This is a genomic window from Pseudaeromonas sp. HNCC25DJ182 (assembly GCF_055413365.1).
This window is the reverse complement of the sequence record NZ_JBVAYG010000010.1, coordinates 54,938-138,177: the sequence shown is the minus strand read 5'-3', so window position 1 is coordinate 138,177 and position 83,240 is coordinate 54,938. Positions and strand designations below refer to the sequence as shown.

Annotated in this window: 75 protein-coding genes (1 of these 75 cut by a window edge); 51 read left to right on the top strand and 24 right to left on the bottom strand. The window is 58.0% G+C overall.

The annotated features are described in order from the left end of the window. Positions 1-89: 89 nt before the first annotated feature. Positions 90-1,250 carry a molybdopterin-binding protein gene (locus ACZYUB_RS10145; RefSeq protein ID WP_463947591.1) on the bottom strand — a complete coding sequence of 387 codons (1,161 nt, stop codon included), beginning with the start codon at positions 1,248-1,250 and terminating at the stop codon, positions 90-92. A 123-nt stretch (positions 1,251-1,373) separates the two neighbouring features. Beyond that, entirely contained in the window at positions 1,374-2,648 is a 1,275-nt protein-coding gene (locus ACZYUB_RS10140; protein WP_463947589.1) for an HD-GYP domain-containing protein, read from the bottom strand. A gap of 173 nt (positions 2,649-2,821) precedes the next feature. On the opposite strand from ACZYUB_RS10140, the gene metA reads away from it, so the two are divergent. Continuing rightward, positions 2,822-3,739, top strand: a complete 918-nt coding sequence (metA, locus tag ACZYUB_RS10135) for a homoserine O-succinyltransferase MetA (RefSeq protein ID WP_463947587.1) — start codon at positions 2,822-2,824, stop codon at positions 3,737-3,739. A gap of 4 nt (positions 3,740-3,743) precedes the next feature. On the opposite strand, the gene ACZYUB_RS10130 is transcribed toward metA, so the two are convergent. After that, on the bottom strand, positions 3,744-4,121 hold the full coding sequence (locus ACZYUB_RS10130) for an MGMT family protein (protein ID WP_463947586.1): 378 nt from the start codon (positions 4,119-4,121) through the stop codon (positions 3,744-3,746). Positions 4,122-4,244: 123 nt separating this feature from the next. Between ACZYUB_RS10130 and metH the strand changes: the two genes are divergently transcribed. From metH to ACZYUB_RS10105, 5 genes are all read left to right on the top strand, one after another. After that, positions 4,245-7,946, top strand: a complete 3,702-nt coding sequence (metH, locus tag ACZYUB_RS10125; protein ID WP_463947600.1) for a methionine synthase — start codon at positions 4,245-4,247, stop codon at positions 7,944-7,946. 165 nt (positions 7,947-8,111) lie between these two features. Next, entirely contained in the window at positions 8,112-8,837 is a 726-nt protein-coding gene (locus ACZYUB_RS10120) for a hypothetical protein (RefSeq protein ID WP_463947585.1), read from the top strand. A gap of 165 nt (positions 8,838-9,002) precedes the next feature. Continuing rightward, on the top strand, positions 9,003-10,007 hold the full coding sequence (locus tag ACZYUB_RS10115; protein WP_463947583.1) for a LacI family DNA-binding transcriptional regulator: 1,005 nt from the start codon (positions 9,003-9,005) through the stop codon (positions 10,005-10,007). A 3-nt stretch (positions 10,008-10,010) separates the two neighbouring features. Continuing rightward, a complete protein-coding gene (locus tag ACZYUB_RS10110; protein WP_463947582.1) occupies positions 10,011-10,553 on the top strand; it encodes an N-acetyltransferase family protein in 543 nt (180 codons plus the stop codon). Positions 10,554-10,618: 65 nt separating this feature from the next. Beyond that, positions 10,619-11,359 (top strand): hypothetical protein, encoded by a 741-nt coding sequence (locus tag ACZYUB_RS10105; RefSeq protein WP_463947580.1) that lies wholly within the window; start codon positions 10,619-10,621, stop codon positions 11,357-11,359. 75 nt (positions 11,360-11,434) lie between these two features. On the opposite strand, the gene ACZYUB_RS10100 is transcribed toward ACZYUB_RS10105, so the two are convergent. Then, a complete protein-coding gene (locus ACZYUB_RS10100) occupies positions 11,435-11,893 on the bottom strand; it encodes a GyrI-like domain-containing protein (protein WP_463947578.1) in 459 nt (152 codons plus the stop codon). 373 nt (positions 11,894-12,266) lie between these two features. Here ACZYUB_RS10100 and ACZYUB_RS10095 point away from each other — a divergent pair, with 373 nt between their 5' ends. Next, positions 12,267-14,531 carry a putative bifunctional diguanylate cyclase/phosphodiesterase gene (locus ACZYUB_RS10095; protein ID WP_463947577.1) on the top strand — a complete coding sequence of 755 codons (2,265 nt, stop codon included), beginning with the start codon at positions 12,267-12,269 and terminating at the stop codon, positions 14,529-14,531. Positions 14,532-14,564: 33 nt separating this feature from the next. On the opposite strand, the gene ACZYUB_RS10090 is transcribed toward ACZYUB_RS10095, so the two are convergent. Together ACZYUB_RS10090 and ACZYUB_RS10085 are read right to left on the bottom strand one after the other, a co-directional pair. After that, positions 14,565-14,966 (bottom strand): DUF2750 domain-containing protein, encoded by a 402-nt coding sequence (locus ACZYUB_RS10090; protein WP_460883377.1) that lies wholly within the window; start codon positions 14,964-14,966, stop codon positions 14,565-14,567. Between the two features lie 39 nt (positions 14,967-15,005). Then, positions 15,006-15,410 (bottom strand): DUF2750 domain-containing protein, encoded by a 405-nt coding sequence (locus tag ACZYUB_RS10085; protein WP_463947575.1) that lies wholly within the window; start codon positions 15,408-15,410, stop codon positions 15,006-15,008. Between the two features lie 758 nt (positions 15,411-16,168). On the opposite strand from ACZYUB_RS10085, the gene ACZYUB_RS10080 reads away from it, so the two are divergent. Then, positions 16,169-17,851, top strand: a complete 1,683-nt coding sequence (locus tag ACZYUB_RS10080) for a methyl-accepting chemotaxis protein (protein WP_463947574.1) — start codon at positions 16,169-16,171, stop codon at positions 17,849-17,851. Between the two features lie 91 nt (positions 17,852-17,942). Here the strand turns inward: ACZYUB_RS10080 and ACZYUB_RS10075 are convergent, their stop codons facing one another. Genes ACZYUB_RS10075 through uvrA form a run of 3 tightly spaced genes read right to left on the bottom strand, consistent with a single transcriptional unit; the run spans position 17,943 to position 22,730 of the window. Beyond that, the gene (locus ACZYUB_RS10075) at positions 17,943-18,968 is read right to left on the bottom strand and encodes a DUF4382 domain-containing protein (protein WP_463947573.1); all 1,026 of its coding nucleotides are present in this window, start codon (positions 18,966-18,968) and stop codon (positions 17,943-17,945) included. Between the two features lie 50 nt (positions 18,969-19,018). Beyond that, positions 19,019-19,870, bottom strand: a complete 852-nt coding sequence (locus tag ACZYUB_RS10070; RefSeq protein WP_463947572.1) for a sulfurtransferase — start codon at positions 19,868-19,870, stop codon at positions 19,019-19,021. A gap of 28 nt (positions 19,871-19,898) precedes the next feature. Continuing rightward, positions 19,899-22,730, bottom strand: coding sequence for an excinuclease ABC subunit UvrA (gene uvrA / locus ACZYUB_RS10065; RefSeq protein WP_463947571.1), 2,832 nt, complete (start codon positions 22,728-22,730; stop codon positions 19,899-19,901). Between the two features lie 254 nt (positions 22,731-22,984). Between uvrA and ssb the strand changes: the two genes are divergently transcribed. Next, on the top strand, positions 22,985-23,569 hold the full coding sequence (gene ssb, locus ACZYUB_RS10060) for a single-stranded DNA-binding protein (protein WP_463947570.1): 585 nt from the start codon (positions 22,985-22,987) through the stop codon (positions 23,567-23,569). Positions 23,570-23,649: 80 nt separating this feature from the next. Here ssb and ACZYUB_RS10055 read toward each other — a convergent pair whose 3' ends face one another. The 5 genes from ACZYUB_RS10055 to ACZYUB_RS10035 all read right to left on the bottom strand — a co-directional run bounded on the left by ACZYUB_RS10055 (position 23,650) and on the right by ACZYUB_RS10035 (position 29,058). After that, the gene (locus ACZYUB_RS10055; protein WP_463947569.1) at positions 23,650-25,284 is read right to left on the bottom strand and encodes a methyl-accepting chemotaxis protein; all 1,635 of its coding nucleotides are present in this window, start codon (positions 25,282-25,284) and stop codon (positions 23,650-23,652) included. Positions 25,285-25,368: 84 nt separating this feature from the next. Continuing rightward, the gene (locus tag ACZYUB_RS10050; protein ID WP_463947567.1) at positions 25,369-26,505 is read right to left on the bottom strand and encodes an ABC transporter permease; all 1,137 of its coding nucleotides are present in this window, start codon (positions 26,503-26,505) and stop codon (positions 25,369-25,371) included. Next, positions 26,502-27,440, bottom strand: coding sequence for an ABC transporter ATP-binding protein (locus tag ACZYUB_RS10045; RefSeq protein WP_463947565.1), 939 nt, complete (start codon positions 27,438-27,440; stop codon positions 26,502-26,504). Before ACZYUB_RS10045 ends, ACZYUB_RS10050 begins: the two co-directional genes overlap by 4 nt. After that, entirely contained in the window at positions 27,437-28,393 is a 957-nt protein-coding gene (locus tag ACZYUB_RS10040; protein WP_463947563.1) for an HlyD family secretion protein, read from the bottom strand. Before ACZYUB_RS10040 ends, ACZYUB_RS10045 begins: the two co-directional genes overlap by 4 nt. Beyond that, positions 28,375-29,058, bottom strand: a complete 684-nt coding sequence (locus ACZYUB_RS10035; RefSeq protein ID WP_463947561.1) for a CerR family C-terminal domain-containing protein — start codon at positions 29,056-29,058, stop codon at positions 28,375-28,377. The genes ACZYUB_RS10040 and ACZYUB_RS10035 overlap by 19 nt, the downstream gene beginning before the upstream one ends. Positions 29,059-29,314: 256 nt before the next feature. Between ACZYUB_RS10035 and ACZYUB_RS10030 the strand changes: the two genes are divergently transcribed. The 26 genes from ACZYUB_RS10030 to tldD all read left to right on the top strand — a co-directional run bounded on the left by ACZYUB_RS10030 (position 29,315) and on the right by tldD (position 59,382). After that, positions 29,315-31,216 carry an EAL domain-containing protein gene (locus ACZYUB_RS10030; RefSeq protein WP_463947559.1) on the top strand — a complete coding sequence of 634 codons (1,902 nt, stop codon included), beginning with the start codon at positions 29,315-29,317 and terminating at the stop codon, positions 31,214-31,216. Positions 31,217-31,355: 139 nt separating this feature from the next. Then, positions 31,356-32,228, top strand: coding sequence for an MSHA biogenesis protein MshI (locus ACZYUB_RS10025; protein WP_463947598.1), 873 nt, complete (start codon positions 31,356-31,358; stop codon positions 32,226-32,228). Further along, positions 32,225-32,857, top strand: coding sequence for a PilN domain-containing protein (locus ACZYUB_RS10020; protein WP_463947557.1), 633 nt, complete (start codon positions 32,225-32,227; stop codon positions 32,855-32,857). Before ACZYUB_RS10025 ends, ACZYUB_RS10020 begins: the two co-directional genes overlap by 4 nt. Continuing rightward, the gene (locus ACZYUB_RS10015) at positions 32,854-33,495 is read left to right on the top strand and encodes an MSHA biogenesis protein MshJ (protein WP_463947555.1); all 642 of its coding nucleotides are present in this window, start codon (positions 32,854-32,856) and stop codon (positions 33,493-33,495) included. The genes ACZYUB_RS10020 and ACZYUB_RS10015 overlap by 4 nt, the downstream gene beginning before the upstream one ends. Then, positions 33,488-33,808, top strand: coding sequence for an MSHA biogenesis protein MshK (locus ACZYUB_RS10010; RefSeq protein WP_463947553.1), 321 nt, complete (start codon positions 33,488-33,490; stop codon positions 33,806-33,808). Before ACZYUB_RS10015 ends, ACZYUB_RS10010 begins: the two co-directional genes overlap by 8 nt. A gap of 5 nt (positions 33,809-33,813) precedes the next feature. Further along, a complete protein-coding gene (gene mshL / locus ACZYUB_RS10005) occupies positions 33,814-35,478 on the top strand; it encodes a pilus (MSHA type) biogenesis protein MshL (RefSeq protein ID WP_463947551.1) in 1,665 nt (554 codons plus the stop codon). 4 nt (positions 35,479-35,482) lie between these two features. Continuing rightward, a complete protein-coding gene (locus tag ACZYUB_RS10000) occupies positions 35,483-36,367 on the top strand; it encodes an ExeA family protein (RefSeq protein WP_463947550.1) in 885 nt (294 codons plus the stop codon). After that, entirely contained in the window at positions 36,364-37,542 is a 1,179-nt protein-coding gene (locus ACZYUB_RS09995) for a tetratricopeptide repeat protein (protein ID WP_463947548.1), read from the top strand. The genes ACZYUB_RS10000 and ACZYUB_RS09995 overlap by 4 nt, the downstream gene beginning before the upstream one ends. 4 nt (positions 37,543-37,546) lie before the next feature. After that, positions 37,547-39,253, top strand: a complete 1,707-nt coding sequence (locus ACZYUB_RS09990; protein WP_463947547.1) for a GspE/PulE family protein — start codon at positions 37,547-37,549, stop codon at positions 39,251-39,253. Beyond that, complete coding sequence (locus ACZYUB_RS09985) at positions 39,253-40,473, top strand: type II secretion system F family protein (protein WP_463947545.1); 1,221 nt, start codon at positions 39,253-39,255, stop codon at positions 40,471-40,473. Before ACZYUB_RS09990 ends, ACZYUB_RS09985 begins: the two co-directional genes overlap by 1 nt. A 71-nt stretch (positions 40,474-40,544) precedes the next feature. Next, the gene (locus ACZYUB_RS09980; protein WP_463947544.1) at positions 40,545-40,991 is read left to right on the top strand and encodes a hypothetical protein; all 447 of its coding nucleotides are present in this window, start codon (positions 40,545-40,547) and stop codon (positions 40,989-40,991) included. Positions 40,992-41,059: 68 nt separating this feature from the next. Beyond that, on the top strand, positions 41,060-41,689 hold the full coding sequence (locus ACZYUB_RS09975) for a prepilin-type N-terminal cleavage/methylation domain-containing protein (protein WP_463947543.1): 630 nt from the start codon (positions 41,060-41,062) through the stop codon (positions 41,687-41,689). 70 nt (positions 41,690-41,759) lie between these two features. Then, on the top strand, positions 41,760-42,197 hold the full coding sequence (locus ACZYUB_RS09970; protein ID WP_463947541.1) for a prepilin-type N-terminal cleavage/methylation domain-containing protein: 438 nt from the start codon (positions 41,760-41,762) through the stop codon (positions 42,195-42,197). Positions 42,198-42,298: 101 nt separating this feature from the next. After that, positions 42,299-42,778: a prepilin-type N-terminal cleavage/methylation domain-containing protein gene (locus tag ACZYUB_RS09965; RefSeq protein WP_463947540.1), complete on the top strand. Its 480-nt coding sequence runs from the start codon at positions 42,299-42,301 to the stop codon at positions 42,776-42,778. Further along, entirely contained in the window at positions 42,765-43,361 is a 597-nt protein-coding gene (locus tag ACZYUB_RS09960) for a prepilin-type N-terminal cleavage/methylation domain-containing protein (RefSeq protein WP_463947538.1), read from the top strand. Before ACZYUB_RS09965 ends, ACZYUB_RS09960 begins: the two co-directional genes overlap by 14 nt. After that, entirely contained in the window at positions 43,361-44,218 is an 858-nt protein-coding gene (locus tag ACZYUB_RS09955; RefSeq protein ID WP_463947536.1) for a prepilin-type N-terminal cleavage/methylation domain-containing protein, read from the top strand. The genes ACZYUB_RS09960 and ACZYUB_RS09955 overlap by 1 nt, the downstream gene beginning before the upstream one ends. Next, positions 44,208-44,702, top strand: coding sequence for an MSHA biogenesis protein MshP (locus ACZYUB_RS09950; RefSeq protein WP_463947535.1), 495 nt, complete (start codon positions 44,208-44,210; stop codon positions 44,700-44,702). The genes ACZYUB_RS09955 and ACZYUB_RS09950 overlap by 11 nt, the downstream gene beginning before the upstream one ends. Before the next feature lie 227 nt (positions 44,703-44,929). Beyond that, the gene (locus ACZYUB_RS09945; RefSeq protein WP_463947533.1) at positions 44,930-48,385 is read left to right on the top strand and encodes a DUF6701 domain-containing protein; all 3,456 of its coding nucleotides are present in this window, start codon (positions 44,930-44,932) and stop codon (positions 48,383-48,385) included. A gap of 215 nt (positions 48,386-48,600) precedes the next feature. Beyond that, on the top strand, positions 48,601-49,644 hold the full coding sequence (locus ACZYUB_RS09940; RefSeq protein WP_460885102.1) for a rod shape-determining protein: 1,044 nt from the start codon (positions 48,601-48,603) through the stop codon (positions 49,642-49,644). 45 nt (positions 49,645-49,689) lie between these two features. Then, entirely contained in the window at positions 49,690-50,694 is a 1,005-nt protein-coding gene (gene mreC, locus ACZYUB_RS09935) for a rod shape-determining protein MreC (RefSeq protein WP_463947530.1), read from the top strand. After that, positions 50,691-51,176 (top strand): rod shape-determining protein MreD, encoded by a 486-nt coding sequence (gene mreD, locus ACZYUB_RS09930; RefSeq protein ID WP_463947528.1) that lies wholly within the window; start codon positions 50,691-50,693, stop codon positions 51,174-51,176. The genes mreC and mreD overlap by 4 nt, the downstream gene beginning before the upstream one ends. Beyond that, entirely contained in the window at positions 51,176-51,751 is a 576-nt protein-coding gene (locus ACZYUB_RS09925) for a Maf family protein (protein WP_463947527.1), read from the top strand. The genes mreD and ACZYUB_RS09925 overlap by 1 nt, the downstream gene beginning before the upstream one ends. A 19-nt stretch (positions 51,752-51,770) precedes the next feature. Beyond that, positions 51,771-53,240: a ribonuclease G gene (gene rng, locus ACZYUB_RS09920; RefSeq protein ID WP_463947525.1), complete on the top strand. Its 1,470-nt coding sequence runs from the start codon at positions 51,771-51,773 to the stop codon at positions 53,238-53,240. After that, on the top strand, positions 53,241-57,113 hold the full coding sequence (locus tag ACZYUB_RS09915; protein WP_463947524.1) for a YhdP family protein: 3,873 nt from the start codon (positions 53,241-53,243) through the stop codon (positions 57,111-57,113). Beyond that, positions 57,110-57,937, top strand: coding sequence for a carbon-nitrogen hydrolase family protein (locus tag ACZYUB_RS09910; RefSeq protein ID WP_463947522.1), 828 nt, complete (start codon positions 57,110-57,112; stop codon positions 57,935-57,937). Before ACZYUB_RS09915 ends, ACZYUB_RS09910 begins: the two co-directional genes overlap by 4 nt. After that, positions 57,934-59,382, top strand: coding sequence for a metalloprotease TldD (gene tldD, locus ACZYUB_RS09905; protein ID WP_463947520.1), 1,449 nt, complete (start codon positions 57,934-57,936; stop codon positions 59,380-59,382). Before ACZYUB_RS09910 ends, tldD begins: the two co-directional genes overlap by 4 nt. 92 nt (positions 59,383-59,474) lie before the next feature. Here tldD and yjgA read toward each other — a convergent pair whose 3' ends face one another. Further along, entirely contained in the window at positions 59,475-60,005 is a 531-nt protein-coding gene (gene yjgA / locus ACZYUB_RS09900; RefSeq protein WP_463947519.1) for a ribosome biogenesis factor YjgA, read from the bottom strand. A 105-nt stretch (positions 60,006-60,110) separates the two neighbouring features. Here yjgA and pmbA point away from each other — a divergent pair, with 105 nt between their 5' ends. Both pmbA and can read left to right on the top strand, forming a co-directional pair. Next, complete coding sequence (gene pmbA, locus ACZYUB_RS09895) at positions 60,111-61,454, top strand: metalloprotease PmbA (protein WP_463947596.1); 1,344 nt, start codon at positions 60,111-60,113, stop codon at positions 61,452-61,454. Between the two features lie 32 nt (positions 61,455-61,486). Next, the gene (gene can, locus ACZYUB_RS09890; protein ID WP_463947517.1) at positions 61,487-62,161 is read left to right on the top strand and encodes a carbonate dehydratase; all 675 of its coding nucleotides are present in this window, start codon (positions 61,487-61,489) and stop codon (positions 62,159-62,161) included. A gap of 77 nt (positions 62,162-62,238) precedes the next feature. On the opposite strand, the gene ACZYUB_RS09885 is transcribed toward can, so the two are convergent. Further along, positions 62,239-63,360 (bottom strand): porin, encoded by a 1,122-nt coding sequence (locus ACZYUB_RS09885; protein WP_463947515.1) that lies wholly within the window; start codon positions 63,358-63,360, stop codon positions 62,239-62,241. 72 nt (positions 63,361-63,432) lie between these two features. Here ACZYUB_RS09885 and ACZYUB_RS09880 point away from each other — a divergent pair, with 72 nt between their 5' ends. The 7 genes from ACZYUB_RS09880 to ACZYUB_RS09850 all read left to right on the top strand — a co-directional run bounded on the left by ACZYUB_RS09880 (position 63,433) and on the right by ACZYUB_RS09850 (position 70,414). After that, positions 63,433-63,618: a hypothetical protein gene (locus tag ACZYUB_RS09880; RefSeq protein WP_463947513.1), complete on the top strand. Its 186-nt coding sequence runs from the start codon at positions 63,433-63,435 to the stop codon at positions 63,616-63,618. Next, positions 63,608-64,615 (top strand): class II fructose-bisphosphatase, encoded by a 1,008-nt coding sequence (glpX, locus tag ACZYUB_RS09875; RefSeq protein WP_463947511.1) that lies wholly within the window; start codon positions 63,608-63,610, stop codon positions 64,613-64,615. Before ACZYUB_RS09880 ends, glpX begins: the two co-directional genes overlap by 11 nt. 221 nt (positions 64,616-64,836) lie before the next feature. Further along, entirely contained in the window at positions 64,837-66,669 is a 1,833-nt protein-coding gene (locus ACZYUB_RS09870) for an ABC transporter permease (RefSeq protein ID WP_463947509.1), read from the top strand. Then, the gene (locus ACZYUB_RS09865) at positions 66,669-67,820 is read left to right on the top strand and encodes an ABC transporter ATP-binding protein (protein ID WP_463947507.1); all 1,152 of its coding nucleotides are present in this window, start codon (positions 66,669-66,671) and stop codon (positions 67,818-67,820) included. Before ACZYUB_RS09870 ends, ACZYUB_RS09865 begins: the two co-directional genes overlap by 1 nt. Positions 67,821-67,827: 7 nt before the next feature. Then, positions 67,828-68,931 carry an ABC transporter substrate-binding protein gene (locus ACZYUB_RS09860; RefSeq protein WP_463947505.1) on the top strand — a complete coding sequence of 368 codons (1,104 nt, stop codon included), beginning with the start codon at positions 67,828-67,830 and terminating at the stop codon, positions 68,929-68,931. 44 nt (positions 68,932-68,975) lie between these two features. Then, the gene (locus ACZYUB_RS09855) at positions 68,976-69,809 is read left to right on the top strand and encodes an inositol monophosphatase family protein (protein WP_463947503.1); all 834 of its coding nucleotides are present in this window, start codon (positions 68,976-68,978) and stop codon (positions 69,807-69,809) included. Next, positions 69,806-70,414 (top strand): dual specificity protein phosphatase family protein, encoded by a 609-nt coding sequence (locus ACZYUB_RS09850; RefSeq protein ID WP_463947501.1) that lies wholly within the window; start codon positions 69,806-69,808, stop codon positions 70,412-70,414. Before ACZYUB_RS09855 ends, ACZYUB_RS09850 begins: the two co-directional genes overlap by 4 nt. 16 nt (positions 70,415-70,430) lie before the next feature. On the opposite strand, the gene ACZYUB_RS09845 is transcribed toward ACZYUB_RS09850, so the two are convergent. Then, positions 70,431-71,621, bottom strand: a complete 1,191-nt coding sequence (locus ACZYUB_RS09845) for a LacI family DNA-binding transcriptional regulator (RefSeq protein ID WP_463947499.1) — start codon at positions 71,619-71,621, stop codon at positions 70,431-70,433. 44 nt (positions 71,622-71,665) lie between these two features. After that, positions 71,666-72,058, bottom strand: coding sequence for an acetyl-CoA sensor PanZ family protein (locus tag ACZYUB_RS09840; protein WP_463947497.1), 393 nt, complete (start codon positions 72,056-72,058; stop codon positions 71,666-71,668). 200 nt (positions 72,059-72,258) lie between these two features. On the opposite strand from ACZYUB_RS09840, the gene ACZYUB_RS09835 reads away from it, so the two are divergent. Then, positions 72,259-72,510 carry a YkgJ family cysteine cluster protein gene (locus tag ACZYUB_RS09835; protein ID WP_463947495.1) on the top strand — a complete coding sequence of 84 codons (252 nt, stop codon included), beginning with the start codon at positions 72,259-72,261 and terminating at the stop codon, positions 72,508-72,510. Between the two features lies 1 nt (position 72,511). Here ACZYUB_RS09835 and envC read toward each other — a convergent pair whose 3' ends face one another. After that, a complete protein-coding gene (envC, locus tag ACZYUB_RS09830) occupies positions 72,512-73,750 on the bottom strand; it encodes a murein hydrolase activator EnvC (RefSeq protein ID WP_463947493.1) in 1,239 nt (412 codons plus the stop codon). Positions 73,751-73,767: 17 nt separating this feature from the next. Beyond that, positions 73,768-75,306, bottom strand: coding sequence for a 2,3-bisphosphoglycerate-independent phosphoglycerate mutase (gene gpmM / locus ACZYUB_RS09825; protein ID WP_463947491.1), 1,539 nt, complete (start codon positions 75,304-75,306; stop codon positions 73,768-73,770). Between the two features lie 222 nt (positions 75,307-75,528). On the opposite strand from gpmM, the gene ACZYUB_RS09820 reads away from it, so the two are divergent. From ACZYUB_RS09820 to gpsA, 3 genes are read left to right on the top strand one after another with little or no spacing between them, the layout of a single operon-like run. Beyond that, complete coding sequence (locus ACZYUB_RS09820; protein WP_460885125.1) at positions 75,529-75,960, top strand: rhodanese-like domain-containing protein; 432 nt, start codon at positions 75,529-75,531, stop codon at positions 75,958-75,960. A 50-nt stretch (positions 75,961-76,010) separates the two neighbouring features. Then, positions 76,011-76,484, top strand: coding sequence for a protein-export chaperone SecB (secB, locus tag ACZYUB_RS09815; RefSeq protein WP_460885126.1), 474 nt, complete (start codon positions 76,011-76,013; stop codon positions 76,482-76,484). A 4-nt stretch (positions 76,485-76,488) separates the two neighbouring features. Next, entirely contained in the window at positions 76,489-77,493 is a 1,005-nt protein-coding gene (gene gpsA / locus ACZYUB_RS09810) for an NAD(P)H-dependent glycerol-3-phosphate dehydrogenase (protein WP_463947489.1), read from the top strand. A 51-nt stretch (positions 77,494-77,544) separates the two neighbouring features. Here the strand turns inward: gpsA and nfuA are convergent, their stop codons facing one another. The 3 genes from nfuA to ACZYUB_RS09795 form a co-directional block, all read right to left on the bottom strand. After that, a complete protein-coding gene (nfuA, locus tag ACZYUB_RS09805) occupies positions 77,545-78,123 on the bottom strand; it encodes a Fe-S biogenesis protein NfuA (protein ID WP_463947487.1) in 579 nt (192 codons plus the stop codon). 68 nt (positions 78,124-78,191) lie between these two features. Beyond that, positions 78,192-78,914: a ComF family protein gene (locus ACZYUB_RS09800; RefSeq protein ID WP_463947486.1), complete on the bottom strand. Its 723-nt coding sequence runs from the start codon at positions 78,912-78,914 to the stop codon at positions 78,192-78,194. 87 nt (positions 78,915-79,001) lie between these two features. After that, entirely contained in the window at positions 79,002-80,462 is a 1,461-nt protein-coding gene (locus ACZYUB_RS09795) for an ammonium transporter (protein ID WP_460885130.1), read from the bottom strand. 305 nt (positions 80,463-80,767) lie between these two features. On the opposite strand from ACZYUB_RS09795, the gene bioH reads away from it, so the two are divergent. The 3 genes from bioH (at position 80,768) to ACZYUB_RS09780 (ending at position 82,781) form a co-directional block, all read left to right on the top strand. Continuing rightward, on the top strand, positions 80,768-81,580 hold the full coding sequence (gene bioH, locus ACZYUB_RS09790) for a pimeloyl-ACP methyl ester esterase BioH (RefSeq protein ID WP_463947484.1): 813 nt from the start codon (positions 80,768-80,770) through the stop codon (positions 81,578-81,580). A 28-nt stretch (positions 81,581-81,608) separates the two neighbouring features. After that, positions 81,609-81,839, top strand: coding sequence for a flagellar basal body rod C-terminal domain-containing protein (locus ACZYUB_RS09785; protein WP_463947482.1), 231 nt, complete (start codon positions 81,609-81,611; stop codon positions 81,837-81,839). A gap of 66 nt (positions 81,840-81,905) precedes the next feature. Further along, positions 81,906-82,781 carry a putative metalloprotease CJM1_0395 family protein gene (locus tag ACZYUB_RS09780; RefSeq protein WP_463947481.1) on the top strand — a complete coding sequence of 292 codons (876 nt, stop codon included), beginning with the start codon at positions 81,906-81,908 and terminating at the stop codon, positions 82,779-82,781. Between the two features lie 100 nt (positions 82,782-82,881). On the opposite strand, the gene ACZYUB_RS09775 is transcribed toward ACZYUB_RS09780, so the two are convergent. Next, positions 82,882-83,240, bottom strand: the end of a protein-coding gene (locus ACZYUB_RS09775) for a Tex family protein (protein WP_463947479.1). Its footprint extends 1,945 nt past the window's final position; 359 of the gene's 2,304 nt are visible here — the last part of the coding sequence; the start codon falls outside the window, past its right edge — the gene reads right to left on this strand; its stop codon occupies positions 82,882-82,884.

Here is an 83,240-nt window from a genome sequence, read left to right as displayed (position 1 = left end):
CGATAAAGAAAACCCCGCTTCGGCGGGGTTTTTACTTTGGTCTTTTTCAAAAATAAGTCGTTGTTGTGAGAGTCACTCCGGCGGTCGTATCAGCCGATATGGTGCTCTTCTGTACGCATAAGTGTTTCATAGCGGCCCAGCAGGGGTTCATGATTCAAATACCGCCGTAGCATATCTTGTGCGGCAAAGGCGATGATGCCCTTTCTCAGGCTCGGATTCTGGATCCCCACCTTCAATGTCTGTGCCACTCCGGTTTTACCATCCCACAAGGCAATCGAAATTCCATGCGCAGTTTCAGAGCCGATGGCCATGGTAAGTTCTTGATTGTTAATGATATAAGTTAATAGTGACTCGGCGCTAGCGGGTAACCAACCCAGATGGCCTATCAGTTGTGGAATGGCCGCTGCGAGGGAGTGTAGCACCAAGCCTGCAGATCCGGACTCGTAGATGTGTAGTGACCGCCCAGCCAGTTTATCGGCTAACTCGCCAGGGAGATCCAATTCATCCCGAGCCACCATAAACGGAGAAATCACGGCGAGTAACTGTGCCTCTGCGGTTGCAAAGTCAGTCTGCTGCGACTGCTGGCTGATCAATTTGAGTTCAATGATCGGCATGGAAGAGCGATAGCCCAGATCGATGTGCTCTGGCCAAGTTTGGGTATCCAGTCGATCACTGAGCGAGGACTCGGAGACGCCAAAAGTGAAATAGCGGCGAACTTCGGTCGTGCCAGCAGCAAAATGGGTGCCCAGATCCGGCAATATTTGTTCATCGACCATCTGTTTGAATTCTGATGGCACTCCCGGGGTGAAATAGCAACGCGCTTTGCCAATGCGCAGATGAAAACCACAGGCAGTTCCAATCGGATTATGAATCAGTGTGGCACCAGTAGGTAGCATGGCCTGTTTGCGATTGCTCTCCGGCATGTCGCGTCCGCGCGAACTGTAACGTTCAATGAGCAATTGCAGCCATTCATCGCGGAGCTCAAGCTCCACTTCTGCGGCTAACGCAGCGGCTTCCGTGGTTTTATCATCCGAGGTTGGACCAAGACCGCCATTCACAATCAGGATGTCGGCGACCCGTCCCCGCTCCCGCAGGATTTCGACTAGGTCATCCATCCGATCGCCGACGGTTTGTCTGCGTCGCACTTGCCAGCCGTGATCGAGTAGTCGCTGGCATAGCCAGGCGGAGTTGGTATCTACGGTAAAGCCGGTGAGGACTTCATCACCGGTTGAAATAATTTCAATGATCATAGGTTACAAGATCCTCATGCAATCCACAGTGGCCTACTGGCTAGGCCATATGGTGAAAGGATGAGGGTATGTAATCTTGTGTCGGCTGGGAAGTGATTAATCCGTTGGGAGCCTAGTCTTGGTTTAGGCTCGGGTGGGAACATTGCTATGGTCGAAGTAAAAGCTAATCCGGGTTCGCGGATTCAGGTACTCAAACACCGGTGCCGGTAGGCGAGCTGGAGATATCACCTTGCCAATGGTCAGACCGACATCTTCCAGGTCGATGATCGGAGCCTCCTGACGGGGGATGGCCGGGTCATAGATTAGTACGCTGGGAAACAGTAACCGCTTCGGATTGACCGACATGACCAGACCAACCTGACCATTGGAGAGCTGTACCACGCTGCCGGGTGGGTAGATACCCAGTTGCTTGACCAGCAGGCCGATGTAATCCTTATTGAGCTGTTTGGTGCGGTTCTTGAACAAGAAAGAGAGCACCACATGGGGAACCTTGGCCTTGCTCTGATCCTGGGGATGACAGAGCTCATCATATTCATCGACCACGCTGACCATCTGGGTCAATTTATCCAGCTGCTCGGCTTTGAGACCCTCGGGGAAACCGGAACCATCCAGACGTTCATGGTGTCGGAGTACCACTTTTTTGGCGGTGTCGGGGCAGTCTTTGGTTAAATCGAGTAGCTCATGGCCATACCGGGTGTGCTGTTTTAACAAATTCAGTTCCGGCCGCGTCAGAGGTTCTGTCTTCCGCAGGATCTGGGTTGGAATGCGCAGCATACCGATGTCGTGGACCAGGGCGGCGAAGCCGACTTGCTTCATCTCTTCCTCGGTAAAGCCTGCCTCTTTGGCCAGTAGCATGCTGAGGATCGAGACGTTGAGCGAGTGATAATAGATGCTCTCGCCTTCTGGAGACTCCGACATCAGGTGCAACACCATTTCATCAGTGCTGAGAAGCTGGGCAACAATCCCATCGACCAATTCTTGTGCTTCCTTGATGGCCGTCAGTGGTCGAGTCTGCAGCTTGTTCATTAGATTCCGCAACTGGCTGAGCGAGCGCTCGAAGGCTTTTTCGCTACGTTGTAGATTGCGGCGGTACAGCTTGAGTTGTTCGATGCGACGCTCTTTCTCGGCTGCCAAAGCGGCTTCGATATCATCGAGTGTACTTTCAGCTGTGGTTTCGCTGGTCGGGGCCTCTATTTCCTGGACCGGTTTGGGAGGCATGGAGGATTTGTCGGGAAACATGATGACTTGCTTCAAGCCGAGCCGGCGGATCAGATCGATCTCCTCCTGACTTTTTATGGCGAAGCTGGAAAACAGAAAGGGGTGATCCTTCCAGTTGAGCGGGAGTTTGACATAGTTACCGATCTGCAATCGGTCGACAGAAATTTTTATACCAGTCATCTACTTAGAGTACACATAAAACCAGCGCCTATGCCAGGCAAAGGCAAAGAGGAGTCAGGAGTGCATTCTATCGATCTTGTCCCAAAATAGCTAAGAGGTGACAGCGTGCTATCGATTGGTGTAGATTTCTGGATGTCCAGACGTTTTTACTGATGTAGTACAGGAAGTGCACCATGCCTATCAAGATCCCTGACCGTTTGCCAGCTGCTGACGTGCTCGGCGCTGAGAACATCTTCGTCATGACCGAAAGTCGTGCCCTTCACCAGGATATTCGTCCGTTGCGTGTCCTGCTGTTGAATCTGATGCCAAAGAAGATCGAGACGGAAATCCAGCTGATGCGCATGTTGTCCAATTCGCCATTGCAAGTGCATGTCGATCTGTTACGCATCGATGATCGCGAATCCAAGAATACGCCTAAGGCGCATCTGGATACCTTTTATCACGACTTTGCCCAGGTGAAACACAACCGCTATGACGGTCTCATTATCACCGGTGCCCCCTTGGGGCTGACCCAGTTTGCCGATGTAGTCTACTGGGATACCCTGGTCGAAATCATCGAATGGTCGCGTCAGCATGTCACCTCAACCCTGTTCCTCTGCTGGGCGGCTCAAGCGGCGCTGAAGGTGATTTACGGTTTGGAAAAACAGACCCGTGCCGTGAAGCTCTCCGGCGTCTATGAGCATTGTCGGCTGGTTGCGCATGACCCATTAGTGCGTGGATTTGACGATCACTTCCTGGCACCGCATTCGCGTTATGCCAATTTTGATGGCGACTTTATCCGTAGCCACACCGATTTACAGGTCTTTGCCGAGTCCGAAGAGGCGGGTGTCTATCTGGCGGTCAGCCCTGATTGTCGCCAGGTCTATGTAACGGGGCATCCGGAATATGATGCCGATACGCTACATCAGGAGTTTGTACGGGATACCGGGGCTGGAATTGATCCACAGTTACCGAAAAATTATTACCGCAACGACGACCCGAATCAGCCACCGCGAGCGACCTGGCGCAGCCACGGACATTTGCTGTTTGCCAACTGGCTGAACTATTACGTGTACCAGAATACGCCGTTTGATTTGAACAACTTACCGTGAGGACTCACTCCCCCTGCCAGCCATACCGGTTCAAGTCGATCGGGGATGCGGGGTTGCAGGAGATCCCTTCTTGTTGCAGGCGAGCCTGCTGTCGATGGTAGTCCTCGTCGCGTAAGGAAAGTGTACCGAAACGATTGACCACCCGATGCCAGGGCAAGCGTGTATCCTCGGGGAGTCGACACAGGATACCGCCCACCTGGCGAGCCGCGCGAGGGGAGCCAGCCAGGCGAGCGACTGTGCCATAGGTCGCGACCCGGCCATACGGAATCGCCGCTATCACCTGATAGACGCGCTGGGTAAAATTGGTTGTGATCTCTTCCTCTCCGGGAGGAGTGAGGACAGATGAGTCGAGCATGGCGTTGGCCCTACAGTTTTTTGCCATACTGCCAGCCACTCCAGAACTCGTCCAGTCAACAGCCGGATGATGATTTCGCCTTTGGGGGCTCTGACCCGCAAGGGCCCAAGTAGTAATGAGGACAAGCCAGTGGCAGTACATGCGCAAGGAATGCCGATCCAATCCCGACTCACTGAATGTCTGCAGGAGCGTATCCTGCTGATTGATGGTGGCATGGGGACCATGATCCAGAGCTACGGGCTGAAGGAAGCGGATTATCGCGGTGAGCGTTTTGCTGCCTGGCCTAGCGATCTGAAGGGAAACAATGACCTGTTGGTGCTCTCAAAGCCCGAGGTGATCCGCGAGATCCATGAAGCCTATCTGGCTGCCGGTGCCGATATTCTCGAAACCAACAGTTTCAACGCCACCCGCATTGCGATGGCGGATTACCAGATGGAAGATCTCAGTGCCGAGATCAACCGCGAAGCGGCGCGCCTGGCTCGTCAGGCGGCCGATGCATGGACCGCCAAAGACCCGAGTAAGCCGCGCTTTGTTGCCGGTATTCTTGGCCCCACCAACCGGACCTGTTCCATTTCGCCGGATGTGAATGATCCCGGTGCCCGGAACGTCACCTACGACGAACTGGTTGCTGCCTATACCGAATCGACGCTGGCCCTCCTCGAGGGTGGCGCTCATATCATCATGATCGAGACCATCTTCGATACCCTGAATGCCAAGGCGGCGGTGTTTGCGGTGGAAGGGGTTTTTGACTCGCTGGGGTACCGTCTGCCGGTGATGATTTCCGGCACCATCACGGATGCCTCAGGACGCACGCTCTCCGGTCAGACGACAGAAGCCTTCTACAACTCACTGCGCCATGCCCGCCCACTGTCATTTGGTCTCAACTGTGCGTTGGGCCCCAAGGAGCTGCGGCAGTATGTGGAGGAGTTGGCACGCATCAGCGAAACCTATGTTTCGGTACACCCGAATGCCGGCTTACCCAATGCTTTCGGTGGTTACGATCTGGAAGCTGACGAGATGGCGGATCATATCCACGAGTGGGCCAAGTCCGGTTTCCTGAATCTGGTCGGCGGTTGCTGTGGCACGACGCCCGCTCATATTGCGGCCATGGCCAAGGCGGTGGACGGTTGCAAACCGCGAGCCTTGCCCGAGATCCCGGTGGCCTGCCGCCTGGCGGGTCTGGAGCCGGTCACCATCAGTGCCGATTCCATGTTCGTCAACGTGGGTGAGCGGACCAATGTCACCGGCTCGGCCAAGTTCAAGCGTCTGATCCGCGAAGAGAACTACGATGAGGCGCTGGATATCGCCCGTCAGCAGGTGGAAAGCGGCGCCCAAATCATCGACATCAATATGGACGAGGGGATGCTGGATGCCGAAGCCTGCATGTCGCGTTTCCTCAAACTCATCGCCTCCGAGCCGGATATCAGTCGGGTGCCGATCATGGTCGACTCCTCGAAGTGGGAGGTGATTGAAGCGGGCTTGAAGTGTATTCAAGGCAAGCCGGTGGTCAACTCCATCTCCATGAAGGAGGGGGTCGACAAGTTCATCGCTCAAGCCAAACTGGTCCGCCGCTATGGCGCGGCTGTGATTGTCATGGCGTTTGATGAGCAGGGACAAGCCGATACCCGGGCGCGCAAGTTCGAGATCTGCCAGCGTGCCTATCGCATCCTGGTCGACGAGGTGGGCTTCCCGCCGGAAGATATCATCTTCGATCCGAATATCTTTGCGGTGGCCACCGGGATCGATGAGCACAACAACTACGCCATGGATTTCATCGAAGCGGTGAAAGACATCAAGGATAACCTGCCTCATGCTATGATCTCCGGCGGTGTCTCCAACGTCTCCTTCTCCTTCCGTGGCAACGAGCCGGTGCGCGAGGCGATCCACTCGGTGTTCCTCTACTACGCCATCAAGAACGGCATGGACATGGGCATCGTCAACGCAGGTCAATTGGCCATCTATGAAGATATTCCGGCTGAGCTGAAAGCCGCAGTCGAGGATGTGGTGCGTAACACCCATCCGGGGGCTACCGAAGCGCTGTTGGCCATTGCCGAGAAGTACCGTGGCGGCGCTCAGCAGGTGGCGGACCCGCGGGATCAGGAGTGGCGCAGCTGGCCTGTCACCAAGCGGCTGGAGCATGCGTTGGTCAAGGGGATCACCGACTTTATTGATGAGGACACCGAGCTGGCTCGTCAGGAGTGTGCGCGCCCCATCGAGGTCATCGAAGGGCCACTGATGGCCGGGATGAACGTGGTCGGCGATCTGTTCGGTGCGGGCAAGATGTTCCTGCCTCAGGTGGTGAAGTCAGCGCGGGTGATGAAGCGGGCCGTGGCCTACCTGCAGCCTTATATCGAGGCTGAAAAAACCGGCAGCAGCAGTAACGGCAAGATTGTCATGGCGACCGTGAAGGGCGATGTCCATGACATCGGCAAGAATATTGTGGGTGTGGTGCTGCAGTGCAACAACTTCGAGATCATCGATCTCGGGGTCATGGTGCCCTGCGAGAAGATCCTGCAAACCGCTCGCGAGGTGAACGCCGACATGATCGGCCTCTCCGGTCTTATCACTCCGTCGCTGGACGAGATGGTGCATGTCGCCAAGGAGATGCAGCGCCAAGGCTTCACCATACCGCTGCTGATTGGCGGGGCGACCACCTCCAAGGCGCATACTGCGGTCAAAATCGAGCAAAATTACCAAGAGCCGGTGGTGTACGTCTCCAACGCCAGCCGAGCGGTCGGCGTGGCCCAGAGCCTACTGTCCGCTGAACTCAAACCGGCATTTGCAGCCCGACTGGCCAAGGAGTATGACGCCGCTCGCGAGCAGCATAATCGCAAGCAGCCACGCACCAAGGCGGTCTCGCTGGCAGAGGCGCGTGCCAATGCCTGGTCTTGCGATTGGAGCAGCTATCAGCCGCCAAAACCGGCCAAGCCGGGCATTCATGTGTTACGTAATGTGCCGATTGAAACACTGCGCCGCTATATCGACTGGACCCCGTTCTTCCTGAGCTGGGAGCTGGCAGGCAAGTATCCGCGCATCCTGGAGGATGAGGTGGTCGGTGAGGAGGCCAAGCGCCTGTTTGCCGATGCCCAGGCCATGCTGGATCGGTTGAGTGGCAGTGGTGAGGTGGAAGTGACGGGCATGCTGGGGCTGTTCCCGGCGAACAGTATTGGCGACGACATTGAAGTCTATACCGACGAGAGCCGTAGCCAGATCAAGACAGTACTGCGCGGATTGCGGCAGCAGACGGACAAGGCCAGCCAGGCGCGGGACGGCAATATCTTCCCCAATTACTGCCTCTCCGACTATGTGGCCCCCAAGGCCAGTGGCGTCGCCGACTGGGTCGGAGCCTTTGCGGTGAGTGGTGGCTTTGGCGAGTCGGGGCTGGCTGAAGGGTTCAAGGCAGCGGGGGATGACTATAACGCCATTCTGGTGCAAGCCGTGTGTGATCGTCTGGCGGAGGCTTTTGCCGAATACCTGCACGAACAGGTGCGCACCGAGTATTGGGGCTATGCGCCGGATGAGGCGCTCTCCAACGAGGATCTGATCCGCGAGAACTACCAGGGCATACGTCCGGCACCTGGCTATCCGGCCTGCCCCGAGCACACCGAGAAAGGCACCCTCTGGCAATTGCTTGGTGTTGAGGAGACGATTGGCATGCAGCTGACCGAATCCTATGCCATGTGGCCGGCTGCGGCGGTTTCCGGTTGGTACTTCAGTCATCCGGATGCCAAGTACTTTGCGGTGGCGGGGATCCAGCCTGACCAGGTCAAAGACTATGCCGAGCGCAAGGGCATGACCCTGGAAGAGGCCGAGCGCTGGTTGGGACCGAATCTGGGGTATCAACCGGAGTAATAGCCGAAAATCCGCAACTGGTTTTCGCCAGGCAGGGCACCTTCGGGTGCCCTGCGCCGTTAGAGGTAGTGGCATCTAAACAACTGGCAGAGTCACAGCGGCCCGGCTCGTACCGTGGCACAATAGCGTGAGAAGACAACAGGCAAGCATGGAAGAGGGATGGGGATGAGAGCTGTAATTGGCGCTGTAGCTTTGGCCGCTACGATATGGGGGGGCGTGGCTCAGGCTTCGTCGGGGGAAGATGCTCAAGGGCGTGCCTATCAGCAGTTGCTGACCGAGTTTATGACGTTGTCGCAGAGCGAATCGCCATTGGCCTATATCCGGCTGGTGGCTGAACCCGTGGTTCAGGATCCCAGCGATAAAAATTTCACCGATCTGGTCGCCCTGCTCAAGCCCCATGTGCAGCAAGAGCCGCGTGCCGCCCTGCTCTACGCGGCATTGCTCAGCGCTCAGGCTCACAAACCGTTACTCCGCACCCAGAGCGACAACGGGCAGATATCGTCCCAGCAGATCAGCCTGTGGCGGGCGCTGGACAAGGATCCCATGATGCAGCAGGCCAATGCCTTGCTGACCGGTCAGTGCCAGCAGCAAAACCTGCAAGCCTGTATGGCCTGGTTTTTCCAACTGGTGGATCTGGGCACCCCCATCATGATGGCCGGCTCCGAAACAGAACAGCAGCAACTGCTGGCCTCGCTGGTCGCGCCGGAGAATGAGGTGCGGCGGGTGGCGATCATGAACTATGCCCAGCAGCCTTCACCCGCGTTGGCCAGTCTGATCGCCAGTTTGTATAGCAAGGGGCTGGCCCCCATACCGCCTGAACAAGCTGCTGGATTGGGCTTTGTGCGGGATGCCGAGAAGGCGGCGCAGTGGCAGCAGAAGGCGCAGCCCTGAGCGAACATGGTGTGAACCTCCGGCAGCCATCGCTTGCTGTGACGGGGAGCCAGCGCGGATAATAGGGCCTCGGCATCATGCCGGGGTTTTTTTTGCGGATCTCGGTCGCTATTTCGCGATGGCGAGCGTCGTCATCCATCTGCCGGGCGTAACAGAGGGATCTTGATGGTTACCATGCAGGATGTGGCCGAAAAGGCCGGCGTCTCCAAATCCACCGTCTCACGGGTGCTCAGTGGCAAGGTATTGCTGAGTCAGGCCACCCGGGATCGCGTCAATGCCGCGATTGCCGAATTGGGATTTCGTCCCAACACCTTGGCCCAGGCTTTGGCCAATCAAACCTCCAATACTCTGGGGTTGGTGGTCTCGAATTTCGAAGGTCCCTATTTTGGTCGCCTGCTCAAAACCATGGCCCAGCAAGCGGAGCTGGCGGGTAAACAATTGATGGTCACCGATGGTCATGATGATCCGCTCAGGGAGCGAGCCGCCGTCGAGCTGCTGGTGGACCGCTGTTGTGATGCCATCATCCTCTACAGTCGCTATATGCCGGAAGCGGATCTGGTGCAGTTGGTCGAGACGCTTCCGGTGCCGCTGATGGTGATGAACCGTCCGGTACCCGGGTATCCGGAGCGGGCCGTGGTATTCGATCAGACTGGCAGCGTGACTGCCGCCATGGAGTACCTCTTGGCGCAGGGGCATAGACGCATCGCTTGCATCAGTGGTCCGCAACGGACGCTGACGGCCCGCGCGCGACTCATGGCCTGGCAGCAGAGCTTGCAAACGGCAGGCATTCAGGCTCCCGAGAGCTGGCTGGTCGAAGGCGATAATCTGGTGGAGGGAGGCTATCGGGCCTGTCAGCAGCTGTTGGCGCGTGGTATCGACTTCACGGCGCTGTTTGCCAGCAACGATGATATGGCCATCGGCGCCTTGCGCGCCTTGCGCGAGGCGGGGATCCAGGTCCCGGCACAGGTGTCGTTGTTTGGCTTCGATGATGAACCGGCAGCGGCTTACCTCTCCCCAGCCTTGAGTACCGTGCATATCCCAATTGAGCAGATGAGCGAGCTCGCGGTCCATCAGGCTCTGCGTCTGGCGTCCGGTCTGCCGGTGACGGCCCTGCCGCCGTTCTGTGGCCAGTTACGGCTGCGGGAGTCCTGCCAGCAGCTCCAGGATTAGCCGATGAAAGCACTAGCGGCTGATGCCAGCGTGTGGCTGGAGCAACAGCTCGGACATTTGCAAACGACGTCCCCTCTGCTGGGGCGTGGTTATCAATTGCGCCTGGCGACACCTGCCGATCGGGACGCGATCCTGCTCCTGGAGCGTTACTGTTTTTCTCCCTGGTTGGCGTTTGGTCGTCGCCATTGGCGGGAGCAGTTGCGGCGGCAGAGTCGCCGCGTCTGGTTGATTCTGGATGGCGAACAGGTGCTGGCCTATATGGCGTTGCTCCCGCACCGGGGTTGGCATCAGGTGTCGCTCACGGCATTGGCGGTGCACTGGCAGCATCGCGGCCGGGGTCTGGGCACACTCTTGCTGTCACTGGCCGAGCTGGAGGCTCGGGCCCATGGTTTACCGCGCCTGCGCCTGGAGGTGGATTGCGACAATCAGGGCGCCCTCGATCTCTATCAACGCCACGGATATGTCGCACTTCGCACCATCCCTGACTATTATGGCGTGGGCCGACCGGGTATCCGCCTGGAGAAACGGTTGCCAGAGAGCGCGTGAATCATAAGCGGCTCATACATCTTCGAGAGGATGGCGCTGCGGCGCCCCAATACGAGAATTCAGCAATGTTGAAAAATCTGCGTGCTATGACGTTCTGGAGCTGCTCCATGTTACTGGCTCTGCCGTGCGGAGCGGCGATTGCGGCCAAGGCTCCGGATCTGGCCTCGCAACTGGCCACCATGGATAAGGCAGCGATGACGTCGCTGGATAGCTGGGTCTATACCGTCGACGGCCTGGATGTGACCGCCTGGCTGGATACCACCCCGGTGATCATCAAGGTACCGATCCTCAATGAAAAGCGTGAATGGCAAGGCGACAGCCGTTACTACTTCAAACAGGGCAAGCTGTTTGCGGTTCAGATGCCCTATGGTCGTTATCAGTTTGATGGCAAGGGCGCCATGATCCTGTGGCAGGACGAAACCGGTACCCAGAGCGAGTTACCGGGTACTGCCGCCTGGAGTACCCGTCAGGAGTGGTTGAAGAAGCGGGCCCTGCAATTACAAAATGCGTTTGCTCCCAGCGCCTATGAACAGCGACTGAAGAAGCCGGGCAGCGATATTCAGCTGCAGGGGGCGGCACGAGTGGAGTATCTGTGCGTGGGTCAGCTCTACGCGTTGACCCGAGCGGAAAAATTAATCCATGAGGCCGGTGCTCTGACGGCAGCTGGTAACAAGTTATCGGGCGCAGCACAGGCGCGTTTCGCCACCGGTTGGCGCCCATTGGCCTTTACCTGCACCGTGGATGGGGCCGATCGGGTGAGTCATCTGACCTATCAATACACTGGGCCAGTGAAAACCGCGAACTGATGCCGGTTACCGGCTGAGCCATATAAAAACGCCATCCTGCTGGATGGCGTTTTTTATGGGTACTTGCCAGCGATACTAGCGGGGTTTGATCGGCGTCTGGATCAGCAGATCCCAGTAACCGTCGCGGTGGCCATCATTCAGATACTGCTCAAAGCAGGGCCCTTCGGCGGCCTGATAGCCACTACTGGGTAGCCAATCGCGGAACAGCGCATTCCAGGGCGTGGCGAAGTCATCGTTCTCTACTCGACAGCGGTAGCAGGCATAGGTACCGGCAGGCACAGTTTGCAACTGGACCTCCCCTTCGACCGGCGTTCCGGCCGGAACGCTCAGGGCGACATCCGCCTTTAACTCGTCAGGCGGGGTGATCTCCGGGTTATCCCAGTAGAGGGCCAACCAGTCGCCCGCCAGCAGGTTTCTGGGCTCAGCCCATGCCATCAGACGGTTGAAGCCATCGGGCATGGTCTCGTTGTAGGGGCCAATGACGCGAATATAGGCGACCAATTGCGGCTCGCGGTTGATGATCTGTACATCCATTAGGTGACTCCTTGTGGTTATCCCATGACGGCGATGCCGGGGTCTGGTGATGTTCCTCGTACAGCGAGACCATTTGGCACCGAGCTGTATTAATATACAGTTATTTCGGCTGAGTGGTGATTTTTTTTCCGGGAGCCCTACGATTTTGCGAGTTCGAGAGGATAATCGATCCAGCTTTTGACCTAGGTATGCATTTTTCCAAGTCTTTCATCGCACTAGCATCTATTTTTAGGAGCGTGCAGCCTACGAGTTATGGTGTCATAAGCCTTGAGTCCTCCACCGTTCTCATGGTTGTGGCATGACCGCTTTTTATGGAGAGCCTGGGTGTTGTTGATCACGACACTCAATTCCCGGTCAGGAAAGGCAGACTGATATGAGTGATATGGTTTTAATCTCGACCTTGGCGGATGGCATGCTCAGTGCCGCGTTACTGGTGCTGTGGCTGGTGCAGCGTGAGGAACGTCATGCCCTGTATTGGGGACTGGGGCAGTTGTCGTTGGGGATCCTGACGGTGATCTGGTATTGGCAGCAACAGGGTGTGGTTGCTCCCTGGATCCCCTGGAGCCTGCGCGTCTCCCTGAGTCTGGGGCTGTTGTTTTATATTCAGGGAACTCTGTACGCTACCGGCCGCTGGATGTCATGGCGCACGGTACGCTGGAGCTTTGTCGCTCTGTTGGCATTCTTCGCCATCGGTGCCCAGCTCATTCCCGGTACCATCCAGCTGGTTGCGGTCTTGATGCTGGCCAGTTGTTTGCTCTGGGCCGGTTACCAATTGGCACGAGGCCCTGGCACCTACCGCGTGGTCGGTGCCATGCTGGCGATCCGCGGTCTCTTGAACCTGGCATTCGCGTTCCGGTTGCAAGACCCCGACATCTTGCCGGCACTCTACGGGGTGGCCTTTGCGGTAAAAACCGCCTCCATGCTGGGCCTGCTCTATGTCGTGCAACACGAGGCACGGCAACGTTTCCCCAATGCCATGCGCTTTTTGGCCGAAGGGATCTGGGTTCACGATCGTCAGGGGCGGATCCTGTTTGCCAATCCGGCTTGTGCCTCCTTCTTCGGTTACGACTCGGTAGCCTGTTTCAAAAACCGGAGGGTGCAAGACTTCATGCCGTTTATTACCCAGGACGTGATGTCTCGCTACTACCTGAGGTTGAGTTCGGTGACGGAGCAATTTCCATTGCGCTTCGAACATATCTGCCGCAACCGGCTCGGGCAGAGCTTTCCGTTCGAGGCGCTGGTTAGCCCTTACTGGCAAGGTGGGCAACTGTTTTTCCTGTCGCAGTTGCGCAATATCGAAGAGCGCAAACGTCAGGAGCAGCTGCTGCAGCTGGCCGCCAATGTGGACGATGTGACCGAGTTGGCCAGCCGGTATGCCCTCAACGAGCAGCTGCGAACCTTGTTGCGCCATGATGCCGAGCCCGTGGCGTGCGCGCTGATCTTCATGGATTTGGACCATTTCAAACGCATCAACGACAGTCTGGGCCATATGCTGGGGGATCAGCTATTGCATGCGGTGGCCGAACGCCTGCGACAACTGGTGACCCCGGCCATTTGTGTGGCCCGCTTTGGTGGCGATGAGTTTGTTGTCATGTTGACGGATACCAGTGCCGAGCGGGCTCGCGAGGAGGGGCTGGTGCTGGCTGGACAGATCCATGAGGCGTTCCGTCGCCCCTTCTCGTTAGGTGCCATGGAGGTGGTGGTCACCATCAGCACCGGGATGGCGGTTTACCCGACTCAGGCGCAGGATGCCGACATGCTGCTGCGCTACGCCGATAGTGCCATGTATGCCGCCAAGCGAGCCGGGCGCAATCAGCATTGTTTGTTCGATGCCTCTCTGGCTCGTGCCGTGCAGGACAGCCTGAGCATCGATATGGCGTTGCGTCAGGCTCTGGACAGTAATGAGTTCTCTCTGGTCTATCAGCCGATCATCGATGTCTGGAGCGGGCAGTGGTGCAAGGTGGAGGCCCTGGTGCGCTGGCACAGTCCCAGTTTGGGATTGGTCTCTCCGGATCGCTTTATTCCGGTGGCAGAAGAGAGTGGTCTGATCGTGCCGCTGGGGCTCTGGATCCTGCGGGAAGCCTGCCGCCAACTCGGGGTCTGGCAGCGAGGGGCGGATGCCACGCTGGCCCAGGTCAGAATGAGCGTCAACGTGGCGGCCTGGCAGTTGGCGGATGGCAATTTTATCCGCGATGTGGAGCAAGCCCTGCAGGATGCCGGAATATCCGCCTCCAGTCTGGAGCTGGAGTTGACCGAACGGACCCTGATCGAGGAGGATCCGGTCATCAGTACCTCGCTCGAGGCATTGCGGCAGATGGGTGTCAAACTGGCGCTGGATGATTTCGGTACCGGCTACTCCTCCCTCAACTACTTAAGCCGCTTCCGGCTCGACGCCCTGAAAATCGACCGCTCCTTTATCATCGAACTGGAAACGAATCAGCGTTGCCGCGATTTGACGCGACATATCATCGGTATGGGCAAGACATTGGGACTGGTGCTGGTGGCCGAAGGGGTGGAAACCCAGGCGCAGGCCGATCTGCTGAGCCAGTTTGGTTGTGAGCAACTGCAGGGCTATCTCTTCTCCCGACCGCTGGCGGCAGCCGAGCTGGGACGGCAATTGGAGCTGAGTCACGGGTAAAGGGTGCTGGCCCCTTTACCCGGATGACGGCAATTATTTGCGGCGATTCTGTTTGGCCATCCGGCGCAGCAGGGCATCGGCGACATCGGCCGGATCCTCAATCACGCCAATGGCTTCCGGCAGTGGGAACACGGCTACCGCCAGTCCATCCTCTTCCATGCCCTTGACCCAGCGATCGAGCCAGGTCTTGAGAGGCACCGCATAGGGTTCACACTTGGACCACTCCTCCGCCGCCCAGGCTTGGGCATAATCCGGGTGTGACCATACCGGGATGCAATCTTCCTCATCGGCGGTCAGCAGCATGCAGCCCTGTTCATCCTTGAGGATCCACAACTCCCCCTGGGCGACAACCTGCTGGATGAAATGGTCATAGCGCTGGTCGGCATCCAGTGCCACCGTGCTCTGATACTGTTCCTGGGTTAACGGGTCACTCATAGGGGCCTCGCAGCTGTATGGAATCAAAAAAAGAGAGGGTTATGCCGGATCCTGGTCGAGCTGCTCGAGCTTTTCCACCAAGGTTTCTGCCAGTTCGCTGGCGTCTTCGACGATGCCGGTTTCATCGGGCAGGGGGAAGACGGCGACGGCAATATTATCCTGTTCCAGTCCTTCGGCCCAGCGCTCCAGAAACACCTCCAGGGTGATGGATTGCAGCTCGTAACTGGCCAGCTCATCCTTGATCCAGGTTTGAGCATACTCCGGATGGGGCCACAGTGGCAGACACACGTCGCCTTCACTCTCCAGCAGCAAGAGCCCTTTGTCGCCCTTTAGCACCCAAAGCAATTGGTGCTGGGCGACCTTGGCAATGAAGTGGTCATAGCGATAATCCGCATTGAGTTGCAAGGCGGCGTTGCGTTCGGTGTCGCTCAGTTCGTAGCTCATAAGGGCCCCATGGGTCGGCTAAAAGAAAAGCGCCTCGGTAGGGTCTGGCGCGAATGGCGGACATGATCCCATCTTGCGCCGCGCTTGTCCAAGTTTGGCGCGCGAAGCTTCTCTCATATCGGATGACGCATACCGTACCGGTGGCTAACTAGCCGATTCCAATGATGTGCCATCGACAAGGAAGCACAGGCTGATACGCCGTGAACTCCTCCATCGGGGGCTCACCACGGCAGCCCTGGTGCGGTGGGTCAACTTAGTGCTACCCCGTCGCTGCAGTGAGTGTTCGACTATTCGGAACAGCGAATTAGTTGAGTGCTTTTCGGAGACAGTGGCCCATGAATCAAGGTGACGCAAGAAGCTTCAAATGGAGTTTATTTTGTGTGTGGCCATGATGTTCAACACATATCCCATCTTAATTAATATATGTATCACTATGAAAAATATGTGTTTTATTGGCGGTGTATTCATTATTTAGCATTTAATTTTACAGGTCGGACCTGATTGGATTCATTTTTGGCGATGGATAGTATTGGATATATACAGGCCATGAATGCGGATGATAAATATATCCCCAAGATGTTGTTATGTTCTCGTTAATTTATTGATATAAAAAGGAAATTCTAATATTCTCCGTCTCCATCTAGAGCATATGTTCAGTGCTTACATTAAGTAACATTAATATTGTTTGCCAATGCCCAAGCTCATGATTAAAATCCGGCCGCTCAATTTTTGAGCGTACAAAATTTGTGGATATTAGAATGGATAGTGCAATGCTGTTGCCTGCGGAAAAAAATGGTCATGTGAATCCATCTCGGGTGGCTATATTGTTATCTCGTCTGAAGTTCGGGGCGAAGATGAATGTTTTGATGGGGCTTATGTTGTTGTTAAGTCTCGGCGGTGCATTATTCAATGCACTGTCAGCCAAGGATTCGGTGAGTGAGGCCCTGGAGTCGGGCCTGCAAAGTCAGGTGGAAAGTTATGCCGGGATCTTGGGCGATCTGAACAGCCGTATGGATGATCAGCAGTTCCAGCGCGAGGCTCGTGCCTTGCTGGGTAAGGCTCGCTGGGGCGAGGGCCAGAGTGGTTATCTTTTCCTGGCCGATAAGCAGGGGCGCATGGTGGTGTTTCCACCCAAGCCGGAAAATGAAGGTAAGCCGGTTGCTCCGACCCGGGTCAATGAAACCGGGCGCGATATTTCAGATTCCTTTATGGAGGTCATTCGTACTCAGCAGCCGACGTTTATCCACTATGACTTTCAAAAACCCGGCAGCAGCCAGGTGCAAGGCAAGTCGACCTACCTGGTGCCGGTTGGCGAGTATGTGCTGGGGTCTGGTATCTATCTGGACAGTGCCGATGCCGCCTTTTCCGCCTACATGTGGAATAGTACCGAATGCGTACTGTTCACCATGCTGGCCCTGGTGCTGGTGGTCAAGCTGATTGCCAATACCATCCGCCTGCAAGTTCGTCTCTCGCTGCAAGGGCTGCAACGCATCTCGGAACGGGTGCTGGATCGCCAGGTTCCAATCTGGGGACAAGATGAATTTGCATCGATCAATCGCGAGCTGGAACAGACGCGCACCAATCTGGCGGAGCTGCTGTTCCTGCAACGTGGCAGTGCGGAAACATTGGCTGCAGCCTCGATTCAGATGAACACGGGAGTGCAGCAAGTCTCCCAGGCGGTCCATGAGCAACACGGCCATTTGAACGAATTGGCTTCCGCCATGGAAGAGATGAGCGCCTCGATCCGTGATGTGGCCAGTCAGTCCCAGCACTGTGCGCTGGAGACCCGGGAAGCGGATCTCTGTGCCCGAAGCGGAGAGCAGGAGATCAACAAGGCGATTGGCTCGTTGCAGGAGTTGTGTCAGGAGCTGATTCACAGCGCCGATGTCATTGATGAGGTGGAGCAAAAGGTCCAGGTGATCAATCAGGTGGTCGATACCATCAATGGCATCTCGGATCAGACCAACCTGCTGGCGCTCAATGCGGCCATTGAGGCAGCCCGGGCGGGTAGCCATGGCCGTGGATTTGCTGTGGTGGCTGATGAAGTGCGGCAATTGGCGGGACGAACCCAACTGGCAACCAAAGAGATTGCCAGCATGATCGAGGCGCTGCGGCAGAACACCCAGCATGCGGTGTCGCGGATGGGGCGTTCGGTTACCCAGGCCGAGGCCGCGATGGCCGAGGCCCACAGCGCCGAAGCCGCTTTCTCTCGAATTGCCAGCCAGACCAACCAGCTGAGCGAGCGAACGGATATGATTGCGACCGCAGCCGAGCAGCAAAGCCAGGTTGCCCAGCAGGTGACGGGCGCCTTGATCCATATCCGGGAGGCCGTAGAAGAAACCGGACAAGTGCTGGGTGAACTGACGGTGGCTAGCCACTCACTCTCCAGCGAGGCCCATGGTTTGGAGCAGGAAGTGAACCGTTACCGCTTGCCGGCTTGAGCCGGAAGCGAATCATAAATGCAAAAACGCGCCGAATGGCGCGTTTTTATTAGGATGCGTCTCCCGATCCCCATTGGGTTTCGCTTGTCGGTCAGATGGCCGGAGCCTCGGTCAAGTCGATGACTTGTGGGTTGGCGACCGCCGGATCGACGCTGATCCCCAGCTGGCTGCTGCCGATGGTCGGGATGAAATCGCTGCTACCGCTGTCGACCACTTCGTCTTCGCCGGCGTTGCAGACCAGTTGCAGGTCATAATGCCCAGCGTTGACGTAGTCGAGGCGATAACTGGCCGGGGTGGTGTCGGTGGCGGGTTGCAGCAGACTGGTGAGCACGGGGCCACCGCTGGCGACCTCGCTGTTGAGTCCCAGGTAGGCAAGATCACTGCCGTCCCGGGCGGGATAGAGATAGACCCCGGCATGGTCGAGGTTACCATCGCACAGGCTGGCGCTGACCTGGCCCTGCAGGGTGGTCAGAGTCGCGACTTCCAGCAAGCTGACACCATTGGGTTTGAGCTTGTAGTAGTTGCCATGGCCGGGTAATACCATGGCGTGGCGCAGATTGAACTCCAGCTGGAAGCTGGCCACCCCATCGGCTGGCGCATTGAAACCGTGTAGTTTCAGCTCACTACTGGGGACTTCCAGCGGTAGGGTGTTGCCTGCATCGTCCAGCACATAGGAGCTGGGATGGGAGGCAGGGCCATCCAGCGTCTCGCTGCGACCATCTTCCACCTGCAGCCGTAACTGCTGGTAATCCCCGGCGCTGATGCTCTGGTTACTCAACAGGGCGAAGCTGTCACCGCTTTGATAGTGCAGCAGATCCAGATAGAGAAAACGCGGGTTGCCATCGCTGTCGGTGGGGATGCTGTAACCGGTCGGCAAGCAGCCATCATCCTTGTCTGTGGGTAGCAGGTCGAGGGGTGACCAGCTGGCCAGCGCGCTGTCATTGCTACCGTTCAGTTGAAGTCCGGCGATGGCGATACAGACTTTCTGTGCGCTATCGACCGGAGCGTCTGAAATTTGTAACGAGAAACTGCTGCTGCCATCCTGGCTACTGTCGCTGCCACCGCAGGCGGCCAGCAGGGACAGTAGGGCAGCACAGGCTAGTTGTTGCTGAGCCATGATCGTTCTCCGTAATGAGTCGGCTGTTTAAGTCTAGCCGACTCTGGAGATTAATCGCCGCGACCGACCACCGGCCGCTTGGGATCGCCGCCCCATTCGCTCCAGGAGCCGTCATACACCGTCAGCTCCTGATAACCGGCGAGCTCTGCGCCCAGCGCCAGAATGCAGGCGGTGACACCGGAGCCGCAACTGAAGATCGGCGCTTGCTGCGCGCCCAATACGGGGGCAAATTCGGCCTGCAACTCGGCGACCGGCTTCATCTTGCCACCCTGCTGCAGTTGACCGAACGGCAGGTTCAAGGCTCCGGGCATATGTCCGGCGCGTAATCCGGGGCGCGGCTCGGGCTCTAAACCGGTGAAGCGGGCGGCACTTCGGGCATCCAGGACCGGCCGACGGCCACTACTCAATTCGGCGGCCACGGTATCGGCATCGCAGAACAGACCGGGTTGCAGCCGGGCAACAAAATTACCACGTGCACCGGCATAGGCCGTTTCCGGCTCCACGCTCAGGCCCGCCGCTTGCCAGGCGGGCAGGCCGCCATCCAGCACCGCGACCCGGGTATGGCCCATGGCGCGGAACATCCACCAGGCACGGGGTGCCGAGAAGATACCGAGCCGGTCATAGACCACGATGAGGCTGCTGGCCTGGATGCCCAAAGCCTGTACCTCGCGGCTGAACAGCTCGGGGCTGGGCAGCATGTGGGGCAGGTCGGTATCGGGGGCACAGATTTTTTTGTCGAAATCGAAGCGGCGGGCACCCGGGATCTGCACCACGGGCGCAGTACTGGCCGGTGCCGAAGGCGGTTGCATATGGGCGTCCAGCACCACCAGATCCGGGTGGCCGAGGTGTGCCGCCAGCCACTCCACAGCGACCAGCGGGGTTGGCAATATCACATCCGTCATCAGAGACTCCTTGTCATGGGGTTGCGGTTCAATGGCCACGTTCCAGCAGCGGCTTGAGGAAACGGGCGGTGTGGGAGGCTTCGCACTGGGCGATCTCCTCGGGGGTGCCGGTGACCAGGATCTGGCCGCCACCGGAGCCGCCCTCCGGCCCCAGGTCCACCACCCAGTCGGCGGTTTTCACCACATCCAGATTGTGCTCTATGATGACGATGGTGTTGCCGTTATCCCGCAGCTGGTGCAGTACCTTTAGCAGTTGCTGGATGTCGTGGAAGTGCAGGCCCGTGGTCGGTTCATCCAGAATATAGAGCGTCTGGCCGGTGTCGCGACGGGAGAGCTCGCGGGAGAGCTTGACCCGCTGCGCCTCGCCGCCGGAGAGGGTGGTCGCCGACTGGCCCAGCGTAATGTAGGAGAGGCCGACATCGATCAGCGTTTGCAGCTTGCGCGCCAGCGCCGGTACGGCATCGAAGAAGGCGCGGGCCTCTTCGACCGTCATCTCCAGCACCTCGTGGATGCTCTTGCCCTTGTATTTCACCTCCAGCGTCTCGCGGTTATAGCGCTTGCCCTTGCAGACATCGCAAGGCACATAGACATCGGGCAGGAAGTGCATCTCGACCTTGATCACGCCGTCGCCCTGACAGGCTTCGCAGCGGCCGCCCTTGACGTTGAAGGAGAAACGGCCCGGCTGGTAGCCCCGGGAGCGAGCCTCCTGGGTGCCGGAAAACAGCTCACGGATCGGCGTAAACAGCCCGGTGTAGGTGGCCGGGTTGGAGCGCGGCGTGCGGCCGATGGGGCTCTGGTCGATATCCACCACCTTGTCCAGATGCTCCAGCCCCTCGATATCCAGATAGGGAGCTGGATGCTCGACCGTGGCACCGTTGAGCTCGCGATGGGCGATGCGGAACAGGGTGTCATTGATCAGGGTCGACTTGCCGGAGCCGGAAACCCCGGTCACACAGCTCATGACGCCAATCGGCAGTGACAGATTAACCTTTTTCAGGTTATTGCCGCTGGCGCCGGTGAGTTTGAGCCACTTGCCGGTCAGCGGGGTGCGCTGGGCCGGAATGGCGATCTGCTTGCGGCCGGAGAGGTAGTCGCCGGTCAGCGAGTTCTCGTTGGCCATGATCTCGCTGGGGGTGCCTTGCGCGACTATGTGACCGCCGTGCACCCCGGCTCCCGGACCTATATCCAGCACATGGTCGGCCATGCGGATGGCGTCTTCGTCGTGCTCCACAACGATGACGGTGTTGCCCAGATCCCGCAGGTGGAACAGGGTCTTGAGCAGTCGCTCGTTGTCACGCTGGTGCAGACCGATACTCGGTTCATCCAGCACATACATGACGCCGACCAGACCGGCGCCGATTTGGCTAGCCAGCCGGATGCGCTGGGCCTCGCCGCCGGAGAGGGTTTCTGCCGAACGGGAGAGGGAGAGATAGTTCAGACCCACGTTGACCAAAAAGCCCAGGCGTTCGTTGATCTCCTTGAGAATTTTCTCGGCGATCTGCGCCTTCTGGCCGGTGAGGGCCAACTGCTGGAAGAAGCTCAGGGCATCGGCGATCGACTTCTCGGCAATCGCCGGCAGATTGGTGCCCTCGATAAAGACGTTGCGCGCCTCCTGTTTCAGGCGGCTGCCCTTGCAGCTGGGGCAGGACTGGTTGGCGATGTATTTGGCCAGCTCTTCGCGCACGCTGTTGGATTCGGTCTCCTTGTAGCGGCGCTCCATATTCGGGATCACCCCCTCGAAGGGATGACGGCGTACCACCACATCGCCGCGATCGTTCATGTAGCGGAATTCGATATCGGTCTGACCGGTGCCATACAGGATGGCGCGTTGCTGATCCTTGGTCAGCTCGGCGAAGGGCGCTTCCAGATCGAAGCCATAATGGTCGCCCACCGCCTTGAGCATCTGGAAGTAATAGAAGCTGCGTTTGTCCCAGCCGCGGATCGCGCCGCCGGCCAGGGACAGCTCGCTATTGCCGACCACCTTCTGCGGATCGAAATATTGCTGCACCCCCAAACCATCGCAGGTCGGGCAGGCCCCGGCCGGATTGTTGAACGAGAAAATGCGCGGCTCCAGCTCGCTGATGGAGTAGCCGCACTCGGGGCAGGCGAAGTTGGCGGAGAACACCATGGGGCTGGCGGCGTCGTTGTCCATCTCCAGCACCGAGACCAGACCGCCGGAGAGGGTCAGCGCGGTCTCGAAGGATTCGGCCAGGCGCAGTTGCAGGTCATCCCGCACCTTGAAGCGATCCACTACCACTTCGATGGTGTGCTTCTTGTGCAGCTCCAGGGACGGCGGATCCGACAGGTCACACACCTCGCCATCGATACGGGCGCGGATATACCCCTGGGCGGCCAGGTTTTCCAGCAGCTGCTTGTGTTCGCCCTTACGGTTGCGCACCACGGGCGCCAGCATCATCATCTTCTGCCCTTCGGGCAGGGCCAGCACCTGATCCACCATCTGGCTGACGGTCTGGGCCGCCAACGGTATATCGTGGTCAGGACAGCGCGGTTCACCGACCCGGGCAAATAGCAGCCGCAGGTAATCGTAGATTTCGGTGATGGTGCCCACGGTCGAACGCGGGTTATGGGATGTCGATTTCTGCTCGATGGAGATGGCGGGAGACAAGCCCTCGATGTGGTCGACATCGGGCTTTTCCATCAAGGAGAGGAACTGGCGCGCGTAGGCGGAGAGGGACTCCACGTAGCGACGCTGGCCTTCGGCATACAGGGTATCGAACGCCAGAGAAGATTTGCCGGAGCCGGAGAGGCCGGTGACGACAATCAACCGATCGCGGGGTAGCGTCAGGCTGATGTTCTTCAGGTTATGGGTGCGAGCACCGCGAACTTCGATCTTGTCCATGGCTGACCTGATAGTAAAACAAGCAATAAACGCCAGTATGGCACAGCAGGCACTGGATGAATAGACAGTTATCGGGCTATTATCCACGAAGCCGATGACTGGAAATCGTGACGGTTGACCATGAACGGAAGTGTGTCACCGGTCGTCAATCCACGATTGGCCGGATGCGAAATCGGGGGCGGGCTGGTAAGATGCGTGCCTATTAACTGGAACGCCAGGTTCAGCCTGGCCATCAATGAATGCGGAGTGAAACTATGGCCAGTCGCGGCGTCAATAAAGTCATCCTGATCGGTAATCTGGGCCAGGACCCGGAAGTGCGTTATATGCCGAACGGCAAGGCGGTGGCCAATATCACGGTTGCTACCTCCGAATCCTGGAAGGATCAGCAAGGCCAGCTGCAAGAGCGTACCGAATGGCACCGTTGCGCCATGTATGCCCGTCTGGCGGAGATTGCCGGTGAATACCTGAAGAAGGGCTCCAAGGTCTATCTGGAAGGTCGCCTGCAGACTCGCGAATGGCAGGATCAGCAAGGCCAGAAGCGCTACACCACCGAAATCATCGTCAATGAAATGCAGATGCTCGATGGTCGCAACGCCGGCGGTGCTGCCAGCATGGGCGCACCAAGCCAGCCACAGGGCCAGCAAGGCAACTGGGGTCGTCCGCAGCAACAGCCTGCCGCCCCAGCTCCGCAAGGTGGTTACGCGCCGCAAGCCGCACCGGCCATGCCAGCGGCGGCCCCTCAAGGCGGTTACCAGCCCCAGAACAACTTCAACCAGGCTCCGACCCAGCCGATGTACAACGAGCCGCCGATGGACTTCGACGACGATATTCCCTTCTGAAGATGACCTAAATATCGCTCTGATCGTGAAAACACCCTGCCTGGCAGGGTGTTTTTGTATGAGTGTTTGCAAACCCAAGCCTAGACGCGGAAACGGTGGGCCAAGTCGCTGAGACGGTGTGCTAGCGCGTTTAGCTCCTTGCAGGCACTGGCGGTCTGGTGGGTTCCTTCCGCCAGTTCGGCGCAGGCGGTATTGATATTGATGATGTTGCGGTTGAGATCTTCGGCCACCGAGTTCTGCTCTTCGGTGGCGGTGGCGATATGGGTATTCATATCGGAAATATCGGCGACCGAGGTGGCGATGAGTTCGATGCTGTGGCCTGCTTGCTCGGCGCGCTGCACGCACAACCCGACCATTTGTTGTCCGGCCTGCGTCGCTTGTACGGCCTCTTTACCCCGTTGTTGCAGGGTGCCGATGATGCTGTTGATCTCCTGAGTCGATTGTTGGGTCCGTTTGGCCAGCGTTCGCACCTCATCGGCGACAACGGCAAAACCACGCCCCTGTTCACCGGCTCGAGCCGCCTCGATGGCGGCGTTGAGGGCCAGCAGGTTGGTCTGATCGGCGATACCGCGGATCACTTCCAAGACCACGCCAATCCGGCTGCTGTCCTGATCCAGCTCCTGCACTACCCGCGTGACCAGCTCTACTTCATTGGCGACCCGCTGGATGGCTTGCAAGGTTTCATTCACCACTCCGCCGCCGGCCACCGCTTCGTGGTTGGCTTGTTGTGCCGCGGTCGCTGCCTGGGTGGTGCTGCGCGCGACTTCATTCACCGTGCTGCTCATCTCGTTCATGGCGGTGGCCAGGTAGGTGATTTCACTCTGCTGGCGTTGCTGACCTTGTGACGATTGTTCGGCGATGGTGCTGACTTCCTCGGCGGCACTGCTGAGCTGTGCGACCGCCGAGGTTAATTCCTGAACCAGGGTGCGCAGATTCTGCTGCATACGGCCAAATGCCCGGGCCAGGGTGCCAATCTCGTCCTCCGAGAAACGGTTGTAGTCCAGATGGCTGGTGAGATCGCCATTGGCGACCAGCTCGGCTTGCTGTAACAACCGTTGCAGCGGGGAGCGGATCAAATTGCCGAGCCCCCAGGCGCAGAAGGCGACCAGCAGCAGCGACGCGCCAATCAGACTCCAGATTAAATAGAGTGCGTTCGCGTAGAGACGGTCCCCTTCGGCGCTGGCGGCATTGGAGTCTTGCTGATAGCCTTCGGCGAGTTGTGCGATGGTTTCTTTCAGGGTCCTGAACTGCTGATCACCAGGGCCGTTCAGTAACTCGGCGGCGGTGGTCAGATCGGCTTGCTGCACCAGGGTGCTCATCTGTTGCTGCTGGGCGACATAGGCTTGCCATTGGTTGGTGAGGGTACTGATCAGCGGGCGCTGTTCCGAGTCCTGATCCTGGTTCTGCAGGGCGTCGACGCTCTTTTCGAGCGCGGCCTGATCCTGTTGCAGTCGCTCGGCATATTTCTGGGTCTCTGCCGCGCTGTGCTGCTCCAGCATGCGCAACTGACGACGGCGAAAATCCGAGAGTTTGACATCGATGCTGTTGACCAGCATCAGACGGGGCAGATGTTTCTCGACGATGACGGTGCTGCTGAAGTTGACCAGATCCAGCTGCTTGATGCTGAACAGCCCCAGCACCAGCACGACCAGAGCCATCAGACTAAAGGTGGCGAGCAATTTTTTGCCAATCGGCAGATTCAGAAAAAATGACATGGTGTTTCCCTACACGGAGTGATGGACCCACTGAGCATAGATCTACCCTGGCCATCAGACGGGGATCCCGCGTAGATTTTGTGGTCAGTCCAAGGTTTTTCGGAAGCGACTGAGGCCGATCAACATCATCACCCCGGTGAATAGCAGCAACGGCCATAGGTCCGGCCAGATATCGCTGAAGCCGTTGCCGCGCAGCATGATGCCGCGGGTGATGCGGATGAAGTGGGTGATGGGCAGCAATTCGCCAATCCATTGCGCCCACTGCGGCATGCCGCGAAATGGAAACATAAAGCCGGAGAGAATGATGGAGGGCAGGAAGAAGAAGAAGGTCATCTGCATGGCCTGGGTCTGGTTGCGGGCCTGGCTGGAGATGGTGATGCCGACCACCAGATTGGCGGCGATGAACAGCATGATGATGAGCAACAGCAGGGGCAGGCTGCCGACGAAGGGCACGGTGAAGAGCCAGTAGGTGGCGCAGAGGATAATGGTCACCTGCAGCAGGCCAATCAGCAGGTAGGGCGCTATCTTGCCTATCATCACCTCCAGCGGGCGGATCGGGGTTGCCAGCAGGTTCTCCATGGTGCCGCGCTCCACCTCGCGGGTGATGCCGAGGGCCGTCATCATGATCATGGTCATGGTGAGAATGACCCCCATCAGCCCCGGAACCGTGTTGTACTGGGTGATGCCTTCCGGATTGTAGCGGCGATGGATGCGCAGCTCGAAGGGGGCGGGTGTCGCGGCCAGACTGGCCAGCGGCCCTTGCAGATCATGCTGCAGTGCGGTTTGACTCAGCAACTGCATGGCATTGATGGCATTGGCGGTGGCGCTGGGATCGGTGGCATCCGCCTCCAGCAGCAGAGTGGGTTCCTGCCCCCGTTGCAGGGCGCGAGAAAAATCGGGCGGTATGGTGATGACGAACTGGGTCTGCCCGCGCGCCAGGCGCTGGCTGGCTTGAGCCGACCCCAGCTCGGTGCTGTCGATGGCAAAGTAATCGGAGAGCCGCAGCGCTGACACCAAGGAGCGGCTGAAGGGACTCTCGTCCTGCACCACCACCAGGGTCGGCAGATGTTTGGGGTCACCATTGATGGCAAAGCCGAACAGCGTCAGTTGCAGCAAGGGAATACCAATCATCATGGCGAAGGTCAGGCGATCCCGCCGCAGCTGGATAAACTCCTTATGGATCATCGCCAACAGGCGCTGAGCGCTGAAGCGAATGTTCATGGCGTGCCTGCCTGGGCAAAATTATCGCTGGCACTCTGCATCAACTGGATAAACAGGTCTTCCAGTTGGGGCGGTATGGGCTGCCACTGGGTATCGGGCTGTTGTTGCCAGGGGGCTATGGCCCGGGCGAGCAGGGCCGGATCTCGGCCACTCAGGTGCAGGGTGTTGCCGAAACGGGTGATGAGCTCGATCCCCGGCTGACCATTCAAGGCCGCAAACAGCGGTTGGGTGGCGCCACTGACCTGCCAGGTGTGCAGACCACTGTTGGCCACTAATTCGTGGGGCGTCCCGCTGGCCAGCAGACGCCCATAGGCGATGTAGCCCAAGCGATGGCAGCGTTCGGCTTCATCCATATAGTGGGTCGAGACCAGCACCGTCATGCCCTCGGCGGCCAGATTATGGATCTCCTCCCAGAAGTCGCGGCGGGCCTTGGGGTCGACACCCGCCGTCGGCTCATCCAGCAACAGCAAGCGGGGTTGGTGCAACATGCAGGCCGCCAGCGCCAGACGCTGTTTCCAGCCGCCGGAGAGACTGCCCGCCAGTTGCTTCTGCCGCGCTGCCAGCCCGAGCCGCTCCAGGGTCTGGCTGACTCGCTGCGGGATGCGGTCCATGCCGTAGATGCGGGCTACAAACTCCAGATTCTCGCGCAGGCTCAGATCCTCGTAGAGGCCGAAGCGTTGGGTCATATAGCCAACCTGCGCCTTGATGGCGGCGCTGTCCCGCACTATGTCATGGCCCAGGGTGCGGCCCGAACCGGCATCTGGAGTCAGCAGACCGCACATCATGCGGATCGAGGTGGTCTTGCCGCTGCCATTGGGACCGAGAAAACCGTAGATCTCGCCCCGCTGCACCTGCATGGAGAGATCATTGACCACGGTTCGCTCGCCATAGCGCTTGGTCAGCCCCTGAACGTCGATGACCGCGGCTTCGCTCATGGTTGTGCTCCGATCGCCACTTCCAGCGGTTGGCCGGGATGCAAGAGCCCGGGGTGGTCCGGTTCGGGGCGAGCCTCCACCAGGAATACCAGCCGGGCCCGGTTTTCCTGGCTGTAGATCACCGGCGGGGTAAATTCGACCTGATTGGCGATATAGCTGACCCGGGCCGGGATCGGCTGTTTGCAGCCATCGCAATACAGGGTGACCGTTTGGCCAACCTGCAGTTGCGGGCGGCTGGCTTCCGGTAGATAGAAGCGCGCTTTGACGCCGTGCTCCGGCAGCAGGCTGAGTACCGGAGCTCCGGCCGGGACCCATTCGCCTGGGCGATAGAGGATCTGCTCCACCCGGGCACTTTGCTGGCTGCGTTGTTGTTTCTGCTGCAGTTGCCAGCGTTGCTGATCCAGCTCGGCTTGCGCGGCGGCGACCGCTTGTTGCGCCGCCTGGCGCTGATCGTCCCGGGCGGCCAGCCGCGCGACGCGCAATTGCGCATCCAGCGCCTGCCGATTGCCCTGTTCGAGCTGCCAGCGGGCGCGATAACTATCCAGAGTCGCCACGCTGACCACGCCCTGCCGGGCCAGCTGTTGTTGCCGCAGCAGGTCTCGGTGGGCCAAGGCTTCGCTGGCGCGGGTGGCGGCCAGTTGGGCTTCGAGCACCGCCAGCTCATCCCGGCGCTGGCCCTTATCCAGGTCGGCTAGTTGCGCCTGACTCTGTTGCAGCCGCGCGCTGGCAGCCTCAACCGCGGCTTGCTCCGGCTCGGACTCCAGGGTGAAGAGTAAGGCTCCGGCGGTGAGCCGATCCCCTTCTCGTACCGGCAAGGCTTGCAGTCGCCCGCCCGAGGGTGCCGCGACGCGCACATACTCTCCCTCGACATAACCGGGCAGGCGGCCGTTTTCGGCGTCGCAGCCACCGAGCAGCACCGTCAGAATGGGCAGGATCAGGATTGCGGGGCGCATGCGCTGGACTCCTCATGATGCTGACGCAGGGCCTGCAAACCGGCCCAGCTGAATTCGGTGATATGGTCGGCAATCTGCTGCAGTCCGGCCTCGTCCAGGCTGCGCTCCGGCGTCAGGCGGGCAATCATGGGTCGTCCGGTCATGTAGAAAATGCACTGGCCAAACAGGCTGTACAGACTCATGGCCACCACAGGCGCCGGCACCTGAGGGCCTAATAGTCGCGTCAGTACCTCCAGGCCGAGTTGAAACTGGGTGGAGGCAAAGCGGGTAAACATCAGCTCGAAAGCGGCGGTGGGAGCCATCATTTCGCGCAGTAACAAGGGGCCGATCCGGCTGGGATTTTCCGGATCCACCATCCGGTGCAACAGGGCATTGACGAGCCACCGCAGTTGCGCCTGAGGAGGGAGGTCCGACGGCCCCTGCAGCGGTTGGCGGGCAATGGCCAGTTCGGCATGTTGGCTGAGCACCGCCTGATAGAGCCCCTCCTTGCTGCCAAAGTGGTAGTTGATGGCAGAAAGACCCAGTCCGGCGTTGCGGGTGATGGTCTGGACTCGGGCGGCTTGAAATCCCATGGCCAGAAACTCCTCGGTGGCGGCTTGCAGCAGGGCCTGGCGACTCTCTTCACCATTGCTGTTCTTGTTGGGGACCAGAGGGCGATCAAACATGGGATGTTGCCGAGGCAATGGGTTATGGAAATAGTTTATGAAAAACATTTTCCATAAACAACCCGATGAGCGAAAATTGAGCCGTTAGGTGTGATGCTGTTGGGGCTAAAGCATACACCGAGACGGATCTGCTGGCGCGGCGGTCGTCGATGCAGCGTTTCTGCCACGGTATCGGCTCTGCCGATGCGATGTCACTGAACTCTGGCGCTACCGCTGATAGAATGACCGATGAATGGATCCAGGTTAGGGATGACCGATGCGATTGACCAATCAGATAGTGGCGCTTCTGTGCCTGTGCGTTATTGGCACCGTGCTATTGGTGCTGACAGCGGCGGGTATGGGCTTCCATGGCTTGACCGAGCGTTTTCAGCGCGATGAACTGCGCGCCGTGGTCGATATCTTCGAGGAGGAAGTGCTGTCACAGCCGGACGCGCCGCGTCTGCAAGGCTGGTTGCCGCCACTGCTGCGCGCCAACGATGTGAAGGGGCTGACGGTCACCCTGGATGATGGCTTGTTATTCGAGTATCAGGAGCCCACTCTGGATCAGCAGCGTCATCGCCTGGAAGAGGTCCATCTGGCGGGCAAGCGCTTCCCGACCTTGCATATGGATTTTTGGGTGGCCTCCAGCTTCAGCCAGCTGGATCGGCTGTATGCGCCCTTGGCCAGTCTGGCCACCGGATTGGTCGTTATCAGTCTGGGCCTCTGGTTGGCACTGCTTTGGTTACGGCGGCAACTCAAGGGGGTGGAGCTGTTGGCGCGGCGCGGCCAGCATATTCTCAGTGGTAATCCGGGCAAGTTACGGCATGAGGTGGCCCTCGAGTGGCCGGTCAGCGTCAGTCAGGCGCTCACCTTCCTGCAAACTGAGCTGGCCGATGCCAAGAAGGAGCGCAGCCGGTTCGACACCTTCATCCGTCGCAACGTGTTCATCGACAAACAGCTGGGCGTTGGCAACCGCATCTTCTTTGATAATCGCCTGGAAGCGGCAATGAGCGATGCCGATTACAGCGTCGGCTCTGTCTTGCTGCTGGAAATCGATGCGCTGGATGCCGTGATGCGGCACGACGGAGAGGAGCGGGCGATCGAAGGGTTGCAAGAGTGCAGCGCCTTGGTCGGCCATTTTCTGCAGCGTTATAACGGAGCCATTCAGGGGCGCTATGCGGGTAATGTGCTGGCGATCCTGCTGCCGGGGCTATCGAAGCAGGAGACGCTCACCGCCGCCGATCAACTGCTCAAACGCCTGGAGCATCTGAGCTGGCCGGATTATGTCGATGCGGATCGCGCCCTGTATATCGGTGCCGTCTGCTATCAACCCGGTGAGCTGATTGTACAGGTCGAAGAAGAGGCGGAACTGGCGTTGCGTGGCGCCCGTCTGCAGCAAGAGAGTGGTTACTTCCTGTATGACAAACCGCTGCGGGTCGATGCCTCGGACAAGGGGACTGTCCGCTGGCGAACCTTGCTGGAGCGGCAGTTTAGTCGCCAGCAACTCACCTACCGCTTGCAGAGTGCCTACAGCGGCAAACCCCTGGTACCGCAACTCCATGAGATGCTGGCGCGTTTGCCCGATGGCAAGGGCAAGCTGTTACCGGCCGCCGGGTTTGTCGCCATGGTGGAAAAAGTGGGCATGCAGCTGCCATTTGATCGTCAGATGAGCCAATTAGCCCTATTACTGCTGCCTCGTGAAGAGGGTGTTCCACTGGCGTTGAACTTGCATCCGTTAAGCTTGCTGGATCCCGAGTATCGGCACTGGCTGTGGATGGCGCTGTTGCGGCTCGGGCGACGCCGCTCCGCCATGCTGGTGGTGGAGTTGAACGAGGCTCATGTTGGTCGTTATCAGGAGGCGTTGCGAACACCGCTGCGGGAGCTGCGACTGCTGGGATGTCGATTATCGGTGGACCACGCCGGCCAGGATGTGGTGAGTATTCACTACATCAAGGAGTTCGAATTGAGCTTTTTGAAGATCCACCCCAGTCTGGTCCGCGACATCCAGCACAGACCGCTGAACCAGATGGCGGTACGCTCTCTGGTTGGTGGTTGTGCCAACAGCCAGACTCAGGTGATCGCGGTCGGCGTCGAAAGCGAGGCCGAGTGGCGCGTTCTCCAATCGCTGGGGGTGGTCGCAGGCCAAGGACACTGGTTTGATGGACAAAATAAGGCTTAAATGGAGCTTAATTGCGGCCAGCTGAGACTTGGCAATCTGATCTGCGGTGAAAAACCGCACCAGGGTTCAGATTTAATCAGCGATGGCCTATGATGGTCATCTAATTGATAAGTGAGGGCTTTCTGTTTTGATCCGCACAATCAGCAAGTGGTTTCAGCGCGAGGGGAGTCGGCCTGCAGTAGCGCTTGGTTTTGGCCAAGAACGCATCCTGCTGGTGCGCGGACAACCAGAGCCACTGTTTGAACAGGAAGCTTGCAATGGTCAGGCGGATTGGCCGCGGGCCGTGCAGAGCCTGCTGACCCGAACGCAACTCAGTGGCAGCCCGGTGAAGGCGCTGCTGCCCGCCACTCTGTTTCAGCAGGTACAGATCGAACGACCCGATGTCCCGGAGGAAGAATTGGCGGGAGCCTTGCCATGGGCGGTCAAAGACTTCGTCAATGAGTCGGTGCTGCAGTTGAGCTTTGACTATTACGATCTACCCACCAACCCGGCGGCGCGCCCCCGGCTGGCGGTGGTTTGCGTGCCGAAAAACCGGATGCAGCTGATCGCGCAAGGCGTCAATGCGGTGGCCTCCTTGCAATCCGTGACCACCGAGGAGCTGGGGTTGGCCGATCTACTGGGACACAAGGAGCAGATGCAACTGCTGTTGTACCAGGTACCGGGTCAGGATGTGGCGATACTGGCGGTGTATCGAGGTCAGCTCTGTTTCAGCCGCCAATTGCGCGGTTTTGCCCAGTTGGCAGAGCATGCCGTGGGGAATCTCAATCCGGATCTGCTGGATAACCTGTCGCTGGAAATTCAACGCTCGCTGGATTACCTGGTCGCCCAACTGAAGTTACCGGAAGCCGCTCACCTCCATGTGGCGATCGCGGCCCCGGATCTGGGTGGCTTGGTGCGCCATTTAGCGGGGAACTTTTCCATGCCGGTCAGAGCACTGGCTAATCCGGCGATTGTCGCCGGCATCGAATACTTGCCGCTCTACGGATTACTGCAGGCGGAGGCCACGGCATGAAGCTTCGCATCAATCTGTATGGCGATGAATATCGTCCCCGCAAGCAGTGGGCAACACTGCCGCAGATGGCTGGCTGCTGGTTGTTGGTGCTGCTGCTGATTGCAGGCTCTGTTCTGGGATTGAAGCAACTGCAGGCTGGACAACAGGCGGCCAATCAGCAACAGGAACTGGCACTCAATGCCCTGCGACAGGAAGGGGAGCGGCTGGTGGCCGAGCTAGCCCGCCATAAGCCGGATACGGAGTTGCATCGCCAGAATGCACAGTTGCAACATCAAGTGCAGATCAAGCAACTGCTGCTCCATAGCCTGGCCGCACGCGCCATGCTCAAGAGCAGCGGTTTTGCGGTGTTGCTCAATGATCTGGCTCGTATCCGCAGCCCGGGTATTGCCTTGCAGCATATCCAGTTGGATGAGGGGCGTGTCCAGCTCGCCGGCCTGGCGGCTAGTAGCCAGGATGTGCCAGCCTGGGTCAATCGCTTTACCGAGGCTGAGTCCCTGACCGGCAAGGAGTTTTCCGAGTTGCAGATCTCCCGCGATGCCCAGGGGCAACTCTCGTTTCGCCTGAGCAGCCCGCAGCCCGCCAGCCCGGCCACGGCGGCCAATACCGGCAAGGGAGGCAATAAGTCATGAAGCAGCAGTGGCAACAACTTTCGACGCGCGTGCTGACCATGAGTCTTCGTGAGCGCTGGTTGATCTTGCTCGCCGGTGCCGCCCTGCTCCTGATGCCGGCCTATAGCCTGCTGCTGGAGCCGACGTGGCTGGCTTACCAGAGCCAAATTACGCGGAGTCAGGAGCTGGCGACGACCATAGCTCAATTGCAATTGGAGAATCAGAGTCGTCAGCAGGCTCTTCTGCTAGATCCCAACCAGCCGGTGCGGGAACAACAACTTAAATTGACACAGCAACTGGCCCAACTGGATGCACAACTCAAGGATCAGACACTGGATCTGATCCCGGCGGAGCGTATGCCGGGCTTGCTGGAGCAGATGCTGGCCAGTTCGGGCCGTCTGCGGCTGCTCTCTCTGACTTCGCTGCCACCCAAGCCGTTGCTGGATGATCCCGAACAGAACCTGCTATTTCAGCATGGGATCCAGTTACGCCTGCAAGGCAGCTACTTCGATATCTTTCAATATCTGCGTGCCCTCGAAGGATTACCGGAACATTTTTACTGGCGCCGCCTGAATTATCAGGTTGAGCAGTATCCACAGGCCAGTATCGAGCTGGAGCTCTACACCCTGAGTAGCAGCAAGGAGTTTATTCGTGGCTAAATGGTGGTTGATGCTAATGCTGCCCTGTTCGTTGGCGCAGGCGGCAGTCGAGACGCTCCAGGATCCGACCCAGCCGCTGACCGACTCGGTACAGGGCCAAGCGGCGCAACATGCTGAGGCATTGCCCAGCCTGCAAGGATTGCTGCTGGGACGGGGTCCGCGGCAGGCCATTCTCGATGGCGAGAGTTATCGCCTGGGGCAGATAGTCGCGGGCTACCGCGTGGTCACGATTGGTCAGGATGGCGTGGTTCTGGAGCGCAATGGTCAGCGTCATACGCTTCCTCTTTATTCAAGCAAGGTCAAAATTCAATGAACAAGATGCCGTTTTCGTTCTCTCTGGTTGCTCTGGCCTTGCTGTTGGGCGGTTGCGTGACCTATCAGCATCCTGATCCCGTCGAGTCCAAAGAGGCTTTGAAGCAAGCCAAGCAGCAGGCCGGTGCCTTGACCGTGCCGGATTCGGTTCAGGCGGAACTGTTGCCGAAGAGCCCCATCCAGCCGGTAGCCAGCGCGTATGTCAATGAGCGGCGCTTCCGGGTAGCGGCCAAAGATGTGGCGGCCAGCGAGTTTTTTGCCTCCCTGATGAAGGATGGTCGTTACAGTGTTGCCGTGCATCCCGGAGTCGAGGGACGGATTAATCTGGATCTGCGTGAGGTCACGCTGCCAGAGGTGCTGGATACGGTGGCGGATATGTACGGTTATGACATTCGCCGAACTGGCACCGTCTACCACATCTATCCGGCCGGACTCAGATCCGAGAGCTTTCCGGTGAATTATCTGATGCTGACGCGGCAGGGACTCTCCCGTACCAGCATTACCTCCGGGGGGGTGACCGATCAGTCCAACAACAATAACTCGACTTCGACCGGCAGCAGTTCCAGTTCCGATAACAACAATAACAACAACTCCAACAACTCGAACGGCAGCAGCACCAACGGCACCGTGATCGAAACCGGTAGCCAGAGTAATTTCTGGAAAGATCTGGAAACCGCACTGCAACATCTGATCGGCAGTGGCCAGGGCCGGGCCGTGATTCTGAATCCGCAGGCCGGTCTGGTGACGGTGCGAGGCATGGCCGAGGATATCAAGGCGGTGCGCGAGTTTTTGGGGCAGTCCGAGCGCCAGCTCAAACGACAGGTGATCCTGGAAACCAAGATCATGGAAGTGCGGCTGAGTGAAGGCTATCAGCAGGGGATTCAATGGAATAATCTCAGCGCCCAATGGGATCAGGGCCAGGGAATCACCAATGCCGGTTCGCTGGTCGGTCTGCCGGCGGTCACCAACTCGGTGGCAACCCTGCTTGGCGGTGGTGCCGGATTGCAATTCTCCGATGGCAACTTCGAGGCCGTAGTCAATCTGCTGAAGACCCAGGGCGATGTGAATACCCTGTCCAGCCCACGGGTGACGGCAACCAATAATCAGAAGGCGGTCATCAAGGTCGGCAGTGACGAGTACTTTGTCACTGGCATCTCCAGCAACACGGTGGCCACATCCTCGGACCCCATAGTTTCGCCCAATATCGAGCTTACGCCGTTCTTCTCCGGGGTCGCGCTGGATGTGATGCCGCAGATCGATGAGCAGGGCAATGTGCTGATGCATATTCATCCCTCGGTGATCGATGTGACCGAACAGAAGAAAACCATCGACTTGGGTTCACTCTCCGGCTCTGGGACCTCGACCACCTACAACCTGCCCATGGCGTACAGCAATATCCGCGAGTCGGATACAGTGGTGCAGGCTAAATCCGGCGATGTGATCGTTATCGGTGGTCTGATGCGCATCAACAAGGAAGAAAAAGTGAGCAAGGTGCCTTGGATTGGCGATATTCCCTGGGTCGGTGAGGCTTTTACCAATCGCGCGGATAGCACCTACAAGACTGAACTGGTCATCATGCTGAAGCCGCAAGTGATCGAAGGTGATACTTGGCAGCGCGAGCTGCAGCGTTCCAGCGAATTGCTGGACAAATGGTATCCGGAGGGGCGCTAAAGCCGTGTATCAAGCCCATTTCGGCCTGCAGGAGCCGCCGTTCAGCCTGACTCCGAATACCGGTCTTTACTACGGGTTACCGCCCCATGAAGAGGCGCTGCAGGTGTTGCGGATCGCACTGGCCAGCGGCGAAGGGTTCATCAAGGTGACCGGTGAAGTGGGAACCGGCAAGACTCTGCTGCTGCGCAAGCTGATGGGGGAACTGTCGCCGACCCAGCAGGTGGCCTATCTGCCCAATCCCTATCTGGCTCCCGACGAATTGCGCCAGGCGCTGGCGTTGGAGCTGGGAGTGACCGCCGAGGGCGGGGCGCTGGCGGTGACCGATGCCATTCATCGTCGCCTGGTGGAGCTCAAGCGCGAGGGGCGAGGTGTGGTGGTGCTGCTCGATGAGGCCCAGGCCTTGCCGGACGCCAGTCTGGAAGCCATCCGTCTGTTCGGCAATCTGGAAACCGAATCCAGCAAACTACTGCAGGTGGTGCTGTTCGGTCAGCCGGAGCTGGATGTGCGTCTGCAGGCCGATCAGTTGCGGCAGTTGCGGCAACGCATCACCTTTTCCTATCGCTTGCGTCCCTTGCTGCGCGATGAAACCCGGGCCTATCTGGAGTATCGACTGATGGCTTCTGGGTATCGGAGCGCCCCTCTATTTGCCCCCGCAGCAGTACGGTTGCTGTGGCGCGCCAGTCGCGGCATCCCGCGGCTGATCAATATTTTGGCACACAAGAGTCTGATGGTGGCCTATGGCCAGGGGCTATCCCAGATCCGGCCGCGCCATGTCAAGGCGGCGATCCGTGATACCGAGGATGCGACCCTGCCTGTCAATCTGTGGTGGTGGAGCAGTTGGATATTGGTCGGTCTCATCTCGGCCTGGTTGTTGCGAGGAGCGTTATGAGCGTTATCAATACCATGCTGAAAGATCTGGAGCAGCGCGAAGGACAAACCCTGTCCGGCCGTTATCAGCCTCCTTCACCCTCTCGGTGGCGTTTGGCGGTGATCGCCTGGCTGTTGGCGCTGCTGTGTGTTCCGGCATTGGCTTACGCGGTCTGGCATCTGTGGCTGGATCAACCGGCGCATGTTCCGGCTCCGCCCGCCGAGGTTGCCGCTGCTCGTCCTGCTGCGGCAACTCCGGTGGCAAATGCCGCAGAGTCGGCGCCATCGCACGCTGTGGTGACGACTCAGCCTGTGGCCCCGGTCGTTCAACCCGCGACAGCCGCGGTTGCCTCTGCTGCCGTCGCAGAGAATCCGCAACACCAAGTTGCATCTGTGACTAGCATTGCGTCAGAGACCGAAACTTCGTTGCCAGCGCAGGGTACTCGAGCTCCGACTCCTGGGGAGCCAGCGAGTCAGGAGAATGGGCTGGAAGAAACCCTACTGGGTCCGGATGAAGGACCGCAGCCGACCGAAGCGGCGTTGCAGGCCGATGAGAGCACCACAACCATGACCGATGAGTACTCGGCGGAACCGCAAGGTTCGCTGGAGATCGCCGAGGAGCATCTGAGCCCGCAACAAGAGGCGGCTCTGGATCGACGCAAGGGGTTGCAAGCCCTGACGAAAGGACAACTGGATGTGGCGCGGGACTCCTTCTCTCGAGTGCTGGCCAATGATCCGCTGGATCACCAGATCCGCGAACGATTGGCTGGACTCTTGTATGGCGATGGCCGCATCCCTGAAGCGCAACAGTTGTTGGATGAAGGCATTCGCCTGGCGCCGAGCCGTGCCGATTTTCGTCTGATGCAGGCCCGGTTGGCGTTGGCAACCGGCAATAAGGCAGCCGCCTTGCAGAGCTTGAGCGGCTGGGAGCCTCCGGTCAGTGCAAATCTGGATTACTACGCCACCCGTGCCGCGCTGGCTCAGGAGCTGTCGCAACCGGGCGTGGCCGCCAGCAGCTATCAGCAGTTGACGGTGGCGCAACCGGCCGAGCCGCGCTGGTGGTTGGGGCTTGGCATAGCACTGGATAAACAGGGGCGGCCATTGGCGGCGCTGGATGCGTACCGCAAAGCATTGAGCCTGCCGTTGAGCGCCGGCTCCCGGCAATTTGTGCAACAGCGGATCGAGCAACTGGAGTAAGAGCATGGCGCAACCACGACTGAAGATGCGACTGGGCGACCTCCTGGTGGCCGAAAGCATCATCTCCGATGACCAGTTACAGATGGCGCTGCAGCAGCAGCGTCAAACCGGGCGCAAACTGGGGACCACGCTGGTGGATCTGGGCTTCATCGGTGAAGAACAACTGCTCAAATTTCTCGCCCAACAGCTGAATGTTCCGTTTTTCGATCTCTCCAAGCTCAGTATCCAGACCCAGGCGGTGCAACTGATCCCTGAAGTGCATGCCCGTCGTTATCGGGCGCTGGCGGTGAATCAGAGTGGGGATGAGGTCACAGTGGTGATGTCAGACCCGGCCGATCTGGCGGCACTGGATGCGCTGGCGGCTATGCTGAGCCCGCGGGAGTTGAAGCTGGCGGTCGCCCGGGAAGCCCAGTTACTGCAGTATTTCGATCAGCTCTACCGTCGGACCAAAGAGATCGAGAGCTTCGCCGAGCAGTTGCAGGAAGAGTATCAGGCGACTGGTTTTGATCTGGGCATGGCCGATACCGCCGGGAACGAGAGCGAAGCGACCGTGGTCAAGCTGCTGCGGTCGGTGTTCGAAGATGCGGTCCAGGTCCATGCCTCGGATATCCATATCGAGCCGGATGAGAAGGTGTTACGCATTCGTCAGCGCATCGATGGTGTGCTCCATGAAAGTGTGTTGAATGAAGTGCGGATCGCGCCAGCCTTGGTTTTGCGCCTCAAGCTGGTGGCCGGGCTGGATATCTCCGAGAAGCGTCTGCCGCAAGATGGCCGCTTCAATATGCGGGTCCGGGGGCACGAGATCGATGTGCGGATTTCCACCATGCCGGTGCAACACGGTGAGTCTGTGGTCATGCGTCTGCTGGATCAATCGGCGGGTCTGCTCTCCCTGCACGATACCGGGATGCCGGAGCAGATCCTGCAGCGTTTCCGGCGTCAGCTGCGGCGCCCCCATGGCATGATCGTTGTCACCGGGCCAACCGGGAGCGGCAAGACCACCACCCTGTACGGCGCCTTGTCCGAACTCAATCAACCGGGAAACAAGATCATCACGGTCGAAGATCCGGTGGAATACCGCTTACCGCGCATCAACCAGGTCCAGGTCAATCCGAAGATCGGCCTCGATTTTTCCAATGTGCTGCGGGCCACCCTGCGTCAGGATCCGGATATCCTGCTGGTCGGGGAGATGCGGGATCAGGAAACCGTGGAGATCGGTTTGCGCGGTGCCATGACTGGTCACCTGGTACTGACCACGCTGCATACCAATGACGCCATCTCCAGCGCCCTGCGCTTGATGGATATGGGGGCTCAGGGCTATCTGGTGGCCAGTGCCCTGCGTGCCATCGTGGCCCAACGACTGGTGCGACGCATTTGCCGTTATTGCCATGAAGTGCATGAGGTCGATGCGGGAGATCGGATCTGGCTGGTTAACCTGTTTGGTGAGGGAGTACACCAGCAGCAGTTCCAGCGTGGGCGGGGTTGTCAGAGCTGTAACTTCACCGGCTACGCGGGCCGCATCGGGGTATTTGAATTGCTGGAGCTGGATCTGCCGATGATGGACGCTTTGCGTCGGGGTGATCCAGAGGCCTTTGCCCGCGCGGCGCGCGAGCATGTGGAATACCGGCCGTTGGTTGACATGGCTTTTGAATACGCCACCCAGGGGATCACCACAGTCGATGAGGTGTTACGTCTGGCCGAGGTGGTGAGCTGATGCCATTTTTTGCCTATCAGGGACGGGATGCCAAGGGCCAGGCGGTGAGTGGCCAGCTCGAAGCGGCCACTGAACTGGCGGCGGCAGAGCAACTGATGCGTCGAGGTATCATGCCGACCGGATTGCGCGCTGGCCGATCGCCGCGCAAGGGCATCGCCTGGCGCGATCTGCTGGAGAGTCAGGTCGGGCTGGAGGAGCTGGTGATTTTCACCCGCCAGATGTATGCCCTGACCAAGGCGGGCATTCCGATCATGCGGGCCATCCATGGTCTGAGCGATTCCGCCCATGGCAAACCCTTGCGGCGTGCCCTGCAGGCACTGGAGACTGAATTGGGCAACGGTCGCCCCTTGTCAGCCGCCATGCAGGGACATCCCAAGGTGTTCAATACCCTGTTTATTGCCATTGTGAGTGTCGGTGAAAATACCGGTCAGCTCGAAGAGTCGTTCCTGCAGCTGTCCAACTATTTCGCCCTCGAACTCGAGACGCGAAAGCGCATCAAGACCGCCCTGCGCTATCCCATGCTGGTGCTGTGGTTTATCGTCGCGGCCATGTTTATTCTGAATATTTTTGTCATCCCGACCTTTGCCAACATGTTTGCCAAATTCGGCGTCGAACTGCCGTTGGCCACCCGCATCCTGCTGGCGACCTCGCACTTCTTCGTGCAATGGTGGTGGTTGCTGCTGCTGGCGGGTGCTACGGCCACCGTGGGCTGGCTGGAATGGGTCAAGACGCCGATGGGAAAACTGAAGTGGAGCCAATGGCAGCTGCATATTCCGCTGGTGGGCAGCATCATCAATCGCTCCTTGCTGGCCCGCTTTGCCCGTAGCTTTGCCATGATGCTGCGTGCTGGTGTGCCGTTGAACCATGCCCTGAGCATGGTGGCCGAGGCGGTCGACAACACCTTCGTCGGGGATCGTATCCGCGAGATGCGGGCCGGGGTCGAGCGCGGCGAGAGTCTGATGCGCACGGCTGCGGCCAGTAAGCTCTTTACTCCTCTGGTCATGCAGATGTTTGCGGTCGGTGAAGAGACGGGGCAGGTGGATGAGTTGATGCAGGAGGCGGCTGAATTTTACGAGCGGGAAGTGGATTATGACCTGCGGACTCTGACGGCGCGGATCGAACCCATACTGTTAGTCGTCGTGGCCTGTATGGTGCTGATTCTGGCGCTGGGGATCTTCACCCCGATGTGGGACATGATGCGTGCGGTTCGGGGCCACTGACGGTGTCTCAGCAGAGCGAGGCCGATGTACAAATTTTAGGCGTGTTCAGGTTCGGTTTGAGCATTAGCCTGGTGTTGCTGTTAGTGTGGGGCCTTGCCAGTCAGTATCAAAGCCAGCGTTATCAAGCCCAGATCACATCGATGCGGGCTCTGGCTGCTCTCTTTGCTGAACGGGCAGCCTTGGTACATGGTCTGTGGTTAAGCCAGAATCGTCCCGGCGTGATCTATGAAGTCGGCCGAGCCTTTCAGCTGCCGTCTGCTGCTCCATCGGAGGCCGCGGTGAATGCCCGTTATGTGATGAGCGCTAACGGCTGGCCGCAGGGATCGGCGCACCATCAGGAGCCCGAGGTGGCGTGTCGGCAGCTCTGGCTGCAGTTGCTGTCGACACCGCTGATGCTGGATGGCGAGCCGGTGGTGGTATCGCCGCTCATCACCAGCCCGGGCTGTGAATTTCGAATCGGCGAAGCTGGGTTTTCGTATCGCTTCGCCGATGGTTCTGTGACGACGCGCGGTAGCTGAGTGCTCACTGGGTATTTAGTTGTTCAGCATTTAACCCTATAATTTATCGGGAAAAAGGGAATACAAGCATGAAACAGCAAACCGGCTTTTCATTGATCGAACTGGTGATTGTCATCGTGGTGCTGGGCATTCTTGCCGTCACGGCACTGCCGCGCTTTCTGGATGTCACCGAAGAGGCGAAAAACGCCAGCGTCGAAGGTGTCTCCGGTGGTTTTGCCACCGGGGTGTTGCTGGTCCGCGCCCAATGGGAAGCCAAGGGGCGTAGCAAAGAGGGGGGCATCAATACCATTCTGTATGATGGCAACCGCTTCTACCTGACGACACCGACCGATGCGGAAGTGGAAGCTGGGCTCATTTCACCGGGTTACCCGATCGATACCAGCTCCAGTGGTTCAGTGGATGTTTCTCCGGGCAGTCTGACGTCAGAGCGTTGTCTGTATATCTGGAATGGTCTGCTGCAGAATCCGCCCAAGGCGACCAACGATTTTAATTCGGTGGAGACTAGCAAAAATGATTTGAAGTACTATGTCTCCGTGGATGGTTCGGGTAATGATGCGGTATGTCGTTACTATCTGGTCAATGCCTTGAACAAGACCAGTAGCGGTGGTTACGAGGATCCGAACAACCAGACCAACAAGTTCAAGAGTTTCAGTTATCGCCCGGCCTCAGGCCAGGTCGTGACTTATATCAATGATTAAAGACACATCGAAATCCGTAACGTGACGTAAACAGATATCAACTTAAACCGAGACCTTAAAGGAAATTGTTATGAAGCGTAGTGCTGGTTTTACACTGATCGAGCTGGTGATTGTTATTATTATTCTGGGCATTCTGGCAGTGACTGCCGCACCTAAGTTTTTGAATTTACAAAAAGATGCTCGAGAGTCCACGTTGAAAGGCATGAAGGCGGCTATGGAAAGCTCTGCTTCCATCGTCTATTCCAAGGCTGTTATTAAAGGATTGGAGACCTCGGCTGCCAGTTCTGTGGATGATATCTCTATTGTGTATGGCTACCCGAATGCAACTTCAGCAGGCATTGGTGCAGCTCTGGATCTGAGTTCAGGTGACTGGGAGGTTCCTAGCGGGGCTGCTAGCTCAGGTTATGTATTGAAGCCTACTGGTGCAGCCGACACTTGTACCGTTACCTATACACTCGGCACCTCACCGGCTAGACCAACAGTCAGCACCGATACAAGCGGTTGCTAATTTAATACGCAGTTATTGGTTCGCAAGTGAAGCGGGGTGCTGGCGGTAAGCCGCACCCCGTTTTATTTAGGCTATTCCATGGTTGGGATAAATAGGATGGTATGAGAAAACCGGATGGCTTTACCCTGATTGAGCTGGTGGTGGTGATCCTGCTGCTGGGCATCCTGGCGACCTTTGCCTTGCCAAAATGGCTGGGCAAAGGTGGCTTTGAGGTGCAAACCGCGCGCGATGAGCTGGTGGCGCGCCTGCGGCTGATACAGATGCACAATATGAATGAGCCCGCCGATCGGTGCAGCTGGTGGGTGGGCGAGAGCAGCCGCTTCGGCCATATCAGCATGATGCCCTGTGTGGCCCCGCCCGCTATCGGCAGTTGGAGCAGTGCCCAGCTGAGTCGGGGCCGTGTGGTCACCTTGAGTAGCGGCTTGGCGCTGACAGCAACTGCGGGTTTAAGCTTGCGCTTTGATCGTATGGGCCGTCCGCTTGGCGCTTGCGCCAGTGGCTGTCAGTTGAGTGTCAGTGATGGTGGAGAGACGGCGCGAATCCAGATCAATGCTCAGGGGTATGTCTATGGGATCGACTAGTAGACGGCGCAGCGCCGGCTTTACCCTGATCGAACTGGTGATGGGGATCGTGCTGATCGCCATCGCTCTGGGCGGCATGTTGGGCCTGCTCATCAACCAGTCGGCGGAGAGTACCGAGCCGGTGCAGCAGGTGCGGGCGGCACAACTGGCCCAGCGACTGCTGAATGATATCAGCGCCCGCTCCTTCGATCAGAACTCGGATCATAACGGCAGCCATTGGCGTTGTGGGGAAACGGTCAACGGCATCACCTATGCGACCTGTACCTTGCCGACCGGCTATGGGCCTGAGTCGGGCGAGACCAAGCCGTATCTGTTCAACGATGTGGATGACTACCATACCCCGGCGATCTGCAGCCAAAATCTGACTCCCTGCAGCAACAGCTCCTGGGTTGCGGCCAGCTATTTCACCGACAACAGTGTGGCGACGCAGAATGATTACCCCAACTACCGGATGCAAGTTCTCATCTCTCCGGGTTCCGGTTGTAGTGCCACCCTCTGCACCACTTTCAAGCTCATTACGGTGACGGTGCAGCTGCCGGATGGTAGCCAGTTGCCGTTTGCCCTGTTACGGGGGAACTACTGATGCAGCAACCCCGCGGCTTTACCCTGATTGAATTAGCGATGGGGCGATCCTGTGGCTTCACTCTGATTGAACCAACAATAGAGCGATCCCGTGGTTTTACACTGATTGAACTGGTGGTGGTGATTCTGCTGCTCGGCGTGATGGTGACTTTCAGCAGCCAGTTTATCGGCAGCAGCACCCAGCTGTATGCCGATGCCAGTGCCCGGGAACAGCTGATGAGCGATGTGCGTTTCGGCGTCGAGCGTCTGAATCGGGAGTTGCGCGATGCGGTGCCAGGCACCCTGGTGGTGAGCACCGATCAGCAGTGCATCAGTTTCTGGCCCCTGGCGGCCGTGAGTCGCTATATCTCATTGCCGACGACCTCGAGCGGTACTCTGACCTTTCTGGCGCCCTTAAGTGGCAGCATCAAGACGGGGGATTATGCCATTGTCTATCCGGTGGGCTTGAGTACCGCGTCCCCCTATGGGTGTAGTGCTGGCGTCTGCGTGGCGCAAGTTGCCAGCGCACCCGTGGCGGTCAATGGTGATGCGGATCTGCTGACCGCCAGCCTGAGCCAGATCCCGTCTGGAACTTTCACGGGGTTTGCTGCGCCTTCTCCAGGACAGCGTATTTTTTTCGCTCGCGAGCAGGTCTCGTTTTGCCGGAATAGTCAGAATCAACTGGTGCGCCAGGCGACCGTGCTAGCGAGCGGTAGCCGCAGTAGTGCTCTGATGGCGGAACATCTGGACAGTGCCCGCTTCTTCCAGGATCCCCAAGCCTTCAATCGCAGTGGTGAGGTAAGCCTGAATTTGAGCTTCACCCAGCGCGGTGAAACCGTGCTGTTTAGCCATCAGGTGGAGGTCAACAATGTGCCCTGAGCGAATGTCCGCCGGTTACTCACAGCGAGGCAGCACCATCATGGTAGCGCTGTTTGTCATCGTTATTGTTGGTTTGCTGGCCGCGGCGCTGGGGCGTTTGCTGCTGGATAGTGGTGAAAAAGTGACGGTAGAAGTCCTGGGCGTGCGAGCATTGATGGCGGCGCAGAGTGGCGTGGAGCAGGGGCTCTATCAGTTATATCCGAACGGGGTCTGGCAGGCCGCGACGGCGGATGCCAATGGCAAAACCGGCTGCGATAAGGTGACCAGCAGCCTGAGTTTCAGCACCGATGGCTTGCGGGGTTGTTCCGCCGCAATTGTTTGCACCACCTTGTCGGTGACCAGCGGGGCTGTGACCAGCTACCGGCTCGCCAGTACCGGACGCTGCGATGGCGGCGGCTCCCTGGCCGCCAGTGGCGATAATAATCCGGATTTTACCGTCAGCCGGACGATTCAGGCCGAAGCGTTTGATGGGGGGATACAATAATGGTGCGTTATTGGGTGCTTGGCTTGCTCGCTGGCCTGTGCTGGTTCAGCCAGCCGCTCTTCGCTCTGACGATAGACTACAGTACTGTGTTTCCAACTGTGATACAGGGGCAGACTGCAAATATGAATTCGGACTGTAACTCCAATAATGCATCCACTTTGGAGATTACCAATAGTTCCCGAATCAAGGGAGGGACTAGTCCCTCACTGAATCTATGTAAGATTAACGTGCAGAGCAACAATGGTAACTGCATCAACAGCGCGGGTAATGTGGTGTTCTGCTCTGCGAACGGTACCCAGATTCCGGTGCTGGTACTGGATCCATTTATGAGCTCCAGTATTACCAGCAATACGACCTACAACAATAATCAAGTGGTGACACTGGGGGCGGGTGGGGATACTGAATACGGGAATCTCATGGTTGATAATGCGGTTCTTAAATTCAGCAATGTTAACACTACCTATAAAATCAAGAGCCTGACAGTGAGAAATGGGCAGGCTGCGCTCTATTTGGCTCCCGGTGATTATTGGATTGATACATTGGATCTGGATGGGAGGCCGCTAATTCTCAGTGATCCAGGTACTACGCGGATTTTCGTAAAAAATGATCTGTCGGTAAAAAACCAGGCGACGTTGAACTCCGACCGCATGGGGAGTTTGGTGGTCATTGGGTACAACAATATCGAACTGCTAGGTGGTACTCATAACGGCTATTTCTATGCCAATGATAATTTCATTGTGCGTAATCAGGGCACCGTAAATGGACGAATTACGGCGCGACATATCTATATTTATGATTCCTATGTTAATGATGATTCGGCTACACCACTTCCTCCTTTAGGTTGCGTTAGCGACGATTTTAGCCAACCCCCATTAAGTGTTAATTGGGTGGCGGCCAAGAGTGGTGGTTCCTTTACGCCGAGCATTTATGATGGCCGTTTGCGACTAACTCAATCGAGCACCTATCAAGCCACCTCGGTGACTTATCAGCGGTTATTCCCGGCTGTCGGTAATCTGGTTACCATTGAATTCGATCAGGCGGCCTATGGTGGTAGTGCTGCCGATGGCATTGCTATGGTGTTATCGGATGCAACTGTGACCCCGCAACCAGGTAGTTCCGGCGGGCCTCTGGGTTATGGGTATAAGACCAATGCCCCCGGTTTTGCGGGCGGCTGGCTCGGCGTCGGTATTGACGAGTATGGTAATTTTAGAGCCGAAGGCGGGGCGAATAATCAGAACAGCAAAGCCAATACAGTGTCAATCCGTGGCTCTGGCTCAGCCTATTCAGGGTACCGCTACCTTTTTGGTACTGACACTCTGAGTCCAACGATTCATAGCGGAAACTCATATCCTTCGCCCCCACATCGTTACCGCCTGACAGTCGATTCGCGCAAATCTGGGCAGGCACTCGTAACCATACAGCGGAATACCGGTTCTGGTTACGTCACCTTGATCCCGACTTTTAACGCCACTGTACAAACAGATCAGGCGGCACTCCCGGCCAATTTTTATCTCTCGTTTACCGGGTCGACTGGTGCTGCGACTAACATCCATGAGCTGGATAATGTGCGTATTTGCGCCATCACCTCCAATCCGGTTGGTAAGCAGATTGATCACTTCGAGTTTGACCACAGTGGCCAAGCGCTGACCTGTAATCCAGAGAATATGACCATTCGTGCTTGTGCCGATGCCAGCTGTTCTTCCTTAATCACGGATAGTGTTACTGCAGTACTCAGCCCGGACTCGCTCAGTGATGGCGGCTGGGTGGGCGGCAATAGCATCACCTTTTCGGGTGGCTCGACAACCGTGTCGTTTCGCAAGGGCACGGCAGGCACCACCACGATTGGCGTCACCAGTTCAATACCATCAACCAAACCCCTGAGCAAGACACTCTGCCGGGCAGGAAGCGGTGCCCTGAGTGAAGCCAGCTGCACCCTGACTTTTGCCGACAGCGGCTTTATTTTCGATGTGCCGGATATTATCGCCAACAAGGCCGCCAGCAATGTGCTCCTTAAGGCGGTGAAGAAAGACGACAGCACCAAACAGTGTGTCCCCGGTTTTGCCAGTGTCAGCCGGACGCTGAATTTCTGGAGTGATTACATAGATCCTGTGGCAGCTGGGCGCCCTGTGAGTCGGCAAGTGTCAGTGAATGGTACGGCCATAGGCCTGACCTCGACAGCGGCAACCCCGCTGACGCTGGCGTTTGATGCCCAGGGGCAGGCGACGCTTGCCAGTGTTAACTACACCGACGCGGGTAAGATGCAGCTGAATGCCAGTTATACCGGCTCGACGACGAACGGAGATGCCGGGCTGGTAATGACCGGTAGCGATCAGTTTATCAGCCGCCCGGTTGGCCTCTGTATTCAGCCACAAACCGTCTGTGCGGTAGGTAACAGCAGTTGTCCTTACTTCCGGCGGGCCGGAGAGACCTTCCCCTTGACCATAACGGCCAAAGCGTGGGAGTCGGATAGCGATACGGATCTGTGCACCAATAATCTCTCTACACCGAACTTTGTGTTGAACAGCATCCCGTTGGGTAGTGAGCGGGTGGCCCCGAGTGCGGGCGTCAATGGTAGTGTGGGTCTGAACCAGTACAGTCACATCGCCAGTAGCGGAGGGCAAATGAGCCTGTCCCAGTCGGTGAGTGAGGTAGGGGTGTTCCGATTCACCGCCACGCCGCCTCTGTATATGGGTTATGCACTGCCGGTTGCCAAGAGTGCCCCGGTAGGGCGCTTTACCCCTTACGACTTTGCTCTCAGCAATGGCAGCATTACCCCTGGCTGTGGCAGTTTCAGCTATATGGATCAGCCCATGCCGACCAGCTTTACCGTGAACGCTCGTAACCTGAGCGGTGGCACTACCAGCAATTACCGGGATGAGTTTGCCACTGCGACCTTGGGACTGGTGGCTGAGAATGGTGATAATGGCGTGCCGTTGAGCTCGCGTTTGAGTGGTCTGGGAAGTTTGGGGTGGCAAGCCGGGCTGTTTACGGCGAACCTGCACCCCGAGACCTTCACCCGGAATGCGCCGCCCGATGGCCCGTTCAGCCAGTTGGCAATTGGGCTGCAATTGTTCGATAACGAGTCAGCCATCGATCTGCCGCTCAAAGACACCAATATGAATGCCACGACCAGTGGCGCCTGTGGCTCCAATTGCACAGCGGTGCGGCTTTCCACCCAGGATCTGCGTCATGGTCGTCTGAGCGTGAGTTCCGGACGCGCCGCCGTGGATAGCGCCCTGGCCTTGCCTTTGACCCTGGAGAGCTATACCGGCAGTGGCTGGCAACGCAATGCCGATGATGGCTGTACCCAGCTCGACTTACAGGCCAGTGGCGGCTTTGTATTTGATCGCGGCTATGATGCCAGCAAGTCACAACTGACGCTGATTGATAACAGTGCGACCTCGCGGTTAGCGCTGACGACCAGCCGCGATACGCCGGCAGGACAACCGACTAGCGCCACGGCCCAGGCGGGTTATATCTGGCTGCATTTTACCGCCCCGGGGATCAGCGATCGGGTCAATTACCAGCTGGATCTGAGCAAACAACCCAAGCAACCGACTTGGCTGAGTTTTGACTGGAACGGGGATGGTGTCACGACCGTCTCGGATATGGGCGGGTGGGCATTCTTCAATCAATGGCGCAGCAGCGATCGAGTGATCTACCGGCGTGAGGTCCTGAATTGATCCAGATCTTCCGATTGAATCTCTAATTGCCAGTTTTAGGATTCTATCGAATACCATTCGGGCCAGCTTTCAACGCTGGCCCGACATTTTTGATAGCTTCATCATTTATGCGCCGCAACAGGCTTCCGGCCGGATGTTTACTTGCCCAATCAGCCCCGGGTTGGTAAAGTTAGCCGGTTTTTACCCAGTCTCAACTTCCAGGATCCCCCGCTACCATGTTCAAGAATCTCAGAGGCTTGTTTTCCAACGATCTGTCGATCGATTTGGGTACTGCCAACACGCTGATCTACGTTAAAGGCAAAGGCATAGTGCTGAATGAGCCGTCTGTGGTTGCCATTCGTCAGGAACGTGGCGGCAACGCCAAGTCTGTGGCGGCGGTTGGCCATGCGGCCAAACTGATGCTGGGTCGTACTCCGGGCAATATCGCCGCCATTCGTCCGATGAAGGATGGGGTGATAGCCGATTTCTACGTCACCGAGAAGATGCTGCAGCACTTCATCAAGCAGGTGCATGACAACAACTTCCTGCGTCCGAGTCCGCGTGTGCTGGTTTGCGTACCCTGTGGCTCCACCCAGGTTGAACGCCGAGCCATCAAGGAATCGGCCCAAGGCGCCGGGGCGCGTGAAGTCTATCTGATCGACGAGCCGATGGCCGCGGCCATCGGCGCCGGTCTGCCGGTCTCTGAAGCGACCGGCTCCATGGTGGTGGATATCGGTGGTGGTACCACCGAGGTGGCCATCATCTCCCTGAATGGTGTGGTCTACTCCTCCTCCGTCCGTATCGGTGGTGACAAGTTCGATGAAGCCATCATCAGCTATGTGCGCCGGAATTACGGTAGCCTGATTGGTGAAGCCACGGCCGAGCGTATCAAGCACGAGATCGGCTCTGCCTATCCAGGCGATGAAGTGCGCGAAATCGAAGTTCGCGGCCGGAATCTGGCCGAAGGGGTACCGCGCAGCTTTACCCTGAACTCCAACGAGATCCTCGAAGCGCTGCAAGAGCCGCTGACCGGGATCGTCAGTGCCGTTATGGTGGCGCTGGAGCAATCGCCGCCCGAACTGGCTTCCGATATCTCCGAGAGGGGCATGGTATTGACCGGTGGTGGCGCCCTGTTGCGGGATCTGGATCGTCTGTTGATGGAAGAGACTGGCATCCCTGTGGTGGTGGCGGAAGATCCGCTGACCTGCGTGGCCCGCGGTGGTGGCCGAGCGCTCGAGCTCATCGGCATGCACGGCGGCGACCTGTTCCACTACGAATAATCTTGAAGCCGGCCCCTTGCGGGCCGGTTTCGTATGACGGACAGCATGAATCCAATTTTTGGCCGGGGCCTCTCCCTGCAACTCCGACTCTTTCTGGCTGTGCTGCTCTCGGTAGCGGGCATAGTGGCGGATGCCCGTTTCCATTTGTTCAATGGCGTGCGCATCTATATGGATTCGGTGGTCAGCCCGCTGATCTATCTGGCGGATACGCCGCGGCAATTGGCCGATGGGGTCAACGAGCAGTTGCAGTCGCGCAGCCAGCTGCAGGAGTCCAACCAGAAGCTGGAGGAGCAACTGTTTTTGTTGCGCAGTGATTTGTTGCGTCTGAATCAGCTGACCCAGGAAAACGAGCGGTTGCGAGGCTTGTTGGGATCGCCGATTCAGGCCGATTCCCGCAAGATGGTGGCCGAGATCCTGGCGGTCGATTCGGATCCCTTCGTGCATAAGGTGATCATCGATCGGGGTGAACGCAACGGCGTGTTTGAAGGTCAACCCGTGGTCAATGACCAGGGGGTGGTGGGGCAGGTGGTCAGTGTGGCCAAGACCACCAGCCGGGTTTTGCTGATCACCGATCTGAGTCATGCCTTGCCGGTGCGGGTGATGCGCAATGATATCCGCGCCATTGCCAGTGGTTCTGGCAGTCTGGATGAGCTGAACTTGAAGAATATTCCGCGCAGTGCTGATCTGCAGCAGGGGGATCTGCTGGTGACCTCCGGTCTGGGCGGGCGTTTTCCGATGGGCTATCCGGTGGCCAAGATCACCCGCTTCTCCTATGAAGAGGGCAAGCCCTTTGCCGAGGTAAAGGCGGAGCCTCTTGCTGCGCTGGATCGCTTGCGTTACCTGTTGCTGTTGTGGCCGGCGCCGATCAGCGATGCCGCATCGGCAGCCGCTGTGTTGCCGCCCGCGGCTAGCGGGGCCGCCACCACCACAGGGCAAGCCGTGACCAAGCCGAATGCCGTCCCATCGACTCGTAAGGCCGGACCTGGCGCTGCCAGAACGACTCCGCGTCCGTCGCCCCAGCCTGCCCGTGGAGGCGCAGTAACCCGATGAATCTGACTGGACATGGCATTGGTTCTATCTATCTGACGATTTTGCTGGCGCTGTTGCTATCAATTCTGCCGATGCCGGCGGTGCTGGACACCTATCGTCCGGATTGGGTGGCGCTGGTGGTGCTCTACTGGGTGATCGCCCTACCCCATCGCGTCAATATCGGCACCGCCTGGGTGGCGGGCTTGCTGCTGGATATCCTGCTGGGCTCCACGCTGGGGGTGCGGGCGTTGTCGATGGCTATCATGGCCTACGTGGCGGCGATGCAATTCCAGAAAATCCGCAACTTCTCGGTCTGGCAGCAGGCGATGGTGATTGGCTGCATCAGTCTGCTGGGGCAGTTGTCGGTGTTTTGGGCTGAACATCTGTTTGGCGTGGCGTCACTCAACTACCGGTTGTTCTGGGCCTCATTGAGTACTACCTTGCTCTGGCCCTGGACCTTTCTCTCCTTGCGCAAACTGCGCCGTAAATTCCGTATCCGCTGATGACTCCTGCCTCTGCTCCCCGTCTCTATCTAGCCTCGGCCTCTCCCCGGCGGCGTGAGCTGCTGGCGCAGCTGGGATATCCATTCGATGTGCTGACCCTGGATGTCCCCGAGGAAAAATCACCGGGCGAAAGCGCGGCCGACTATGCCCGACGACTGGCCCAAGCCAAGGCTCTGGCCGGTTGGCACAGCTGCGGTGGGCGTTTGCCGGTGCTGGGTGCCGATACCATAGTGGTGCTGGATGAGCAGGTGCTGGAAAAACCCCGTGATCAACAAGATGCCGAACGCATGCTGATGGCGCTTTCCGGGCGTCAGCATCAGGTCATGACGGCGGTGGCGGTTGCAGGCGCGACTGGGGTTTCCGTCACCTTGGTGACCACGGATGTCACGTTCCGGGTATTATCTGCCAACGAGATCACCGAATACTGGCACACTGGGGAGCCGGCCGATAAGGCGGGTTCATATGGCATTCAGGGCCTGGCGGGGAAATTTGTCAGTCGCATCGAAGGCAGTTACACAGCCGTGGTGGGCTTGCCGTTGTTGGAAACTGATCTGCTGCTACAACAATACCTATAAGCAGGCAAGGAGACCCAAAGTGTCAACCGAACTTCTGGTAAACGTGACGCCGTCGGAGACTCGGGTTGCCCTGGTCGAGCACGGTATTCTGCAAGAGGTGCATATTGAACGTCAGGCCAAGCGCGGGCTGGTGGGCAATATCTATAAAGGCAAGATCAGTCGGGTTCTGCCCGGCATGCAGGCGGCATTCGTTGATATCGGCATGGAGAAGGCTGCTTTTTTGCACGCCTCGGACATAGTGCCTCATACCGAATGTGTCGATGTGCGGGAGAAAGAGCACTTTCAGGTCGGTAACATTGCCGAGCTGGTACGCCAGGGCCAGGACATCATGGTCCAGGTGGTCAAAGATCCGATCAGTACCAAGGGCGCGCGTCTGACCACGGATATCACGCTTCCCTCCCGTTATCTGGTCTTCATGCCCGGTAGTTCCCATGTCGGGGTTTCGCAACGCATCGAGAGCGAAACGGAGCGGGAACGATTGAAAAATATCGTCTCCCGGCAGGTGGATCATCTGGGTGGCTTTATCGTCCGTACTGCCGCCGAAGGGGTGGGCGAGCGAGAGCTGGAGCAGGATACCCAGTTTCTCAAACGGCTGTGGAGCAAGGTGCTGGAGCGCCGCTTGCGCAACAAACCCTGCAGCATGTTGTATGAGGATCTGAGCCTGGCTTTCCGCATCCTGCGCGATTTTGTCGGTACCGAGCTGGACAAGATCCGCGTCGACTCCCGCCAGACGTTCGAGCAGTTGAAGCTTTTTACCGAAGAGTTTGTTCCCGAGATGGTCAACAAGCTGGAGTACTACTCCGGTGATTCGCCGATCTTCGATCTCTACGATGTGGAAAATGAGATCCAGCGGGCGCTGGAGCGCAAGGTCGAACTCAAGTCCGGTGGCTACCTCATCATCGATCAGACCGAGGCGATGACCACCATCGACATCAATACCGGCGCCTTTGTCGGCCATCGCAATCTGGAAGAGACCATCTTCAATACCAATGTTGAGGCCACGGCGGCGATCGCCCGACAGCTGCGGCTGCGCAATCTCGGTGGCATCATCATCATCGATTTCATCGACATGCAGTCCGAGGATCATCGTCGTCGCGTGCTGCAGAGCCTGGAGCAGGCGCTGTCGCGGGATAGAGCCAAGACCGGCGTGAACGGTTTCTCCCATCTGGGACTGGTGGAGATGACCCGCAAACGCACCCGCGAGAGCCTGGAACATGTGCTCTGCTCCGAATGTCCCGAGTGCAAGGGCCGGGGGCGGGTCAAGACGGTGGAGTCGGTATGTTACGAAATCCTGCGCGAGATCCTGCGTGTGAACCGCGCCTACGATGCCGATCAGTTTGTGGTCTATGCCGCCTTACAGGTAGCGGAAGCCCTGCATGTCGAAGAGTCCCATAGCCTGGCCGAGTTGGAAGTGTTCATCGGCAAACAGGTCAAGGTGCATGCGGAGCCGCTCTACAGTCAGGAACAATTTGATGTGGTGATGATGTAAGTGCTGCGGCGCACCCTGTTCCATACCTGGCGCCTGGCCGCCCTGCTGCTGTTACTGCTCGCCTTGCTGGTCAGCGGCGCGCGCTTCGGGGTGCCCTGGTTGCAGGCGCAACGTCAGGCGTTGCTCGATTGGCTGGTGGCCGATCCGGCTCTGAGCAGCCAGGTTGCCAGTTTAGGTGCGCGGTGGACCGACTTTGGTCCGGCGATCACCCTGCAGGGGCTTGAGTTGCGACAGAAACGCGATGAGCCATGGCAGCTAACCGTCGCTGAAGCCACCCTGCAACTGGATCTGTGGCAGAGCCTCAGCCAGCAGCAGTGGGTGATTGGCGAGCTGCAATTCCAGGGCGTGGAGATGATCCTGCCCCGGCGCCTGTTGAGCGCCCAGGGCGAGAGCGCGAGCTCGGCCCATGACTGGCAGCCCCTGAGTCGCCTGTTGCTGGGCGGGCTCAAGCAATTTGAGTTGCGCGATAGTCATCTGGTGGTGCGTTCCTCGCTCGGCGATTTGGGGTCATTGAATATCAGTCGCCTGCGTTGGCAGAACCAGGGGACGCGGCATCGTGGCGATGGCGAGCTGGTATTTCAACACAATGGCCTGACACACCAGATCCGCCTGATCGCCGATTTTCGTGGTCCCGCCGATACCCCTGCAGCCCTCAATGGCCAGCTCTATCTGGCCAGTAACAGTCAGCGCCAGGTTTCTGCCGGTAGCGATCGTCGGAATGCCGCCTGGAGTGGTCAGCTGGGTTTCGAGTTCTGGCTGGAGCGGCAAGCCAATGACTGGCAGTTGGGACTGCTAAAGCTGGCGGATAATCAACTGCAGTGGCAACAGGGCAACCGCCGCCATCAGATTGGCTTGCGCGGTGGCGTGGTGCAATGGCAACGTTTGGGCCAGGGGTGGCAGTTGGCCAGCCATGAAGTGCAGGTGCAGGGGGATGGCGCCGACTGGGGGCCCTGGCGCATGCAGCTGGATTCCCAAGCCGGCATCCTGAGTGGCCGGATTGATCCTGTCAGCTTGCCCGGGATCACCCCGGTACTGGCATTACTGGCGGGTGAGCGCAGTGTCGCCGGGGAAGCCCTGAGCAGCATGAAACCGACGGGCACCCTGCAACAGCTGGCGTTCGAGCGCCGGGAGCAGGATGGTGAATGGCAATTATCCGGACACCTGCAGGCGCTGGGGTGGCAACGCTGGGAGATGGTTCCCGGGCTGCAGGATGTGAACGGCGACTTTACGCTGGATGCGCAAGGCGGCAGGGTGAATGTGCAGCTGGGCGAGCAAACGGTTCAGGCGGGTCCCTACTTTCCGGCAGATATTCCATTAACCAGCCTGAACGGTCAGCTGCAGTGGCAGCAAACCGCCGATGGTTGGCAAGTGGCAGGGCAACAGCTGCATCTGGTGACTCCGGCGCTGCAAGCCGATACGGATTTTCGTCTCGAGCTCCCCCATGCCGCCACTCCCTATCTGGCGCTGTTGACCCGAGTCGACCTGGACGATGCATCCCAGGCCTGGCGCTATTACCCCCGACTGGCGATGGGTGAGGGCCTGACTAACTATCTGCGGGCTGCTCTGCAAGGTGGTAAGGCTCTGGGGGCGACCGTGTTGTGGGATGGCCCGCTGGCCGAGTTCCCCTATCATCAGGGGAGTGGCATCTTTCAGGCCTGGGTGCCGCTGCGCCACACCACCTTCCAGTTTGATCCCGCCTGGCAGCCGCTCAAGGAGATGTCGCTGGATCTCCTGTTCCAGAACGACACCCTGGAGATGCGCAGTAACGCGGCGCGCCTGGGTGCCGCTCGCTCGAATCATATTCATGCCTGGTTTCCGACGTTGGAGCCTCATAGCCGGCTCTATATCAATGCCGATATTCAGGGCGAGGCCAAGGCGGTCAGTGCCTATCTGCAGCAGTCCGGGGTCAAGGATTCGGTGGGCGCGGCATTACAACAGTTACAACTCAGCAAACCGCTGACTGGCGATCTGCAACTGGTGATCCCGGTGGATGGCGATCCGGTCCAGGTGCTGGGACATGTGCAATTTGCGGGCAATGCAGTGAAGGTGGTGCCACTGGATTTTGCGCTGACTCAGCTAGATGGCGAACTGTTCTTTACCGAGGCGGAGACCCGCTTTGACGGTTTGAAGGCCGAGCTGTGGGGACAACCCATGCGCATCGATTACCAGGGTGCACTGCAGGATACCAGCTACCAGGTGCAACTCGGGTTGCAGGGAAGCTGGAGTCAAGCCCGGGCGCAAGGTTTGTCGGCGGGCTGGCAACGGACCTTCAAGGGGCAGACCCAGTGGCAAGGTTCGGTTGCTTTGCAGCTGCATCCGGATAGTCGCTATGACTATCAGACTCAATGGCAGAGTGACCTTAAAGGACTGGGATTGGCCTGGCCTGCCCCCTACACCAAGAGTGCCAACCAATCGCTACCGCTCCGGGTTACGGCGCGCGGCAATCAGAGCGCCTCGACATTGCGCGCCGACTGGCAAAATGGTTTGCAGTTTGTGGGGCAACTGGATCACCGCAAACATCAATTCAGTCGTTTCTGGATCAGCAATCAATCGACGCTCGATACCCTGACCCCTCCAGCACCTGTGAGTCTGGATTTGAAATTCGAGCAGCTGGATGCCGACGCCTGGCAAACGTGGTGGCAACAGTTGGGACAGCCGGTGGATGGTGCCACCTTGAATCATGCCGGGAGCTGGTTGCCGCCGACGCAGAGCGTCCAGGTTCAGAGTCAGCAGCTGATGCTGGCATCCCAACCCTGGGATAAGTTCAGCCTGCAGATGACCCGGGATGAGAAGGGGGTTCAGGGCAACGTGTTGGCCAATCAGCTCGCAGGTGAGGTGCGCTGGCAACCGGAGCAGCCGCTGAACGTCGAGCTGGCGTATCTGCACTGGCGCAACCCGGACTATAACCCGGATGACCCTGCTGGGGATGCAGAGGCGGAAACCGAGCAGAAGGAGGAGCCGCCCGAAGTGATTCCACCGATCCCCTCGCTGGCCGAGCAGCGCGGCCAGATGGCCCTTTGGCCGGATCTGGATTTCCACTGCCAGCGTTGCCAGCTGGATCATGCCCTGTTGGGAGATGTGCGTGTTGAGGGGCGCCGGGCACCGGATGCGTATCTATTGTCGGCCTTCTCCTTGAAGAATGGTGGCCATAGCGTGCAGGGGCGAGGGAGTTGGCGGCTCAAGCCACCGCTGGGGCAAAGCGATCTGCATCTGACCTTAAAGGCCAGCAGCCTGGAGCAGATGGCCAAGGATTGGAATTACGGTGCGGGTTTTGGTGGAACACCCGCAACGGCGGAGTTGGACGTGAGCTGGCAAGGTCCCGTATCTCAGCCCCATAAGCCGAGTATGAGCGGCAGTTTTAAGCTGGAAACCGGGGAAGGTTTATTGCGCAAGCTGGATTCTACCAGTACCCGTCTGCTCTCCATGTTGTCACTGAATAGTTTGATGCGCCGCCTGAGTCTTGATTTTGGCGATGCTTTTGAAAAAGGCTTCTTCTTCAAGTCGATCACGGCCAGCGGCAGCATCCGCCAGGGGATGTTGCACAACGAAGATTTCGCCTTACTGGGCGATGCCGGAGATATCGCCGGGCGTGGCAAGCTGGATCTGGTCGGCAAAAAGTTGGATTATCAATTCACCTTTACCCCGCACTTTACCAACGGGGTGTCGCTGGCCACCGCTTTTGCCGTGACACCAGTGACGGGTATCTATGTTCTGGCGGCTTCCACCTTGCTTTCCCCGGTGATCGATGGCATCACCCGCATCAGCTTTCATCTGGAAGGTCCGCTGGCCTCTCCCCAGGTGACCGAGATCGGGCGGGAGCACGGGCAGTTGCAGAATATCCCGGCAGATTACAAAAAGGCGTTGTCCCGATGAAGCTAGTGGCAATCCAACTCAATGCTCAGGCCGACTGGTTGCTCAATCGCCAGCAGATCGCCGACCTGCTGGCGCGGTTGCCGAACGAGCGTCCCTGTTTGGTGTTGTTACCGGAGAATTTTGCCTGCCTGGGAACGACAGCGGAGTACCAGCAGATAGCAGAACCGCTCGGTGCAGGACCCATTCAGCAGCAGTTGGCGGATTGGGCCCGGCAGTGGGGGATCTGGCTGGTGGCCGGTTCCCTGCCGACCCGTGTCGCCGATGAGGCCCGGCTGCACACCAGTTCGCTGGTCTATGCGCCGGACGGAACCCTCCAGGGCCACTATCACAAGTTGCATCTGTTCGATGTGGATGTGGCGGATGGCTATGGTCAGTACCGGGAGTCCGCCAGTTTTGCCCCTGGCCAGAGATGGCAAGTGGTGGCGTCACCTTTTGGTGGCCTCGGGCTCTCCATCTGCTACGATGTGCGCTTTCCCGAACTGTATCGCCAGTTGCGTGTGGCGGGTGCCGAGGTGTTGCTGGTACCTGCGGCCTTTACCCATGTGACCGGTCAGGCCCATTGGCTGGCCTTGCTTCGTGCCCGGGCCATTGAAAACCAGTGTTATGTCCTGGCCGCCAATCAGTGCGGGGTCCATGGTGGTGGCCGCCAGACGTGGGGACATTCGGTGATTATCGATCCCTGGGGACAGGTACTGGCGGAAGCCGGACACGAGAGCGGCCTGATCCATGCCGAGTTGGATCCTCAATTTCTGAACAAGATCCGTGGTGATATGCCGGTGCTCAATCACGCCCGGTTGCGCGATGGATGGAGAGAACCCGAGTGATGTTGTTGAAGCAAGTTTCCGAACGTCTGTTGTTACCCCATGAACTGGATGAAGCCATGCTGGCGCGTATGTTGCGCCAGCTGATGAGCCATAAGGTCGATTTCGGCGATCTCTATTTCCAGAGCAGTTATCACGAATCCTGGGTGCTGGAAGATGGCATCGTCAAGGACGGTAGCTACAACATCGATCAGGGGGTGGGTGTCCGCGCCATCAGTGGTGAAAAGACCGGTTTTGCCTACTCCGATGAAATCAGCATTCATGCCCTGAGCCAGGCGGTGATCGCCGCCCGAGGTATTGCCCACAGCGGTGGCGATGGTGAGATCAAGATCTGGCAGCCGGGGAATGCGCCGGCCCTGTATGCGCCGATTGATCCGCTGGGGACTCTGGATAAACAGCAAAAGATCAGTCTGCTGGAGCAGATGGATCGTTTCGCCCGTACTCTGGATCCGGCTGTTACTCAGGTGATCGCCTCCCTCTCCGGTGTCTATGAAGAGGTGCTGGTAGCGGCGACCGATGGCACCCTGAGTGCCGATATCCGCCCCCTGGTGCGCCTGAACTGTAGCGTGCTGGTGGAGCGCAATGGCCGTCGGGAACGGGGTAGCTCAGGTGGCGGTGGTCGCTTCGGTTATGACTACTTCTTCGATCCGGTCGCTGGCGAGATGCGAGCCTTGGGTTATGTCCGCGAGGCGGTGCGGCAGGCGCTGGTCAATATCGAAGCGGTCGATGCTCCGGCAGGGACCATGCCGGTGGTATTGGGTCCGGGCTGGCCGGGCGTCCTGCTCCATGAAGCGGTCGGCCACGGTCTGGAAGGGGATTTCAACCGCAAGGGCTCCTCGGCGTTTGCCGGCAAGATTGGCCAGCGAGTGGCTTCCGAGCACTGTACCATTGTCGATGACGGCACCCTGCCGGGGCGTCGCGGCTCGGTCAGCATCGATGATGAAGGCACTCCCGGCCAATACAATGTGCTGATTGAAAACGGCATCCTCAAGGGCTACATCCAGGATAAGATGAATGCCCGCCTGATGGGGGTGGCGCCGACTGGTAATGGTCGTCGCGAATCCTATGCCCATCTGCCGATGCCGCGGATGACCAATACCTACATGCTGGCCGGCCAGTACGATCCGGCCGAAATCATTGCCTCGGTGAAGAAAGGCATCTATGCCCCCAATTTCGGTGGCGGTCAGGTGGATATCACTTCGGGCAAATTTGTGTTCTCGGCCTCCGAAGCCTATCTGATTGAGGATGGCAAGATCACCGCGCCGCTCAAGGGCACGACGCTGATCGGCAATGGGCCGGAAGCCATGCAGCAAGTCTCCATGGTGGGTCGGGATCTGGCACTGGATGCCGGCGTCGGCGTCTGTGGTAAGGATGGACAAAGTGTGCCGGTAGGTGTCGGGCAACCGACCTTGAAGCTGGACCTGATGACGGTCGGCGGCACCCGGTAACGTTTCACTGCCGGTCTGTGGATAACAAACATGAAGAGGGCGGATAAAATCCGCCCTCTTTTTTGCATGGCATCCCTTGATGCTGAAGCCCGTTAGATAATGGCTTCCAGTTCGTTGCGCAGATACTGGAACAGCTCGCGGTACGCGGCTGGCGGCTTGTTATCCTGACGCTCTTTCTTGGCCTGGCGAACCAGCTGACGCAGCTTCTGCCGATCCAGTTCATGAAACTTGCCCAGCAGTTCGTTGATGGCGTCATCGCCTTGTTCGATCAGGCGTTCGCGCAGCTGTTCCAGCTTGTGCATGCGCGCATTGCCGATGACATGGCGGCTACGGATCACATCCAGCGCCTGTTCGATTTCGGTGGTATCACGGCTGCGCATCAGGCGACCGATAAACTGCATGTGACGACGCCAGGCTTCCCGTTTCCCCTTGAGGCGGTGGGCCAAGGCGATGGCTTCTTGCAAGGATTCATCGAGCGGAACCTTGGCCAGCTCGGTCGGTTTCAGATTGACCAGCTCCTCGCCCAAGGCTTGCAGAGCCTCCGAATCTCGCTTCATCTGGGTCTTGCTTGGGCCTTCATATTCCCACTCGTCATCGTGGGTTCCATCAAATTGATTCTGCATGGCGATTCTATTTCCAGTTCACATATTGAATATGTTACCAGCTTCTCCCGTTGATTGCTGGGCTGTGATAGGCTGGGCCGCTAACGAAGATGAGACAATATGACTATGGATCTGCAGCAGCAAGTACGCCAGGAACAGACACGGCTGGAGGCGGTGGTCGCTGACGCGCTGGCCATTGCCCGGCAGCTGGGCGCCGACAGTGCCGAAGTATCAATCAGCAAACAGACCGGCCTCTCGGTGAATACCCGGGGTGGCGAGGTCGAGAGCATCGAATTCAATAAAGATGGCGCGCTGGGCATCGCTGTCTACCGGGATGGTCGCAAGGGGTCCTCGTCGACCACGGATCTGGGACCGGAGGCGGTGCGTAGCGCCGTGGAAGCGGCACTGGAAATCTCCCGGCATACTGCGGCCGATCCCTATGCGGGACTGGCAGATGCCGAATGGCTGGCCTGGGATGTTCCCGATCTGGACTTGTTACACCCCATTGAGCCGGATCCGGACTATGGCCTGGAGTTGGCGCGGCGCTGTGAATTACATGCTCTGGGGCTGGATCCGCGAATCAAGCAGTCCGATGGTGCCGGATTCAGCAGTCATCATGGCATCAAGGTGTATGGCAATAGTCATGGCTTCGTCAAAGGCTATGCTGGCTCCCGTCATTCGCTGAGCTGTGTGCTGATCGGTGAACAGGATGGCGAGATGCAACGGGATTATGGTTACTCCTCCTGTCGCGCCATCCATGACTTGTGGAGCCCGGAACGTATCGCCGAAGAGGCTGTCGAGCGGACCGTTTCCCGTCTCGGGGCGCGCAAGATAGGCACTGCAACCCTGCCGGTGCTGTTCAATGCCGATACCGCTTCCGGGCTCTTTGGCCACCTGGTCTCGGCCATCGGTGGCGGCAACCTGTACCGCAAATCCTCCTTCTTGCTGGACTCCTTGGGACAGCAAATTTTCCCGGATTGGCTGCGGATTGACGAACAGGCGTTGCTGCCCTGCGGTCTGGCCAGTGCCCCCTTTGATGCCGAAGGGGTTCGGACCCGGGATCAAGCGATCATCGATGCCGGTCGTCTGCAGACCTATCTGCTGACCACCTACTCGGGTCGTAAACTGGGAATGGCTTCAACCGGTCACGCGGGCGGGATCCACAACTGGCTGGTGACAGGGCAAGGTCAGAGCCAGCAGGAATTGCTGCGGCAGATGGGGACCGGCCTGCTTGTCACCGAGTTGATGGGGCAGGGGGTCAATGTGGTCACCGGTGATTACTCTCGGGGTGCGGCTGGTTTTTGGGTCGAGAATGGCGAAATTGCCTATCCGGTGGAAGAGATCACCATCGCCGGTAATCTTAAAGATATGTTCCGGAATATGCTGGCGGTCGGTCGTGATTGGGACAGCCGCTCCAGCCTGCGCACCGGCTCCATCCTGCTCGAGCAGATGAAGATTGCCGGCAACTAGTTGCCACGGATCCCGAAGAGAGGAAGCGATCGATGAAACTGTTGAATCATTTGTTTGCCCAAAACCGGACCTGGGCAGAAAAGATCAAGGCGGAAGACCCTCGTTTCTTTGAGAAACTCAGCGCCCAGCAGGCGCCTGAGTATCTCTGGATCGGGTGCTCCGACAGCCGGGTGCCGGCCAACGAACTGCTGGGCTTGCTGCCGGGCGATGTATTTGTGCATCGCAATGTGGCCAATCTGGTGATCCATACCGACTTCAATTGTTTGTCCGTGATCCAGTACGCCATTGACGTGCTGAAGGTCAAACACATCATCGTCTGTGGTCACTATCGCTGTGGCGGTGTGATTGCAGCCATGGGCAATGCCGAACAGGGGTTGATCGATAACTGGCTGCGCAATATCAAGGATATCCGCTTCAAATATCAGGAGCAGCTGGAAGCCATGGGGTCGCTGGAAGAGCAGCAAGACTTCATGTGTGAACTGAACGTGCTGGAACAGGTGGCCAACGTCTGTTACACGACGATTGTGCAGAATGCCTGGAAGCGTGGTCAGGAGCTGGCGGTACACGGCTGGATCTATGGCTTGCGGGATGGCTTGTTGCGGGATCTCGGCGTCACGGTGAGCGCCATCGATCAGGTGCCGGATGTTTATCGCTCCTCCCGGGAGATCGCCACCCAGTATCACAATCAGGAGCAGGGCAAGGATTAATCGTTCAATTGGTCTGTTATCTGAAATGAGAAGAGGCGCCGCGAGGCGCCTCTTTTGATTGGCTCTGTGGTTGCGACTTAGAAGTCGTAACGGGCGGCCAGTTGGTAGTCGTTTTCGACCGCTTCGGCTTTGGTATCGCTCTTGGCGTCCAGACCCTGAATGCGGTATTCACCGATGACACGCAGTGACTTGTTGAACTTGTACTGGGCACCCAAGGTGTAGTAATCGACAGTGTCGGTCTTGGTGCCAGTGGTCTTGGATTCTTGCTTGTCGTAGACAGCCATCAGACCGAAGCCGTTCACAAAGTTATAGCCCAGAGCGGCTTCGATACCGGTGTGGTCGGTGCCCGTAGCCAGGAAGTCAGTACCGTCGGCATAGTTCAACGCCGCATAGAGGGACTTGTTGTCGAACATCACACCGACAATCGCCAGCTTGGCATCCTCTTCACCCGCCTTGTCGCGAGTACCGACGTTGTAGCCGGCACCCAGACCCAGACCATTGCTTAAGTAGTAAGCAGCTGACAGGCCGTAGGCACCATCAGCGGAGGCGCTGGTCTTTTCTTCCGTGGTGTTGCCATCAAACTTGTAGCTGAGATCCAGTTGAGCGCCCTGGCTTGATTTGCCGCTTTTCAGGTCACCAAACTTGGCCGAATACTTCAGCAAGTCGGAGGAGCGACCGGTACCGAACTTGTCTGCACCATGACCGAGAGCGTCGGCACCGTAACCGTCAGCCAACGCGACGTCGGTCCAGTCAGCAACTTGAGAAACCGCGCCTTTTTGACGACCGAAAGTGACTTGACCCCAATTGTCAGACTTCACACCGGCAAACGCCAGACGGGTACGGATCTTGTCATCGGTACAGGTGGTGGTGTGGGTGCCGTCGGTAGCCTCGGTGGTGGCACAAGAGACGTTATTGATCTTCTCGCTGTCACCGATGTTGAACTGGGCTTCATATTGGCCCACTGCTTTCATGGTGCCAGTGATGGCGCTGTCCGCCTTGACGCCAAAACGGATAAATTGGTTGGCTCCCACCTTGGCGCTGTAGTCTTCGGTGCCGCTCTTCTTTTCGCCGAAGAACTGGCCCGCGTAGATGCGGCCATACATATCCAGAGACATCTGTTCGTTCTTGTATACATCGGCAGCCTGAGCGGCAGAAGTGGCGGCCAGCAGGGCTACAGCAACAGCAGTCAACTTTTTCATCAATCATTCCTTGTATCGGGCAATTTTTTGTTTTGCGAGGGTGGTCAACGAGGGCCATGCTAGGAGTCGGACGTGACGGTTTGGTTACTCTTGGATGAAGTTTTTATGTTGGCGGAACTTTGTGGTGATCCTGAAAGACCTGACGATCTGCGCCATATGGTGATTCCTGCAGGCAAAGGTTTTTCTGTGGTGGTAAAATGCCGCCGTTTTGACGAATTCCCCGGACAATCCACAGGTAAATGCAGCTATGAGACGTGAACTGGCGATCGAATTTTCCCGAGTAACAGAGGCGGCCGCGCTGGCAGGCTACAAATGGCTTGGCCGTGGTGACAAGAATGTGGCCGATGGCGCTGCCGTCGAGGCGATGCGGCTGGTCCTGAACCAGGTAGAAATCGATGGCGAGATTGTGATTGGTGAAGGCGAGATCGACGAAGCACCGATGCTCTATATCGGTGAGAAAGTCGGTTGTGGCGGCGATGCCGTGGATATTGCCGTTGATCCGATCGATGGTACCCGCATGACGGCCATGGGTCAGGCCAATGCCGTGGCGGTATTGGCGGCGGCGGACAAAGGGGGCTTCATGTGTTCCCCTGACATGTACATGGAAAAACTGATCGTCGGCTACAAGGCCAAGGGCGCCATCGATCTGAACAAGCCGCTGGTCGACAACATTCATGCCGTGGCGGCGGCGCTGGACAAGCCGATAAGCCGGCTCACGGTGATCACCCTGGCCAAGCCTCGCCATGACGAAGCGATTCGTCAGATGCAGGAGATGGGGGTGCGGGTGTTTGCCATTCCCGATGGCGATGTTGCCGCGTCCGTGTTGACCTGCCTGCCCGATAATGAAGTCGATATGCTGTATTGCATCGGCGGAGCTCCGGAAGGTGTGGTCTCTGCCGCCGTGGTGCGGGCGCTGGATGGTGACATGCAGGGGCGGTTGTTGCCCCGTCACAAGGTGAAAGGGAATACCGAAGAAAACCGCATCCTGGGTGCCGATGAACTGGCGCGCTGCGCCAAGATGGGCATTGAGGCTGAAGTAGTGCTCAAGCTGGAAGATATGGTGCGTACCGATAACGTCATCATTTCGGTCACCGGCATCACCAAGGGTGACTTGCTGGAGGGGATTACCAGTGATGGTACTCTGGCGACCACCGAGACCCTGTTGATCCGTGGCAAGTCGCGGACCATCCGCCGTATCAGTTCCACCCATTATCTCGATCGCAAGGATCAGCGCCTGCGCGATATTATTCTGTAAGCTAGCTGTACAAGCCGGATGCCGCTCCACTGGGAGCGGCATTTTTTTGGGCGCGCTCCATTCGTATCCCCGGCAATCACTCCGGAGCGGATGGCGCGCTGCGCGTCATAAGTTCCCTGGCGCAGAATCATCTTCTTACTGTCATAGTCGCGTCATCTAGGTCTCCTAGCATGTTCACTGTTGCACACATGTGCAACGTGGTTGCTGGAGAGATATCTGTTGTGAATAGCCTGACTCTGGACCCTCATGCGTCACGGTGGCGTCGCCCATTACTGGCTATGCGCTACCGTTGGCTCGGCTTGATGCAGTCTCCGACCTCGATGCTCGGGGTATTGTTGGCTCTGTTGTTTATTTATCTGATAGCGATCCCCGTCGGTTCCCTGCTGCTGGATGGAGTCCAGGTCCAGTTTGGCGATGAACGCCGTATCGGGACATTGACCGGTGACTGGACCTATTACTATCTGCTCCGCACCTTGAGTTCGCCCATCGCCGATACCATGTTCTGGCAACCGCTCTGGCACACCTTGCGGGTGGCCTCAGGGGTTATTTTGTTGTCGTTGACGCTGGGAGGCTTCCTAGCCTGGCTGGTGACGCGCAGTAATCTCCGGGGACGAGCCTGGTTTGCTACGGCGCTGATTGTCCCTTACATGTTGCCCGCCTGGACCTTCGCCATGGCGTGGACCACGCTGTTTCGCAACCGCAGCATTGGTGGGCAGCAAGGCTGGCTGGAAGCTATGGGGATGTCGCCACCGGACTGGCTGGCCTATGGCGAGCTACCCATCATCCTGATCCTGACACTGAACTATATCCCGTTCGTGATCCTGTTATTTGGCAATGCGTTACGCCGATTCGATGCGCAGCTGGAAGATTCGGCCCGTATTCTGGGTGCCAGCTCCCTGACGGTGGTATGCCGTATCCTGTTGCCCCTGATGCTGCCGTCCCTTCTGTCCGCCTGTGTACTGATATTCGCCAAGGTCCTGGGGGAATTTGGTGTTTCTTATCTGCTCGGGCTACCGGTCAACTACACGGTTCTATCGACCTCGCTGTTCCGTAGCATAGAGCTACGACAGACAGGAGTGGCGGCCGTAGTGGCCTGCGCCATCATGCTGTTGGGGGTGTTGTCCTTGCTACTGGATGCCACCTTGCTCAAGGAGGCTCGCAAGTTTGTGACGGTGAGTGGCAAGGGCGGCCTGCTGCGTCAGCAGGATCTTGGTCGCTGGCAGTGGCCCGCATTTGGGCTGGTCAGCTGGGTGTTCATTGTTTCGGTGCTGTTGCCACTGTGCGTCTTGCTGCTGTCGACTCTGATGCGGGTGCCGGGGGATTTCTCGGTGGCGAATTTCACTCTCGACTTCTGGATTGGCGATCACCTCGGTACGGTTGCTGAAAACCGGGGCATTCTGCTGAGTCCAAACCTCTGGCGAGCAGCCTGGAATACGCTCTGGATCGTCGGCATTGCGGCGATCAGTGCTGGCGTGCTCGGGCTGCTGGTCGGTTATGTGGTGGTGCGTACGCCTGTGAGTTGGCTAGCCCTGTTGCTGCGACAAGTGACCTTTTTCCCCTATCTGGTACCCGGTATCGCCTTTGCGGCGGCTTATCTGTCGCTGTTTGCCGAGCCGAGAGGACCGCTGCCAGCACTGTACGGCACTGTCACCTTGCTGATACTGGCATTGATTGCGGACGAGATGCCCTACGCCTCCCGCGCCGGTATCTCGTCCATGATGCAATTGGGCAAGGAGCCGGAAGAGGCGGCGCAGATGGCGGGCGCTGGCTGGTGGCGTCGGCTGTTATGCATTGTCATGCCGATCCAGAAAGGTGCTCTGGTGACGGGCATCCTGCTGCCTTTTATCTCGGGTATCAATGGGTTGAGTCTGTTTGTGATGCTGGCGGTTCCGTCCACCGATGTGCTGACCACCTATGCCCTGCGGCTCATTGATTACAACTATCTGCAAGCGGCGAATGCCGTGGTGTTGCTGGTTTGTCTGCTGGCGTTCATCGGCACCCTGCTGGCCCAACAATTGACCCGGACCAATCTGGCACAAGGAGTCGGAAACTGATGCCGAATATTCAACTTTCCCATGTCTGCAAGCGTTACGACCCAGGTACCCAGTTTGCGGTCAAGGCGCTGGATCTGACCATAGCAGCCGGTGAGTTCATGTGTCTGTTGGGGCCATCCGGGTGTGGCAAGAGCACCACTTTACGGATGATTGCCGGGCTTGAGCATGCCAGTGGCGGCGAAATCCGCCTCGGTGAGCGCATTGTCGATTCGGCGCAAGCGGGGATATTTATCGCCGCGGAACAGCGCAATCTGGGATTGGTGTTCCAAAGCTATGCCCTCTGGCCGCATCTGACGGTGGCGCAGAACATCGAGTTTGGCCTCAAGCTACGCAAGATCCCCCGGGCGGAGCGCGAGCAGATCCTGCTGTCGGTCATGACCACCCTCGGTATTGCTGCCTATCACGATCGCTATCCTTCCCAATTATCGGGCGGTCAGCAGCAACGGGTTGCTCTGGCCCGGACTCTGGCCGTCAATCCGCAGATCCTGCTGCTGGATGAGCCGCTCTCCAACCTGGATGCCCGCCTGCGCCTGGAGATGAGAACCGAACTTAAGCGGATCCATCAGCAGTATGGGACAACCATGCTGTTTGTTACCCATGACCAATGGGAGGCGATGGCGCTAGCGACACGGATTGCCGTGATGAAGGACGGAGAGTTGCAGCAGGTCGGTACCCCTCACGAAATCTATGCTCGTCCAGCTAACCGTTTCGTGGCCGAATTTGTCGGCACACCGCCAATCAACATCATCGAGCTGGCTCAGCATTCTCTGGTAACCGAACTCTTGTTCCCTTACCTGCGTAGTCTGGGGGGCGATATGGCGCAAATTGCGGCCGTCGGCATTCGTCCGGAACGCATTCAGGTTGGCACAGCCCACTCGGCGAACGAACCCCGGCCCTTGCAGCTCAAGGCCCGACTCGAGAGCGTGTTACCCACCGGGGGGAGCTGGATCCTCGAGGTCAGCGTTGCGGGTCAACGCCTGCTGCTGAACACCCAGAATGCACCCGAATACCGCGATGGTGATCTCCTGAGCTTGATGGTTGCCGCGGATGATCTGCATCTGTTTGATTCCCGAGGGGAGCGCCGGGAGTTGCCGGCTTCTGGAGATACCACCCATACCCTTGCCCACAACCCGTTCCGTTATCAGGAGTGAATCCGCAATGAAACCCCGTGTTCCCATGTTGCTGGCAACCCTGCTGGTTGCCCACCAGAGCGTTGCTGCCGAGTCGTTTGACCTGCAGGCATTAATCACCGCAGCGCGCCAGGAAGCAGCTATCACCATTTATGCACCTTCGGGCAAGATTGTTGATACGGCTGCCGCCTTTAGCCAGAAGTACGGTGTGAAAGCGGAGGGCATCAAGATCAACGGCGCTGCCCAGTTGGAGAAGATGACTCGGGAATTTCGCGCCGGCAATGTGCGCGGCGATGTGGTGCTGACCGGCGATCCGGCTGCTGCCTTGGCACAACTACTGCCGCTGGGGATCGTCGAAAGCTGGACTCCGCCGGATTTGGTCGCGGATATCCCGTCGGCGAACCGAGATCCACTGTTGGTATATGGCGATCCCGTGGTCTGGAGCTACAACAGCGAGGCCTATGCTAAGTGCCCGGTGGACAACATCTGGGCGCTGACCGATGCCCAATGGCGACGCAAAATCACGCTGCAGGATCCACTGACCAAGGCCAGTTATCTGGACTGGTTCAATCAATTGGAACAGCACGAGGATGCGCGGATGGCTGCAGCCTATCAGGCCTACTACGGCAAGCCTTTCGACCTGAGCCAGGGGTCGGCCACCGAGGCCTGGGTTAAAGCATTTGCCAAGAATGGCCCCTTACCTACCGATTCGGATGGTCCGGCCAGCGAAGCGGTTGGCGCTCCGGGACAGAAAGAGCCATTCATGGGACTGATTTCTACCGCCAAGTATCGGGATGTGGCGAAGGGTAAGTTGCACATGGCGATTTGCACCGGCATGCAGCCATTTGTCGGTTTATCAACCCCGGCCTTCGGCCTGATCTCGACCAAGACCAAGAGCCCGAATGCGGCCCGTCTGTTGATCCACTACCTGATGACCGAAGAGGGGATATCCAATCAGACGGTCGATGGCAAGGTCTCCGGGAATGGCTCGATTCCACCCCACGCCAAAGAGGCATCCGGGGTGCATGGGGTTTGGGAGCAGGTATTGCAGTATCAATCCACCTCGGCATTGCCGGATTACGATGCTCGCCAACGCTGGTCTGATATCTGGCGTCTGAATTTTACCCGCTAACGCAAAGGAGGGCGCCCGCTGAGGCTGTGGCGCTGTAGTACCTGATGACATCACGCTGTATTCGTTATGAGGACGCGCTCACGGCCCGTCTGGAGGCCGGGATCGCCATGGTGCGCGAAGCGGGTCAGTTAGCCCGCCAGGCATTTGCGACCATGACGCCCGAACAAATTGGTTACAAGGGGCCGCAGGATTTCCTGACAGCCACAGATCTGGCGATCGAACGCTTGCTACGCGAATCGATTACTCGCCAGTTCCCGGATGATGCGCTGCTGGGGGAGGAGCAGGGTGGCAGCATCGGGGATGACACCTGGGTGATGGACCCAATCGATGGCACTGCCAATTTTGCGCGTGGAATTCCTCATTTTTGTGTGGTGCTGGCTTTTGTCAGCCAGCAGCAGACCCGGTTTGGCATCATTTATGATCCTATCCATGATGAGCTATTCGTGGCTCGCCAGGGGTTGGGGGCGACGTTGAATGGCGTACCACTCCGGGTGGCGACGACGGCCGATTTCAGCGTTGCCAATCTGGAACTGGGCTGGAATGCGCGGCGCCCGACTTCACTCTACCTGCAGACGCTCAGTGAGCTGCTGGACTTGGGCGGTAATGTGCGTCGTTCCGCCTGTGGCGCTCTGGCGCTGGCCTATGTCGCCTGTGGTCGTACCGATGGCTATATCGAATTGCACATGAATCCCTGGGATTGCCTCGCAGGCTTGCTGTTGGTACGCGAAGCGGGTGGTGTGACGACGGATCTCACCGCGAAGGCCGATTGGCCTCTGGGCGGGACCGTGCTGGCAGCTGTCCCTGTCTTTGCTGAAATGATGTCCGCAGCTGCCGGGCTGACGCTGGAACAACCTGAATTAACAAGGAAAGCGGTATGAGTTCGGTTCCTGAATATCCTCGCGCAGCCTTGCATCGCATCGCTGACGCTATCGGCCCTGAAGGGCAACACCTCTACCTGGGTGGTGATGAAGCCGCTCGCGATCTGGGGTTGCTACGCAATTTGGGCATCACTGCCGTTGTCAATTGTGCTGTCAATCTGGATATCAATTATGTCCGTGAGCCTTATCTGCCGCTGGAGGGGGAGAAGTTGGCCGGAGGTCACGGTGCGATTCGTTGCTACAAGATGGGGTTGGTGGATGGCCCGGGGAATCCACACCATATGGCGCTAGCGGGTTACTATCTGCTGGATGGCGCCTTTCGTCAGCAGTTGCCGGAAAAGCCGAGTTATCCCAGCCGTGAACGCGGCCATGTGCTGATCCATTGCCGGGCGGGTCGTAGCCGCTCGGTGGCCATCGCCGCCCTCTATTTGCATCGTCAACAGCCGAAGCTCTATCCCAGCCTGCAGGCGGCCATCGATGTGATCCGCGAGCGACGCGAACTGCAACCGGAGGAGTGGTTCGAAACGCCAAAACCGAGCCTGCTCGAGGCGATCGCCAAGGCCAATCGCATGCTGGATCTGTTGGCGCGGGAAGGGCTGGCTTAAAACCTTGCCCGACGGTTCAGCGCGTGGTGCTGCGCCAGACGGTCTCGAGCGGACAGGTATAGTCGTTGTCAAAGGCCCCGAAAGGGGTCTGTAACCGGGCAATAATGTGCTGCACCATCTGCTGCTGGGGTTGGCGGAAGGTCGTCAGCTGGTACGCATGCCAGTGGGCCTGCTCGATGTCATCGAAGCCGATCAGCACCATATCTTCTGGCACGCGCACGCCGCGTCGTCGTACTTCATCGAGAAATCCGCAGGCCAGTAGGTCGGTCACGCAGAACACCCCATCCGGCATCCGTCGGAGTGATGCGGCCATGGTGACGCCGGAGGCATAAGAGGTGTCGCCATAGCGCAGCACTTCCACCTCCAGCCCAGCCGCTTGTGCTGCCACAACAAAGCCGCGTTCGCGTGCTTCCAATCCGACTGAGCCAACATCGGAGGTGACCACAGCAACGCGCTGGCACCCCTGGCGCAGCAGGATTGCCAGCGCCTCGTGCGCTGTGCCCTCGTTGTCGATGCGGATATTCTCGGCGTGAGGATGGTCATAGTCGCGGTTGACCAGAATGACGCGCTGGCCATTGGTCAGACACTTGTCGATCAGCTCCTTTTGCGGCTGGCCGGAGAGGATGATCGACGCTTCGGCACGGAAGCTCAGGGTTTGTGATAAGGCGGCAGCCACGCTCTGGGCATCGCCCTTGGTGTTGATCACCATGGCCACCTTGTCGATCTGCTGCAGGGCGCGGGTGAGTTGATCGAGGAAGTTGGCCTGAAATGGGGTACTGATATCGGTGGTGATCAGGCTGACGATGCGGCTGGTATCGTGCAGACAGCGCGCCAGATGATTGACCTGATATCCCAGTTGCTGTGCCGCCGCCAGGACTTTGGCCCGGGTGTGGGGCGACACGCTGGCTCCTGCCGTGAAGGTCCGGGACACCGCCGAGCGTGATACGCCGGCCAGCTCAGCAACCTGTACGGCACTGATAAATCGTTTCTCGAGTGGCGAAGGGGAGAGACCCATGGCAGGCAGCGTTCCTTGTGCAGTCGACAGATAATGGCCGACGCCAGTATAGAGCAACCACTGGACAGAAATATGACAAGCAGGCGACTCAACCGCTGTCTGTTGCCGAGGTTTGGCACACTGCTCTGGCTCGTCGATGGGGATGTTTCGGCCCTGCGGTCGAAAGAAAAATGCCATGCCTTGGTCGGGCATGGCATAAACACCGGAGTTCGGGTTCTTGATACCGGCGAAGAGCTCTAGTGATTGAGGGTCAGCAGGTAGCGTTCGCCATTGCGAGTAAAGCCGTTGTGCAGCAAGAAGGCAGATAATGCATGGTGCTCTTCAGGGCGGGCGGCATGGGTGGAGAGCATGGCTTGGCTACACCCTTGGGACTGCATCCAGCTGAGTGTCTCGCTGAGCAGATACTGGCCGACACCACGGCGTCGCGTGGCGTCACGAACGGCAAAGTAGATGATCTCTTCATCCTTGGTCACTGCCAGGCCGACGACCCGATCATTGAAGGTGGCAACGTGCCAGTGACCGGCATGCAGTAATTTGTCGCGATTCAGCGCATCAGCGCTCAGTAGTTTGTTCAGGCTATCCAGCCAGTAAGGCAGCAGCTCGGCGCTGTGGTGTACCGTCAATCGCATGATGACTCCTTGACCGCTTGGTTGGCCCTGTCTGTCGGGGCGCGCGGAAAATAGGGGCTGAGTGAGCCCTGTCCATGGGTAATCCAAGTTTAACACGGCCGACGTGTTCCGGCTGGCCCGGAGAGGGGATTGGGGAATAGTTTGTGACTCACCCGCTGATAGGCTCTAGAATAGGCGGACTTTTCATCAGAGGTCTGGACATGCAGTGTCGTCTCGGTTGCGGGGCCTGCTGTATTGCTCCCAGTATCAGTTCACCGATTCCCGGAATGCCAGATGGCAAACCGGCAGGAATTCGTTGTATCCAGCTCGACGAGCAGAACCTGTGTCTGTTATTCGGTTTGAGTAGCCGTCCGGCGGTTTGTCTGGGCTTTCGGGCCATGGTCGACGTATGCGGAAACAGTCAGGATGAGGCGCTGTGGTTGATCGGTGAACTCGAGATGCAAACTCGTTAGGTCAGCGACCCAGCCAACTGGTGGGATTAACCGGTTTCCCTTGCCAGCGGATTTCAAAATAGAGCCCAGTCTGGGGCTGACCGCCACTGTTGCCAACCCGGGCCACGGATTCGCCTCGTCGGACCGTATCTCCGCTGGCTTTGAGCAGCGTTGAGTTATTGCCATACAGGCTCAGATAGCCGCTGCCATGATCGATCACCAGAACGTTGCCAAATCCTTCCAGCCAATCGGCAAACACCACGTCGCCATCGGCAATGGCACTGACTGGCACGCCTTCACTACCACCGATCAGAATGCCTTTCCAGGTGACTTCCCCGCTACGATGCTCACCAAAACGGCGGATTTGCGGACCTTGTAGTGGCCAAGGTAAATGGCCTCGCTCCTTGCCCAACCCTTTGTGATCTCCTTGGGCTATGGCAGCGGAGGCCTGTTCCTCGGCGACGGCTTCGGAGCGCCCCTGCTCCCGAGCTTTGGCGCGGGCGCGGGCAACAGCCTCGGCCTTTTTGCGTTTGCGTTCAGCGATCAGGCGCTTGCGTGCTTCTTCAATTTTACGCTGCATGCGCTGTTCGGCGGCGCGCAGTTTGGCTAATTGCTGTTGGTCATCGACCAGCGATTTCTTGATTTCGTTGACGGTGTTTTCACGCTGCAGTTGCTTTTGCTGCAGGCTGGCCTGGTCTTCCTGTTGGGTCTTAACCAGCGAGGTCAGTTGATGGCTGGTTTGCGTTGTCTGGCGACGATTCTCGGCTAACTTCTGTTGGGTCTTCTTGAGGGCGGCGATGGCGTCAAGGCGGGCCTGATTAAAATAGCCGTAATAATCAAGGGCACGGCCGACGGCTACTGGATCCTGTTGATTCAGTAGTAGTTTGAGATAATCGCTATTGCCCATGCGGTAGGCATGGTCGAGTTGTTCGGCGAGCAGTCGCTCCTGGCGCTTGAGTTGTGCGGTCAGCTCCCGGCCTTGAGCGGCCAGTGCCTCGAGTTGTGTGCGGGTTGCCTTGAGTTTGCGTTGTGAACCCTGCAGACGCTTGGCCAATGCGGTAACCGCGGCTTCATCTTGTTGCAGCTGCTGATGCAGTTGATCGAGGTCTTTTTTTTGCGATTTGATTTCTTGCTGTTTTTGCTGGATCTGTTCACGAACCTTGTTCAGGTCCGGATTATCGGCCGCCTGGAGTGACGGCGACAAAAACAACGCGCCGGCCAGAAGGCCGACGCGAGTCAGTAACTTGATAACATCATCCATCACCCGCATGGCGCGGATTATTTCAGAATCATCAATGGCTTGCCAGTCATTTCCGGCGGTACTTCCATGCCCATCAGGGTCAGCATGGTCGGTGCCAGGTCAGACAGTTTGCCGCCCTCAAGGGCCTTGGCTTCACGACCAACATAGATCAGCGGAACCGGCAGGCTGGTGTGGGCGGTGTGGGCTTGACCAGTCTCTTCGTTCATCATCTGTTCGGCGTTACCGTGGTCAGCGGTGATCAGACATTCGCCACCTACTTCTTTCAGGGCGGCGACGATACGGCCAATCGCAGTATCGACGGCTTCACAAGCCTTGACGGCGGCATCGAAAATACCGGTGTGGCCGACCATGTCGCCATTCGGGTAGTTACAGATGATGACATCGTAGGTACCGCTCTTGATAGCGGCGACCAGCTTGTCGGTCATTTCACCAGAGCTCATTTCCGGTTGCAGATCATAGGTAGCAACCTTGGGGCTCTGGATCAGTTCGCGGTCTTCGCCCGGGAAGCTGGTTTCTTCGCCGCCGTTGAAGAAGAAGGTCACATGAGCGTACTTCTCGGTTTCAGAAATGCGCAGTTGGGTCTTGTCGTGCTTGGCCAGCCATTCACCCAGGGTGTTGGTCAGGGCCGTTGGCGGATAGGCACAGGAGGTTTTGATATCGGCGGCATATTCGGTCAGCATGACGAAGTCAGCCAGTTTCGGCTGCTTGTTACGCACGAAGCCGGAGAAGTCGGCATCAACGAAGGTCCGGGTGATTTCACGGGCACGGTCAGCACGGAAGTTCATGAAAATCAGGGCATCGCCATCATTCAGGGTAGCCGCTTCGCTGCCGATAACGCTGGCCTTGACGAATTCATCGTTCTCGCCACGTTCGTAAGCTGCGGCTAGAGCGGCGCTAGCGCTGGCAAAGTTGGCAAACTCGCTCTTGCCTTCGGTCATCAGATCATAGGCTTCCTGCACGCGATCCCAGCGATTGTCACGATCCATGGCATAGTAGCGACCGACCAAAGAGGCGATACGTCCCTTGCCCAGCTTGGCAAACAGCGCATCGAAACGCTCGATGGCGACCTGGGCGCAACGGGGTGCTACGTCACGGCCATCCAGGAAGGCGTGCAGATAAATCTGTTCAGCACCACGCTTGGCGGCCAGTTCAACCATGGCGGCAATATGGTCCTCATGGCTATGAACGCCGCCTTCTGACAGCAAGCCCATGATATGTACGGCTTTGCCCTGGTTGGTCGCGGCATCAACGGCGCGGCACAGAGCTTCATTGTTAAAGAAATCGCCATCACGGATCTCTTTGGTGACGCGAGTCAGTTCCTGGTACACCACGCGACCGGCACCAATGTTGACGTGACCCACTTCGGAGTTGCCCATCTGGCCATCTGGCAAACCGACATCCATGCCAGAGGCAGAGATCAGGGTGTTGGCATAGGTGGCACACAAGGCGTCGAGATTCGGGGTCTTGGCGGCGGCGACGGCATTGAACTCTTTCTTGGTGCTGTAGCCCCAACCATCCATGATGATCAGTGCCAGTGGCTTCTTGGCGATAGACATTGAGGGAGTCCTCTCTTGAAGTGACAGAAATGGGTAAAGCTTCTGGGCAGCCATATTACAACATCTGCCGAAATAGTCATCTGATCACACATTGCCTGATGATGACTTGACTTGAATAGGCTGCGACCTGACTCCCAGCTTTACCCTCGGTGAGGCTGCTATTCTATCGCCCCCCATGTATACTGCCGGGGTTTTATTTTTAGCGAGTGGACTAGACCCGAAATGCAAGAATATATCGATTTTGTGGGTAGAAACCCCATGCTGGTTGCGGCTTGGTGTGGTTTGTTTGTCGCGCTGATTTACACCTCAGTGCGCGCATTGCTCTCTCCTATCAAGCAGATCGGTAATCGCGAAGCGACACTGCTGATCAACCGGGAAAATGGCATCGTTGTCGATGTCCGGACCCAGGACGAGTTTGCCAAGGGACACATTGTTGACGCAGTTAACATTCTGACTACCCAGATCGAGGCAAATAACCTTTCCCAGATTGAAAAGCATAAAGATGCCCCCACTATTGTGGTGTGCGAGAGCGGCATGCGTGCCCCCGCTGCAGCGACTGCCTTGAGTAAAGCTGGTTTTACCCGAGTGTTTGTCTTGCGTGGTGGTCTGGCTAGTTGGCGCGGCGAAAACCTGCCAGTAACCAAAAAACGTTAATGATTTCATAGCTCTGTATCCAGAACTCATTTTTCACAAGGATTAAGTCAATGGCTGAAGCAGCAAGCAACGAAGTAAAGCAACCTGAATTCCATATCCAACGCGTTTATATCAAGGATGTTTCCTTTGAAGCGCCTAATACCCCGGCTATTTTCCAAAAAGAGTGGCAGCCGGACGTCAAGCTGGACATGGATACCAAGACTGCCGTTCTGGCCGAAGACATCTATGAAGTGTGTCTGACCCTGACGGTCACCTGCAGCCTGGGCGATGATGTGGCTTTCCTATGTGAAGTGAAGCAGGCGGGTATTTTCACTGCGGCCAATCTGGATGCTCCGCAACTGGCCCACTGCCTGGGTTCCTACTGCCCGAACATTCTGTTCCCGTATGCCCGTGAAGCCGTCGCTGCCCTGGTGACCAAGGGTTCATTCCCGCAGCTGAATCTGGCTCCGGTCAACTTTGACGCTTTGTTTGCCGCTCATATGTCCAAGCTGGAAGCGGAACAAGAAGCTGCTGCGAGCCATTAAGCATATGGCACAGGATGTTGTGGTATCTGTCCTGGGGGCGGGGTCTTATGGCACCGCCCTTGCCATTTCTTTGGCGCGTAAAGGGCTGAGGATCCTGCTCTGGGGTCATGAGCCTGAGCATATTGCTATGCTCGATGCCGCCCGTTGCAATGAGCTTTTTTTGCCCGACGTGCCTTTTCCGCCGACGCTGGAGCTGACCTCGGATCTTGCCTATGCCGTTCAGGCGAGCAAGACGTTGCTGGTGGTGGTTCCCAGTCATGTCTTCGGCGACGTATTACGTCAAGCCAAGCCTCATCTCGCATCAGATGCCCGCATCGCCTGGGCGACCAAAGGACTGGAGCCGGATAGTGGCCGCCTGTTGGGTGATGTTGCCCGGGAGGCGTTAGGTGATGCCGTGCCTCTGGCGGTGATTTCTGGCCCGACGTTTGCCCGTGAACTGGCCGCTGGCTTGCCAACCGCGATTTCGGTTGCGGCGACCGATGATGCCTTTGCCGACGAGTTGTCGGATCTGATGCATTGCGGTAAATCGTTTCGGGTCTACACCAATCCGGATTTCATCGGTTTGCAACTGGGCGGCGCGGTGAAGAACGTGATTGCTATCGGTGCCGGACTCTCGGATGGCTTGGGATTTGGTGCTAATGCCCGCACCGCCCTGATTACCCGGGGCTTGGTAGAGTTGCAGCGTTTGGGGGTTGCTCTGGGTGCCGATGCCAAAACTTTTATGGGCATGGCCGGGCTAGGGGACTTGGTTCTTACCTGCACCGACAATCAATCGCGTAATCGCCGTTTTGGTCTGGCCTTGGGGGCGGGGAAGAGCATCGAACAAGCCATGGAAGAGATCGGCCAGGTGGTAGAAGGATATCGCAATACACGCGAGGTCCATCTCCTGGCGGCGCGGCAGGGCATCGAGATGCCTATCTGCGAACAGATTTTTGCTATTTTATACCAGAACAAACCGCCGAAAGAGGCTGCGCTAGCACTGCTCAGTCGCGACAAGAAAGACGAATAGACAAAAGCCCCGTTCGCGGGGCTTTGTTTTATCCGGCTACAAGGTGGCGTCTCAGTAAAAGGAGTGCTCGCCCCGGTTGTGTTCGGTAGCATCGCGAACACCTTTGATTTCGCCAGGGAATAGATCCAGAAACTGCTTCTCGATGCCGTCCTTGAGGGTGACATCGATCATGGAGCAACCATTGCACCCACCGCCAAATTGCAGGATCGCATAGCCATCGTCGGTAATTTCCAGCAGCGTCACCTTACCGCCGTGACCGGCGAGTGATGGATTGACCTGAGTGTGAATCACGTACTCGATCCGCTCGATCAGGGGTGCGTCGGCATCAACCTTGCGCATCTTGGCATTGGGTGCCTTGAGCGTCAGTTGCGAGCCCATCTGATCGGAAACAAAATCGATAGCTGCCTCTTCCAGAAACGGGGCGCTCTGGGCATCGACCAGGGCATCGAAACCGGCAAACGGCAGTACCAGATCTTCGGGCTCTACGGCATCGGGGGGGCAGTATGAAACACCGCACTCGGCATTCGGTGTGCCGGCATTCATTACAAAAACACGAATATTGGTGCCATCAGGCTGCTTTTCCAGCAGTTTGCGGAAATGGGCCTGAGCGGCGTCGGAAATGCTGATCATGGCAGTCCTCTAATCCTGACTAAATAGCTCGGAATTATCATACTCTGCTTGATGGATCTCGCCTAGCCTCAAGATCGATGTTGGAGGGTACGGCAAATCGCCCAAACCTCGACGCGCTCCACTCCGGCAGCCTTGAGCCGGAGTGTGAGCTGTTCGGCGGTGGCGCCTGTGGTGACCACATCATCGACTATGGCGACATGGCGATACGATATTGGATGCAGAGTAAACGCCTCGCGTAGATTTTTTTGCCGCTGTTGCTTGTTCAGCATCGCCTGAGCCGGTGTGGCGCGTATGCGCTGCAAGCAGTGGTTATCTACGGGAATGTGTTGGAGTCGACTGATGGCATGAGCCAGTTCCTCCGCCTGGTTATAGCCTCGCCGCCACTGTCGCCACCAGTGCAACGGCACCGGTAGCAACACTTCCGGTCGCTCATCCAGTTCGAGACCGGCACTGAATAAGCGAGCCAATAGCACTGCGCATTCAGGGTGGCGTTGGTATTTCAGACGATGGATCAATTGGCGGTAAGGCGTTTCATAGTCGGCGAGAATGCGCAGTCGTTCCCAAGTGGGAGGCTGCTGCAGACAGGCTCCGCAACGGATACCCGGTTCGGAGAGCGGAAATGCGCAGCAAGGACAGGGAAATTGGATGCGCGGTAAATCGGCCTGGCATTCATCGCAGAGTAATGGATGTGTCTGTGTGAATTGTCGGCACAACAAACAGTTCCCCAGCAACAGGCGATGGGCGCCAATGGTGCGTAATACCTGAAGCATCCTGTTGATAGGCAGCAACATAGTGATGGCTGGTTGGGGGATGATGTGGGCAGTGTAGATGAAGAAAAAGGGCGCCTGAGGGCGCCCTTGTCAATTTGCCAGCTGTGCTTAGTAGTTGTAAGCACGCTCGCCATGAGAAGTCAGATCCAGACCTTCGCGTTCGGCTTCGACCGGTACTCGCAGACCTACCAGCTTGTCGACGATGAAGAAGGCAACCACGGAGACCACACCAGACCAGATGATGGTAGTGACGACACCAATCGCCTGGATCTTCACTTGTGCTGCAATCGAGTAGTCCGGAGTCACAGCATTAGCCACGTAATCCCACACCCCGGTACCACCCAAGTCAGGCGAAGCGAAGACACCTGTCAGCAGCGCACCAATGATACCGCCGACACCGTGCACACCGAAAACATCCAAAGAGTCATCGACATTCAACAAGCGCTTCAGGCCATGCACGCCCCACAGGCAGATGACACCAGCGACACCACCAATCACCATGGCGCCAGGGACACCGACGAAGCCACATGCCGGGGTAATCGCAACCAGACCTGCAACCGCACCAGAAATAGCGCCCAGTAAGGAAGGCTTACCTTTCAGGCCCCATTCAGCCAGCAGCCAGGTAAAGGTTGCCATTGCTGTTGCTACCCAGGTGTTGACCAGAGCCAGACCGGCGATGCCATTGGCTTCCAACGAGGAGCCTGCATTGAAGCCGAACCAACCTACCCACAGCAAACAGGCGCCAATCATGGACATGGTCAGGCTGTGCGGTGCCATAGATTCGCGACCAAAACCGACACGCTTGCCAACAAAGTAGGCACCCGCGAGGCCTGCGATAGCGGCGTTGATATGTACAACGGTACCGCCTGCGAAATCCAGTGCGCCCTTCTGGAACAACCAACCTGCAGTACTGCCCGCAGCGGCAGCAGCTTCGGCGCTGGTATAGGCATCAGGACCGGCCCAGTACCACACCATGTGTGCCATCGGCAGGTAAGAGAAGCTGAACCACAGCACCATGAAGATCAGTACGGCAGAGAAGCGGATTCGCTCGGCGAATGCGCCCAGGATCAAACAGCAGGTGATGGCTGCGAATGCGCCCTGGAACACCACATAAATCAACTCAGAAACACCAGCTCCCTTGGAGAAAGTGGCTGCAATCGAGTCAGGTGTTACCCCGTTGAGGAATATCTTCGAAAAGTTACCGAAGAAGGCACTCCCCTCCGTGAAGGCAATACTGTAGCCGTAACTGACCCACAGAATAGTCGCCAGCCCAAAGACGGCGAATACCTGCATCAGCACCGACAGCATGTTTTTGGTACGAACCAAGCCACCATAAAACAGAGCTAAACCGGGAACTGACATCAGAATGACGAAAGCAGCAGATACCATCAACCAGGCATTGTCGCCCTTGTTAACAGTAATCACAGGTGCAGCAGGAGCTGCTTCAGCGGCTGGCGCTGCAGCGACTTCAGTTGCAACCTCGGTAGTCGGGGCGGTTTCATCGCTCCATGCCGGACTGGTGAAGCCAAAGGCCCCTACCAGTGCCAGAATTGCAAATAAGCGTTTCATTGTAGGTATCTCCCTGAAAGAATCGTGTCCTGGTATTCGTACAGATAAACTCTGTTGAACTCGGTGGCTGGACAGGATGTCGCGAACCTGAAGCATCTATCGCAGGAAACGTGCCAACCTGGAAAACCGCAAAATGGTGCTGTAAATCGCTCGGATAGCGGATTTTTTGTCACTATTCATGCCAGCCCCGCTCCGCTGTGATGCATTCTTACACAGTATTGCCTAATTTTGGTGCATCACACTGGTGCGTTAGCAAAATGTAAAAACTTATTGTTTGTCCACCGTTCAGGAAAGAGAAAATAGAAATGACACTTTATGTCGAACGATTGGGAAGTGGGCCCGATTTGGTGCTCTTGCATGGCTGGGGCATGAATGGTGCGGTATTCGATGGCATCAAAACCGAACTCTCGAAACAATTTCGGCTGCATATCATCGACTTGCCTGGGTTTGGCTATAGCGCTGATCTGGGGATTGAAAATCCGGATCTATCGAGCTGGCTGGATTTGATGCTGAAAGCGCTACCTGAGCGAGCTCATCTACTCGGCTGGTCCTTAGGGGGCATGTTGGCCATCCGATTGGCGTTCTTGTATCCGGAACGGGTGCTGAGCCTGATCACGGTTGCCAGTTCGCCCCGTTTTGTCGCAGAAGCTGAGTGGCCAGGGGTAAAACCGGAGGTGCTCACCAGCTTCTCGGCCCAGTTGCAGGCCGATACCCATAAAACCATCGAGCGCTTTCTGGCGATTCAGGCGTTAGGCAGCGTTTCCGCTCGCGATGATGTTCGAATTTTGCGCGAGCGCTTACAATCTCGCCCCGCTCCTGAGCCCCAGGCATTGCGTATGGGCTTGAGTCTGCTGCAAGAGCTGGATCTCCGGGCTGAGCTCTCTATTCTGACCCGACCTGTCTTGCATCTGTTGGGTCGACTCGATGCACTGGTTCCGGCCGCAGTGCAGGAGGTTTGGTCACAGTCGACATCTGGTGCGAAGTTCCATCTCTTTCGCGCCTCGGCTCATGCTCCTTTTATTACCGAAAGTAATGAGTTCGTGGGCGTCATCAGTGAATTCATTACTGCGCAGCCGAGGAATGACCTTTCTTCCATCACCGTTTTGACCAATAATTAGACAGTGGTTGTGGTGTTTGGAGGCCAACATGCAAATTAACAGTGCTCTCAATGCAGGCTATACCGGTTTGCAGCGGGCGACGCAGCAGGTGGATGAGAGTAGCTCCAAGCTGGCGCAACTGGCAACGAAGCCGGAGGCCGTGAACCCGACCACTGAGCTGGTGAATCTGATGGTTGCGGAGCAAAGTGGCCAGGCGTCCGTCAAGGTGGTCAAAGCCGCCGATGAGATGATGGGTACCCTGCTCGATGTTCGGGTGTGACGAGGTGAGTGTCGGGTCACGGGCCCGAAGGGATGATGAACCCATTTGAGATGAATCGAGTTTGAGATGAATATAGCACCCAGCTATCCCAATTTTGTGCCTCTGGCACTGCAACCGGCTGTTGAAGCCGCGCGCCGTGACAGCCAGCAACGCGAGCTGATCCCCGCAGCTCAGCGCGGGGATGCTTATGCGAAAGAATCTCAAGTCGGTAGTGAAAAAGATCGGGCGCGGAATAACGAGAATCGTCCCGTCACGTATCAACCGGAAAGCGGTAGCCGAACTTCCTCATCACAACAAGATGTTGCGGCAGTCAATGAGGACCAGCAAGGTCGGCAGCAGGGCCAGGGGAGCGGTCAATCCGGCGGTCGTTCCGGTTCCGGGGATGAGCAAACCGAGCGTCAACAGCAAGCGGAACAGTTGATTGTTGATGCTCTCAAGCAGCGGGATCGCGAAGTCCGGGCTCATGAGCAAGCTCACCAGGCCGTCGGTGGTCAATACGCCTCGGCTCCCAGCTTCACCATGGAGTCGGGTCCTGATGGTGGTCGCTATGCTACCGGTGGCAAGGTACAGATCGATATCTCTGCCGAAGCGGATCCGGAAGCGACGATTCGCAAGATGCAGCAGGTTCAGGCGGCGGCTCTCGCTCCTGTCGACCCCTCAGGGCAAGATCATGCGGTTGCGGCCAAGGCCGCGCAGATCGCGATGGCGGCCCGCGCAGAGTTGCAAAGCCGGGGGATGGGTACGAGTGCCGCGCAGACGACTCAGGATGACGAAGAGACCTCAGCTGCAAGTTCTGAATCCTCGCCTGTGGTGAGTCGTAGCCGCAGTTATGTCCAGGAATCTCTCACTGATTTGATGGCACAACGAGGGCAGGTCATTTCCCGTCGTTACGAGTTGGCCTGGCAACCAGAGCCTGAATCCCAACTCAGCCGCTATGCTTGATTCATAGACTTTTACGGCGGTTTGCCCACGGTCCCTGATCACCGTTGACCAACATTTTTGAAAAAGAACGGGGAGCCTTGGCTCCCCGTTCTTTTAGTCCCTATTTGCGTTTAGCCTTGGCGAAGGCATCGGCAAATGCATTATTGCTCGGCGCTTCCCGTCGAGCCGCGCGTTCCTCACGTCTGGGAGATGGATTGCCGGCTCCCGAGGTGCGAGCTTCACGCTGCGGGGGGGCTTTAGGCGCTTGATCTTGCAGGCGCATGGTTAGGGCAATACGTTTGCGCTCGACATCCACCTCCAGCACCTTGACGCGCACTATGTCCCCGGCTTTCACGACGTCGCGCGGATCCTTGATGAAACGGTCGGTCAGTGCCGAGATATGGACTAGCCCATCTTGATGCACCCCGATATCGACAAAAGCACCGAAGTTGGTGACGTTGGTGACGGTCCCCTCCAGCA

Excerpts from the sequence above, each read along its gene's own strand:
- glpX (WP_463947511.1), top strand. The coding sequence starts at position 63,608 with ATGAGACGTGAACTGGCGATCGAATTTTCCCGAGTAACAGAGGCGGCC.
- ACZYUB_RS10050 (WP_463947567.1), bottom strand. The coding sequence starts at position 26,505 with ATGAACATTCGCTTCAGCGCTCAGCGCCTGTTGGCGATGATCCATAAG.
- uvrA (WP_463947571.1), bottom strand. The coding sequence starts at position 22,730 with ATGGACAAGATCGAAGTTCGCGGTGCTCGCACCCATAACCTGAAGAAC.
- ACZYUB_RS10115 (WP_463947583.1), top strand. The coding sequence starts at position 9,003 with ATGGTTACCATGCAGGATGTGGCCGAAAAGGCCGGCGTCTCCAAATCC.
- nfuA (WP_463947487.1), bottom strand. The coding sequence starts at position 78,123 with ATGATCAGCATTTCCGACGCCGCTCAGGCCCATTTCCGCAAACTGCTG.
- ACZYUB_RS09835 (WP_463947495.1), top strand. The coding sequence starts at position 72,259 with ATGCAGTGTCGTCTCGGTTGCGGGGCCTGCTGTATTGCTCCCAGTATC.
- ACZYUB_RS09985 (WP_463947545.1), top strand. The coding sequence starts at position 39,253 with ATGCCATTTTTTGCCTATCAGGGACGGGATGCCAAGGGCCAGGCGGTG.
- ACZYUB_RS09990 (WP_463947547.1), top strand. The coding sequence starts at position 37,547 with ATGGCGCAACCACGACTGAAGATGCGACTGGGCGACCTCCTGGTGGCC.
- ACZYUB_RS10020 (WP_463947557.1), top strand. The coding sequence starts at position 32,225 with ATGAAGCTTCGCATCAATCTGTATGGCGATGAATATCGTCCCCGCAAG.
- ACZYUB_RS10140 (WP_463947589.1), bottom strand. The coding sequence starts at position 2,648 with ATGACTGGTATAAAAATTTCTGTCGACCGATTGCAGATCGGTAACTAT.
- ACZYUB_RS10040 (WP_463947563.1), bottom strand. The coding sequence starts at position 28,393 with ATGCGCCCCGCAATCCTGATCCTGCCCATTCTGACGGTGCTGCTCGGT.
- ACZYUB_RS10090 (WP_460883377.1), bottom strand. The coding sequence starts at position 14,966 with ATGAGTGACCCGTTAACCCAGGAACAGTATCAGAGCACGGTGGCACTG.
- ACZYUB_RS10100 (WP_463947578.1), bottom strand. The coding sequence starts at position 11,893 with ATGGATGTACAGATCATCAACCGCGAGCCGCAATTGGTCGCCTATATT.
- ACZYUB_RS09995 (WP_463947548.1), top strand. The coding sequence starts at position 36,364 with ATGAGCGTTATCAATACCATGCTGAAAGATCTGGAGCAGCGCGAAGGA.
- ACZYUB_RS09975 (WP_463947543.1), top strand. The coding sequence starts at position 41,060 with ATGAAACAGCAAACCGGCTTTTCATTGATCGAACTGGTGATTGTCATC.
- ACZYUB_RS09910 (WP_463947522.1), top strand. The coding sequence starts at position 57,110 with ATGAAGCTAGTGGCAATCCAACTCAATGCTCAGGCCGACTGGTTGCTC.
- metA (WP_463947587.1), top strand. The coding sequence starts at position 2,822 with ATGCCTATCAAGATCCCTGACCGTTTGCCAGCTGCTGACGTGCTCGGC.
- ACZYUB_RS09855 (WP_463947503.1), top strand. The coding sequence starts at position 68,976 with ATGACATCACGCTGTATTCGTTATGAGGACGCGCTCACGGCCCGTCTG.
- ACZYUB_RS09785 (WP_463947482.1), top strand. The coding sequence starts at position 81,609 with ATGCAAATTAACAGTGCTCTCAATGCAGGCTATACCGGTTTGCAGCGG.
- ACZYUB_RS09965 (WP_463947540.1), top strand. The coding sequence starts at position 42,299 with ATGAGAAAACCGGATGGCTTTACCCTGATTGAGCTGGTGGTGGTGATC.
- ssb (WP_463947570.1), top strand. The coding sequence starts at position 22,985 with ATGGCCAGTCGCGGCGTCAATAAAGTCATCCTGATCGGTAATCTGGGC.
- ACZYUB_RS09925 (WP_463947527.1), top strand. The coding sequence starts at position 51,176 with ATGACTCCTGCCTCTGCTCCCCGTCTCTATCTAGCCTCGGCCTCTCCC.
- ACZYUB_RS09950 (WP_463947535.1), top strand. The coding sequence starts at position 44,208 with ATGTGCCCTGAGCGAATGTCCGCCGGTTACTCACAGCGAGGCAGCACC.
- ACZYUB_RS10015 (WP_463947555.1), top strand. The coding sequence starts at position 32,854 with ATGAAGCAGCAGTGGCAACAACTTTCGACGCGCGTGCTGACCATGAGT.
- yjgA (WP_463947519.1), bottom strand. The coding sequence starts at position 60,005 with ATGCAGAATCAATTTGATGGAACCCACGATGACGAGTGGGAATATGAA.
- ACZYUB_RS10070 (WP_463947572.1), bottom strand. The coding sequence starts at position 19,870 with ATGACGGATGTGATATTGCCAACCCCGCTGGTCGCTGTGGAGTGGCTG.
- mshL (WP_463947551.1), top strand. The coding sequence starts at position 33,814 with ATGCCGTTTTCGTTCTCTCTGGTTGCTCTGGCCTTGCTGTTGGGCGGT.
- ACZYUB_RS09970 (WP_463947541.1), top strand. The coding sequence starts at position 41,760 with ATGAAGCGTAGTGCTGGTTTTACACTGATCGAGCTGGTGATTGTTATT.
- ACZYUB_RS10145 (WP_463947591.1), bottom strand. The coding sequence starts at position 1,250 with ATGATCATTGAAATTATTTCAACCGGTGATGAAGTCCTCACCGGCTTT.
- ACZYUB_RS09795 (WP_460885130.1), bottom strand. The coding sequence starts at position 80,462 with ATGAAACGCTTATTTGCAATTCTGGCACTGGTAGGGGCCTTTGGCTTC.
- ACZYUB_RS09865 (WP_463947507.1), top strand. The coding sequence starts at position 66,669 with ATGCCGAATATTCAACTTTCCCATGTCTGCAAGCGTTACGACCCAGGT.
- gpmM (WP_463947491.1), bottom strand. The coding sequence starts at position 75,306 with ATGTCTATCGCCAAGAAGCCACTGGCACTGATCATCATGGATGGTTGG.
- ACZYUB_RS09860 (WP_463947505.1), top strand. The coding sequence starts at position 67,828 with ATGAAACCCCGTGTTCCCATGTTGCTGGCAACCCTGCTGGTTGCCCAC.
- pmbA (WP_463947596.1), top strand. The coding sequence starts at position 60,111 with ATGGATCTGCAGCAGCAAGTACGCCAGGAACAGACACGGCTGGAGGCG.
- ACZYUB_RS10110 (WP_463947582.1), top strand. The coding sequence starts at position 10,011 with ATGAAAGCACTAGCGGCTGATGCCAGCGTGTGGCTGGAGCAACAGCTC.
- ACZYUB_RS10075 (WP_463947573.1), bottom strand. The coding sequence starts at position 18,968 with ATGGCTCAGCAACAACTAGCCTGTGCTGCCCTACTGTCCCTGCTGGCC.
- metH (WP_463947600.1), top strand. The coding sequence starts at position 4,245 with ATGCCGATCCAATCCCGACTCACTGAATGTCTGCAGGAGCGTATCCTG.
- ACZYUB_RS10085 (WP_463947575.1), bottom strand. The coding sequence starts at position 15,410 with ATGAGCTACGAACTGAGCGACACCGAACGCAACGCCGCCTTGCAACTC.
- ACZYUB_RS10055 (WP_463947569.1), bottom strand. The coding sequence starts at position 25,284 with ATGTCATTTTTTCTGAATCTGCCGATTGGCAAAAAATTGCTCGCCACC.
- ACZYUB_RS09840 (WP_463947497.1), bottom strand. The coding sequence starts at position 72,058 with ATGCGATTGACGGTACACCACAGCGCCGAGCTGCTGCCTTACTGGCTG.
- ACZYUB_RS10035 (WP_463947561.1), bottom strand. The coding sequence starts at position 29,058 with ATGTTTGATCGCCCTCTGGTCCCCAACAAGAACAGCAATGGTGAAGAG.
- ACZYUB_RS09940 (WP_460885102.1), top strand. The coding sequence starts at position 48,601 with ATGTTCAAGAATCTCAGAGGCTTGTTTTCCAACGATCTGTCGATCGAT.
- ACZYUB_RS09780 (WP_463947481.1), top strand. The coding sequence starts at position 81,906 with ATGAATATAGCACCCAGCTATCCCAATTTTGTGCCTCTGGCACTGCAA.
- ACZYUB_RS09850 (WP_463947501.1), top strand. The coding sequence starts at position 69,806 with ATGAGTTCGGTTCCTGAATATCCTCGCGCAGCCTTGCATCGCATCGCT.
- mreC (WP_463947530.1), top strand. The coding sequence starts at position 49,690 with ATGAATCCAATTTTTGGCCGGGGCCTCTCCCTGCAACTCCGACTCTTT.
- ACZYUB_RS09800 (WP_463947486.1), bottom strand. The coding sequence starts at position 78,914 with ATGTTGCTGCCTATCAACAGGATGCTTCAGGTATTACGCACCATTGGC.
- ACZYUB_RS10045 (WP_463947565.1), bottom strand. The coding sequence starts at position 27,440 with ATGAGCGAAGCCGCGGTCATCGACGTTCAGGGGCTGACCAAGCGCTAT.
- ACZYUB_RS10030 (WP_463947559.1), top strand. The coding sequence starts at position 29,315 with ATGCGATTGACCAATCAGATAGTGGCGCTTCTGTGCCTGTGCGTTATT.
- ACZYUB_RS10130 (WP_463947586.1), bottom strand. The coding sequence starts at position 4,121 with ATGGCAAAAAACTGTAGGGCCAACGCCATGCTCGACTCATCTGTCCTC.
- ACZYUB_RS09960 (WP_463947538.1), top strand. The coding sequence starts at position 42,765 with ATGGGATCGACTAGTAGACGGCGCAGCGCCGGCTTTACCCTGATCGAA.
- ACZYUB_RS09955 (WP_463947536.1), top strand. The coding sequence starts at position 43,361 with ATGCAGCAACCCCGCGGCTTTACCCTGATTGAATTAGCGATGGGGCGA.
- envC (WP_463947493.1), bottom strand. The coding sequence starts at position 73,750 with ATGGATGATGTTATCAAGTTACTGACTCGCGTCGGCCTTCTGGCCGGC.
- bioH (WP_463947484.1), top strand. The coding sequence starts at position 80,768 with ATGACACTTTATGTCGAACGATTGGGAAGTGGGCCCGATTTGGTGCTC.
- ACZYUB_RS10080 (WP_463947574.1), top strand. The coding sequence starts at position 16,169 with ATGGATAGTGCAATGCTGTTGCCTGCGGAAAAAAATGGTCATGTGAAT.
- ACZYUB_RS09820 (WP_460885125.1), top strand. The coding sequence starts at position 75,529 with ATGCAAGAATATATCGATTTTGTGGGTAGAAACCCCATGCTGGTTGCG.
- ACZYUB_RS09845 (WP_463947499.1), bottom strand. The coding sequence starts at position 71,621 with ATGCCCGACCAAGGCATGGCATTTTTCTTTCGACCGCAGGGCCGAAAC.
- ACZYUB_RS09885 (WP_463947515.1), bottom strand. The coding sequence starts at position 63,360 with ATGAAAAAGTTGACTGCTGTTGCTGTAGCCCTGCTGGCCGCCACTTCT.
- ACZYUB_RS10095 (WP_463947577.1), top strand. The coding sequence starts at position 12,267 with ATGAGTGATATGGTTTTAATCTCGACCTTGGCGGATGGCATGCTCAGT.
- mreD (WP_463947528.1), top strand. The coding sequence starts at position 50,691 with ATGAATCTGACTGGACATGGCATTGGTTCTATCTATCTGACGATTTTG.
- ACZYUB_RS10105 (WP_463947580.1), top strand. The coding sequence starts at position 10,619 with ATGTTGAAAAATCTGCGTGCTATGACGTTCTGGAGCTGCTCCATGTTA.
- gpsA (WP_463947489.1), top strand. The coding sequence starts at position 76,489 with ATGGCACAGGATGTTGTGGTATCTGTCCTGGGGGCGGGGTCTTATGGC.
- can (WP_463947517.1), top strand. The coding sequence starts at position 61,487 with ATGAAACTGTTGAATCATTTGTTTGCCCAAAACCGGACCTGGGCAGAA.
- ACZYUB_RS10120 (WP_463947585.1), top strand. The coding sequence starts at position 8,112 with ATGAGAGCTGTAATTGGCGCTGTAGCTTTGGCCGCTACGATATGGGGG.
- secB (WP_460885126.1), top strand. The coding sequence starts at position 76,011 with ATGGCTGAAGCAGCAAGCAACGAAGTAAAGCAACCTGAATTCCATATC.